Below are 101,295 nucleotides of genomic sequence, written 5' to 3' on the forward strand. Positions count from 1 at the left end.
TGAAGGTCAGGCTGAAGCCGCGTTCTTCGAGAAAGCGCGGAAACGGCCGGATGAATTCGAGCACGACATCGTCGACGTCAAGCACCAGAAGCGGCCGGTCGTCGGCCGCCAGTTCGGCGATCTGGCGCGCGGTTTCCGGATCGTCGCTCATGCAAGGCGTGCTTTCTGCAAGGCCATTCCCGATGCGCTCACGTCGACGCCTCGTAGCTGTCGTCGCCTTGCGGCAGCGCGCGTTGCGCTGCAAGAACGGCGCCGGGCGGCGTGCCCGAGGCTTCGGCAAAACGCAGGAGCGTCGGCTCGTGCGCCACGATGAACTGCATCACGCCGGCAAGGAAGCCGGGTTCGCTTGCCGCGCGGCGGATCGCCGAGGCCTCGATACCGGTGATCGCCAGGAAGCGCGACAGCAGTTCAGGTTCGCTTGCGATAAAGCCGAGAGCCGAAATCGCCATCGCCTCGGCATCGCCACGTGTCGTCGTTTCCCTGGTCATCGCAGCACTTCCCATGCATTGTGTAGGTGCTGTCGGCTTATCCCGTACATTTTCGTTCGACAAGTCTGCGCTCGGGGGCGATCCAGTTTGAAAACAACGATATATTCCCGAATTGACAGGCTCGATTTCCATTTCATCAATCATCCAGCTCTAATGTATGTGTCGGGAATCGCGCTTTGGGGCAGGCGCGCATGGCGCTGTCATTCTATCGCCATGCTGAGGCGGGACGGAAAATGATGCCTAAGAAAGTGATGATCGTCGAGGACAACGAGCTCAACATGAAGCTCTTCCGCGACCTGATCGAGGCCAGCGGTTATGAAACCGTGCGCACGCGCAACGGCCTGGAGGCGCTCGACCTGGCGCGCGCCCACCGGCCGGACCTGATCCTGATGGATATCCAGTTGCCGGAGGTCTCGGGGCTCGAAGTGACCAAATGGCTGAAGGAAGACGACGACCTTCACGTCATCCCGGTCATCGCCGTCACGGCCTTCGCCATGAAGGGCGACGAAGAGCGCATCCGGCAAGGTGGCTGCGAAGCCTATATCTCGAAACCTATTTCGGTCCCCCGCTTCATCGAAACGATCAAGTCCTATCTGGGGGATGCCTGATGACCGCGCGCATTCTGGTCGTCGATGACGTTCCAGCCAACGTAAAGCTGCTCGAAGTCAGGCTGTTGGTCGAATATTTCGAAGTGCTGACCGCGACAAACGGGCCGGACGCCATCGAAATCTGCGAAAACGGCAAGATCGATGTCGTGCTGCTCGACGTGATGATGCCGGACATGGATGGGTTCGAGGTCTGTCGGCGCCTGAAGAACGATCCGGCCACCGCCCACATTCCGGTTGTCATGATCACCGCTCTCGACCAGGTGACCGACCGCGTGCGAGGTCTCGAGGCTGGAGCCGACGATTTCCTGACCAAGCCGGTCAACGACCTGCAATTGATGACCCGGTTGAAAAACCTGGTCCGGTTGAAGATGCTCACCGATGAATTGCGGCTTCGGGCATCGACGACGCGCAACATCGGCATCGACCAATTGCTCGGCCGCAGCCAGCCCGCGGAGACGGCCAGGGCGAAAGTTCTCTTGATCGACGAGCACCACCAGTCCGCCGCGCGCGTCCGCCAGATGCTGGAGCAGACCGCCGATGTGGATATTGCCAGCGACGCGCATGCCGGCTTCTTCCAGGCGGCCGAGGCGCCTTATGAATGCATAATCGTGTCGACGAGGTTCGCCGATTTCGACCCGCTGCGGCTTTGCTCGCAACTGCGCTCGCTCGACCGCACGCGCTTCCTGCCGATCATCCTTCTGGCCGAGATCGGCGAGGAGGATCGCGTGATCCGCGGCTTCGATCTTGGCGTCAACGACTACCTGACCAGGCCGATAGACCGCCAGGAGCTGATCGCGCGGCTGCGCACGCAGGTGAAACGCAAGCGCTACAATGACGAACTGCGCGCCAGCCTCACCCAGACCATAGAAATGGCCGTCACCGACGGTCTCACCGGCCTGCACAACCGGCGCTATCTCGACAGCCACCTTCATACGCTGTTCGAGCGCGCGGTCGGACGCCAGCGCCCACTGTCGGTGATGATCACCGATATCGACCATTTCAAATCGATCAACGACACTTTCGGGCACGACGGTGGTGACGGTGTGTTGCGCGACTTCGCGCAGCGGCTGCGAAAAAATGTCCGCGGCATCGATCTCGCTTGCCGGTTTGGCGGTGAGGAGTTTGTCGTGGTAATGCCCGACACCGACGCGCAGATCGCCGAAAAGGTCGCCGAGCGGATTCGCGCCGAAATCGCCAAAACGCCTTTTGCGGTCGGTCCGGACGGCAAGACGGTTCAAGTCACCGTGAGTGTCGGCGTCTCATCGCTTCGCCGGGGAGGCGATACGGTGGAGGCGTTGATGAAGCGTGCCGACGTCGCGCTTTACGAGGCCAAATCGGGTGGCCGCAACCGGGTCGTCGCCAAGGCCGCCTGAGCGGGAATCGGCGCCGCATGCGTCAAGTCGCGGGCCAGGCATCTCCCCCGGAAATTTACCTTGTTCCGAGCGATTCGGCGGCGTTGGTTAAGAAATGATTGATTTTCAAGCGCTCTTGCGCGAGTGTCCAGACAGGGAACAACGACGGATGCCGGCATGAGGACCATAGCCGCAACCGTCTGAAGATGCCCCATGATGCTCAGGTCCGCCGCATCTCCTGGGTCCGTGGGGTCGGCCGGCCGGCATTGGCACATAGTGGCCTCCTCGTACCGCTGCCAAATGCCGACCGGCCCCCAATTTTCTTGAACCACGACATGAGAATATCGCGCGAACTCTCGGGTTCGCCTGGGCTTTCGTCGCGCAACGAAAAACGCCGCCCGAAGGGGCGGCGTTTTGAATTTCAGGAAATCGGAAGATCTTACTTGATCTTGGTTTCCTTGAATTCGACGTGCTTCTTGGCGACCGGGTCGTATTTGCGGAACGACAGTTTTTCGGTCTTCGTGCGGCTGTTCTTGCTCGTCACGTAGAAGAAGCCGGTGTCGGCGGTCGACAGAAGCTTGATCTTGATGTTTGCGGCTTTGGCCATTGTTCTCGTCCGTATGTTCGCTGGATTTCAACCCGCTCGGTCACGGGGTTGAAGCCCGGGTGCGGAAAACTTGGCGCGACACATAAAGATCGCGCCGTGAAAGTCAAGTCCGCGACCGCTTTGCCATCACCCGCAGCAGCACAAGAAGCAGGTATGCGACAAAAAACATCGTCAGTGCGTAGGCAAATCCCGGCGGTCCGAACAGGTCCATGCCAATGCCGATCGCCTGCGGCCCGATCAGCATGCCGAATCCGTAGCAGAACACGAAGGCGGCGTTGGCCGAGGCGAGGTCGCGGCCGGTCAGCCGCGAGCCGAGATGCGCAAGGCCGATCGTGTAGAGGCCGGCGACGACACCGCCCCACAGGAACAGCATGGCGGCCGTCAGGTGCCAGTTGTTGGCGATCAGGGGCAGGACGAGCATCCCGGCGAAGCCGATCGCCGCGCAGGCGGCAAGCAGCAGCCGGCGGTCGTGGATCCTATCGCTGATGATGCCGAGCGGGATCTGCAGCATGACGTTGCCGAGGCCGATCATGGTCAGAAGCAAAGCCGCATCCGCCTCGCTGTAGCCGATACGGTTGCCGTAGACCGGGAAGAGCGCGAAACCGCCGGTCTCGACGGCGCCGAACACCAGCACGGCCGCGGTCGCGGTCGGCACCAGCCAGATATAGCTGATGAAGCTGCTCGCTTCGCCTTCCTCTGCGTGGATTGCCGGGCTTTCCCTCCATGCCGCCAGCACCGGCAATGCGGCCAGCAGCACCAGAACGAAGGTCACGCCGAACGGCATGAAACCGCCGCTGCCCAGATGCGCGAACAGGAAGGGGCCGAAGGCGAAACCCAGCGACAGAACGGTTGCGTAGATGCCGAGAACGAAACCGCGCCGCTCGGGCGGCGCGGAGGTGCTGATCCAGAACTCGGAGAGGATGAACAGCGTCGTCAGCGCCATGTGCAGCACCACGCGCAGCGGAAACCACATCCAGAAGGATGGGGCGAAATAGAACCCGATGAAGGCAAAGGCGCCCGCGACGATCATGGCAAGCATGGTCCAGACGACGCCGAAACGCACCGCGAGCGGCGTCGCCAACGGCGCGGCGGCGATCGAGGCCAGGCCGGCGACCGCCGTGTTGAGGCCAATCATCGAGGCCGAGTGGCCGCGGGTTTCCAGGATGATACTGAGCAGCGGAACGCCAAGCCCGATGGCGATGCCCACAACGCTGATCGAGGCTATGGCCGCCGAGATCGACAACCAGCGCATCTCGGTCGGCGCTACGCCGTCGGGTGCAAAACTGCCATTCATTGGGGGCCTAGAGGAATTCGCGGACGAAGCGGTTGCGAAGCATGCGGTAGAATGGAACTTCGCCGCCGGGCCTCAGTTGCGGATCGCGCTCAAGCCGTCTTTCGAGTTCTTCGAGCACAGTCCTGGTGATTGCCGGAATGTCGGCCTGCTTGGCTTCGCCGATCGGCAGCCAAACCAGTTCTTCGAGTTCGTTTGTCGGTCCGCCGCCCTCCAGCGATACCGCCACGTCGCTTCGCCATGCAGCCAGGAAACGCGTATCGAAACGGCGCACGCGGCCGGGCGGCGTGATGGCGCGGGCAATGAAACGCAGCGCCTCCAGCGAAGGATGGACGCCGTGCTCGACAAAACCCTGCCAGTCGGTCCTGCCGGTCGAGAAGCTGCCCTTGTGGCCGATCAGCAGGCCGGCTTCCTCATAGGTTTCGCGGATCGCCGACAGGGCAATCGCCCGGGCGCGTGTCCGCGAGGCGCGCGCGCCGCTGCCAACGAGCTTGGCTTCCTCGGCGGGATGCAGGTTTTCGACAACCGGAATGCGGCTGTCGGCGGGGTCGGTGCGGCCACCGGGAAATACGAATTTCCCCGGCATGAAGGCATGCCTGGCATGCCGGCGGCCCATCAGGACCTGAAAATCGCCGGCTTGCCGGTCGAGCAGGATGAGGGTGGCTGCGTCGCGGGGGCGCATCGGCTTGCCGCCAAGTGCGAAATCCCTGGATTCAGCCTTGTCGACCTGCGCTTTCGTCATGCCTTCCATACGGTCCTCCTGAGCGACCTTCAGGTCTCCGGATGCGCCTCGATCAGGTCTTTTTCACCGCCGAAGCCGTGCATGTAGAGCGCCCATTGCAGTCCGACGACGGCGCCCTTGATCGGGCGCAGCAAGGCCAGCGACAAGCCTATTGTCAGCGGCACCCAGATCGCAAGGTGCTGGCCAAGCGATAGAGTGCTGTTGGCCTCGAAGCTCATGAAGGCGCCAACCACGACGTGGCCGACGATGACGACCACCAGATAGGCGGGCAGGTCGTCGGCGCGGTGATGGTGCATTTCCTCGCCGCATCGCTCGCAGCGATCGACGATCTTCAGGAAGGAGGCGAAAAGCTTGCCTTCTCCACAGCATGGGCAGCGGCCGAGGAAGCCGCGCATCATGGCGTTCATCAGCGGACGCACCACGCGCCCCGGCCCACGTTCGCCGCCAAACACCTGTTCTTCCATCACCGTCTCCTGCTGTGGGCGCTGCGCCGCGGCTGCGCCGCGCGGGCCCGCGATCTCTGCCCTTTCGCCTTGTGGAACGACCGTTTCGAACCGGGCAGGGGGCGTGGGTCGGTCAGCATCTCGAAGCGCATCGCGCCGGCAAGCGGCGCCACCTCGATCAGGCGAACCTCGACACGATCGGCCAACTGATAACCCTTGCCGGTTCGTTCTCCAAAAAGCGCTCGGGCGGATTCGTCGTAGATATAGTAATCGCCATCCAGGGATGACACCGGTATGAAGCCGTCCGCGCCGTATTGGGGCAATTGGACAAATAGTCCCGACTTGGTCACGCCGGAGATGCGTGCATCGAAGGTTTCTTCTATTCTTTCAGCAAGATAGGCGGCAATCAGCCGGTCGACAGTGTCGCGTTCGGCGGCCATGGCGCGACGTTCGGACGCGGAGATGACCGCTGAAATCTCTTCCAGCCGCTCCTCTTCGCCGCGCGTCAGGCCGTCCTGGCCCAGTCCCAGCGCCGAAACCAGTGCGCGGTGCACGATCAGGTCGGAGTAGCGGCGGATGGGCGAGGTGAAATGCGCATAGCGGTGCAGATTGAGCCCGAAATGACCGATATTGTCGGGCGAATACTCCGCCTGGCTCTGCGAGCGCAGCACTACCTCGTTGACCAGTTGCTCCTGTTCGGCGCCGCGCACGCGGGCAAGGATACCGTTGAACTGGCTTGGCCGCATCTGCGCGCCACGCGCCAGCGACAGGCCGAGGGTGGCCAGAAATTCCCTGAGCGATTCCTGCTTGGCGAGCGAGGGGCCGTCATGGATGCGGTAAATCAGTTTGTGGCGCTTCGCCTCGAGGGTCTCGGCCGCGGCGACGTTCGCCTGGATCATGAACTCCTCGATCAGCTTATGGGCGTCGAGGCGGTCCGGAACGATAACCCGGTCGACGGTGCCGTCGCCCTTCAGCAGTATTTTGCGCTCCGGCAGGTCAAGCTCCAGCGGTTCGCGCGCATTGCGGCCGCGCTTCAGCACATCGTAGGCGGCCCATAGCGGCTTCAACACGACGTCGAGGATTTGCCCAGTCGTGTCATCTGGGGCGCCGTCGATGGCGGCCTGCGCTTGGCTGTAGGAAAGGCGCGCCGCCGAGCGCATCATGATGCGGTGGAAGCTGTGGCGGATCTTCCGTCCCTCGTGCGAAAACGTCATGCGCACCGCCAGCGCCGGCCGCTCGACTTTCTCCTTCAGCGAGCAGAGGTCGTTGGAGATGCGCTCCGGCAACATCGGCACAACCCGGTCCGGGAAATAGACGGAGTTGCCACGCCGCAAGGCCTCGCGGTCGAGCGCCGAGCCCGGACGGACATAGGCAGCGACGTCGGCGATGGCGACGGTGACGACAACGCCGCCGGTGTTCCTCTCGTCGCTGTCCGGCTCCGCGTAAACCGCGTCGTCGTGGTCTTTCGCGTCGGCGGGGTCGATGGTGATCAGCGGCAGTTCGCGCCAGTCCTCGCGGCCGGCCATCGTTGCGGGCTTAGCCGCTTCGGCTTCCTCGATCACCTCGCGCGGAAAGATATGTGGGATGTCGTGCGCGTGGATGGCAATCATCGAGACCGCCTTTTCGCTGCTCAGCGAACCGACGACGGACAGGATCTTGCCCTTGGGCAGGCCGTAGCGCCCGGTGCGCGAGGGTTCGACCTCCACCAGATCGCCGGGCTGGGCGCCATTGCGGAATTCAGCGTCGATTACCAGTTCAGGCTGGCGCCGCTCAACGGGTTCGATGCGGAACGTCCCGTCTTGCGCGACGCGCAGCACGCCGAGCACGGCCTCCGAACGCTTGTCGAAGATCTTCATCACCCGCGCCGTGTAGGCGGGGCCTGTCGACTCGTTGGTCGGAAACACCTTGGCCAGGACGCGATCGCCCACTCCAGGTGTCGGACCTTTAGCGCCGCGCGAAAGTTTCACCGCAACAAGCGGATTCTGCTCGCTGTTGTCGCTTGCCCGTTCGGAGGGGCGAGCCAGCAGGCCGCCGTCGGGATCGCGCGCAAAGATGTCCAGCACCACGACATGGGGTAGGCTGCCTGACCGGACCAGCCGCTTGCGGCTTTTTTCCAGCAAGCCCTCGTCCGCCATATCGCGCAAGGTATCCTTCAGCCAGACGCGATCCTCGCCCTTCAGCGAGAAGGCGCGCGAAATGTCGCGCTTGCCGGAACGGTCGGGGTTTTCGGAAACGAAGCGCAGGATATCGTCGCGCGTCGGCCGCTGGCCATCGGCGGCTTGAGGGTCACGGCGCGGCTCGCCGGACTGCTTGCCACCCTTGGTGTTTCGTCCGGAGATGCGCCGTGCCAAGCTGCCCTAACCCTTTTTCTTGCCGCGGAACGGCTTCTTGCCGTTGCTGCCCTTGGCAGCCTTCTCGGCGACCAGCGTCAGCGCCGCCTCGAGGCTTACCGCCATCGGGTCCTGGCCCTTGGGAAGCGTCGCGTTGACCTTGCCCCAGTTGACATAGGGCCCGTACTTGCCGTCGCGCACCGTGATCGCGCCGCCGTCTGGATGTTCGCCGAGTTCCTTCAGCGCGGCCGGCGTGCCGCCGTTGCGGCCGCCCTTGCCCTTCGCCTGCTTCTCCGCAATCACCGATACGGCGCGGTTGAGGCCGATGGTGAAAACGTCCTCGACGCTCTCCAGGTTGGCATAGGTGCCGTCGTGCAGCACGAACGGGCCGTAGCGACCTATGCCGGCCGAGATCATCTTGCCGCTTTCGGGGTGCTGACCGACGTCGCGCGGCAGCGCCAGCAGCGCCAGCGCCTTTTCGTGGTCGATGGCATCGGCAGCCCAGCCCTTCGGCAGGCTGGCGCGCTTGGCTTCCTTGCCGTCGCCACGCTGCACATAGGGGCCAAAACGCCCGCGCTTCAGCACGATTTCCTCGCTGGTGTAGGGGTCCTTGCCCAGCACCCGATCGCCGTCTTCGCCTGCTGCCGCCTCGCCATTGCCATTTGCGGCGTCGCTGAGCTGGCGGGTGTAGCCGCATTCCGGATAGTTGGAGCAGCCGACGAAGGCGCCATACTTGCCGAGCTTGAGCGACAGGTTGCCGGAGCCGCATTTCGGACAGATGCGCGGATTCGAGCCATCCTCGCGCGCCGGAAAGACCAGTGGCGCCAGTTCCTCGTTCAACGCGTCGAGCACGTCGGTGACGCGCAATTCCTTGATATCGCCGACGGCTTTGGAGAAATCCCTCCAGAAGTCGCGCAGGACATCCTTCCACAACAGCTTGCCGTCGGAAATCTCGTCGAGCTTTTCCTCGAGCGAGGCGGTGAAATCATACTCCACATAGTGCTCGAAGAAACTTTCCATGAACGCGGTGACCAGGCGGCCCTTGGGCTGCGGAACGATCCTGCGGTTCTCTATCTCGATATAGTCGCGGTCCTCGAGCGTCTTCAGCGTCGCGACATAGGTCGAAGGACGGCCGATGCCGAGCTCTTCCATCTTCTTGATGAAGGAGGCTTCCGAATAACGCGGCGGCGGTTCGGTGGTGTGAGCGGTGACGTTGATCGCCTCGCGGGAAATCGGCTCGCCGGCGCGGATCTCCGGCAGGCGCCGGCTCTCCTCGTCTTCCGCGTCCTCGTCCTTCTGTTCCGTGTAGGCGGCAAGGAAGCCGTCGAAGCGAACCACGGAACCGACCGCGCGCAGTCCGGCGGTCGCAGCACCGTTGCGTGCCTCGATCTCGACGGTCGTGCGCTCGATCTCGGCAGGCAGCATCTGGCTGGCGATCGCGCGCTTCCAGATCATCTCGTAGAGCCGCGCCTGATCGGCATCGAGATATTTCTTCACCTCCGCCGGCGTGCGGGAGAAGTCGGTCGGGCGGATCGCCTCGTGGGCTTCCTGCGCGTTCTTCGCCTTGGTGGTGTAGTAGCGCGGCTTCTCCGGCAGGTACTTGTCGCCGAATTCGTTGACGATGGCGCCGCGCGCGGCAGCGATCGCCTCCGGCGCCATCTGCACGCCGTCGGTTCGCATATAGGTAATCAGGCCGGCGGTCTCGCCGCCGACGTCGAGGCCTTCGTAAAGCCGCTGCGCCACCTGCATGGTGCGCTGGGCGGAAAAGCCGAGACGCGACGAGGCGGCCTGCTGCAGCGTCGAGGTGGTGAAGGGCGGGGCCGGATTGCGCTTGGTCGGCTTCGCCTCGACCGAGAGCGCCTTGAACGTGGCGCCGTCGAGCATCGCCTTGATGCCGTCAGCCTGTTCCTGGCTCTTGATGTCGAGCTTGTCCAGCTTCTTGCCGTCGAACGTGGTGAGCCGGGCTTCGAATTTTTCATTGCGCGGCGTGCCGAGGACGGCTGCGATCAGCCAATAGTTCTCGCGCACGAAGCGTTCGATCTCCGCCTCGCGGTCGCAAACGAAACGCAGCGCCACCGACTGGACGCGGCCGGCCGAGCGGGCACCGGGCAGCTTGCGCCACAGCACCGGCGAAAGGGTGAAGCCGACGAGATAGTCGAGCGCGCGGCGGGCGAGATAGGCATCGACGAGCGGCGGGTCGATTTCGCGCGCATTGGCCATCGCGTCGAGCACGGCCTGCTTGGTGATGGAGTTGAAGGCGACGCGGCGCACAGGCTTGTCCTTCAGTACGCGCTTCTGCTTCAGAACTTCCAGTACGTGCCACGCAATCGCTTCACCCTCGCGATCCGGATCGGTGGCGAGGATGAGCCCATCGGCCTCTTTCACAGCCTTGGCAAGGTCGGACAGGCGCTTGGCCGAGGCGGAATCGACCGCCCAAGACATGGCGAAATCCTCGTCGGGCTTAACCGAGCCGTCCTTGGCCGGCAGATCGCGGACGTGGCCGAAGGAGGCCAGAACCTTGTAGTTCTTGCCCAGGTATTTGTTGATGCTTTTGACCTTGTTCGGCGACTCGACGACGACGACGTCCATGATTTCTCGTTTTTTGTTATGGCGCGGCCAACAGGAAGGCCGCGCGGCGACGTTCGGAAATTCGCCCGTGACATGGCTGTCGTTTTCCTTCCGGTCAAGGGGAAGACTGCAAATGAGGCTTATGCCACTTGTTGCAATTTGTTAGATAGGCAAAAATTCCTTGCAACCTACAATTACATAATTTAATGTCATACTACTGAGAATTGAATAAAAAAGACGACCAGCAGCAAGCCAGGATTGTATCTAAAATTGTGCAGCCGCGAGGAGGTCTTTGCACCATGCGCCCCGAGGCAATGAAGCGGCGAACCGACACGCTCGACTATCTCCAGCAAATGCTCGGCGAACTGCGAACCATGGCCGAGGCCGGGCGCTACGATATGCTCGCTTATCTCATCGAGATGGCCTACATCGAGGCGAGTGACATCATCCGTGGCCAGCGGCCTTCACGAATCCAGGGCGAGCAGGGAGACCGAACCGCCCGCGTGCCGCTCAAGCCGCCCCGCAAGATCTAGCTCCAGAAGGATCATGAACACTTGCGCCGGATGAAGGCCGGTGTGGCGAATGATTTCGTCGACACCGACCGGCACCGGCCCCAGTGCCTCGATCACGCTTGCCCGGTCGTTGTCTTGCGGTGGCGAGGTCGCGGAAAAGTCCGGCGGCTCATGCAGCGCAAGCGGCGGCGGCGAGGGCTGGCCAATGAGGGGCGCGATCTGCTCGATCACGTCGCGCGCGTCGGTCACCAGTACGGCGCCATCCTTCAGCAGCCCGTTGGTGCCGGCGGCGCGCGGATCGAGCGGCGATCCAGGTACCGCGAAAACCAAGCGCCCCATCTCGCCAGCAAGCCGCGCGCTGATCAGCGACCCGGAACGTTGTGCGGCTTCCACGACGACGAGCCCCAGCGCCAGGCCGGCGACGATGCGGTTGCGGCGCGGAAAGTCTCTTGGGCGCGGCTCCCAGCCAAACGGCATTTCGGAGATCACGGCGCCGCCGCGTTCCGCGATTTCATTGCAGAGTTCGACATTTTCCGGCGGGTAGGGTTGGTCGAGGCCGCCGGCCAGTACGGCAACCGTGCCGGTGCCGAGCGCACCCTGATGGGATGCCGTGTCGATGCCGCGCGCGAGACCTGAAATTATGGCGTAGCCGTCGCGCCCGAGATCGGCGGCCAGCATCCGCGCCATCTTTATTCCGGCGAGCGAGGCATTGCGCGCGCCGACGATCGCCACAGGGGGCAGCCTGAACACCGCGGCGGCGCCTTTTACGGCGATGAGCGGCGGCGGGTGGTCCATCCGCCTGAGATAGGGCGGATAATCAGCCTCGCCGATGGCGATGAAGCGGGCGTCCTGCTTGCGGGCAGCTTCCAGTTCGGCTTCCGCCTGAGCGACTGTCGGGATACGAACAAGGCGCTGCGCTCCACCCGACACGGTCAGTTCGGGCAATATTTCGAGCGCGGCTTCCGCCGAGCCGAAACGGTTGATCAGGTCGCGGAACGTCGCCGGGCCGACATTTTCCGTGCGGATCAGCCGCAGCCAGTTGATCCGTTGCCGGTCGCTGAGGCGGGGGGCGCCTGCGGCCGGATCGTCGGTCATCCCTTCGACCCGATACGGGATTCGGTGCCGGCCATCAGCCGCGAAATGTTGGCGCGGTGTTTGATGATGACGATCACCGTCATCACGGCGAAGACGACGGCGTAATCCTGGTAGCCCATCAAGAGCAGCGCAATGGGCGCCACCACCGCTGCGACCAAAGCGGCAAGCGAGGAGTAGCGGAAAAGCACGGCGACCGCGATCCACACCGCAGCAAAAACCAGCGCCACTTTCCACATCAATCCCGCGAGAACGCCGATATAGGTGGCGACGCCCTTGCCGCCCTTGAATCCCAACCAGACCGGAAAGAGGTGGCCGAGAAAGGCGAAGAAGCCGGCAGCAAGGGCAAAGTCCGGGCCGAACATGCCGGCGATCAGCACCGCGGCGGTGCCTTTCAGGCCATCGAGAAGCAGCGTCAGCGCGGCAAGCTTCTTGTTGCCGGTCCTGAGAACGTTGGTCGCGCCGATGTTGCCGGAGCCGATCTTGCGCACGTCGCCCAGTCCGGCGGCATGCGTGATCACCAGCCCGAACGGGATCGACCCGAGCACATAGCCGAACAGCGCGGCCACCAGATAGTTCATAATTCCCCCCGTCAGACGGAGAATACTGTGCGGCCCGCAACCATTGTTTGCAAGACCCTGCCTTGCATCCGGGCGCCCTCGAAACAGGTGTTTTTCGAGCGCGAGCGGATTTCCTTTTCGGTCACCAGCCATGGCTCGTCGAGATCGACCAGTACAAGATCGGCGGGAGCGCCGGGCTTCAACGTCCCGCCGGGCAGGCCGAACAGTTTTGCCGGTGCTGTCGACAGCACCTCAACCACCCGCAACAGCGGGAGCTCTTCATTGTGATAGAGCCGCAAGGCTGCGCCGAGCAGCGTTTCCAGCCCGATGGCGCCGGCGGCGGCGTCGGCGAAGGGCAGTCGCTTGGTGTCGACATCCTGCGGGTCGTGCGAGGACACGATGATGTCGACGGTGCCGTCCTTCAGCGCGGCGATCATCGCCAGGCGGTCGTCCTCGTTGCGCAGCGGCGGGGCCAGCCTGAAGAATGTCCGGTATTCGCCGATGTCATTTTCGTTGAGCGACAGGTTGTTGATCGACACGCCGGCGGTCACGGTGGCGCCATCGTCCTTGGCGCGGGAGACGGCGGCGGCGGAAAGCGCGGTCGAGATCTTTGCCGCGTGATAGTTACCGCCGGTCAGTCGCGCCAGCATCAGGTCGCGCTCGAGCGGTATGGCTTCCGCCTCGCGTGGAATGCCGGGCAGGCCGAGCCAGCTTGCGTAAAGCCCTTCATTCATGACGCCGGAGGACGCGAGGTCGGCATCCTCCGTCTCGTGCACGATCAGCGCGCCGAAATCGCGCGCATAGGTCAGCGCCCGCCGTATCACCAGCGGGTTGGCGATCGTGTGGCGGCCGTCGGTGAATGCGACAGCGCCGGCCTGGCGGAGCAGGCCGAACTCCGTCATCTCCTCGCCGGCGAGCCGCCTGGTGATGGCGGCAGCCGGGAATACGTTCACCGAAGCTGTTTCGCGTGCGGTACGCATCACGAACTCGACCAGCGCGATATCGTCGATCACCGGGTCGGTGTCGGGCATCATGACGATGGAGGTGACGCCGCCGGCAGCGGCCGCGTGGCTCGCCGATGCGATGGTCTCGCGATGCTCGGCGCCGGGTTCGCCAACAAAGACGCGGCCATCGACGAGGCCGGGAATGATCGCCTTGCCAGCGCAATCGACGATTTCGGCGCCTTCCGGACGGCCCTGGTTGCGCGCACCGGCCCCGGCGGCGGCAATTTTCTTACCCTCGACGATGACGGTGCCTTTTTCATCGATGCCGCGCGACGGATCGACGATCCGGGCGTTTTCGAAAACCGTTACGCTCATGCCTTGCCGCCCGCGTTGCGGCGCGGATCGAGCAGCGCCTCCATCACCGCCATGCGCACGGCGACCCCCATTTCGACCTGTTCCTGGATGACGCTCTGCGGCCCGTCGGCGATTTCCGAGGCTATCTCGACGCCACGGTTCATCGGCCCGGGATGCATGACCAGCGCATCCTCCTTGGCCGCCTTCAGCTTTTCCGCGTCGAGCCCGAAATAGCGGAAATACTCGCGCACCGAGGGCACGAAGGCGCCCGACATGCGCTCGCGCTGCAGGCGCAGCATCATGACGACGTCGGCGTCTTTCAATCCTTCGGCCATCGACCGCGCGACGATGACGCCCATCCTTTCGATGCCGGAGGGCAGCAAGGTCGACGGCGCCACCACCCGGACCTGCGCGCCGAGCGCGTTGAGCAAAATGATGTTGGAGCGCGCGACGCGCGAATGCAGGATGTCACCGCAGATCGCCACGATTAGCTTCGCCAGCGGCCCCTTGGCGCGGCGGATGGTAAGTGCGTCGAGCAGCGCCTGCGTCGGGTGCTCATGCGCGCCATCGCCGGCGTTCACCACCGAACAGCCGACCTTCTGGGCCAGCAGCGCCGCCGCGCCCGCCGACTGGTGGCGGATGATCAGAATGTCGGGCCGCATGGCGTTGAGCGTCATCGCCGTGTCGATCAGCGTTTCGCCCTTCTTTACCGACGAACTGGCCACCGACATGTTCATCACGTCGGCGCCGAGCCTTTTGCCTGCGAGCTCGAACGACGATTGCGTGCGGGTGGACGCTTCATAGAAAAGGTTGATCTGGGTGCGGCCGCGAAGCGTGGTCGTCTTCTTTTCCGACTGGCGCGAGATCGACACGGCGGCGTCCGCGCGATCGAGCAGTAGTTCGATGTCGGGGGGTAAAAGATCGCCGATGCCGAGCAGATGGCGGTGGGGGAAAAGCGGCAGGGACAAGGCTTCGATCATCTCAAGGCGCTGCTATAGGCTGCACGCCCTGCCACGGCAAGACGCGGCTTTGGAAAGCCACAATTCTTTAATCGCGCTTCCTGTATGGGCTGGGCTATAAAGCCGCCGTGGCGCTTCGGAATCGCACCGCTCGCCTTCGCGTATGAGATAAGGAATCGGCGTGACGCACGAGGTTACCAACCAGCCGCCGCTGCTTGCCGGCACCAATGCCTGGCGCGGCGACCCGCTGCTGATCCAGCTTGCCGAGGACTTTTCCGAACCGGTCCGCAAGGAACTGGACGGGCTCGGGCGTTTCGTCATGAGCAACGAGGCGCAGGAGCTGGCGCGCCTTGCCAACACCGACACGCCGAAGCTCAAGACGCATGACCGGCAGGGCCGCCGCATCGATCTGGTCGAGTTTCATCCGGCCTACCATGCGCTGATGCGGCGCTCCATCGCCAACGGTCTGCATTCCTCGGTGTGGGAGAACGGCGCTGCCGAGACCAATCGGCGCCATCAGGCCCGCGCCGCACGCTTCTATCTCACCGCCGAGCTCGAATGCGGGCACCTTTGCCCCATCACCATGACCAGCGCCTCGCTTGCCGCGCTGATGGCGAGCCCGAAGCTGTTTCGCGAATGGGCGCCGCGCGTTACCACCCGCAAATACGACCAGTCGCAGAAGCCACCGGTCGAAAAGACCGGACTGACGCTCGGCATGGGAATGACCGAGAAGCAGGGCGGCACGGATGTTCGCGCCAATTCGACGCGCGCCGAGCGTGCGGGCAACGGATTTTATCGCCTGACGGGCCACAAATGGTTCATGTCGGCGCCGATGTCCGACGCGTTCCTGGTGCTGGGTCAGGTTCCGGAGGGGCTTTCCTGTTTCCTGGTGCCGCGCATTCTGGGCGACGGGTCGGGCAACGGCTTCCGCTTCCAGCGCCTGAAGGACAAGCTCGGCAACCGCTCCAACGCATCGTCGGAGGTCGAGTTCGTCAACGCTATCGGCGAGATGGTCGGCGAACCCGGCGCCGGGGTGAAGACGATCATGGACATGGTGACGCTGACCAGGCTGGATTGCGCGGTTGCTTCCTCGGCGATCATGCGCGCCGGCCTTGCCGAAGCTGTCAACCACACCCGCTACCGTCAAGTGTTCGGCGCGCCGCTGATCGACCAGCCGCTGATGCAGCGGGTGCTGGCCGACATGGCGCTTGATGTCGCCGCGGCCACGGCCCTGTCCTTCCGGCTTGCCCGGTCGTTCGACGAGGCTGCCGCCAGCCGGGGCGAGGCGGCTTTTGCCCGCGCCATGACCCCGGTGGTGAAGTACTGGGTCTGCAAGATCGCGCCGCCGCTGCTCTACGAGGCGATGGAATGCCTGGGTGGCAACGGTTACGTCGAAGAGGCTCCGCTTGCCCGCTTTTATCGCGAGGCGCCGGTCAATGCGATCTGGGAAGGCTCAGGCAATGTGATGGCGCTCGACGTGCTGCGCGTGCTCGGCCGCGGCCCGGCGCTGTTCGATGAGGTTCTCGCCGGTATCGAGCGCGATCTCGGGCCGGCCGGGCAGGGCACGATCGGCGTGCTGCGTGCAGCGATGCAGGTGGCCTCGTCCGACGAAGGTTCGGCCCGTATCCTGACCGAGCAGCTGGCGCTGGCTGCCGCTGCAGCCGAATTGCGGCGGCTGGGGGCAGGGCGCATTGCCGATGCCTTCATCGAAACCCGCCTGGCCGGCCAGTGGCGCGGCACCTACGGAATGCTCGATGCGCGTCATGATGCGCGGCTGATTGTCGATACGCTTTATCCCGCGCTCAACTGAGCCACTTCGGGCAAGGCTGTTTTCTGCTGGGCTCTTGGATCGCTTGTCATCGCGTGTAGGCGTTGTTATCTTTACGTCTACACAGGAGTGTGGTCATGCCGCTCAACATTCGTAGCGAAGAGGTGAATGAGCTCGCCGAAAGGCTTGCCGCACGCAAGCAGTTGAACAAGACGGCGGCCGTCAAGCTGGCGCTGGAAAACGAACTGCGCCGTGCCGAAGAAGCGATCCCCCTTTGGGAGCGCCTGCGACCATTGCGCGAAAAGGTCGCCGCCTATCCCGATACCGGGCTTGCAGCGGACAAGGCATTTTTTGACGATCTCGCCGGTGACTACTGATGTTTGTAGATGCGTCGGCGATCATTGCCATCATGACAGATGAGCCGGAGGCGGAGAGCCTCGCGGCGTTGCTTGATGGGGCTCGCATTCCAGGCTCGGTCACATCGGTGGTGGCCGCGTGGGAGGCAGCGGTCGGCCTGTTCCGCAAGAAACGCATCCCGATGGCCGAAGCTGCGGCGCGGGTGCAGGAGTTTCTCGCGACAGCCGAAATTCGGGTGCTGCCCGTTTCGACTGATGAGTTGAGCGCTGCGCTGCAGGCTTTCGATCGCTATGGGCGACACCGCTACCCGGACGCCGACCGCAACAACGCGCTCAATCTTGCCGATTGTTTTCACTATGCAGCCGCGAAATCCAACGGGGTGCCGATCCTGACCAAGGATGCGGGTTTTGCGCTGACCGATATCGCAACCGCAGGCGCCAGAACTGCTTGAACGAAGCGCGGATGCGCGGCTGATCGTCTATACGCTTTATCCCGCGCTCAACTGAGCGGTTATGGCCAACACCGCAGGAATCGTCAGGAAGGAAAGGGCGGTCTGCAGCGTCGTCACCGCCGCATAAAGCTCCGCGTCACCGCCGAGCTGACGCGCCAGCAGATAACCGTTCATCGCAGTCGGAACCGCCCCGCATAGCGCGAGGTAACTCAACTGGACGCCGGTGACGCCGAACGCCATGGCCACCCCGACCAGCAGCGCCGGGAATAAAGCAAGCTTGAGCACCGTCGGCAGCCAGATCGCGAACCGAAGCCGCACCAGATCGCCGGGCTTGAGGCTGGCGCCGATGGCGATGAGCCCCATGCCGAGCGCTGCCCGGCCGGCAAGATCGATCGTCTCGTTGAGCGGCGCGTAGAGGCCGAACGGCATGGCGCGCATGACGATTGCCGCGAGCATCGCCAGAATCAGCGGATTTGTTGCAATGTTCCAGCCGACCTGGCGCCAGTTTGCCGATCGGTCGGCAAAACGCGTGACGACGTATGTCGATGCAATGTTGAGCGGAATGATGATGACCAGCATCACCAGCGCCACCACCGCCATTCCCGCCGGCAGGAAAATTTTCTGGGCCACCGCCAGTGCGATGAAGCTGTTCCAGCGCACCGTCGTCTGAAAGACCGACGAGAACTCGCGTTCCCGCACCAGCCCGGTTCGCGCCAAGAGCGGCCACAGCGCGTAGGTGAGGGCACACATCAGCGCCACCGAGACCAGCAGCGCCGCCATCATTTCGTCGAGCTGCAGCCCGGTGAAATCGGCGTTCACGATGGTGACGAACAGAAGCGCCGGGTAGAGGAACCAGTAGCCCAGCTGGTCGAGACCCGGCCATGCCGCGGGAATGATCAGCGGCAACCGGCGCAGCAGATTGCCGGCAAGAATCAGCAGGAAGATCGGCAGGATGCTTTCGAAGATCGGGAGCATGGGTCCGCATGGCCATTGGTACGCATGCGACCGCTTAGGTTGCGATTCGTGCGCTGTAAACCGCCCACCGGTCGCTTCCTGTCGACCCAGCGTCCTTTCTGTGCACAAGGCTTTCGAAAATTAACCTTAACGAATGGTTTCATTTGCCGAGGTGCCTCGAGCGCCCCAATGTCTTTTCTCAAAGGCAAGGGATTCCATGCGCCACGCTCTCACGTCCTTCCCGGCTTTTCACTGGCTGGTCATTTTCGCGCTCGACCTTGCCGGCGACAATTCCGGCGAGAGTCGCTGACATGCGCTATCTGATTGCCCTGTGGGTCGCGCCGCTGGCTCTCTTCTGGGGCTGGTATTTCCTGTCGCTCAACGACATCAATTTCGGCTATGTAATGCTCAGCCGCCAGCTGCACGATCTGGTTTTCCAGCTCTATGGCGAGATGCTCGGCATCGATCCCGCCACGATTCCCGGCCTGCTGGCCAAGGCCTGCGTATTCGACACGTTCCTGGTTGGATGCCTGATCGCCTTCCGCCGGCGCAAGGCGATTGCCGCCTGGCTGCGCGCGCAACGGGAGCACTATTCCGGCGAGCGCGCCCCGCGCATCACCTGAAGACGGTCGAGCACCCCCTGCAGGATGAAGGCGGCCGCGGCCGAATCGATCTTGCCGGCGCGTTTCTTCCTGGAAAAATCCATCTCGATGAGCGTCCGTTCGGCCGCCACGGTCGACAGCCGCTCGTCCCAGAACAAAAATGGCAGATCGGTCATTTTGGCGATGTTGCGCACGAAGGCGCGCGACGCCTGGGCGCGGGGGCCTTCGCTCCCGTCCATGTTGACCGGCAGGCCGATCGCCACGGCGCCGGTATTTTCCCCGGCAAGCAGCGACAACAGTGCGGCCGCGTCCAGCGAAAACTTCTTGCGCATGATGACCGGCCGGGGGTGCGCGAAAGACAGGCCCCGGTCGGAGACCGCGACGCCGATCGTCTTGTCGCCGAGATCGAGGCCGGCAAGCGTCTTGCCGCCCGCCAGATGACCGGGCAATTCTTCGATGCTGACGATGGCCAAATGAACGGCCTTCCCTTTTGACTTGACTGCCTGGCGTTCTATCCTTCGATGGACAGAAAATCGAGGAGACCGTTTCGATGAAGATCACCTGGTACGGGCATTCCGCATTCCGCGTCGATGCGGGTGGCGCCAAAATCCTGATCGACCCCTACCTCACCGACAACCCGTCATGGGGAAAACCCTGGGAGGGACCGGCCGAGGGTGTGACACACGTGCTCCTCACCCACGGTCATGGCGACCATGTCGGCAATGCCGCCGACATACTAAAGAAGACCGGCGCCATGCTGGTCGCCAATTTCGAGGTCTGCATGTACCTGGTCGGCCAGGGCGTCAGCGACAAGAAGATCAACCCGGGCAATACCGGCGGCACGGTCGATTGCGGCGGTTTCACCACGACTTTCGTCCAGGCCCAGCACTCTTCGTCCATGGCCGGCGACGGCGGCTCCAATGTCTATCTCGGCAACCCGCTGGGGCTGGTGCTGCATTTCCCCAACGACAAGACACTTTATCATATGGGCGACACCGACATCTTCTCCGACATGGCGCTGATTAACGAACTGCACGAGCCGAAGATCGGCCTCGTGCCCATCGGCGACCGCTTCACCATGGGTGGCGCGGTGGCAGCTCTTGCCTGCCGCCGCTTCTTCAAATTCGAGACCGTGTTGCCTTGCCACTATGGCACGTTCGGCATCATCGACCAGAACGCCGACAAGTTTGTCGCGGGAATGGAAGGCTCGGGTGTCGATGTCAAGGTGCCGAAGGTTGGCGGAAGTGTCGATCTATGATGCCGGAAGATCCATTAATTTCATTGTTTTGAAGCTGGTTGTTGCTGCGTCGGCGCCGGGGGTGAGGCCGATCCGGCCGAAGTGAGCGCCTGCGGCCAAACAGGGTCGCAGGCGCGGTCATTTTCCTTGAGGACGCCGTGCCGTCGATGAGGCGCAGGCCGTCATCCATGTTGCGCTGTCGCCGCCACGCCGGTATAGCGCGATCTTCAATTTCCGGAGCAATCCATGTCTGTCGATATCGCCACCGTAAAGCGCGTCGCGCACCTTGCCCGCATCGCCGTCTCCGAAGAGGACGCCGAACGCATGACCGGCGAGTTGAACGTCATCCTGGGCTTCGTCGAGCAATTGAACGAAGTCGACGTTTCCGGTGTCGAGCCGATGACCTCCGTCATCCCGATGGACATGAAGAAGCGGCAGGATGCCGTCACCGACGGCGACAAGCCGAGCGATATCGTCGCCAACGCTCCGGCCACCCAGGAGAACTTCTTCCTCGTGCCGAAAGTGGTGGAGTAGGCCGTGACTGTCGCAATAGCGATCGAAAGCCCCTTGCAGGACGATGTGCGCACGATGGTGGCTGCGCTGAACGCGCATATGATCCCGTTGACGCCGCGAGAGTTCCAGTTCCAGCTCACGGTCGAACAGATGGCCGAGCCTGCGGTGACCCTGTTTGTGGCGCGCGGTCCCGACGGGCGTCCCGTCGGCATGGGCGCACTTAAAGACCACGGCGACGGGATTGGCGAGGTCAAGCGCATGTTCACCTTGCCCGAGGTGCGCGGCCAGCGTGTCGGATCCCAGTTGTTGCAGTCGATCGAGGCGCTTGCACGCGACAAGGGCGTCACGAGGCTGGTCCTCGAAACGGGCGAGGCTGCGGGCTTCGAGCCGGCCTACCGCGTCTATGAACGCGGCGGGTTCGAGGTCTGCGGCGCCGTGCTCGACTATCCCGATTCCGGTTATTCCCGCTTTTATGAAAAGAAACTCGCCTGATGACCGACCTCACCAATCTGACGATTTCGGAAGCGCGCACCAAGCTGCGTGCAAAAGAGATTACCGCGGCTGAACTCACCGATGCCTATCTCTGCGCGATCGACAGCGCCAACGGGTCGCTGAACGCCTATGTCGCGGTGACGCATGACCAAGCCCGCGCCATGGCAAAGGCTTCCGACGAGCGTCTTGCCAACAATTCCGGCGGCGCACTGGAAGGCATTCCGCTCGGTATCAAGGACCTCTTCGGGACCGAAGGCGTGCACACCCAGGCCTGCAGCCATGTGCTCGACGGCTTCAAGCCGCGTTACGAATCGACGGTCACCGCCAATCTGTGGGCCGACGGCGCGGTGATGCTTGGCAAGCTCAACATGGATGAGTTCGCCATGGGCTCGTCCAACGAGACATCCTACTACGGCCCGGTCATCAATCCGTGGCGGCGCTCGCGCGCGACCACCATCGTGCGGCCCGTCACCCATACGGGCGATGCGGCCTTCGTCTCCGATGGCGGCGTTCGCACCGAACGCACGCTGGACAATATGCAACTCGTGCCCGGCGGTTCTTCCGGCGGCTCGGCGGCGGCGGTTTCGGCTTTCCTGTGCGCCGGCGCCACGGCGACCGATACCGGCGGGTCGATTCGCCAGCCGGCGGCTTTCACCGGCACGGTCGGCATCAAGCCGACCTACGGCCGCTGCTCGCGCTGGGGCATTGTTGCGTTCGCCTCGTCGCTCGACCAGGCCGGACCGATCACCCGCGACGTGCGCGACAGCGCCATCATGTTGAAGTCGATGGCTTCGGTCGATGCAAAAGACACCACCTCGGTCGACCGTCCGGTGCCGGATTACGAAGCCGCCTTGGGACAGTCGATCCGTGGCATGAAGGTCGGCATCCCCAGGGAATATCGTGTCGACGGCATGCCGGACGATATCGAGGCGCTGTGGCAGAAAGGCATTGCCTGGCTGAAGGATGCCGGCGCTGAAATCGTCGACATCTCGCTGCCGCATACGAAATACGCGTTGCCGGCCTACTACATCGTGGCGCCGGCGGAAGCCTCGTCCAACCTCGCCCGCTACGATGGCGTCCGCTACGGCCTGCGCGTGCCCGGCAAGGACATCATCGACATGTATGAAAAGACCCGCGCCGCCGGATTCGGCCGCGAGGTCAAGCGCCGTATCATGATCGGCACGTACGTGCTCTCCGCCGGCTACTACGACGCCTACTATCTGCAGGCGCAGAAGGTGCGCACCCTGATCAAGCGCGACTTCGAGCAGGTATTCGCCGCCGGCGTCGATACCATCCTGACGCCGGCGACCCCCTCGGCCGCCTTCGGCGTCGCCGACGAGGACATGGCCGCGGATCCCGTCAAAATGTACCTCAACGACATTTTCACGGTGACGGTGAACATGGCCGGCCTGCCGGGCATCGCCGTGCCGGCCGGGCTCGACGAAAAGGGTCTGCCGCTCGGCTTGCAGCTCATCGGCCGTCCCTTCGACGAGGAGACCCTGTACCGCGCCGGCCATGTGATCGAACAGGCTGCCGGCCGCTTCGCGCCGCAGAAGTGGTGGTAGAACTGTTGTGCCCTACGATGCGCGCGAGATTGCGAATTTCTTTGTAGACCGAGCAGGTGAGACCGGCTTGCCGCTCACTCACTTAAGCCTTCAGAAGATTCTTTTTTTTGCGCATGCGTGGCACTTAGCAAAATATAACGCCCCATTAATTGGTCAACGCTTTGAAGCTTGGAAGCATGGTCCGGTTGTTCGGGTGGTTTATGATCAATTGAAGGTTTATAAGGATAAAGAAATATCCAGTAGATTAACGAAGATTGATGTAACAACTGGCATTATGTCTTTTGCAAGATATGATTTAAACTCAAATTTGATGAAGTTTTTAGAAAATATATTCGACTATTACGCAAAGTTTGATGCTGGAAAGCTCGTTGACCTGACTCACGAAGAGGCCGGGCCGTGGGAAAAGGTGTGGAAAAGTGGCTTGGATGGCGCGGTTGTAGGCATGTACATCCCCGATGAATCAATTAGGTTATGGATTCTACGCGAGGGAGGACGCGGAAGCTTAATACGCCATTGAGCGGAGGAGTTTGAATGCGGCATGCCCCCTCGGTACCGGAAATAGTTCGCGTAGATACGTCATCTCTCAACAGTGCAGTCGCGCATCTAATTTCGGCTTTAGAGCCGACAGGTGGCAATTTTAACTACCTGGATGGAACCAAGAGAGTTCGTAGTGCTCACAAAGGTCTACATGATCTGAAAGCATTGATGTCGGCCTCGCCGTCTCGTGCAAAGATGGTTGGGCATGCTCACAATATGGATGTTGTCAGGCTTGCTGCTCCCAATGCATTCGGCCGAAAAACCTCTGTTTTCAATCTGCCTCCGCGTAAGCTTCCTTATGGTGGGGATAGGCTCGCCTCTTACAGACTTCCGTTCTTCTTTGTAGAGGAGGGGTCTGTGAAAGGTTATTTTCTACAACCCAGGAAGAATACTCATTTTACGACAGAGCAATATGGACTTATGGCAACTGTTGTAAAACGAAATTTGCTCGATACAGAGTTCTACGGCGAGCGTGTAGAATTTGAGGTGGTCGACGTATCACGAAAGGTAAACGACAACGAGCGTAGCTTGTCTGTTTATACACTGTCGGAGCTTCAACTTTGGTCTGAAGCCGATGTTGCTCAACATTTTCGTGTTGTTGCGGCTGCGCTGAATATAATAGAAGATGAGCAGCTTGTTAAGAAAGTAAGGAGGCCGCTACGTGACAAGGAACTGCCTCTCTTCGACTAAATTTCATTCATGTTTTTCTACCTCTCGAAAATTTTCTGGTTTTTCGCCCAGCCGCTGAATTTTTCGATTTTCCTGGTCATCGCGAGTTTGCTGGCGGTCTTTTTCGGCCGCCGGCGTCTCGCGCTGACAAGCCTGTCGGCGGCGTTCCTTATCCTCGCCCTCTCGGCATGGACGTCGCTTGCCCCGCTCCTGATGCATCCGCTCGAAGACCGATTTCCGCGCCCTGCGAGCCTTCCGGAAAAGGTTGACGGCATCGTCGTGCTTGGCGGCGGCTTCGAGGGAGCCGTCAACCTTGCCCGCGGCGGCTACGAACTGAACGGTTCCGGCGATCGCTTTGTCGAGACAGCCGTGCTGGCGCGGCGTTTCCCCGATGCGAAAATTCTGATCTCGGGAGGAACCGGCTCGATGCTGCTGGAGGGTGAGGAGGATGCAAACACCGCGTTCCGCTTGCTTGTAGCACTCGGTGTGGCGCCGGAGCGGCTGATCCTCGAAAGCAAGTCCCGCAACACCGCCGAGAATGCACAGTTCTCGAAGGAACTCGTCAATCCGCAAGCCGGCGAAACGTGGCTGCTGGTCACCTCGGCCTTCCACATGCCGCGCTCGGTCGGGCTGTTCCGCAAGGTGGATTTCCCGGTAATTCCGTGGCCGACAGACTATCGCACCACAGGCAGGGAGGGCGTCGCCCTGTTCACCGACAACCAAACCGACGCCCTGCAGAACACCACATTGGCGATCCGCGAATGGATGGGCCTTGTAGCCTATTGGTTGTCGGGCCGCATCGATACGCCGCTGCCGGGACCGGTTTGAGCCGGAGCTTGCGCCAGCACCGCGGCGCGCGCGGCTGAAAAGAACTGCCGGCGTATCAGGACAGCCAAAAGCAGCAGCGTGGTCAACGCGAAGACGCCGGCGTTCACGAACCAACCGAGATAGGCAATGGAGAAGAAGATGCCTTGCAAGCCGGCGGCGAAATGCTTGCCGGCCAGGATGTTCATCTTGGCCGCTCGCACGACCGCCGCTTCCGTCTCGGCGTCGTTTGTCGCCTCGTCACGCGTCACCGGCACCGCGCCGATCAGGATCGAGCAGTAGTTGAACAGCCGGTAAGACCAGCCGAACTTGAAAAACGCATGAGCAAGCAGGACGACCAGGCCCAGCACCTTGGTTTCGAACAGGCCTCGCGACGTCGAGCCGATGTAGGGCATGTCGGAAAGCACTGTAAGAACCCGCTCGCTCGCACCAAGCAGCGCAAAGCAGCCGCCGATGGCGAAAATCGAGCTGGAGGCGAAGAATGCCGTACCCTGCTGCAGCCCGATCATGATCGATGTGTCGATCATGCGCAGCTCGCGCCGCGCCATCGTGCGCATCCAGGCCTCGCGCTGGGCATTCATCGCTGTCGTCAGCGATACGCGGCTGAACAATTTGCCGTCGGCGGCCAGCGCAAAAAACGCCCATACCAGGAGAAAGAAGGCGAGAGCCGCCAGGTCGTTGCCGGAGAGAATGAAAGAATCGCCCATCAGGCGATTTTATCACAGGCCGCCACGGCGCAGCAGGCACCGGAAAGGCGCTACATCTTGAGTGCGTGCATTCGCACGGCACTGATCCCATATCGTGGTTTCCCGCTGCCGGAAGGATTTCCTTTGACTTCAGGCAGTGGCCATGTCGTTTGCAGCGCACCGGAAGTCGGCCCGCGCGAAGCGGCCAGGTCCGAAATGACGGAAACATCACTTAAAATGCGATACCGTGCGCCAATCCACGGTCCGGAGCTTGCAGCGCGTGTTCCTTTCGGTCTTCGACCTGTTCAAAATCGGCATCGGGCCGTCGAGCTCCCATACGATGGGCCCGATGACGGCCGCCTCTCGCTTCCTCGCAGAAGTCGCCGGGGATGACTGGCCGCGCCCGGCCGGCGTCAAGGTCGACAGGCTGGGCGCTAGCCTGCATGGTTCGCTCGCCTATACCGGCGTCGGCCACGGCACCGACCGCGCTGTCATCCTGGGCCTGACCGGCGAGACGCCCATAACCGTCGATCCCGACAAGGCCGATGCACAGGTGGAAAAGGTCAAGGCCGAGAAACGGGTCTCGCCGCCAGGCCACCCCGGTTACAATTTCGATCCTGCGGTCGACCTCGTGCTCGACAAGAAGACGCCGCTGCTGGGCCACGCCAATGGCATGGCGTTTTATGCCTACGATGCCGCCGGCCGGCTGCTGCTAAAGCGCATCTATTATTCGATCGGTGGCGGTTTCGTCGTTTCGGAGGAAGAGTTGCAGCGCATGAAAACCCGCGGATCGGTGACGACCGAGGGCAAGAAGGTCCCGTATCCATTCAAGAACGCCGTCGAGATGCTGCGCATGGCAGACAAGAGCGGCCTTTCGATCGCCGAAATGAAACGGATCAACGAAGAAACCCACATGACGCGCGAGGAGCTCGACCAGGGGCTTGACCATATTTGGAGCGCGATGAAGGGCTGCATCGATCGCGGGCTGTCGCAGGACGGCATCATGCCGGGCGGCCTGAAGGTTCGCCGCCGCGCCCGCCAGTTGCATGACAAGCTTCAGGAACAATGGCAGCAGAACAGGCCGAACCCGCTGCTGGCCAACGACTGGCTGTCGATCTACGCGATGGCGGTCAACGAGGAAAACGCCGCCGGCGGCCGCGTCGTCACCGCACCGACCAATGGCGCGGCCGGAACGCTGCCTGCCGTGCTTCGCTACTGGCTGCATTTCCACCCCGAGGCCGACCAGGCGGGCATCCGCGACTTTCTGCTAACGGCCGCCGCCGTCGGCGGCATCATCAAGACCAATGCCTCGATCTCCGGCGCTGAAGTTGGCTGCCAGGGCGAGGTGGGTTCGGCATCGGCGATGGCCGCGGCCGGCCTCTGCGCGGTGATGGGTGGCACACCGGAACAGGTCGAAAACGCGGCCGAGATCGCACTGGAACACCATCTTGGCATGACCTGCGACCCGGTCGGCGGGCTCGTGCAGGTGCCGTGCATCGAGCGCAACGCGCTGGGCGCGGTGAAGGCGGTTACCGCCGCATCCCTCGCCATCAAGGGCGACGGCAAGCATTTCGTGCCGCTCGATGCGGCAATAGAGACGATGCGCCAGACCGGCGTCGACATGAACGAGAAGTACAAGGAAACCAGCCAGGGCGGCCTGGCGGTCAACGTCGTCGAGTGTTGATTTCCTTGTCTCTGGTACCATTTTGTGGTACTGAATGAGGATGAGCCTCAAGCGCAGGCACCGGATCACACTCGCACAATTGTTCTCTCGTCCGGTGAGCGGGTCAATCCGGTGGGCCGACATAGAGGCCCTTTTCGTCGCTTTAGGAGCTGACGTTAGCGAGCGTGAGGGTTCGCGTGTTGGTGTTTTCCTGTTCGGGGAAGTGCGGGTGTTTCACCGTCCCCACCCGTCCCCGGACACAGACAAGGGTGCGGTTGCAAGCATCAGAAAATGGCTGGAGGGCCATGGAGTGAAGCCATGAAGAATGTCATTGACGTTGAAGGCCACAAGGCGGTTCTTACATTCGATCCCGAACTCGGGATGATCAGGGGCGAGTTTCTGGGCCTTGCCGGCGGTGCCGATTTTTATGCTGTGAGCGTCGAAGGATTGCTTGTCGAGGGACGCAAATCCCTTCAAGTCTTTCTCGATTTGTGTGCCGAAAAGGGTGTCGAACCGTTTCGCGAATTCTCCGGCAGGTTCAATGTGCGCCTCGATCCAAAAACCCATGAAGCGGCTGTGATTGCCGCTGCCGCGGAAAACAAGAGCTTGAACGAATGGGTGGCAGAGGTGATCGAGACCGCTGCCCAGGCAGCCTGATTGCAGCCTGTGGAGAAACTGCTTCTCAGTTGACCTCGGCCCTGGCCGCGCTAATGCTCATTGAATGGCCCTGAACCTCATCAAACTGTGCGTCGGCTGCGACAGCGTCGAAGACCTGGAAGAGTGGATCGCCTTCCGGCTAGACGAGCGCAAGCGCGCCGGCGAGCCGGTCGAGCAATGGCACACCACACGTATGGTGCCGACCCGCGCGGCGGAACTCACCGACGGTGGCTCGCTCTATTGGGTCATCAAGGGCAGCGTGCAGTGCCGCCAGCGGCTGGTCGATATCCGCCCTTTCGTCGACGGCGAGGGCATCTCGCGCTGCCATCTCGTGCTGGACCCGGTGGTCATGCGCACCGAGTGGCAGCCGCGCCGTCCCTTCCAGGGCTGGCGTTACCTAAAGCCCAATGAGGCGCCCGCCGATCTCGGCCAGGGCCGCACGGGTTGGGCCGAAATGCCGCCCAAGCTGCGGCAAGAACTGGCCGAACTCGGGCTTCTCTGAGCACGCTGGCCGCCTGGCCGCTGGGTCTTCCGCAGGACGGGCTTGCAAGCATCCGCAAGACGCCACATGTTGAAGTGGATGAGCGACAAGAAGCCGCCCGCGCCCCTCGAAACCGACAAGCCGCCGGCAACGCAAAAATCCGGCGCCAGCGAGATTGATGCGTTCCTGCGCCAGGCGCGCGCGATGGCGCCTTTGTCGGGCAACGGTTCGGGCCGCCTGGTGCTGGCGCTCGACGCCACGATGAGCCGGCAGCCGACCTGGGATCTCGCCTGCAAGCTCCAGGCCGAAATGTTCGACGCCGTCGCCAAGGCCGGGTCGCTGAAAGTCCAGCTGGTCTATTTCCGTGGGTTTGGCGAGTGCCGGGCATCGAAATTCGTCAGCGACACCGCCGCGCTGAAGGAGTTGATGGTTCGCATCGACTGCCGCGGCGGCAACACCCAGATCGGCAAAGTGTTTTCCCACGCCCTCGCCGAAACCGGGCGGGAAAAGATAAATGCGCTCATCTACATCGGCGACGCGATGGAGGAGCCAATCGACGACCTTGCCGAGAAAGCCGGAAACCTCGGCCTGCGCGGCGTTCCGGTCTTCCTGTTCCAAGAAGGCCGTGACGCCATCGCCGAACATGCGTTCAAGGAATTCGCCCGCCTGTCGAAGGGTGCGTGGTTCCGTTTCGACCGCAATTCGGCGGCCGCACTTGCGAAACTTCTTTCGGCGGTTGCCGTTTTCGCGACCGGCGGGCTCAAGGCGCTGGAGGCGCGCGGCCGTCCCGAAGACCATATGATGATCGAGCACCTCAAGGGTGGCAGGGCAGGATGACCGTCGTCTTCTACAGCCTGGCCGGGCTTCTCGCGGTCCTGCTCGTCGGCACGGCCTTTCTCCGCAGCAACCCCGCGCGGCTGGCCGAGACGCTGCGCATCAGCGGGCCGCTACTGCTGGCGATCGCTGGAGGGTTGCTGGTGATTACCGGCCGGGCAGGGATTGGCGGCATGCTTTTGTCCGGGGCGGCTGCCTGGTACGCCTCGAACAAGGTGCGCCGGACGGCGCAGAAGACACCGGGCAAGCGCTCGACCGTCAGAACAGCGGTGCTTGAGATGGAACTCGACCACGATACGGGTGGGCTGGAAGGGCTGGTTCTTGCGGGCCGTTACGAGGGCCGTGCGCTCGGCGCCATGTCAAAGGAGCAGCTGATCGAATTGCTGCGGGAACTGTCGTCGGATTCAGAGAGCAGGCAGCTACTGGAGACCTATCTTGACGGCCGGTTTCCCGTCTGGCGAGAAGACGCGAAGGCGAATGACGGCGACCGGCAACGTGTTGCGCCAGGTTCGGGCGCCATGACTAAGGAGGAGGCCTACGAGATCCTTGGTCTTGAAACGGGCGCCAGTGCGGCGGATGTCCGCAAGGCGCATCGCCGCCTGATGCAGCGCCTGCACCCCGATCTCGGCGGCTCCTCTTTCCTGGCGACGCGTATCAACGAAGCCAAGGACGTCCTTCTCTCTGATCACCACTAACTCTCCTTCGACTGACTACACTTCCCGGAGGTCGATCGGCCTGACTTATTGCTGAACCGCGTAGCAGGAGATCTTCTTCTTCTTCAGCGCGGCGCATGCGTCCCATGCGGCGGTCTTCGAACCGAAGCCGCCGAACCGGGCACGGTAGTAGGTGGTACCGTCCTTCACATAAGGAACCGTGAAGGGCGACGCGGAGGCAACAGCCTTGGGGGCCTGCTTGGTCGTCTTGGCGAGGAAGCCCTGCGCTTCGGCTTCGCTCGGCGAGGAGGCGACCTGCACGGCCCACCCTTCCGGCGCGGTGGACGAGGTGCTGATGGGGTCGACGGTCACCTCGGCCTGCGGGCGCGGCGCGGCTTTCGGCTGGGGCGCGGGCTCCACGGCGGCATAGGCCTGCACGATCGGCGCGGTCGTCTCCTCGATCACGGTTTCTTGGGCGGCCATCTGCTGGCTCTCGGCTTCCTGAACCTCTTCCTCGCTGAGCGCCACGATCACATCGGGACGGGCCTCAGGCGTCGGCGCCTTGCGCTTCGGCAAGATGGCGGATGCGAGCGCGGCGATCGGCGAATCTCCGCCCCTGGCGATCAATGGGCCGCCGCCGCGGGTCGAGGCCTTCGGCAGGTATTTCTTGATCAACTCGGCCATCCGCGCATCGCGGGAGCGGCCCGACTGGCCGCCCATCACGACGGCGACGATGCGGCGGTCGCCGTCCGATACCGAAGACACCAGGTTGAAACCGGATGCGCGGGTATAGCCGGTCTTGATGCCGTCGACGCCGGCGACACGGCCAAGCAGGCGATTGTGGTTGGCAATGCGTGTCTTGCCGTAGGTGAAGGAGCGGACCGAGAATACCTTGTAGTATTGCGGAAAATGCTCGCGCAGCGCGATGCCGAGCACCGACATGTCGCGCGCCGTTGTCTTCTGCGCGGCGTCGGGCAGGCCGTGGGCGTTCTGGAAAGTGGTGCCGCTCATGCCGAGGCGACGCGCCTTAGCCGTCATCATGCGCGCGAAGTTCTGGCGCGATCCGCCGATCAGTTCAGCCAGCGCGGTCGCAGAATCGTTGGCCGAGCGGGTCACCAGCGAATAGATCGCGGTCTCGACGGTCACCGAGTTTCCGGCCTTCACACCGAGCTTGGTCGGCGCCTCGGCCGCCGCCTGCGCGGAGAAGGGCACGCGGCTCGACATCGATAGCTTGCCGGAGTTGAGCGCCTCGAACACCAGGTAGAGCGTCATCATCTTGGTCAGCGAGGCGGGATAGCGAGGCGCGTCCGCATTCTCGGAAAACAGCGTCTTGCCGGTGTTGGCGTCGACCACGATCGCCGCGGATTTCGCCGCGCTCGCACCGGTCGCGGCGCAAAGTGTCATCGCGACGGCCACGATGCCGGCCAGAATTGATTTGAAAGGGGATACCGGAAAGGTCGAAAAGCCTGCCCACGCCTGACGCACTGTTATTTCCTTTGAATTTTACTGCACCCGGAGGCGGCAAAGGTTCCCTGCCTCGCATTCGGACAAACCCTAAGCGAACGACGTTACCAATCCGTTTATGGTAACCGCCGCGTTCATAAATTTGTTCGGTCTTTAGGCGCAATTTACTCAAAATCCGGCGTCTTGCGCCGCGGATGCCGGGGGCGTCGCCATCCTCGATCACGATTTCGGCATTGACTTTTTGTGCAGCGCACAATAGAAAAATTGCATTGCACAATGGCGTGCTCATCATCCCACTTTTTGAAAAGGGACATGCACATGACGCAGACGTTCGAAGATGCCGGCAAATTCGGCAAGGAATTCATGGACAACGGCCTGAAGAGCTTCGCTTCGCTGTCGAAGGGTTTCCAGGCGATCGCCGTCGAGGCGACCGAGTACACCAAGAAGTCCTTCGAGACCGGCAGCGCCGCGCTCGAGAAGCTGGTCGCCGCCAAGTCGCTGGAAAAGGCGATCGAAGTGCAGACCGACTACGCGAAGACGGCCTATGAGGCCTTCGTAGCCCAGGCGACCAAGATCGGCGAACTCTACGCCGAAGTCGCCAAGGACGCCTACAAGCCGTTCGAATCGATTGTCGCCAAGGCGAAGTAATTTTCCAAAAATGGCGGGGGTGCGGGTCTTTTGATCCGCAAGCCAACCCGGCTGCGTTGCGCAGCCGGGTTTTTTCATGCCTTGAATCGCTGTGTTGTTCACGATTGTGCCAAAACACGCGCTTTGCCAAACGCTTCATATTGTCAGCGCTAAAGAAGGCCTTAAAATCCCTTGGTGAGTTCCCTACATGCGCAACTCATCAGGTTGCGACGAGAGGAAGGAAAAGCTTGATCGTTGGTGGGGATGCCATGCACCAGGGCGCGGCACGAATGCAGAATGGCGATGAAGGCGGCAACGGCCCAGGCCGCGGCACCGCAGTCATCACGCGCACCAAACCGAAAACCAAGAAGCCAAGCCTTTATCGCGTTCTCATCCTCAACGACGACTACACGCCTATGGAGTTTGTGGTTCACGTGCTGGAACGCTTTTTCCAGAAGGACCGCGAGGCTGCGACCCGCATCATGCTCCATGTCCACAATCACGGAGTGGGCGAATGCGGGGTCTATACATTCGAAGTGGCCGAGACCAAAGTGTCCCAGGTCATGGATTTTGCCCGTCAGCACCAGCATCCGCTGCAATGCGTGATGGAAAAGAAGTGAGGTAAAATGCCGGCTTTCTCGCAAGGCTTGGAAAAGGCGCTGCATCAGGCGCTTACCCTTGCCAATGAGCGTCACCATGAATACGCAACGCTCGAACATCTGCTCCTGGCCCTCATCGACGACAGCGACGCCGCCGCCGTCATGCGCGCCTGCAATGTCGATCTCGACGAACTCAAGCAAACTGTGCTCACCTACATCGACACGGAACTCGACAACCTCGTCACCGGCTACGACGAGGATTCCAAACCCACCGCCGGCTTCCAGCGCGTCATCCAGCGCGCCGTGATCCACGTCCAGTCTTCCGGCCGCGAGGAAGTATCCGGCGCCAACGTGCTCGTTGCCATCTTCGCAGAGCGCGAAAGCCATGCCGCCTATTTCCTACAGGAACAGCAGATGACCCGCTACGACGCGGTCAACTACATCTCGCACGGCATAGCCAAGCGCCCCGGCGCCAGCGAAACGCGAGCGCCGCGCGGCGCCGAGGAAGACCAGCCCGGTTCTTCCGGTGGCGATTCCTCGGAAGAGGGCGGCAAGAAGAAGCAGCAGCAGGACGCATTGACCGCCTATTGCGTCGACCTCAACAAAAAGGCCAAGGCCGGCCGCATCGATCCGCTGATCGGTCGCGAGCCTGAGATCAACCGCACCATCCAGGTGTTGTGCCGCCGCTCCAAGAACAACCCGCTCTATGTCGGCGATCCCGGCGTCGGCAAGACGGCGATCGCCGAGGGCCTGGCAAAGCGCATCGTCGAGGGCGAGGTGCCGGAAGTGCTGGCAAACGCCACCATCTTTGCGCTCGACATGGGCACGCTTCTGGCCGGCACCCGTTATCGCGGCGATTTCGAGGAACGGCTGAAGCAGGTCGTCAAGGAGCTCGAGGATTATCCGGGCGCCATCCTCTTCATCGACGAGATACACACCGTCATCGGCGCCGGCGCCACGTCCGGCGGCGCGATGGACGCCTCCAACCTGCTCAAGCCGGCGCTTTCGTCCGGTTTGATTCGCTGCATTGGTTCAACCACTTACAAGGAGTTCCGCCAGTTCTTCGAGAAGGATCGCGCGCTGGTGCGCCGGTTCCAGAAGATCGATGTTAACGAGCCGACCGTGGATGACGCCATCGCCATCATGAAGGGGCTGAAGCCTTACTTCGAGGAATTCCACAAGGTGAAATACACCAACGACGCCATCAAGGCGGCGGTGGAGCTTTCGGCCCGCTACATCAACGACCGCAAGCTGCCGGACAAGGCGATCGACGTGATCGACGAGACCGGCGCCTCGCAGATGCTTTTGCCCGAGCCGAAGCGCAAGAAGACGATCAGCGTCAAGGAAATCGAGGCGACCGTCGCCACCATGGCGCGCATCCCGCCGAAAACGGTTTCGGCCGACGACGAGAAGGTGCTGGCCGGTCTCGAGGTCGAGCTGAAGCGTGTCGTCTATGGCCAGGATACGGCGATCACCGCGCTGTCGTCGGCGATCAAGCTGGCGCGTGCCGGCCTCCGGGAACCGGAGAAGCCGATTGGCTCCTACCTGTTCTCCGGCCCGACCGGCGTCGGCAAGACCGAAGTGGCAAAGCAACTCGCGGCGTCGCTCGGCGTCGAACTCCTGCGCTTCGACATGTCGGAATACATGGAGCGCCATACGGTCAGCCGGCTGATCGGCGCACCTCCGGGCTATGTCGGCTTCGACCAGGGCGGCCTTCTGACCGACGGCGTCGACCAGCATCCGCACTGTGTGCTGTTGCTCGACGAGGTGGAAAAGGCTCATCCCGACCTGTTCAACATCCTGTTGCAGGTCATGGATCACGGCAAGCTGACCGACCACAACGGCAAGCAGATCGACTTCCGCAACGTCATTCTCATCATGACGACGAATGCGGGCGCGTCGGATGCGCAGCGCGCGGCGATCGGCTTCGGTTCGACGAAGCGCGAAGGCGACGATGTCGAGGCGATCAACCGGCTGTTCACGCCGGAGTTCCGCAACCGTCTCGACGCGATCATTCCGTTCGGTTCGCTGCCGGTTCCGGTCGTGCATCAGGTCGTCCAGAAGTTCGTCATGCAGCTGGAGGCGCAGCTTTCGGAGCGCGGCGTCACCTTCGACCTGTCGCCGGAAGCCATCGCGTGGCTTGCCGACAAGGGTTACGACGAGCGCATGGGCGCGCGGCCGCTTGGCCGCGTCATACAGGAGCACATCAAGAAGCCGCTCGCCGAGGAAGTGCTGTTCGGCAAGCTCAAGAAGGGCGGCACGGTGCGCGTGACGGTCGAGAAGAAGGAGACCGGCGAGACCGGCCTGAAGCTCGAATCGCTCGCCGACGAGGTGCCGGTGAAGCCCAAGAAGGAAGAGCCGAAGAAGGATCCGGCTCCCCGCAAGCCGGTGGCGAAAAAGGCTGTCGCGAAAAAGACAAGTACGCCGAAGGCCAAGGATACACCGTCCGGCAAGGACGGTGGCAAGCGCAGCCTGGTGCCGCAATTGCCGCGCAAGAGCTGACGTCGCCCGCGATTATGAAAAAGGCCCCGGAAACGGGGCCTTTTGTTTTGGAGCGGTTCGTGACCGAGCCGGACAGGTCGTCATCCCCAGCGGGCAGGGCGCGCCGACACCAAACGTGTTTGATAGCTTGCAGCCATTGCGATGGATTCGAGGTGAGGGATGCTTTCGTCCGATGCCGAGCTTTTTGCGTCGCCGTTGCGGTGAGCCTGTGCTAGAGCGTTGGACCGTAGAGCTGCGTAGCGGCTTTCGAAAAATCCGGTGCGTAACAAATAGGCGTAGCGATTCAGTCCGAGCGTGCGCCGCTCCAGTCGCGAATGCCGATGCCTAACGATACCGCTTTCCTGTCCGATCCTGTCCTGCACCGCCGCACCTGGTATCTGCGTGGCGTCCGCGCGTCGTTTTCCATTCCTGGCCTTATTTTGGCCAGCGCCTTCGTCGGTTTTGCCGGGCTTGCCAGGGAAGCCGGACTGACACTTGCCGAGACCGTCTTCATGACCGGGGTGGTCTGGGCGCTTCCCGCAAAAGTCGTGCTGGTCGGCGCCATCCTGTCGGGAGCGTCGCTGCCGGCGGCGGCGTTTGCGGTTGCGCTGTCATCGGTGCGCCTGATGCCGATGGTCGTGGCGCTGGTGCCGGAAATGCGCAACGAGCGCACGCCGAAATGGGTGCTCTACCTGCTTTCCCATTTCGTCGCCGTCACCTCGTGGGTCCTGGCCATGGAAAACCTGCGCCACGTGCCACGCAGCATGCGCACCAGCTACTACGCCGGCCTCGGTTCGACGCTGGTGGTGGTCAACATGGTCGTCGTCGGGATCGTCTTCCAGATCGCGGGCGCGCTGCCGCCCAGCGCTTCGGCGGCATTGCTCCTGCTCACGCCGATCTACTTCCTGACCTCGCTGTGGGGTTCGGCGCGTGAGCGGGCAGGGCACGTCGCCATGATCCTCGGCCTGTTCCTCGGCCCCGTCTTCCATGTCCTGCTGCCGGGGTTCGACCTGCTCGCCGCGGGCCTGATCGGCGGTTTCGCCGCCTATGGCTTCCATCGCTTGCGGCGGAGGAAGACGCAATGACCTTCGATGCGATCGAAACCTGGTGGTGGCCGTTCCTGTTCATCCTCATCGCCGGCTGGCTCGCGACAGATGCCTGGCGTTTTCTCGGCGTCTATCTCGGCGGCCGCATTTCGGAAGACTCCGACCTTATCGTGCTGGTGCGCACCGTTGCCACGGCCCTGGTCGCGGCCGTCATCGGAAACCTGATCGTCTTCCCGAGCGGTGCGCTTGCCGATACTTCGCTGGCGCTACGGCTGGCTGCTGCCCTGATCGGTTTCCTCGCATATCTCTGGATCGGCAGGAAAGTCCTGGTCGGCATCGCCGTGTCTGAGGCTGTTCTGATCGCCGGGATGGTTCTGGGGCTCTGAGGAATGGCTGCGGTTAGGTCGCGGCCACTCTCAGAGATACTGGACCACTTTCTTTCCTGCCTTGAGGAAACGCAACGGGTCGATGGCGTCGCCATTGCGGCGCACTTCATAGTGCAGGTGAGGGCCGGTCGAGCGGCCTGTGCTGCCGGAATCGCCGACGATGTCGCCGGTCTTGATCGTCTCGCCGACTTTCACGCGCACGCGGCTCATATGCGCGTAGCGGGTGGAGAAACCGTTGCCGTGGTCGATCTCGACCATCCTGCCGTAGCCACCGTTGCGGCCGGCCTTGACGACGACTCCCGGTGCGGTGGCATGCACCTGGGTGCCGGTCGGAGCGCGAAAATCCATGCCCGAATGAAGCGCTGGCGTGCCGAGGATCGGGTCGCGGCGCACGCCGAAGGTGCTGGTGATCGGCAGTCCTGGAGCAGGATTGGCGATCGGCAAAGTGCGGGCCTGGCTCTTCACGGCATCAAGCGCGTCGAGCGCCTCGTCGAGCTCCTTGACCTTGGTTTCGAACATCGTCGCCTTGTCGACGGCGATCAGTGGGCCGCCGGTGGCATCCTTGCCGTTGTCGAGATCGACCGTGAGGCCGGCCGTCTCCAGCGCTTCCTTGATCGTGTCGGTAGTCTGATAGGCATTTTCGGCAAGCGAATTGATGCGCACCAGTTGCTCATTCTCGATCGTGCGCAGCGACTGGTTGATCGCCACGAACAGCTTGTCGGCATGATCCGCGCTCGATTCCGTTGAAATCGCGGCGCGCGGCGACCAGAACGAAAACGGCGAAGCCGTCGCGGTTGCCCTGAGATCGGTTGCCGATGCAAAGGCGGTCGTCAGGGAATCGGCGCCGGGCAGGGCGGCGCGAACGTCGGGCTTCTCTTCCTGCCTCGCCGGGGCTGCCGCCGGGACCGCGGTGCTGGCAGCCTCGGCGCGCTCAAGCATCGGGCCGATGCGGCCGTGTCTCTGTGACAGTTGCGATTGCCGCGCCAGAAGCTCGGTGACCTTGCTTTCCATCAGTTGCTGGTCGAGCAATTGCCGGCTGGTGATGCGATCGACCTGGGCGCGGAGTGCGGAAATGCGGTCTTCATAGGCCTGCTGCATGCGCGCCTGGCGCGCTGCGGTTGCGCCGAGCAGGTCGTCGCGCAGGACAAGATAGGATGTCGCCAGCAGGTAGCCGACGGCGATCGCCGCGAGTGCGGATCCGATGAACGCGGCCAGCCAGGGCCGCACCGTGAAGTGCCGGATTTCATCGCCGCGTGCGATGATGAAAGTGTGGGGTTCCTTGCGCCTGCCGAAGGCTGCTGGCCGAACAGGGTGTTTCACCGGATTTTTGCTTCCATGCAGGGTGGACCAACATGGTTAATTACACCCGGTTAGGGTTAACAAAGCTTTGAGAGCGCTACACAAAGTCGAACAATACAGCCGCACAACCCGGAACAATTGCATTACCGCGACGTGACGTGGCGGCGCGATAAAACAATGCCCGCCGGCAAGGCGGGCATCGCGCGGGAACTTGAACCGTTTGTCCAGGCCGCCGTTTTCGAGGCAGCAAACGCGGACAGGTTAGTCGAGAAAAAGCCAAAGCAGAATGATGATCGGGATGGGAATGCCGAGCATCCAAAGCAGAACTCCGCGAAGCATTTTCGTCTCCTCTCATGTCTTCTTATCGAAGAGGAAACGCCATCCGTCCGAAACGGTTCCGCGCTTTGCCGGCTGGGCTAAAGCGCCTTCATGGCGGCCAGTACCGCTTCGGCATGGCCCTTGACGCGTACCTTGCGCCAGATTCTGGCTATTTTGCCGTCCGCTCCGATCAGGAATGTCGCGCGCTCGACGCCCATGTAACGGCGGCCGAACATCTGCTTTTCCATCCATACGCCGTAGGCTTCAATGGCTTTGCGCTCTTCATCGGCTGCTAAATCGACGGTCAGGTCGTATTTGGCCCTGAATTTGCCATGCTTCTTGATGCTATCGGGCGAAATGCCGATGACGATCGCACCGGCCGCATTGAACTGCGGCTTCATCCGGGAAAATTCGATCGCTTCGGCGGTACAGGTTTCAGTGTCGTCCTGCGGATAGAAGTAGAGCACAACGGGTTTGCCCGCGAGGTCCTTGAGGTTCAGATGGCCGGTGTCGGTCGGAAGTTCGACGTCGGGTGCTTTCTGACCCACCTTGAGTTCGGCCATATCGATGCCCCTTGTTTGTGGTTACCTCGGTCCGAACCGGGATATATGCTGTTCCTGGATTCGTCCACGATCCAATTTGAACGATAGGAAGCCGGTTGAACCAAGAGGTTCACAAACATGAGAAGATACGGTTCCGGCGGGACGATATCACTTCTCTGACCAAATTTCCGTCAGCGGAAGGCCAGCACCATCTGCTGAGCCGCAAATCCATGCCGTCGCGTGTAATGCGCGGTTGCGGGTTTGCCGTCGCCGGCGTCGCCGCTCTTCTGTTTCTCGCCGTCTGCGGCATGGTGATCGTCGGCATGACCGGGCTTGGCAGCGGCAGGCTGCGCCAGGAGGCCGAGGCGGCGATCCAGAAGTTCGCCGGCATGGACGTGGCCGTGAACATCGGCCCGGCAAACCTGTCGCTCGACCCCCAACGCTTCATCGCGCTCGAAGTGTACGATGTAAAATTCGCGCAGGCGGGCGGAAACGACATGCTGGATGCCGGGCTGGTTCGCTTCGGCGTGCGCTTCTGGCCGCTGATGTCGGGCCAGGTGCGGTTGGGCAATGCAACGATCAGCGATGCCCGCATCGTCACCGCCGCGCTGCCGTCGCGCGGCGGACCAGACTGGCAGGCTTCGCTCCTCAATGCCGAGGGACTGATCGATCCCGACCGCGTTATCGAACTTCTATTCGGCAGCTTGCATCGAGCGTTCGATACGATGGCTGTCGGTTCTACGCGCCGCATCGGACTCGACAATGTCGAGATATTGCTGCCGGAGGGCGGCTCCGTGCGCAGCCTGCTGATTTCAAGCGCGGAGCTCGACCAGAAGACGAACGGCGAGCTTTCCATCACCGCCGAGGCTGCGATCGATGGGCGCGCGGTTCATATCGAAGGCACCGCCTCGCGTGACAACATTTCCCGGCGGATCACCAATGTCGATCTCAAGGCGACGGCGCCCATCGCGGCGGCACAAGGCGATGCCGCCACACAGTCTCCAGCACCGGAGAGCGCGACCGGTACCAGGGTCGGCGCGGTCGATGTATCCGTCACTGGCGCCGAAGGCATCGGCGAGGAAGCATCGCAGCTTTCGGCGAAAGTAAAGCTGACCCGGGCGGTACTCGACCTCGGTTCGCGCGGCGAACTTGCTGGTGACCTCGACGTCACCGCGCGGCTTGCCAAGGGAGCGGCAAAGATCGAGATCGAAGGGCTGCGTTTCGCGACCGGGCGCTCGCGCTTCAATTTTCACGGCGCCGTTGGCCCCACGCCTAAAACCGACGATGGCCGCGGTGGCGGTACTTATCGCTACGAGCTTGTCAGCGATGGCTCGACGCTGGCGCCCGCGGATTCGCCCGAAGCGGCGCTCGAATTCGTCGCCCGGATATCGGGCAGCTACGATCCGGTGCAGAAACGGCTGGCTGCCGATCAGTTCGGCGTCCGCACCGGCCCGGGGGAACTGCTCGGCACCGCGTCGCTGCAATTCGCCGAAGGCAAGGCGCCCGGCATCTTCCTTGCGATGACCGTTCCCGATATGCCGGTCGCGCATGTCAAGCAGCTATGGCCCTGGTTTGCCGCCAGCGGGGCCCGCCGCTGGGTGATGGAGAACCTTTATGGCGGCCGCATCCTCGACAGCAACCTGCAGTACCGTGTAGCGGTCGGCCGCATGGGCAATGGCGTGCCGCTTGGCCATGACGAGGTTTTCGGCACGTTCAACGTCAGCGATACCCGCTTCGACGTGACCGGGCGCATCCCGCCGATGCGTGACGCCGACGGCACCATCGATTTTCGCGGCAATGACATCGATATCGCTCTGTCGGCGGGCACCGTGTATATGAGCAGCGGCCGCACCGTTTCCGCCAGCAACGGAAAGCTGCTGGTCCGTAACGCCAACCGTCCGCCTGTGATCGGCGACCTTGCCATGGATGTCGCGGGCGATGCAGCGGCAATCGCCGAACTCGCCTCCTACGAGCCTATCAATGCCATGCGGCATGTGGGCCTCGTGCCCGACGAGTTCACCGGCGGCACCGTAACGGGGCATGTCAAGGCGGAAATTCCCCTTCAGAATGGCGTCGACACGTCAAAGCTGGATTGGCTGGTGACGCTCGCATACGAAAACCTCTCGCTGTCGAAACCCTTTGATGGCCAGACCGTCAGCGAGGCCGACGGCACCATCGCCATCGATCCCGCAAAGGCGCTCATCGCCGCCAAGGCAAGGCTGAACGGGGCGCCGGCCGAGATCGCGCTGACCGAGCCGTTGAAGGATGGCGGCCCGGCGCGGGAGCGCGACATCACGATCGTTCTCGACGACAATGCGCGCGAAGCGCTCATCCCGGGGCTCGGCACGATGTTGGCCGGCCCGGTGAAAGTGTCGTTCAAGTCTGGCGCCGAAAAGACCCAGCAGATCGCGGCCGATCTGACCGACGCCAAGCTGAGCATCCCATGGGCGGGGTGGAGCAAGGGGCCGGGAGTCGCTGCCGATGTCGAATTTACCCTCGACAAGACCGACGGAAATATCGACCTTTCCGATTTCAAGCTGTCGGGCAAGAGTTTCGCCCTGGGTGGCGACATCAAGCTTGCCGGCGGAGAGCTTTCAAGCGCCAACTTCGATACGGTGAAGCTCAACCGCGACGACGACGCCTCGCTCACGATCAAGCGGTCGGGCAAGGGATATGCCGTCAGCATCAAGGGCGACGCACTCGATGCGCGTGCGGTCATCAAGCTGTCCACCGCTGATGCCGAAAAGGGGAATGGCTCGGCCGGTTCCGTTCCGCTGTCGCTCGATGCCGACATTGGCACGCTCATCGGCTTCAACGGGGAACGGCTTTCCAACGTCAAGCTTGCTTACAAGGGTGTCGGCAGCAAGGTTGTCGGCCTCACAGTCTCGGGCGCCACCAAGTCCGGCGCCACGGTGACCGTCAAGAACGCCACCGAGGGCGACAGGCGCACCATGGCCATGCAATCCGCCGACGCCGGCGCCGTGCTTCGCTTCCTCGACATCTACGAACACATGGAAGGCGGCACGATCAAGCTCGCATTGGCCGGTGCTGCCGATGGAGCGTTGAAGGGGCAGGTGGACGCGACAGATTTCTGGGTCGTCGACGAACCGAAGCTGCGGTCGATCGTGTCGACTGCGCCACAGGGAGACAACCGCAGCCTCAACGAAGCGGTGAAGCGCGACATCGACACGTCTCGCGTTCAGTTCGAGCGGGGCTATGCGACCATCGACAAGGGAGACGGCCATCTGACGCTGGAGAACGGCGTGCTGCGCGGGCCGCTGATCGGGACCACCTTCCAGGGAACGCTCTACGACAAGGCTGGCAGGATGGCGATGACCGGCACGTTCATGCCGGCTTACGGCCTTAACCGGCTGTTCGGCGAGCTGCCGTTCGTCGGCATGCTGCTTGGCAACGGGCGCGACCGCGGCCTGATCGGCGTGACCTACAAGCTCTCAGGCAACGCCAAGTCGCCGGAACTGCAGATCAATCCGTTGTCGGTGATCGCGCCGGGCATCTTCCGGTCGATCTTCGAGTTCAGGTAATGCCCTTTCCCCGATGGGGAGAAAATATCAGGCTGGTCTCACCAGTACGTGCTTCTTCCTGCCGACCGATAGCTTGATCACGCCATCCTCGGTCACGTCAGCCGCGCCGACGATGCGGCGGTCGTCAGCCACCGGCTCATCGTTGAGCCGCACGGCGCCGCCCTGGACATGACGCCTTGCCTCGCCGTTGGAGCCTGCCAATCCTGCCTTCACCAGCAGCGCAAGCAGGCCGATGCTTTCGCTCAGCTCCGACTTGGCGACCTCGATCGTTGGAAGGCTGTCGGCCAGCGTACCTTCCTCGAACGTCTTCCGCGCCGTCTCGGCCGCTGCTTCCGCCGCCTCGCGGCCATGCACGATAGCCGTCACTTCGGTCGCCAGCACCTTCTTCGCCTCATTGATTTCAGAACCGCCGAGTGCGGCCAGCCGGGCGATCTCGCCGAGAGGCAGGCGCGTGAAGATTTTGAGGAACCGTCCGACATCGGCGTCTTCGGTGTTGCGGAAATACTGCCAGAAATCATAGGGGCTGAAGAGATCGCCATTCAGCCAGACGGCGCCGGAGGCGGATTTGCCCATCTTCTCGCCGGACGACTTGGTCAGGAGCGGGGTCGTGAGCGCGTAAAGCTGTGGTCCGCCCACGCGATGGGAAAGGTCGACGCCGTTGATGATGTTGCCCCATTGGTCGGAGCCGCCCATCTGCAGCACCGTGCCATAGCGCCGGTTCAGCTCGACGAAATCGTAGCCCTGCATGATCATGTAGTTGAATTCCAGGAAGCTCAGCGACTGATCGCGATCGAGCCGCAACTTGACCGAATCGAAGGTCAGCATCCGGTTGACTGAAAAATGCCGGCCGACATCGCGCAGGAACTCGACATAGTTCAGCTTCAAGAGCCAATCGGCATTGTTGACCATGATGGCGGGGTTCGTCCCATCATAGCGCAGGATGTTGCCGTAGACCTTCTTGATGCTCTCGATGTTGGTTTCGATCTGCTCGACCGTCAAAAGCTTGCGCTGGTCGTCCCGGAACGACGGGTCACCCACCATCGAGGTGCCGCCACCCATAAGGCTGATCGCCTTGTGACCGGTCTCCTGCAGCCAGTAGAGCATGGTGACGGTGATCAGATTGCCGATATGGATACTCGTAGCCGTCGCGTCATAACCGACATAGCCGGTGATCGGGCCCTTCAAGGCCAGCGCGTCCAGACCTTCGGGGTCGGAAATCTGGTGGATGAAGCCGCGCTCGTCGAGGACGCGCAGGAAGTCGGACTTGAAGGCAGACATTTTCTTTTCCCGGAAAGGCAGCAGCTTTTAGCGTTGCCATGGCACTACGAAGGCGCGCCTTTAGCATCCGAAGCCGAGGAATCACAAGAACGGCTGGAAAAATGACTGGAATTTGGAGTGTTTGGATTGATAGCCAGGTGCTTTGGTGGCAGGGCGGAGTGACATCGGGAGACATGAATGGAACAACCTTTCTTGCAGACCGATCGCCTCTCGCTACATCTTTGGCATGACCAGGATCTCGATGATCTCATGGAACTGCATTCGAGACCTGATGTCTCGCGCTATCTCTCGCGCAGCGGCAAACCGTGGACCGCTGAAGAGGCGAAGGACCGCATGACGGGCTGGATGCGCGATTTTGGAACATTCGGCATCGCCAAGTTGAAACTGCTTCGCCGGGATGACGGGCGCTTTCTGGGACGTGCCGGGTTTTCATTCTTCGAAGAGGCCAGCCACTTCGAACTGGGCTATTCCCTCGCTCCGGAATATTGGGGGCGGGGTTATGCCACCGAGATCGCCGGCGCCCTGGCATGGCATTTTTTCAAGCTGAACCTTGGCGACAATTTCATCGCTTTCGCCCATGTCGACAACGCGGCATCGCTGAAGGTGATGGAAAGGATTGGCATGCGATACGACCGCACCGGGCCAATGAACGGCCTCCACTGCCATGTGTATTCGATGCATCGCCGGGATATCGACGCGGCTGTCGGTCGGGCTGAAAGCGCCTGATCGCCCGCACGCCTCCGGTGCCCATTCACCGAAGTTTAAAGCAGGACAGGCGGCTCAGCGCTTCTCCAGGCCGCCGAACGAGCGCACCAACTCCGCCATCTCGGTAGCGGATTGAAGTTCGTCCAGTCCCGCTGCGACGCCGACGCGGTCGGCTACCGGCCTGTTCTGGCTGACCTTCCACTTTCCCGAAATCTCTGTGATCGCGATCTCCAGGCCGATGATGCCCTTGATCTGCGCCTCGATGAACGGTGCCGGCGCGTCGGTCACCTGCCATGGCTCGGCGCGCGGCGCTTCATGCGTCGCGGTCAATTCGGCGATCTGGCCGGCAAGCCATTCCCTGTCGTCGATGATCCTGGCGTGGCCGCGCACCTGCACGATCGCATAGTTCCAGGTCGGCACCACCTTGCCGGTCTCGCGTTTGGTCTCGTACCAGGATGGGGTGACATAGCTGTCGGCGCCCTGGAAGACGACCAGCACGGGCGTCTGCGGATTTTCAGCGATCAAGCGCCATTGCGGATTGGCCTTGGCAAGATGGGCGCGCAGCCTGCCATGCGGCTCTACCGTCGTGTCGACCAGGAACGGCAACGGGTCGGCCACCGGGCCATCCGGTCCGACCGAGATAAGCAGTCCGAGCGGATGCGCCCGGATCAGCGCATGCAGCACGTCCAACCGGGTCTCGACAAAATGCGGAGGCTGGTACATCGCCGCGCTCGCCTTCCTATCTCAGGCGCTTCGGGCGCGGGTCCGACAGTTCGCCGGCAAGGCGGCGGTCGAGATAGTCGGCGCATTCCTCGATCAGCAGGTCCGAATCGTTGGCAAAGAAGTGGTTGGCGCCAGGCAGCGTCTTCTGCGTGATGGTGATGCCCTTCTGCGTATGCAGCTTGTCGACCAGCCCCTGCACGTCCTTCGGTGGCGCCACCTTGTCGGCGTCGCCGTGGATGATCAAGCCGGACGACGGGCAGGGCGCCAGGAACGAGAAATCATAAGTGTTGGGCTGCGGCGCGATCGAGATGAAGCCCTCGATTTCCGGACGACGCATCAGGAGCTGCATGCCGATCCAGGCGCCGAACGAATAGCCGGCGACCCAGCAGCTCTTGGAATCGGGATGCAGCGACTGGATCCAGTCGAGCGCGGCCGCCGCATCCGACAATTCGCCAGTGCCGTGGTCGAATTCGCCCTGGCTGCGGCCGATCGAGCGGAAGTTGAAGCGCAGTGTCGTAAAATTGCGCTTCTGGAACATGTAGAAGAGGTCGTAGACGATCTTGTTGTTCATCGTCCCGCCGAATTGCGGGTGCGGATGCAGGACGATTGCGATCGGCGCGTTCTTTTCTTTGGAGGGCTGGTAGCGGCCTTCAAGACGACCGGCGGGACCGGCAAAAATGACCTCGGGCATGAATTACTCCAGTTGCTATGGAAGCCGATGCCGCAGGTGGCGGAAATCATGTCTCCGGCCTTGACGCACCGCAGCCGGCTCCATAGAAGCTACTTTAGAATGGTTCAAAACTGGGCGGTTCCAAACCACCCTTTTGATAAAGCGGGTAAATAGGACGGCTGACCTTGTAATTTCAAGGAAATAACGCCAGATCGCCCGCAAATGAGAAACTGAAGAGGTAAATCGCTAGGAAATGGCCGCACGCCGCGCCTACCTCGACTATAATGCAAGCGCTCCGCTGCTGCCTGCGGCGCGGGCGGCGATGCTTGCCGCCCTCGATGCAGATGCCAACCCATCCTCTGTGCACAGTGAAGGCCGCGCCGCGCGCCGCCTGATCGAGGAAGCCCGGCGCAGCATTGCTGTGCTGGTCAACGCCAGGGCGGAACATGTCGTCTTCACGTCGGGAGCGACCGAAGCCGCTTCGACGTTGCTCACCCCTAACTGGCAGATGGGCCGTAGCGCCGCGCGCATGGCACGCCTCTATGTCTGTGCTGCAGACCATCCCTGTATTCTCGGCGGCGGACGCTTTACCCCCGCGCAGGTCGAGACGATCGGCGTCGATGGCGAGGGCATCGTCGATGTTAATGCGCTGCGTGCTGCCTTGCAGCGGCATGATCCGAGCGGAGGCTTGCCGCTGGTCGCCATGCATTTCGCCAACAACGAAACCGGCGTCATTCAGCCGGTGCGCGAGATCGGCGCGCTGGTGAAGGCGGCTGGTGGCGTTCTGGTGCTCGACGCCGTTCAGGCCGCAGGGCGAATTCCTGTCGACATGACAGAGGGTTACGTCGACTTCCTGATAATCTCGTCGCACAAGATTGGCGGCCCGAAGGGCGCCGGCGCAATCATCGGCGCTGCCGATCTCCTGATGCCGAAGCCGCTGGTCACCGGCGGCGGCCAGGAAAAGGGCCACCGCGCCGGCACCGAAAATCCTGCCGCAATCGCCGGTTTCGGTGCAGCAGCGCGCGAGGCGGCGGCTGCGCCGGGCGAGATGGAAGCGGTGCGCGGCAGACGCAACGCCATCGAAGCGGCGGTGCTCGCGCAGATCCCTGATGCCGAGATTTTTGGCCGCAGCGCCGAGCGCTTGCCCAATACGACCTTCTTTGGCATTCCCGGCATGAAGGCGGAGACCTTGCAGATCGCCTTCGATCTCGGCGGCATCGCGCTTTCGGCTGGGTCGGCCTGCTCCTCGGGAAAGGTCGGGCCGAGCCATGTTCTGAAGGCAATGGGCCGCGGCGACAACGAAGGCGCTCTGCGCGTTTCGATCGGGCGCGCCACGACAGACGAGGACATTGGGCTTTTCGCCGCAGCACTTGCCGCCATCGTGGTGCGACGTGCGGGAAAGCCGCAGGCCGCCTGAAGGCGGGGAGTTTGGGCCATGAGGCCCGTGGAGCAGTGTGTTTTTCCAGGCTGACCGGTGAATTCGGGGCTGGAACGCACTATATGGAACTTACGCCGCCCTGCGAGCAGTTCGGGCAGTGCCATAGTTCGAAAACTGCCGGGCCTTGAACCCGGCGTGGATGGAGAGCGCTGATGCCTGCTGTGCAGGAGACGATCGAACAGGTCCGCAAGATCGATGTGGACCAGTACAAATACGGTTTTGAGACGATCATCGAGATGGACAAGGCCCCCAAGGGTCTGTCCGAGGAGACGATCCGTTTCATCTCGGCCAAGAAGAACGAACCCGAATGGATGCTCGAATGGCGGCTCGGCGCGTTCCGCCGCTGGCTGACGCTCGAAGAGCCGACCTGGGCACGTGTCGACTACCCGAAGATCGACTTCCAGGATATCCACTATTACGCCGCGCCGAAGAACCAGTCGGGCCCGCGATCGCTCGATGAGGTCGATCCGGAGCTGCTGAAGGTCTACGAAAAGCTCGGTATTCCGCTCAAGGAGCAGGAGATTCTGGCTGGCGTGCAGAAGCAGCCGGACGGCGAGCTCGATGAAGCCAACGACAATGTCTACAAGTCGGGCCGCGTCGCCGTCGACGCGGTGTTCGACAGCGTCTCTGTCGTTACCACCTTCAAGAAGGAGCTGGCTGCGGCGGGCGTCATCTTCTGCTCGATTTCCGAGGCCATCCGCGAACATCCGGATCTGGTGAAGAAATATCTCGGCTCCGTGGTGCCCACGACCGACAATTTCTACGCGACGCTGAACTCAGCCGTCTTCACCGACGGTTCGTTCGTCTACGTGCCGAAGGGCGTGCGCTGCCCGATGGAGTTGTCGACCTATTTCCGCATCAACGAGAAGAACACCGGTCAGTTCGAGCGCACGCTGATCATCGCGGAAGAGGGCGCTTACGTGTCCTATCTCGAAGGCTGCACGGCGCCGCAGCGCGACGAGAACCAGTTGCATGCCGCCGTTGTCGAGCTGATCGCGCTCGACGACGCCGAGATCAAATACTCGACGGTGCAGAATTGGTATCCCGGCGACGCGCAGGGCAAGGGCGGCATCTACAACTTCGTCACCAAGCGCGGCGATTGCCGCGGCGACCGTTCGAAGATCTCGTGGACGCAGGTCGAGACCGGCTCGGCCATCACCTGGAAATACCCGTCCTGCATCCTGCGCGGCGACGACAGCCGCGGCGAGTTCTATTCGATCGCTGTGTCGAACGGCTACCAGCAGGTCGATAGCGGCACCAAGATGATCCACCTCGGCAAGAACACGTCGAGCCGCATCATCTCGAAGGGCATCGCCGCCGGCTTCAGCCAGAACACCTATCGCGGCCAGGTTTCGGCGCACCGCAAGGCGACCAACGCGCGCAACTTCACCAATTGCGACTCGCTGTTGATCGGCGATCAGTGCGGCGCGCACACGGTGCCGTACATCGAAGCGAAGAACTCTTCGGCCCAGTTCGAGCATGAGGCGACCACCTCGAAAATCTCCGACGACCAGAAGTTCTATGTCATGCAGCGCGGCATTCCCGAAGAAGAGGCGATCGCCTTGATCGTCAACGGCTTCGTCAAGGAAGTCATCCAGGAACTGCCGATGGAATTCGCCGTCGAGGCGCAGAAGCTGATCGGCATCAGCCTTGAAGGCTCGGTCGGCTGACCGGCGACAGATATTCAGAAAGAAAAAATATGCTTGAGATCAAGAACCTGCATGCCCGCATCGCCGAAGACGGCACCGAGATCATCCGCGGCCTCAACCTCACGGTGAAAGCCGGCGAGGTCGCCGCGATCATGGGACCGAACGGCTCGGGAAAATCGACGCTGTCCTATGTGCTTGCCGGCCGCGACGACTATGAAGTCACCGAGGGCGACATCCTCTACAACGGCGAGTCGATCCTTGAAATGGATCCGGCCGAGCGCGCTGCTTCCGGCATCTTCCTCGCCTTCCAGTATCCGATGGAGATACCGGGCGTAGCCACCATGGAGTTCCTCAAGGTCGCCATGAACGCGCAGCGCAAGGCGCGCGGCGAGGAACCGCTGAAGATCCCCGAGCTTCTGAAGCGCGTGAAGGAAGCCGCCGGTTCGCTCAACATGGACATAGCCATGCTGAAGCGGCCGCTGAATGTCGGCTTTTCCGGCGGTGAGAAGAAGCGTGCGGAAATCCTGCAGATGAAGCTTCTGGAGCCGCAGCTCTGTGTGCTCGACGAGACCGATTCCGGCCTCGACATCGATGCGCTGAAGATCGTCGCAGACGGCGTCAACGCGCTGCGCTCGCCGGATCGCGCCATCGTGGTCATCACGCACTACCAGCGCCTGCTCGAATACATCGTGCCGGACAGCGTGCACGTGCTCTACAGGGGTCAGGTCATCAAGTCGGGCGACAAGTCGCTGGCGCTCGAACTCGAAGCCAACGGTTATGCCGGCGTCATCGACGAGGCGGCATAGGTGACGATCATGAACATGCATGCACAGCAACCACAGCGCACTGGCGCCGAAACGGCGCTGCTGGAGGCTTACGACAGCCGCCTTTCGGTGCTGCCGGGCGATGGTGCGGTGACGGTCAAGCGCGACAACGCGCTGGAAGTCCTGAAGGCCGGCCTGCCGACCAAGCGCATCGAAGCCTGGCACTACACCGACCTTCGCCGCCTGCTGACGGCGGTGCCGCAGCACGACGCCTCCGCAGTGGCCGACAAGCTCGGCGCGCTGCTCGACGGCTCGGCGGTCTTGCCGGTGCTTAACGGCGTGTCGTCGGCCAACTTGCCGTCGGTCGATGGCGTGAGGTTCGAGCGGCTTGAAGACAAGCTGCGCGATGGCAGCTTTGCGCCTGCGCTTGAGGTGCAGGGCACCGACGACGCCATCGGCGCGCTAAACGCCGCCTTCGTCGCCGACGGCTATTTCGTCGATATCGAAGCCGACGCTGAAATCGCCGCGCCGATCGAATTGCAGAACATCCAGGCCGGCGGCCAGACCCACAGCCGTTTTCCGGTGCGGGTCGGCGATCGCGCCAAGGTGACGATCGTCGAGCGCCAGACGGGCGAGGGCGCCGGGCTCTCCACCTCGATCAGCCATCTCACGCTCGGCGAAGGCGCCGAAGTGCTGTGGATCATCGTCCAGGACCAGCCGGACGATTCCACTTACCTCGGCCAGTTCAATGCCGCGCTCGGCAAGGATTCGAAGCTGACGCTGTTCTTCATGAACGCCGGCGGCAGGCTGGTGCGCCAGGAAGTCCGCGTCGGCACGGCAGGCGAGGGCTCGGATTTCCAGCTGCGCGGCATCAATCTCCTGGCCGGCGACACCCACACCGACGTCACCATGGTGCTAGACCACACCAAGCCGCACACCGGCTCGCGCGAACTGATCCGCAACGTCGTCACCGGCAAGGCGCGCGGCGTCTTCCAGGGCCGCATCAACGTGCACCAGATCGCCCAGAAGACCGACGCCAAGATGGCCTGCAACACACTGCTTTTGTCGGATGACGGCGAGTTTTCGACCAAGCCGGAGCTGGAGATCTTTGCCGACGACGTGCAGTGCGGCCATGGCGCGACGGTCAAGGAGATCGACCACGACCATCTTTTCTACCTGAAGGCGCGTGGCATCGACGAGAAGACGGCGCGTGGGTTGCTGGTCAAGGCGTTTTTGGCCGAGGTGATCGAGGAGCTCGAAGTCGAGCCGATCGTCGAGGCGCTCGAAGCGCGTCTCGACCAGTGGTTTGCAACGCACGGGTAAGTAATCCGGTTGAGGTGCTGGCGCTCCGGCGAACACCCCTCATCCGACCTCGCTCCGCCCGGCCACCTTCGCCTGCAAGGGACGAAGGCTAAGCGCTAAGACGGATCGGAAGGAACACGGCGCAAGCTGGGAACAGATAATGGACCAGAAAGTCTCAGACGCCCCCTATGATGTCGAGGCCATCCGCCGCGATTTCCCGATCCTGTCGCGCGAGGTCTACGGCAAGCCGCTGGTCTATCTCGACAATGGCGCTTCGGCGCAGAAGCCGCAGGCCGTGCTCGATGCGATCGACCATGCCTATCGCAACGAATACGCCAATGTGCACCGCGGACTGCATTTCCTCTCGAACGCTGCGACCGACGCCTATGAAAAGGCACGCGAAACCGTCCGCCGCTTCCTGAACGCGCCGAGCACGGACAACATTGTCTTCACGTCGAACACTACCGCGGCAATCAACACCGTGGCTTACGGGTTCGGCATGCCGAACATCGGCGAGGGCGACGAGATCGTGCTCTCCATTATGGAGCACCATTCCAATATCGTGCCCTGGCATTTCATCCGCGAGCGGCAGGGCGCCAAGCTGGTCTGGGTGCCGGTCGACGACCTCGGCGTCCTGCATGTCGAGGAATTCGAGAAGCGGCTGACGCCAAGGACAAAACTCGTCGCCATCACGCAGATGTCGAATGCGCTGGGTACTGTCGTGCCGATCAAGGAGATCGTTGAGATCGCCCATGCGCGAGGCATTCCCGTGCTGGTCGACGGCAGCCAGAGCGCTGTCCACATGCCGGTCGATGTGCAGGAGCTCGACTGCGACTTCTTCGTGTTCACCGGTCACAAGGTCTACGGGCCGTCAGGCATAGGGGTGCTCTACGGCAAGAAGGAAATGCTGGAGCGCATGCGGCCCTTCCAGGGCGGCGGCGAGATGATCGTCGAGGTGACCGAGGACAACGTTAGTTACAACGAGCCCCCGCACCGCTTCGAGGCAGGAACGCCACCGATCGTCCAGGCGATCGGGCTGGGCGCTGCGCTCGACTACATGGACAGCATTGGCCGCGAGCGCATCGCCGCACACGAGGCCGACCTGAAGACCTATGCGCATGAGCGGCTGCGTTCCATCAACTCGCTGCGCATCTTCGGCGACGCACCCGGTAAAGGCGCTATCATTTCCTTCGAGCTGCAGGGCATTCACGCCCATGACGTATCGATGGTGATCGACAGACAGGGAGTTGCGGTGCGCGCCGGAACCCATTGTGCGCAGCCGCTGTTGAAACGCTTCGGCGTTACATCCACATGCAGGGCATCCTTCGGCATGTACAACACGCGCGCCGAGGTCGATATTCTGGTCGAGGCGCTGGAAAAGGCGCGGAAATTCTTCGGGTGACGATGATGGACGATGCAAGCACAACCGTGACCGAAACGCCCGCCAACGGCATTTTCTCGGCGTCGGCCATTCCCGCCGACGAACTGGCGCGCATCACCGACGACATCGTCTCTGCGCTGAAGACGGTCTACGATCCCGAAATCCCGGCCGACATCTATGAACTCGGCCTGATCTACAAGATCGACATCGAGGACGACCGCACGGTCAAGATCGACATGACGCTGACCGCGCCGGGCTGCCCCGTCGCCGGCGAAATGCCTGGCTGGGTGCAGAACGCAGTCGGCGCTGTCGAAGGCGTTTCAGGCGTCGAAGTCAACATGACCTTCGACCCCCCGTGGACGCCCGACCGCATGTCGGAAGAAGCGCAGGTCGCGGTGGGCTGGTACTAGTAGGGCGCCCCAAAAACGGGGCGCCTCAGGGTCAGTCCATGATGTGCACGATCTTGCGCGTTTGCGGGTCGATCAGTGCAGTGCGACCGTCGATGACGACATACTGATATTTGTTCGGCAGCGTGTTTTCAGCGAGTTCGCCCGGCTTGAACATATCCGGGATGATCGCCCCGACTAACAGCTCAAAGTTGGTCGGACGCTCGACCACGACTGGATTGGTTTTCACGTATTCCCGGACTACAACTTCCTGTTCGGGCGTGATTACGACAGCCTGGGCAGCCGCGAAAGCGGTTCCCGCGAGAAGGATGGTGGCGGCAATCGTGCTTTGGAAAGTCATTTCTGCCTCCTTGGTTTGATGTGCGATAACTGCTGTCGTTCGGAACGGTTCCACATATGTGAAGTGTGTTACGGCTGATCGCGAACTTGCATAGGGTGGGAATCTTCATCCGACCGGATGTCAGAAGAGGCGCAGGTCGCGGTAGGATGGTAATGAACTACTCACTCTACCTTGCCCCCATGGGCACGGGCGTACGATCGCGGAGTTTCAAAGAAGGCTCGAAAATCTGTTTCGCTGACGCTTCGCCCGATCCACATAGCGCCTGTTTGATATTTAATGAGTTTAGCGCTGCGACTTAAAGTAAGTGCATTCCAAGCAGAATCTTTGATTTTGACTTCAACAGCGATGAGGCGCTCTCGTCCGCGAAAGCTGGTTGATGAAATCTTCATGTCCTCAACAGCAGCCCAAGGTACAATTTCTGGGGCGATATTGGTATCTGTAAATCCCTCAGGTGATAAGGTCATGATGTGATATCGCGCTCTGATTATCTTTGCAGATTCTAGAATGCAAATCGATGCAAGAGGAGCGGATATAACAATGGCCAAAACTCTGTATAATGTTGGATAATCGAATCCCCACCACGCAGCGTATATGAAAAACACGGTAAGTGAGGCGAGTATTATTATGCGAGGGTAAATATCGTCTACTTTTTCTTTCAATACTATGGTTTGGCTTGTCGCAGATTCGTGCATTTCACATCCAATTTTCGATGTGGGGCTCGCCCACTGGACGGCAGGGTTTCCGCCGCCCTTGTCATTTGATGTAGATTCAACCATTTAATATGAAGTTCGGCAGGCCTTGAACCTGCATGGAATGGAGTAGGAAGAAAATGGGACGCTTCGCCGTCATCTCAATGACCGACAAGGCCGCCGATCGCGTGCGCGAGATCATGGCCACGCGCGAGAGCGCGCAAGGCATCCGGCTTGGCGTCAAGAAGGGCGGCTGTGCGGGCATGGAATATACGGTCGACCTCGTCACCGATCCCAATCCCAAGGACGACCACATCGAGCGCGACGGCGCCCATGTCTATGTCGCGCCGGAAGCAGCACTGTTCCTGTTCGGCACCGAGATGGATTTCGAGCGCACCGCGCTGCGCACCGGCTTCACCTTCCGCAATCCGAACCAGAGTTCGGCCTGTGGCTGCGGCGAATCGGTAGAGCTGAAACCCGCCGACCTGAAAGCGCTGGCCGAGGCCCGCGCCGGCGCCTGAGCCAATTTTTCGTCTCCCAACGGAAAAAGAAAAAGCTCAGTCTATCCAGAGCCCGTGTTTCTTGTGCCAGTCGGCGATCGAATCCTCAGGATAGAAGTCGAACCTCTTGTCGCCCTTGCGGGTGTCTGGCTCGACCCATGGTGACTTGTATTTCAGCATGATGTGCACGCGCTCCGGCGCCACAGGCAACTCGCTGTCGATTGCCGAGGCAAACGGGTGCACCAGTTCGGGCCAGGTTGGATCGTAGAGCCAGAGTGCCGATCCGCAACTCCTGCAGAAATTGCGTTCGCCGGTGGATACTTCGCACACCGGTCGCTCGTCGTCCTCGATCTTGGCACGATAGACGCCGAGATTGCGCTTTCCCTTGATTTTCAGCGTCGCCGAATCGGCGCCGAGATTGATGGCATAGCCGCCACCGCCCTGCTGCTTGCGGCAGATCGTGCAATAGCAATACATGTAGGGCACCGGCGTATGGCTCTCGACTTCGAAGCTCACCGCAGCGCAGTGGCACGATCCCTTGAGCAGCATTGGCATTGATGATTTTCTCCTTCGATCGGCGTTACTCGACACATTCCGGCCCGCCGCCGCAAGGCATTTTTGGAGTGCTCACATGGACAATGATGCGATCGGCGACCTGTTCGCCGGCCTCGGCCCGGTCAGCATCCGCCGCATGTTCGGCGGCAAGGGGATATATTTCAACAATGTCATCGTGGCGATCGAAATACGCGGCGAACTGATGCTGAAGGCGGATGCAGAGAGCGCGCCGGATTTCGCGGCGGCCGGTTGCACGCAGTGGACCTACACTGGTTCGCGCCACGGCAAGCTGGTCGCGATGCCGTACTGGACGGTGCCCGACGGCGCACTCGATGATCCCGACGAAATGACGCCGTGGGCCAGGAAGGCATATCAAGCGGGGCTGAGAGCAGGGAAGTAGCGTGTCTGCCCGCCGCTGCCTGACGTTACGTTCGGGTTGGCGTCGCAAAATATCGATCCCATCGCCCGGGTCAGTTTTCCCGCAGGAGGCGCTAGTCAAGACCGGCTTCCGGAATTGTGATCGTGTCGCATGGCCTTCACTTCGATTGAGACGGCGCTAAATCCGGAGAGCCGATCCAATTGAAAAGGGTTTCCATAATGACAAAAACCGTTGCCGACCAATTGGTTACTACATTATTTGCTGCGGGTGTGGAGCGCATCTACGGCGTGGTTGGCGATAGCCTCAATGGATTGACCGATGCGGTACGGCGACATGGCGGGATCGAATGGATCCATGTGCGTCATGAGGAGTCCGCCGCTTTTGCCGCTGCCGCTGAAGCCCATCTGACGGGCAAGCTGGCTGTGTGTGCCGGAAGCTGCGGGCCAGGCAACCTGCATCTCATCAATGGTTTGTTCGACGCGCATCGGTCCCGGGTTCCCGTACTTGCAATCGCCGCCCAGATTCCCTCGGCCGAGATCGGTTCTTGCTACTTTCAGGAGACGCATCCGCAGGAACTTTTTCGCGAATGCAGCCACTACTCCGAGCTTGTCTCGGTTGTGCAGCAAATGCCGCGGGTTCTGGAGATCGCGATCCGGGAAGCGGTTGGGAAAACCGGCGTGTCTGTGGTTGTCATGCCGGGTGATGTTGCCTTGCAGAAGGCTGAAGGCGCTGAGCGCCCGCGAGCGGGTGGCTTGCTGCCCGGCAAACCCGTTGTCGTGCCCATGGCCGGCGAAATCAGTAAGTTGGCGGAGCTTCTCAGCAAAGACGCGCGCATTACGATCCTGTGCGGAGCCGGTTGCGCAGGGGCACACGACGCACTGCTCGCGATTGCCGGGCGGCTGAATGCGCCGATCGTTCATGCCCTCGGCGGAAAGGAATTCGTCGAATGGGACAATCCGTTTGATGTCGGGATGACCGGGTTGATTGGCTTTTCGTCGGGCTATTATGCGATGATGGATTGCGATGTACTCCTCATGCTTGGAACGGACTTTCCATATCGCCAGTTCTACCCCACAGGTTCAGCGGTGCAGATCGCTCAGGTTGATATCCGGCCTGAGAACATCGGCCGTAGGGCTCCAGTGGATCTCGGGTTGGTCGGCGACGTGCGTGCGACGATCGAGGCATTGCTTGCGCACGTGCGGCAGAAGACGGACAGGGCCCATTTGGACCGGGCGCTAGACCACTACAGGCGCACCCGGAAGGATCTCGACGCACTAGCTACCGGCAAGGCGGGCAAGAAACCAATTCATCCTCAACAGATCGCAAAGGCAATCAGCGATCATGCCTCCGAGGACGCGGTGTTCACGTGCGACGTGGGCCTTCCGACCGTGTGGGCGGCGCGGTATTTGACGATGAACGGAAAACGGCGGTTGATAGGATCGTTTCGTCATGGCTCGATGGCAAATGCAATGGTTCAGGCCATCGGCGCGCAGGCAACCTTTCGCCATCGTCAGGTGATCTCGTTGTCGGGAGACGGCGGCTTTGCAATGCTGATGGGCGATTTTCTCACCCTGGTCCAGCTTGGACTGCCCGCGAAGATCGTCGTATTCAACAACGGCGCATTAGGTTTCATCGAAATCGAGCAGAAATCCGTTGGATTTCTTCCGACCGGCACCGAGCTCAAGAACCCGAATTTCGCGGCGATGGCCGAAGCGATCGGAGTCAAGGGCATACGCATCGAAGACCCAGCCGATGTAGAAAACGGTATCGCAAAAGCGTTCGCGTATAACGGTCCCGTTCTGGTCGATGCTGTTGTGGCGCGCACCGAAATACCAGTCCCGCCGGCAATCAGTGTGGACATGGCGAAGGGGTTCAGCCTCTACATGGTCAAGGCGGTGTTCAGCGGCCGGGGAGATGACCTGGTTGAGCTGGCGCGCACCAATTTCTGGCGCTGAACCGTGCTGCAAATGGAATTGGCGGTCTTCCGGCGACGTCCCAAGAAGCCAACCCGAATGCGCTGCGTGCGAACGAGGCGCTGTTCGCGCCCAGCCCGTGCGACGTCTCTAAACTTTGGCGCTGACCCGCATGAAAGCCGGCATGTCGTCACCGAAGCCGACCGTGCCGTCGTCGTCCTGCTCGCGCTGGCGGCGGTTCTGTTCGGAACGGTCAGGCCGCCCGCCGCGATGATCGTCTCGGCGCGGGCGGTCGTCCCGGCGCGGCTGCTCGGCGCGCTCCGGCCTTGCCTTGCGCTCGGCGTTGTCTGAGCGGATGGCTTCCTTGCGCTCACGTTTTTCGACCGGGGCGTCGGCGGCCACCGCATCGATATCCACGGCCTCCGGTTCGCGCGCCGGCTTTTCGGCATGGCGCTGCGAACGCTCTCGGCCGCCCCGCTTGCGCTCACCTTCGTCCTTGCGCCCGGCGCGGCGCGGCGCGCCACGGCCGCGACGTGGCGCCTCATCCTCGCCTTCGCTGGCAACCACCGTCGAAAGATCGCCGTCGTGCCATTCGATCTTCAGGCCGGTCAGCTTTTCGATCGCCGCGAGATATTTGGCGTCGTTCTTGGTGACGATGGTGAAGGATTTGCCCGAGCGTCCGGCCCGGCCGGTGCGTCCGATGCGGTGCACATAGTCTTCCGCGTGGATTGGCACGTCATAGTTGAAGACGTGGCTGACGTCGGGAATGTCGAGGCCGCGGGCCGCGACGTCGGACGCCACCAGAAGCTTCAGTTTGCCGTCGCGGAAATTGGCCAGCATCTGCATGCGGGCGCGCTGGTCCATGTCGCCATGCAGGGCGCCGGCATCGAAATCGTACTTGATCAGCGAGCGGAACAGTTCCGACACTTCGACCTTGCGATTGCAGAAGATGATGGCGTTCTTCAACTCGCCGGATTCGGCGTTGATGAGTTCGCGCAGCGCAGCCCGCTTGTCCCAGGGCTTCGGTCCGGATTTGACCAGACGCTGGGTGATGTTGGTGCCTGTGCTTGCCGCCTTGGACACCTCCACACGCACCGGCGCATGCAGGAATTTTTCGGTCAGCTTGGTGATTTCCGGCGGCATCGTGGCCGAGAAGAACAGCGTCTGCCTGGTCAGCGACGGGATCATCTCGCAGATGCGTTCAATGTCGGGAATGAAGCCCATGTCGAGCATCCGGTCGGCTTCGTCGATGACCAGGATCTCGACGCCGTTCAGCAACAGCTTGCCGCGCTCGCGGTGGTCGAGCAACCGGCCGGGCGTGGCGATCAGCACGTCGGCGCCGCGTTCCAGCTTCTTGTCCTGCTCGTCGAAGGACACTCCGCCGATCAGTAGCGCGATGTTGAGCTTGGGGTGGTTCTTGCCGTACTTGACGAAATTCTCTTCCACCTGCGCAGCAAGTTCGCGCGTCGGTTCGAGGATCAGCGTTCGCGGCATACGGGCGCGGGCGCGACCTTTCTCGAGGCGCGTCAGCATGGGCAGCACGAAGGATGCCGTCTTGCCGGTGCCGGTCTGGGCGATGCCCAGCACATCCTTACCCTGCAAGGCGTGCGGGATGGCGCCGGCCTGGATCGGTGTCGGCACGGTGTAGCCGGCATCGGTGACTGCGGAAAGAACCTTGGGCGAGAGGCCGAGGTCTGCAAAGGTCAACGCTTCTTGAGCGGTCTGTTCTTCTGAGGACAAGTGTCTTGGCTGCTTTGGCTTTTGGGGGCGCGGCGAAATTCGCCGCGGCAGAGGCTTCGCATCTGCAACATGAGCAACGCGTTACGGATAAGTCTACGATTTGTCAACACAAACCGGCGTGAAAGCGGCGCTTGGCGCAATCCTATGCTTAAATCTTAACCTTAAATTCGAGGTGGCCACTTCCATGGCGCCGTCAATACCGGAACTGTTCGGTCAAGATACGCTCGTTCCACGAATGGCTGGCGTCGAACAGAAGCGTCGCCGTGTGCTGCTGCGACTGGCTGACCGTGACCGAGACCACCGACTTGAATTCGGTGTGGTCGGCCGCGACGTTGACCGGACGTTTGTCGCATTCGAGGATGTCGAAGCGCACAGTGGCCTTTGCCGGGATGAGCGCGCCGCGCCAGCGCCGCGGCCGGAAAGGACTGACCGGCGTCAGTGCCAGCAGCGGCGCGTCGAGCGGCAGGATCGGCCCGTGCGCGGAAAGGTTGTAGGCGGTGGAGCCGGCCGGTGTCGCCACCATCACGCCGTCGCAGGAAAGTTCTTCCAGCCGCACCTTGTCGTCGATGGAGATGCGGATCTTGGCCGTCTGGTAGGACTGGCGCCACAGCGCCACTTCGTTGATCGCCAGGGCCTTCGAAGTGGAGCCGTCGGTGGTGACGGTTTGCATCTCCAGCGGGCGGATGGTTTCGGCGGAGGCTGCCGCGATGCGCTCGGCGAGGCCCAGTTCGCGATACTGGTTCATCAGGAAGCCGACGGTGCCGCGGTTCATGCCGTAGACTTTCTTGCCGCTGCCCATCGTTTCGCGCAGCGTCTGCAGCAGAAAGCCGTCGCCGCCCAGCGCCACCACAACTTCGGCGTCGGCGATATGGTTCTGGCCGTAACGCGCGGAAAGCTGCTCGGCGGCTTTCCTGGCATCGTCCGTGTCGGAAGAAACGAACGCGAACGTGCTATTTGTCTTGTTCATTTTTCCGGTCGCATGAGTAGAGTGCAGCGGATGCCGGGTTAGCACGCGCTGCTGCGGCTGCAAAGAGACGCGACACGGCCCGCGCCGGCCAGCAAACCACGGAGAATGCGATGAAGATCGACGGTTCCTGCCATTGCGGGAAAATCACCTACGAGGCCGAAATCGATCCAGCGCGTGTGTCGATATGCCATTGCGTCGACTGCCAGACGCTTACCGGCACGGCGTTCCGCGTCACTATTGCTGTCGCCGAAGCCAACTTCCGGCTGCTTTCGGGCGAACCGAAGGTCTATGTGAAGACGGCCGAAAGTGGCAACAAGCGCGCCCAGGCGTTTTGCGGTGATTGCGGCACGCAGCTCTACGCCACATCGGTCGGCGACGGCCCGAAGATTTACGGCCTGCGCACCGGTACGGCGCGCCAGCGGGCGCAACTGGTTCCAAGGACCGAGCTTTGGCACAGTTCCGCACTTCCCTGGCTGCCGGAAATGCAATGTATCGAGACGACGATCGAACGGCAAAGCTGAAACCGTTGCCACACGATCAGTGGGCGGGGTGGCCGGCATGGTTACGTGTTGACCGTCGGGTTTGGATGTTTCCAGCGGAAGGGAGGGTCGCCCGAAGCACATTCCACTTTACTGGCGAGACAATTCTCGCTAACCGGTGCGCCGAAGTGCCCTTGTAGCTCAGCTGGTAGAGCAGCGGTTTTGTAAACCGAAGGTCGCGGGTTCGATTCCTGCCGGGGGCACCATAAAATCAAACCTTCGAAAGTTCACATATCTGAGTCCAAAGGCCGGTCGAGAACCTTCTGGAGGTCGTCGCTTTCCCTGCGGCCTTCGGGAACATCGCGCTTCAGAATTTCGCCAAGCACCATCGCCGCTTCTTTCAGAAGGGCTTTGGTTTCCTGTGGAGTCATGCAGTCAATATGGTCTGCGGCGTCCAAGAGATCGACAACCAGATCAACACCGCGCGCGTGTAGCTGTGGCATTGCAGGCACCTCCAAAACGAGCCGCCCATTTTCCCAAAATTCGCGCTGCGTTTCAATAAACTTTGACATCCCGTCGGGGCGACCACAGCCATATAGCTGCCAACTGCGCTGCTCTTATCGGATGGGTAAATCGATGAGATTTATCACTGAGGTTGCGTATATCGACAATCTCGACGTACGCGGGCCGAGGCGCCTGTCAGCCGCCGAATTTGTATCGCACCCCAAGCGAGATAATGTCGGCGCTGCCCTCGGCGGTGCCGGCATAGCGAATGTTTGACGTTGTTTCGTCGACCGGCGCATCGTCTACAAAAATGTGCGAGTAGCCGAAATCGACGGTAAGCCGCTCGTTCCAATTGTAGCTCGCGCCAATGCTGGCCCAGACCCGGTCGGCGTCCGGCAGCCTCATCGAGCGGTCCTCGTCGGTGATTGGCGAAATCTCATAGCCCAGGCCGGCGCGGAACGTCCACTCGGGGTTGAATTTGTATTCGCCGCCAACCGAAAAGAACCATCCATCGTCGAAATTGAGCGCTAGGCTTGAGCCGGCCGGCGACCCGGAGAACGGCACGGTCTGGATACGGCTCCAATTGGTCCATTCCATTCCCGCCATCATCGTGAAACTCTCGTTGATCCGCTGGCGCAGGCCAAGCGAGATGGTTTCGGGCAGCGTCACATCGGCCGAAATTGGGTAGGCGCCCGCCGGAATGGTGCCGATCGGCGTGCGGACCGGGATGTCGAACGTCTGGGTGCCATCCAGGGACTGCTCGATGGACGATCGGAAGCCGACGCCGATGGTCGTGCCGTCAAACGGTGTGAGCGTGATGCCCGCGACGAAGCCGACATCGGTGGAGTCACCTTCCAGCCGCTGCCTTGGCGGGTTGGCCGTCGGCGCCAGCGCCGTTGCGATGTCGACGTCGAAATACTGGATCTGCATGCCCACGGCAGCGCTGATGACGTCGTTGAACTTGAAGCCGACCACCGGCGTCGCATTGAGTGAGAGGGCTTCGGCATCGAGGTGGCTGATCATGCCCACCCAGGGGCGGTCCGAGGTGGTGGAGAAGCCATAGGGCGCATTGAAGCTGATGCCGAGATAGAGCCTGTCGTTGACCGGCATTGCAAAATAGGCGCCCGGCGCGATGCCGATCTCGCCGACGTTGCCGCCGTTGCCGGTAATGCCCAGCGCCGCAAGGGTCGACCGCGACAGGTCGACATCGAGCTTCGAGCGCGGGAAGACAGCCGTCAAATTGCCTTCCACCGTCATGCCGGTCACGATGGTGACCGCCGCCGGGTTCCAGAACATCGAACTGATCGAGTCGCCGGGCGCCGCCATGCCGGCAAACGCCGAACCCTGCCCGTATGCGGATTGCTCACGGACGGCGAATCCGCCTGCATGCGCGGTTGCAATTTCCGCAACGGACATCGCGAGGACAGAAGCAAACAGGGATGCGCGCATGGGATCGTTCCCTCTGGTTCGCCCCCCGCGCGCTCTCAGTGTGTTTATCCTACGCCATTTCCGGGTTGGCGTAACGGAACGTTGCGAATCCCGCCGGCCGATTGATCCGTATTTGCCGGTCTACGTTGCAGAAAGAACACAAGCCGTGCCGGCGCGTCGAGCGGCTGTTTACGACCGCGGCAGGCCAGGGGTCGAGTTTTGCGAAGCGGCAGTTTTGTCACCGGCATCCTGCGCCGATGGCGCCTCTTTCGGGAATATCATGTCGACGGGTACACAAAGTGCCTCGGCGATCGCCTTGAACGTTCTGGTGGAGCCCGTTTTCCCCGTACATTCGATCTGGGACAACATGCTGGGTGTGATCCCCACCAGTTTGGCGAGGAAGCGGCCGCTGAAGCCACGCCATTGCCGGATGGCGCGAACCGGATTTTCGCCGGCTAAAATTCTGCGTTCTATTGCGGCGGGGAGGGTAAATACGTCCTCCCGGTTTTTCTTCAGCGCCGCAAGCCCGTTGGCAGCCGCCAATTCGAGAACCCTAAACTGTCTTTCGGGAAGGATCACCAGACGCTCTCTTGCGCTTGCGTGATCGATATACTGCACATCGAGCTTCATGGATTGCTACCCAAAAAGAGAACACTGACCAAGCCCGATCCATGCGAATACTGCGGTATTCGTGGTTAATTTCCAGTTAATCCATATTCAGCCGTCTCGTTGTAGAATAGCGTAAATCGACGCGCGAATTCGGACGAACAATATTTCGCGAGGCCCCGGGTTCCGTCACTCGTCCTGTTCGGCGAGGGCCTGCAGCGCGGGAAGGTCGTGAAAAATCAGCCGGCCGTCGCGTTTCTCGATCAGCCCACGCTTGGCAAGGCTGCTCATCTCGCGCGACACCGCTTCCCTGTGGGTGCTGATCTTCGCGGCCAGTTCGATATGCGTCGGGGCCGGGTCTAGCGAAGCCCTTCCGAAAACAAGTGTGCTTTCCGCCGTCAGGCGCAGCAACTCGTGGATCAGGCGCTGGCGTACGACCAGGGTGCTGAACTCATAGACCCGATCGGTCATCCGGCGCAGTTGCACCGACATATGTTCGAGCAGCGCCCAGGCGAACGCCGGGTGGTTGTTTACAATGTCGCGGAATGCGGCAACCGGCAATCGCGCGGTGCGTGCCTGCCCGAGCGCCACGACGCTTGCCGACCGCACTTTCCCGTCGATGCCGGCTAGCTCTCCAAAGATCTCGCCGGGTTCGACGTCGCGATAAGCGATCTCCCTGCCGTCATGCGAGAAAAGCGTTACGCGCGCGTCTCCCTCCAGCAGGAAGAAGACATCGCAGCCGCTGTCGCCATGCGCGATGATCAACTCATGATGTTGATAGGTGCGCTCAACCCATCGCGCGGCCAGCGCCGTAAGGACGGAATCCGGCAGTTTCGCTAGAAAGGCCGGGGCCGATTTCACGAGCATCTCCTTTCGCTAAAGGTTGTCAGTTTCTGCTTCCAAAAGCCCAGGCAACCGGTGGCTGGTCGATGTCGACTGCTGGTGCGGTGCATCGTGTTGAGGGTGTGCGGATTCCCACAGACCATCATGATGCGGTTTTATACGATATTCCAATGGTTGTTCAGCAGACAATGCTCTGACCGACGATGGAATGGGAACATGCGACATTCGGCTTCAATCAAGCAGTTGGCATCGACATTTCGTGAGTTGCTGGTAAGGCGCTACCGGCCGGAACTTCATTACATGCGCGGACCCGGGCCAGCCAGCGCACGTCGCGCGGCCAGCGTTGAAGGGCGCGTACAAAATTCACCTTTCGTGGGGGGCATCGGTAGCGCGGCACCTTGATGTGGAATCCTGTCCGCCAAGGTGCAGCGTGACTGCTGGCGTTGGCCACGGGCGGGCAACGCGGTGCAGTCCCAAGCGTCCGACGAATTGCCTGAGAATGGGGGCAGAGAGCGCCGGACGCCGGGCCGGTGGCGATTTGTGCACAATCGTCTCCAGCGTCTAATACTACTTCACGCTCAATTGAATGTGTATCGGCAAATAGGGCTACCGGTAAATCTCTGATGGGCCAGGTTTCAAATCGAATATGTTGCCGCATGAGTTGTGATCTGTAAAATCTACACTTGTAACTGCGCTTGGGTCGCAGGGGTAATTTCTAGTTTTCAGCGTATTCAACAAACGCCATCCATGGCTCCTTTGGCCCATTTCAGGTCTTTCAGGATTTTCTCGCCGGCGAGTTGCTTGCGCGCCTTTTCCACAACCGTTTACGACGGTCGGGAATTGCGGGTCGATCTTTTCCAGCCGCTCGACAGCTGCAGCGGCGATCTCTAGGCATGAACCAAGCCGGTGGTGGCTATTTGGCTGGCGGGTAGACTGTGAGCCAGTCGTTCTTCATGTCGACGATCGTCCAGCCCTTGGCAGTGCCCTCGTCGAGCGCCTTGTCGAGCTTGCCGATATGCGATTGGCGGTCGTAGGCCCATTCGCGGTCGGCGTCAGTGTGATGGACAATGCCGATGAACCGCGCGCCCGGCCCTGCGGCCGTCCATTCCAGCATCTGCTGATCGCCGTCTGAATTGCCGAAGGCGAAGATCGGCCGGCGGCCGATGAAGTTGTTGATGCCAGAAGGCTTGCCGGGGCCGTCATCGATGAATTCGATCTTCGACTCCTTCACCAGGACAGGCACGCCATCGCGCAGTTCGAATTTCGTCACGCCCGCCGAGCCGACGACCTGTTCGGGCGGGATGCCGTAGGCCTTTTCGGCGAAACCACGCATGAATTCCACGCCTCCGCCCGAGACGATGAACGTCTTGAAGCCGTTCGCCCTAAGATAGGCGAGCAATTCCAGCTGCGGCTGGTAGACCAGTTCGTCGTATGGCCGGTCGAAGCGGGGGTGGCGTGCCGTTTTCAGCCAGTCGGCGACGATCGCGGCGTATTCGTCCGTCGTCATGCCCGAATGCGTGAGCGCCATGATCTCCATGAGGCCCTTTTCGCCCGCGGCGGCAAGGCCCTTGGTATCTCCGGCCAGCACCGATTTGAACGGCTCGGTGTCATTCCATTCCGGATGCTGGGGCGCCATGGCCTTGATACGATCCAGCGCGAAGGCAAGCTGGAAGTAGACCGGCTGCTCCGACCACAGCGTGCCGTCATTGTCGAAGACGGCGATGCGCTCCTCGGGCGGGACGAAATCGGCGCCGCCATCCTGCGTGACCTTGGCAACGAAATCGGTGATCGCCGACTTCACGGGGCCGTCCTTCCAGGAGGGCAGGGGATCCGTTTGAGCCACGGCAACGGAAACAAGCGCCAGCAGAAGGAGTGGAATGGAAAGGAAGGCTTGCAAGGAGGAGGTGCGTGAAAGGATCATGGAAGTCACCTCCAGCTGAACTGCTCATTCCGGATGCTATAGGCGTTTTATCCCATCATCCAGAGCAAAAAGAAATGTCGATGCCTCTATATCCAACAGTATCGATACAAATTCAAACAGATGTTGTCGCCACGACCATATTGTCATTTGTTTTTATGACGTTCGCCTGGCTGCCGAAATACCTTTCGGTGTGCCAAGTTCCTCAAATGGTCTGCCTTCCCTTACATGGAATGCGGTCATAAGGTGACATCGCCGAAAGGAGGTCCGGCACCACGTCCGCCAGCATTTTTGGTCGGAAACCCTGTCTTGAAAGCACCGGTTCATTCCAACTGATTTCGCTCAGGAGCATGACTATGCGAAAGACAAGCAATCTGAAGGCAATGATGGTCGCGGCGGCCAGTTGCCTGGCCATTGGGGCGGTTTCGTCCGCCAACGCACAGGACACGCAGAAACCCAACATCCTCGTCATCTTCGGTGACGATGTCGGCCAGACCAACATATCTGCCTATTCATTCGGTGTGATGGGCTACAAGACACCCAACATCGACCGGATCGCCAAGGAAGGCATGATGTTCACGGATTACTACGCCGAGAACAGCTGCACCGCCGGGCGCTCGACATTCATCACCGGCCAGGTGTGCCTCCGTACTGGCCTGTGCAAAGTTGGCATTCCGGGCGCGACGGTCGGCCTGCAGGCGCGAGACGTGACCATTGCCCAAGCTCTGAAGCCGCTCGGCTATGCGACTGGACAATTCGGCAAGAACCACCTGGGCGATCGGGACGAATTTCTGCCGACCAATCACGGCTTCGACGAGTTCTTCGGAAACCTCTACCACCTCAACGCGGAAGAGGAGCCGGAAAGGCCCTATTATCCCAAGGATGACGCCGAATTCGTCAAGAGCAACTCGCCTCGCGGCGTGCTGCACAGTTTCGCCGACGGCAAGATCGAAGATACCGGTCCGCTGAACAGAAAGCGGATGGAGACCGTTGACGACGAGACCACCGCCGCGGCGATTGCCTTCATCGAAAAGCAGGCGAAGGAGGGCAAGCCGTTCTTCACCTGGATGAACACGACGCGCATGCATGCGTTCACCCATGTCCGCGAGTCCATGCAGGGACAGAGCGGCATGCCGGGCAACGAATACGCCGATGGCATGGTCGAGCACGACGGCGACGTCGGCAAGCTCCTGAAGGCGCTCGACGACCTGAACATCGCCGACAACACCATCGTGGTCTACACAACCGACAACGGCCCCAACCAATGGTCATGGCCGGATGCCGCGACGACGCCGTTCCGCAGCGAGAAGGATACGAACTGGGAAGGTGCCTTCCGCGTACCGGCTCTGGTCCGCTGGCCGGGCCACATCAAGGCCGGTGAAATCTCCAACGAGATGATTTCCGGCCTCGACTGGTTCCCGACGCTTGTCGCAGCCGCTGGCGACAAGGACATCAAGGACCGCTTGCTGAAGGGCACCAAGCTGGGCGACAAGGATTTCAAGGTTCATCTCGACGGCTACAACCAGTTGCCATACCTGACCGGCGAGCAACCGAAGTCCGCACGCCAAGACTTCTACTACTTCAACGACGACGGAGCGCTCGTCTCATACCGCTACAACAACTGGAAGATCGTGTTCTCAGAGCAGCGCGAGCCAGGCGGCTTCCCCGTCTGGTCCAATCCGTTCACGACGCTGCGTGCACCCAAGGTCTTCAACCTGCGCATGGACCCCTACGAACGTGCGGATGTCGTTTCGGATCAGTACTATGACTGGTTGGCCAAGAACGCCTACCTGATCCAGTATGGCGTCTGGCGGGTGGCCCCGTTCCTCGGGACCTTTAAGGACTATCCGCCGAGCCAGCGGCCAGCGAGCTTCAGCATCGACCAGATGGTGGAATCCCTGGAGAAGTCGATACAGTAACAGGCGTTGCTGTTGCTCGGCGATGCACCCGCATCCCAAAAAGCGCGCCACCCTCCCGGTGGCGCGTCCTTCACGGTCTTCAAATCCCAGTGAACCTGGAGCGACGCAACATGACCGCACGCGACGATATTCTGGACCTCGGCAAACGCATCGGCCAATCGATCATCGGCCAGGATGCTATGGTCGAGCGCCTGCTTTTGGGCCTTTTGAGCGACGGCCACCTGCTGGTCGAAGGCTTGCCCGGGCTTGCCAAGACACGCGCGATCAAGAGCCTGGCGAAGAATCTCGACGCCAAACTCTCGCGCGTACAGTTCACCCCGGACCTTCTGCCATCCGATATCACCGGCTCGGAGGTCTATTTCACCGAGGGCGGCAAAGGCGAATTCAAGTTCCAGCAAGGGCCTGTGTTCGCCAATCTCGTCCTTGCAGACGAGATCAACCGCGCACCCGCAAAAGTTCAGTCGGCTCTTCTTGAGGCGATGGAGGAACGCCAGGTGACGGTCGGCGGCGACAGCCACCCGCTGCCCGAGTTGTTCCTCGTCATGGCGACGCAGAACCCGATCGAGCAGGAGGGAACCTATCCGCTGCCCGAAGCCCAGCTTGACCGTTTCCTGATGCATGTGCGGGTCGACTATCCCGCGCGCGAGGCCGAAGCCGAGATCATGCGGCTGGTGCGCGGCGAGGAAAACAGCAGCGGCAAAACCGCCGGCAAGCAAGCACCCAAGCTCGACCAGAAATCGGTGTTGGATGCGCGCAAGCAGATCGGCGCGATCACGGTTTCCGAACCGGTGGAGAACTACATCGTCGCCCTGGTCTACGCGACGCGCGAGCCGGCCAAGCTCGACAAGGATCTGGCAAGCTGGATTCAGGTGGGCGTCAGTCCGCGCGGCTCGATCGGGCTCGACAAGGTTTCCCGCTCCAATGCGTGGCTCAAGGGCCGTGATTACGCCAGCCCGGACGACGTCAAGGCGGTGGTGCATGACGTTTTCCGCCACCGCCTTATATTGTCCTACGAGGCGCATGCCGCGGGCGTCACCGCCGACAAGGTGATCGACCGCGTCGTCGAACTCGTGGCAGTCGCCTGACGGAGGCATCCATGGGCTTCTCCTTGTCAGCGCTGGGACGGTCGAAGGGACTTGTCAGGCCGCGCAACGCATCGCCAGAGCCAGCCAGGGGCGTCCATGTGACCGTCGAAGAGCTGGTGGCGCTGGAGGCTGCGGCGCGGGATTTCAATTTCCTGCGGAAACAGCCGGTCAATCGCCTGCTCGCCGGCCGCCATGCCTCCAACATGCGTGGGCGTGGCCTTTCTTTCGAGGAACTGCGCGACTATCTGCCCGGAGACGACGTTCGCACCATCGATTGGCGGGTGACTGCGCGAACCGGCAAGCCCTTCGTTCGGGTCTATGACGAAGAGAAGGACCGGCCGGCGCTGATCGTGGTCGACCAGCGCATGAACATGTTCTTCGGCAGCCGGCTGATGATGAAGTCGGTGTCGGCTGCCGAGACTGCGGCGCTCTGTGCCTGGCGGGTGATGAACCTCGGCGACCGCGTCGGCGGCTTTGTCTTCAACGATACCCGGGTCGACGAGCTGCGGCCGCATCGCAGCCGGGCCGCGGTTATCGAACTCGCCGGGGCGATCGCCAGGCAGAATGCGGAACTCAGGGCGGATTTGTCCGATCATCGCGGCTCGGGACAGCTCGACCTTGCGCTTGCGGCTGTCGCCAATGTGGCGCGCCACGATCACCTGGTGGTCGTTATCAGCGATTTCGAGGGCCACGGCCCGCGCACCCGCGATCTGTTGCTGCGGCTGACGATCAGCAACGATGTGCTGGCGGTGCTGGTCTACGATCCGTTCCTGATCGACCTGCCCGAGACCGGCCATATCGTCGTCAGTGGCGGCGGCATGCAGGCGGAGCTGCCTCTCGGGCATGGCAAGGTCAGGAGCGGCGTCGCCGATTTCGCCAGAAAGCGCGGCGACGAATTGCTGGCCTGGCAGCAGGAACTCGGCCTGCCGATGCTGCTGGTCTCCGCCGCCGAGGAAACCGCGCCGCAACTGCGCCGAACACTCGGCCAGCTTGCCTGGCGGCAGAAAAGGCGCTGACCATGGAACCGGCGCAACCCCAACAGGATCCACTTACCAGACTGGCGCTACAACACCTGGCCGACATCAGCGTTCCGCCGCCTGTCTCGTGGATGCCGCAGACCTGGGGCTGGGCGATGCTTGCCCTGGTTGCCGCCGCGTTGCTGATCGTTGCCTTGTGGCGCTGGCACCGGCGGCGCGTCTCCAACCGCTATCGCCGCGAGGCGCTTGCCGAATTGACGCGCATGGAGCGGGATCTGGCGGACAACACGGGGCGTGCGCAAGCCCTCGAAGCCATGCCCGAACTGCTCAAGCGCGTGGCGCTCGCCGCCTGGCCGCGTGATGCCGTGGCCTCGCTCAGCGGCGGGAATTGGCTTGCCTTCCTGCGCCAGCACGGCGGTGACCGGTCGTTTCCGGAACCGGCGGCACGGCTGCTCGACGATCTGGAATACCGTTCACAGGAAACCCGCATGAGCGTCAGTGAGGATGATGCGCGGATGTTCGCAGCCGCGGCGCGCCGATGGATCGAGGGCCATAGTGTATCAGCTTGAATATCCCTGGTTGCTTGCGGTACTGCCGGTGCCACTGCTCATCTGGTGGCTGGTGCCGGCCTATCGCGAGGAAACCACGGCCATTCGCATTCCGTTCTTCGGCGAGGTGGCGGATGCCGCCGGCGTGTCTCCCACCCAAGGCTCGGTCGTGCCACGCAAGAACTGGGTGCAAAGGATGCTTGCGCCGCTTTGCTGGCTGCTCATCGTGCTTGCCCTGGCGCGGCCCCAGTTTGTCGAGCCGCCGATCACCAAGACCGAGCCCCAGCGTGACTTGATGCTGGCGCTCGATCTCTCGCAATCTATGGACACGCGCGATTTTCGCGATCCCGCCGGCCAGCAGGAGGCGCGCGTCGACGCCGTGAAACAGGTGGTCAGCGATTTCGTCAAGCGGCGGCAAGGCGACCGTGTCGGGCTTATCGCCTTCGGCGATGCGCCATATCCGCTAGTGCCTTTTACGCTGGATCATCTCACTGTCCAGACCATGATCGGGAGCGCGTTGCCGGGCATGGCGGGACCGCGCACCGCGCTGGGCGATGCTATCGGCCTCGCGATCAAGATGTTCGCCGACAGCAAGGCGCCGGAGAAGGTGCTTGTCGTGTTGACTGACGGCAACGACACGGCGAGCAAGATGCCGCCGGACCGCGCCGCCGACATCGCCAGCCAGAACAAGATCGTCGTCCACACAGTCGGCATCGGCGATCCCGATGCCGAGGGCGAAGACAAGCTCGACGTCGGCGTGCTGCAGAAGATCGCGTCGGCGACCGGCGGCCGTTATTTCTTCGGCCAGGACCAGAGCCAGCTGGCCGAGATCTACGCCACGCTCGACAAGATCACGCCAACCAACCAGACCACGCTTTCCTGGCGCCCCAAGATCGAGCTGTTCAGCTATCCGCTGGGGGCGGCGCTACTGTTGCTGATCGTCTATCACCTCTTCTCGTGGATTTGGGTCGTGCTGCGCGCGCCGCCCGGTACTGCGGGGCAGGCGTCATGATCGGGGATTTCCACTTCCTCCGGCCATGGTGGCTTCTGGCCATTCTGGCAGCCGTCGCGCTGGTTCTGCTCGTGTCGCGGCAAACCGACGTTCGGGCCCGCCTGCGCGGCCTCATCGCCCCGCATCTGCTCGACAACCTCCTCATCGATCGGCAGAGCAGCAGGCGGTGGCGGCCCGTTCACTTCGTCGCCGTCCTCATCGTGCTCGGCGCCATTGCGATGGCCGGACCAACCTGGCAGCGCCAGCAGCCGCCCTTTGTCGAGGACAGGGCGCCGCTGGTGCTGGCGATCGATGTCTCGCAGACGATGGACGCCATCGACATCACGCCCTCGCGGCTGGAGCGGGTCAAGCTCAAGGTCCAGGATCTCCTGAAGCTTCGGCCCGGCGCGCGCACCGCCGTTTACGCCTATGCCGGTTCCGCTCACATGGTGCTGCCGCTGACCGATGATGCCAATCTCGTAAAGACCTATGTCAATGCGCTGCAGACGAGTGTCATGCCGGTGCCTGGCAAGGACACGGCCAAGGCGCTGCAAGTGGCCGAAGCGGGGCTGACCAACGAAGTGGTGCCGGGCACGCTGCTTTTCCTGACCGACGGCGTCGAGCCTGCGGCGACGGAGGCCTTCAAGAATTATGCGGGCAACAATGAAATCATGGTGCTTGGCTTCGGCACCGCCGAGGGCGGGCCCGTCAAGACCGGCGAGGGAGAGTTCCTGTCCGATGCCGGCGGTCGCGTCATCGCGAGGCTCGACGTGGCGCAATTGCAGTCGCTGGGCCGCGAGGCCGGCATTCGCGTCGCCACCGTCACCATGGACGACAGCGATGTCAATTGGATCGCCGAACGCGTGCAGACCCATATGCAGGCCAAGCTTGCCGAAGGTCAACGCGGTGGCTGGATGTCGGCTGGTGGCTCACCATTCCCATCGTCTTGCTCAGCGCCTTCTGGTTCCGGCGCGGCTGGACGGTGCAATGGGCTTTCGCGGCGCTTGTCGCGGCGACCCTTGCGGCACCCGGCCGCGCCGACGCAGCCGGGTTCGATTTCATGGGCATGTGGCTGACGCCCGACCAGCAGGGACGGCTTGCCTTCGACAAGGGCGATTATGCGGGCGCCGCGGCACGTTTCGCCGACCCCATGTGGCGCGGCGTCGCGTTCTATCGGGCCGGCAGGTTTTCCGACGCGGTCGACGCCTTCGCGCAGGTCAGGACGGCCGAAAGCTACTACAACCAGGCCAACGCGCTCGCGCATCTCGACAAGCTCGACGAAGCGGTGGCCAGCCTCGACGAAGCGCTGAAATTGCGGCCCGACTGGCCCGAGGCAAAAGCGAACCTGGCCATCCTTGAAAAGCTGATTGCCGACAAGAAGGACGAAGAGGACGAGCAGGAGGAGGCGCCCAACCTCAAGCCTGACCAGGTCCAGTTCGACGACAAGGGCAAGAAGGGCAAGGCGGGTGAGGTCGACCTTGCCCAGCAGACGGCCGACATGTGGATGCGTAATATCCAGGTCACGCCGACCGATCTGCTTGCCCGCAGGTTCGCCCTGGAGGCGGCGGCAGGAGCGAAACAATGAGCGCCTTCGCCCGCTGCCTCGCCGTCGTGTTTTTCATCTTCACGTCCGCCACGCCGCTGCTTGCGGCGGAGCCTGTTGTGCGGGTCGATGTACTGACAGCGCCCCCCATTGTTGCCGGCCAGCAGGTTCAGGTTCAGGTCGACGTCCTGGTGCCGAATTTCTTCATGTCGTCGCCGCAGTTCCCGAACCTCGATATTCCGAACGCGATTGTCACTTTGCCCGACGTGAGGGCGGAGAACCTGGTCGAGAACATCGGCAGCGATAGCTATTCGGGCATACGCCGGCTTTATTTCGTGACACCGCAGTTGCCCGGCGACTATGTGCTGCCGTCCGCGGTGATCACCTTCACCTACGCGGCGGTTCCGGGGCAGGCGAGCAATGGATCGGTGACGCTGCCGCCGGTAAAATTCACCGTTGCCGGCGTGCCGGGCGCGCCCACAGGGAATGTGGCGGCCGCGACCACGCTGACGGTCACCCAGACTCTCGACCGCGAACCCAAAGATCTCAAATCCGGCGACACGCTGGTCCGCACCGTTACCGCCGCCGCCGAGGGCATGGAGGCGATGATGATCCCCGTTCCGGAGTTTTCAGCGCCCGAAGGCGTCCGTATCTATCCGCATGATCCCGTGCTTTCCGACAAGGGGGGCAGCAGCCAGCGCATCGACCGCGTCACCTACGCCTTCGATAAACCAGGCAGCTACGTGCTGCCGGCGGTCGAAATCGATTGGTACGATCCCGCGTCGCAAAAGCATCAAGTGGCACAAGCACCTGAAATTGCGGTGTCGGTCGCCGACAGCGCGGCGTTCACGCCCGCCATCGCGCCACCGCCCGCGCCCGAGCAGCCCGCGCCCGCTGCCTGGAAGACCTGGGTGAAATACTGGCCGTGGGCCGCCGCCGTTGCAGGGTTTGCTTTGTTGACCTGGCTCACGAGGCGCATGCTGCCCCGCCTGAGCGCCTGGCGCCACGCGCGGCATCTGGCGCATGAGCAATCCGAGGCCGCCTATTTCCGGCGCTTTCAGGACGCATGCAAGTCCGGCCGCTTGCCCGAAATCTATTCGGCGCTCGATTCCTGGTCGCGCCGGACAGGCATCGTGCCGGTGTCGGCGTGGCTAGAGCGGAATGGTGACGAGGCAACGCTGGCGGAATTCGGCAGGCTCGAAGATGCGATTTTCGGAGGCGGGAGAGCACCTTTCGATGCCTGGAAACTGCTGGAGGGTATCTCCAGCGCCCGGACGGCGTCGCGACCCGGTGAGGGGACTTTGCCTGTCCCGGCTCTGCCTGCGCTCAACCCGTCCTAGGCTTGGTTGCCTGCGACGGCAGACATTCGCCCTTGCACTCACCAATCGACGTTATTCCGTCGGATCGCCTCTCAGGATGGTATCGAGCTGTCCCGGCCTTTTCTGCACCGGCAGTGGGTTCCTGCCTTCGAGCACGGTGATGGGCGCGGTCACGGTGTCGGCCGCCACCTTGCCGACCGTGCCGACGGTGCCGGCGACAACCAGGCCGATGCCCTGTCCGAGGCTGACCTTGGAATCGGTCAGCGGCTGGCCAGTGACCAGCCGTTGGCCGATCAGTTGCACGATCTCAGGGCTTTCGGCGAACTTGCCGTGGTTCAGGCGATCGCCGCTCTTGACCTTGGTGAGGTCTATGACGTTGATCTTCGCTTCTTCAAGCTGCGTACGGTACGGCTCGGCCGAGGGATCGATCTGGCCGACACGGTCGACGCCACCGGAGATCAGCCGGGAGGCTTTCAACGCGCGGTCGTCCTGCGAAACGAAGATGGTGATCTTCGGCTTCGGCTCCCCCAATTCCCACCACTGGCGGGCGAAGACGTCGACGTCGAGATCGGGAGAGGCGAGGATGACATTGTCGATCTTGGCTGGAACGCGCCCGTTGCGTATCGCCAATTGCCGCAGCGCCTCCATCGCCAGCCACGTTCCCATCGAATGGGCCATGACAGTCACGTCCTTGACCTGCGGATTATCGGCAAGCGCCTTCAGTGTCCGCTCGAGCGCGGTGCGCGAGAAGTTGGTGCTTTCCTTGTCGTAATTGTAGTCGAAGATGCTGGCGCGCGACGGCCAGGTGAACAGGATCGGCACGACATTGGCGCCGGAATCGCGAACGATCTGCGCGAAACGGAAGACCGAATCCTCGTAGCGGTTGTTGAAGCCGTGAACGAAGACCAGCACATGGCCATCGCGGTTGTGCAAGGTCAGCCATTTGCGGGCTTCCGCGACGCTCGGCAGGGTCTGCGCCCGAACCACGGCAAATTCCTTCGCGGGATCGGCCGGCAGCCGCTTCGGCCATTCGACGGTGCCCGAAACACGGTTCGGCGGGATCGAGATCTCCATGTCGGTGATCGACAGCAACGGACTGCGTTCGCCGCTAAAGAGTGTACCCGGATCGCCGGACGGTTTGCGGCTGGTAGCGACCAGCATCGACACCGTGGTAGCCTGCGGCGACAGGCTATCTGCGGCGACCGGCGCCAGCACGCCTTCGGGGCGTCCCGCGCAAGCGGCTAGCGCGAATGTCAAAATCAGCACGCAAAGGCCGGCGAACCGCTCGGTCATGAACTCTCCAAAACCCGCTCCCCCGGGCAACTCTCGATGAAATAGACGGTTTCGTCAAAGCCATTCCGGGCGGCCAAAGCGCGTTCTTGGTCTGCGTGGGTCGATTCGGCAACAGTGGCGGCGCCCGCTCCCGTCGGTGTCGTTCCACCGGGCAGAGCCAAGGCCGACACGGAGCCCGGCCTTGGTGCGGCGCACAGCAACTCTCGGGGGAGGGTGGCTTCATCCGAGCATGCCGGACCCTTGGTCGGAAGGCTGCGAGGCACCTCCGTTTGGCCAGCCTGCCCCATGCGGCCCGGATGCTATGTTTCACGAGGGCGCGGTGGTGGAACCGTCCGGCAACAAATTCGCCAGGAAGCGACGGAAATCAGGCAACGGCTGCCGCGCCCGCCCTTGAAGGTTTCCGCGTGCCGAAATTCGTCAAAATCCGGCCTGATCCTTGCGCTAAGCCGTTGGCGCGCATTTGTGGATGAACCGCAGGGAAACGGTCGATGATCCGTTTTGTCTTTATCGCAATTTTCGTTCTTGTCGCCGCGCTGATCCTTCGCGTCGTCTGGCGCGGCTTGAAATCGGCCGACCTCGACTGGAACGGCATTGCCTTCGCCCTAGGTTTCGTTGTGCTGGCGTTCTATCTCCGCCACATCACCGGCATGGGCTAAACACCACGCAGGACAGGCCCCAGCGGCATTTCTCTCCGCTTCGCTAAAACTTCAAAGCTCTTTCTCGGCCAGTTCACGAAACGCGTCGGGCAGCGAGCGGGCAGTTCCCAGCGCCACCGACGCATAACCAACCGCATCCCAGCCGAAGCGTTCGCGGATCGCGTCGACGGCACGGTCGGCCACCCAGCGCGTCATGCCTTTGCGGGTGCCGGGACGGCGCTTTTCGTCCAGCAGGCCAAGCGGCAGCTCCAGTTGCAGTCCGGAGTGTTGCTCGAGATGCGACACAGCGATGGCCAGCAGCGAGATGGTCTTTTCGGCGGGATGGTCGGCTAGCGCCGAGCGCACCAGTTCCTCGGCGACTTCCGCAAGCATCGCGGTTGCAGAAATCGGCGCGTCGAGCGTTATCGAGCGCGTCACCGCGCGCATGTCGGCGAAGCGGACGCGCACGGTCACCGTGCGGCCCGGCCGGGATTTGGCCCTGAGCCGGCTGGCGACGCGGTCGGCCAGATGCAGCAGCGCCGGCCGGAAGATTTTCTCTTCGGCCGGCTTTTTGCCGAGCGCCGATTGTGCTCCGGCCGACTGGGCGCGGCTATGGGTCCTGATCTGGCGAGGGTCGCGATTCCATGCCAGATCGGCCAGTTTTTCTCCGGCGGCTGGGCCGAGAAGCTTTTCCAGCGACCAGCCTGGCGTCTTTGCCAGCTGTCCGATGGTCGACACGTTGATTTCAGCGAGCCGCGCCTTGGTTACCGGGCCGACGCCCCACATCAGATCGACCGGCAAATCGTGGAGGAAGGTCAGCTCCGTATCGGGCTCGACCACCACCAGCCCGTCCGGCTTGGCCACTTGCGAGGCAATCTTTGCAAGATGTTTGGTGCGCGCCACGCCGACGGAGATGGGCAAGCCGAGTTCAGTCCGCACGCGCCGCCGGACCGCTTGCGCGATCTCTGCCGGCGATCCGAAAAGATGGGTGCAGCCGGCGACATCGGCAAAGGCCTCGTCGATGGAGATCCGCTCGACCAGCGGCGTGAAATCGTTGAGCACGGCGATGGCCGCGTCGCCCAGCCGCTGGTAGTCCTCGAAGTGGCCGCCGACGAAGGTGAGTTGCGGGCACAATTCCCGCGCCCGCCGCCCCGCCATGCCGCCGCGCACGCCGAAAGCCTTGGCTTCATAGGAGGCCGCAAGCACCACTCCGCCACCCACCGCGATGGGTTTGCCGCGCAGCGTCGGGTCCAGGAGCTGTTCGACCGAGGCATAGAAGGCGTCGAGGTCGGCATGGAGAATGGTGGCAGCGATTTCCATGCCGTCCTGCGATGTTCCCGAACGCTTTGGCGCCCCTTCTCAACAGGCGACGCTAAAGAACAAAGAGAGAACAAATAGAGCCGCTTGTCAAGCGGCCGCCGCCGGCCGTCACACGCCGCTCAGCGTGTAAAAACCTTGCCGCCGATCATGCGCGTCACTTCGGCTGCCGCCTCGCGCACCAGCGGCCCGATATCTGCGACGCGCTCCAGCGTGACGCGCACCGTCGGCCCGGAAATCGAAACGCCGGCCACCGGCTCGCCGAATTCGTTGAACACCGGCGCCGCGATGCAGCGCATGCCGGGATGCCGCTCCTCGTCGTCCACCGAATAGCCGCGCGTTCTGATCTGGCTGAGGTCGCGGGCAAGGGCAGGGGCGTTGGCGAGCGTTTTCGGCGTATAGACTTCCAGTCCTTCCTTGCGCACGATCGCGGCGACCCGGTCGCCTGGCATGTGGGCGAGGATCGCCTTGCCGATCCCCGAGGCATGGAAGGAACTGCGGGTGCCGGGCCGGAAAAATGCGCGGATCGCCTGATGCGTCTCGACCTGGCTGACAAAAACCACGCAGTCGTCTTCGGCGACTCCCAGATTGGCGGTTTCGCCGATCTTCTCCATCAGGTCTTGCATGACGATCCTGGCGCGGTCGATGAGCTTGCGGCGGCGCAGGAAGGCCGAGCCCATGCGGTAGGTCTCGACGCCGATGGACCACAACTGGTCGGTGCGGTCGAACTCGACCATGCCATGCGCTTCCATGGTGGTCAGCATGCGGTAGGCCGTGGAAGCGGCGAGCCCCGAGGCCGATGCCACTTCGCTGAGCGACAGCCCGTCCGCGTCGGCGATGATGGCGAGGATGCGCAGCGCCCGGTCCAGCGACTGGACCGAACTGTTCTCTGCAGGTCCATGGAAGGAGCGCGGCCGCCCGCGCTGGCGTTTTTCGGTGGTTTCCACGGCAATTTCTCCGCAATGAGCGGGAACGACAATAAAAAATATTTTTACCATTTGGAATAAGGAAAAAAGTGGAAAACAAAAAATGCTGCAAAATCAGAGACTCGCTATTTTTTGGTGATAATGAAAAAAAATTCTGGAAAAATTGAAAAATAGCTCTGGCGGGCGCATTCTCCATTCCAGTCAGATTTGGTGCCCGGAGGAATAAAATGGCCAGGATGCGTGCCGTTGATGCGGCTGTTCTCGTTCTCGAGAAGGAAGGTATCGATTGCGCTTTCGGCGTGCCGGGTGCTGCGATCAACCCGTTTTATTCGGCGCTCAAGGCGCGCGGCACCGTCCGCCACATCCTGGCGCGGCATGTCGAGGCGGCCTCCCATATGGCCGAAGGCTACACCCGCGCGAAGGCTGGCAATATCGGGCTGTGCATCGGCACGTCTGGACCGGCCGGCACCGACATGATCACCGGGCTCTACTCGGCCTCCGCTGATTCCATCCCCATCCTCTGCGTTACCGGACAGGCGCCGCGCGCCCGGCTGAACAAGGAGGATTTCCAGGCCGTCGACATCTCGGCGATCGCCAAGCCGGTCACCAAATGGGCGGTCACCGTGATGGAACCCTACCAGGTGCCGATGGCGTTCCAGCAGGCGTTTCACCTGATGCGCTCGGGCCGGCCGGGTCCGGTGCTTATCGACCTGCCGGTCGACGTCCAGCTTGCCGAGATCGAGTTCGACATCGACACCTACGCCTCGCTGCCGGTTTACAAGCCGGCGATTACCCGCGCGCAAGCGGAAAAAGCGGTTGCGATGCTCAACGAGGCGGAGCGCCCGCTGATCGTCGCCGGCGGCGGCATCATCAACGCCGACGCGTCCGACCTTCTGATCGAGTTCGCCGAAATCACCGGCGTTCCCGTCGTGCCGACGCTGATGGGTTGGGGCACAATTCCCGATGACCACCGATTGATGGCCGGCATGTGTGGCCTGCAGACCTCGCACCGCTACGGCAACGCGACCATGCTTGCCTCCGATTTCGTGTTCGGCATCGGCAATCGCTGGGCCAACCGCCACACCGGTACCGTCGAAAAATACACGGCTGGCAAGAAGTTCATCCATGTCGACATCGAGCCGACCCAGATCGGCCGCGTCTTCGCACCGGATTTCGGCATCGTTTCGGACGCGGGTGCAGCCCTCAAGATGCTGCTCGACGTTGCCACCGAATGGAAGACGGCGGGGAAGCTGCGCGACTGGTCCGGCTGGGCCAAGGAGTGCCAGGCCCGCAAGAAGACCATGAAGCGCAAGACGCATTTCGACCAGGTGCCGCTGAAGCCGCAGCGCGTCTACGAGGAGATGAACAAGGCGTTCGGCCGCGACACCTGCTATGTCTCGACCATCGGCCTCAGCCAGATCGCGGGCGCGCAGTTCCTGCATGTCTACAAGCCGCGCAACTGGATCAATTGCGGCCAGGCCGGCCCGCTCGGCTGGACCTTGCCGGCCACCCTCGGCGTCCGTGCGGCCGACCCGAACCGCGACATCGTCGCGCTGTCTGGCGACTACGATTTCCAGTTCATGATCGAGGAACTGGCCGTCGGGGCGCAGCACGGGCTGCCTTACATCCATGTCGTGGTGAACAACGCCTATCTCGGCCTCATCCGTCAGGCGCAGCGCGGTTTTTCGATGGATTTCGAGGTCAGCCTGGCGTTCGAGAACATCAACACGGTCGGCCATTCCGAAGTCGGTTACGGCGTCGACCATGTCGCGGTCGCCGAGGCGATGGGCTGCAAGGCCGTGCGCGTGCGCCGGCCGGAAGAATTCGCCAAGGGATTTGCCGAAGCAAAGCGGCTGATGAAAGAGCACAACGTTCCGGTCGTGCTTGAATTCATCCTCGAACGGGTGACCAATATCTCGATGGGCACCGAGATCGACGCCGTCGTCGAATTCGAGGAACTTGCCGAGAAGAACGAGGACGCGCCGACTGCAATCGTGCTGCTCGACTGATTTTCTCCGGCCGGGAGATTTGTGAAAACACTCCCGGTTTTCTTCAAACAGACTCGTCTGGAACAGAAAATGCCGAAATTTTCAGCCAATCTGTCGATGCTTTTCACCGAGCATGACTTCCTCGACCGTTTCGACGCGGCGGCCCGCGCCGGCTTCAAGGCGGTCGAATATATCGCTCCCTACGATCATGCGCCGGAGGTGGTTGCCGCGCGGCTGAAGAAGAACGGCCTCGAACAGGCGCTGTTCAATCTGCCGCCGGGCGATTGGGGCAAGGGCGAGCGCGGCATCGCCGTCCTTCCCGACCGCGTCGAGGAGTTCCGCCGGGGTGTCGACACCGCGATCGCCTACGCCAAGGCGCTCGGCTGCGGCCAGGTGAATTGCCTAGCCGGCATCGCGCCCGAAGGGGTCAATGCCGAGACGCTACGCGAGACGTTTGTCAAGAACTTGCGCTATGCTGCTGAAAAATTGGAGAAATCCGGAATAAGGCTGCTGATCGAGCCGATCAACACGCTGGATATTCCCGGCTTCTTCCTCAACACGTCGAGACAAGGGCTGGCGATCATCGAGGAGGTCGGCTCGGCCAATCTCTTCCTGCAATACGACATCTACCACATGCAGATCATGGAGGGGGATCTCGCCCGTACGATCGAACAGAACCTTGGCCGCATCGCGCATATCCAGCTTGCGGACAATCCCGGCCGTCACGAGCCGGGGACGGGCGAGATCAACTATCCCTTCCTCTACGAACACCTCGACCGCATCGGCTATGCCGGCTGGGTCGGCGCCGAATACAAGCCGAAAGCCGGAACAGAAGCGGGGCTGGGCTGGTTCCGCGAGGCCTCGAAAATCACGAAAAACGCAGCTGCCTGAAAAGCTTAGGACAAAAAAAAAATGGAAATCATCGGCTTCATCGGACTGGGTATCATGGGCGCGCCGATGGCGGGGCATCTGCTTGACGCCGGCTATTCCGTGGTCGCCAGCGACCATCGCGGCGCGCCGCCGAAGGAACTCGTCGCCAAGGGCCTGAAGACGGTCACCGGCAGCAACGCAGTGGCTGATGCAGCCGATATCGTCATCACCATGGTGCCCGACACGCCGCAGGTGGCCGAGGTGCTGTTCGGCGATGGCGGCGTCGCCTCGGGTCTCTCCAAGGGCAAGCTGGTCATCGACATGAGCTCGATCTCGCCGATCGAGACGAAGGAATTCGCCAAGAAGATCAATGCCTTGGGCTGCGATTATCTCGATGCTCCGGTGTCGGGCGGCGAAGTCGGCGCCAAGGCGGCGTCGCTGACGATCATGGTCGGCGGCGAGGACAAGGCCTTCGAACGGGCCAAGCCGGTGTTCGAGAAAATGGGCAAGAACATCACGCTGGTCGGCGGGAACGGCGTCGGCCAGACCACGAAGGTCGCCAACCAGATCGTTGTCGCGCTGACCATTGAGGCGGTTGCGGAAGCCCTTGTTTTTGCTTCGAAAGCAGGCGCCGATCCGGCCAAGGTCAGGCAGGCGCTGATGGGCGGCCTTGCCGCTTCGCGCATCCTGGAGGTGCATGGCGAGCGCATGGTGAAACGCACCTTCGCGCCGGGTTTCCGAATCGAACTGCACCAGAAGGACCTCAATCTGGCGCTGGAAGGGGCAAAAGCGCTCGGCGTTTCCCTGCCCAACACTTCGACCACGCAGCAGCTTTTCAACTCCTGCGCTGCCAATGGCGGCGCCAAGGAGGATCATTCGGCGCTGGTGCGGGCGCTGGAGCGCATGGCAGACCACGCGGTAGGTGGATAGATATTTTAACCGCGCGAAGATCGAGCTCGAAAAGCCACCGTCAAAACAATGGCTTAATCAGGAAGTGACCGATCTCGCCGCGCGGTTTTTGTACACTGCCGCCTATTCGGACGCCGCCAGGAACCTTTTGGCGGCATAAAGGCTCACTGCCGCCGCATTCGATACATTAAGCGAGCGGATCGCGCCGGGCATGTCCAGTCGGGCGAGCGCGGTGACCGTCTCACGAGTCTTCTGGCGCAAGCCCTTGCCCTCGGCCCCCAACACGAGGGCGATTTTTTTAGCCGCAAAACTGGCTTCCAGTTCCGACGGGCCGTCGGAATCGAGACCGATGGTCTGGAACCCGGCATCGTGGAGTTGGCCGAGCGCGTCGGCGAGGTTTTTCACCTCGATCAGGTCGATGTGCTCCAGCGCGCCGGAGGCCGACTTCGCCAGCACACCCGATTCGTGCGGGCTGTGGCGCTGCGTGGTGATGAGCGCGCCGGCGCCGAAGGCGACCGCCGAGCGCATGATGGCGCCGACATTGTGAGGATCGGTCACCTGGTCGAGCACCAGCACCAGCGGCGTGTCGCCGAGCGCGCCGAGCGCCTTGGGCTGCAAGGGCAGCGCCTCGACGAGCACGCCCTGGTGGACGGCGTCGGTGCCGGTAAGCCTGTCGATGTCCCGGGGCTCGACCATCTCGGCCGCAAAGGGCAGGGCGCCGATGTCGGCAATGGCCAGCCGTTCCAGCGCGTTGCGGGTCGCCAGCATTCTCCTGATCTTGCGGCGCGGATTGTCGAGCGCGGCGCGCACCGTGTGGATGCCGTAGAGCCGCACCTGCCCGTCGGGGGCGTTTTCGCCGGGCGGCAGCGGTTTCTTCGGACGGAACTGCGGGGCGGGTCCGCCCGCCTTCTGGTCGCGATGCGCCCGCCGAAGCTTGGCGTAGTGGGTGTCCTTGCGGGTGCCGGGTTTGTTGTCGTTGGTCATGCGGGCTTCTATAGCGGCCTTGTATCGCGATGGATACCGCACAGCAGGCGCGTTCACGAAATTCGCCGCGATTTGGCGAGCGCGTGCGCGAACAGCGATCAACAGACCCAGTAGCGGAAGCCTACCCGCCAGAGGCGAGCAGCGGCTGGCCCAACCCTTTGCGCTTGCAGTGCATTTCTGGGCGGCTACCGTGCACGCGCGGCGGGGGCGCAGCGAACTTTCGACATGGGAGGTTATCCGTGCGCCTTACTCGCCTTTTCCTGCTGGCACTGACCGCCGTCTCCGCATCCGCGGTGCAGGCCGCGGAGCCGGTCTCCGCTCTCCATTGCGGCAAGCTGTTCGATTCGCGCGGCGGCAAGATGCTCGACGCCAGCACCATCGTCGTGCGCGACGGCAAGATCGCCGAAGTGCTGCCCGGCAAGGCCGAGGTCAAGGATGCCGAAATCATCGATCTCAGCGCCCGTACCTGCATGCCCGGCTGGACGGACCTGCATGTGCACATAACCGACCAGTCGAATCCCAAGAGCTATGAGGAAGAATTCCGTCTCGACGACGTGGATTTCGGCTTTCGCAGCGTCGGCTATGCCGAAAAGACCCTGCAGGCGGGCTTCACGAGCGTGCGCGACCTCGGCGGCGAGGTCGCGCCGCATCTGCGCGACGCGATCAACCAGAAGCTGGTGCGCGGCCCGCGCATCTTCGCGGCCGGCAAGAGCATCGCCACCACCGGCGGCCATGCCGACCCCACCAATGGCTACAACTCCGAACTGTCGCATCTGATCGGCCCACCCGGCCCGACGGAAGGCGTGGTCAATTCGGTCGAGGACGCCCGCCAGGCGGTACGCCAGCGCTACAAGGATCGCAGCGACGTGATCAAGATCACCGCGACCGGAGGCGTTCTGTCGGTGGCGAAATCCGGCGACGCGCCGCAGTTCACCGTCGAGGAAATCAAGAGCATCGTCGATGTAGCCAAGGATTACGGCTATAGGGTCGCGGCACATGCGCACGGCGCCGAGGGCATGAAGCGGGCGGTGCTGGGCGGGGTGACCAGCATCGAGCACGGCACCTACATGGACGATGAGATCATGTCGCTGATGAAGGAGAAGGGGACCTGGTACGTGCCGACGATCTCTGCCGGCCGCTTCGTCGCCGACAAAGCCAAGATCGAGGGCTATTTCCCGGAAGTCGTCAGGGTCAAGGCAGCCCGCATCGGCGCGCTGATCCAGGAGACGGCGAGCAAGGCATACAAGGCCGGCGTCAAGATCGGTTTCGGCACGGATATGGGGGTGGGTCCGCACGGCGATAATGCGCGCGAGTTCATCTACATGGTCGAGGCCGGCATGCCGGCCGCCGAAGCCTTGCAGGCCGCGACGATTTCCGCAGCGGAAGTGCTGGGCGTCGATGACCAGGGCGTGGTCGAGGCGGGAAAACGCGCCGACGTCATCGCATTGTCGGGCGACCCGCTCGACGACATAAACGCGGTGATGAAGGTCGATTTCGTGATGAAGGACGGCCAGGTGTATCGGCGCGACAGCCGCCCGGTGCTTGAGTAGCGGCTACGGCTGTTTGAAGTCTTTGGTCGATCGCACCCTACGTCGCCCCCTCTGTCCTGCCGGACATCTCCCTCTCAAGGGCAGGGCAATCGCATATACGACCCCCACTCCGGTTTGCCTTGCAAACCACCTCTCCCCCGATCGACGGGGGAGAGGAAGCGCCGGCCGTTATGCCGGGCTCCCTTCCTCTTCCCGTTCCACTGGGGGAGGAAACGCCGGGGCCGTGCAGAAAATTCCTGCCACTGCCGACAAGTGCGGTTGACACTCCAGGACCTTGCCGCCATAAGGCGCTCGCGGATCGGATGCCTCGACAGAAGCGCCGCTTCGCAATACTCGATGCGTGGCTCCGGCAGCAGTACGGAGGGATGCCCGAGTGGTTAAAGGGGACGGACTGTAAATCCGTTGGCTCAGCCTACGTTGGTTCAAATCCAACTCCCTCCACCACTGCTGGATCCGGAGCCTTGAGACGCGGGCAGGTTGCAGCCAAGGGCGCGATCATGTCTTCGCCCCGCCGCCACAATCCATCCATGTTGCGCCAAGCCTTTCTGGATTGGCCCTGAACTCTTGCAACGCGGCAGACCGGCTGCGTCGGATTCCGATTGCACCGGTTCAGAAACCAGCTGACGGCGAAGTTGCCGAATGACGCCTTGACGTTCGAAACGTCGTGAAATAGCTAGGGCGGGCCTAGGAGCCCGTTTGGAAACCCTGCTGCGGCGACCAACTGCAGCATGTTATCAGACAGCCTCCACGCGGGTATAGCTCAGTGGTAGAGCAGCAGCCTTCCAAGCTGAATATGCGGGTTCGATTCCCGCTACCCGCTCCAAATCTTTCCGCTGTCATGCCGCTTTCTCCCAGGACGCCAGGGACGCGAGGCTCCAGCGTCGACCGACGCCAGAGCCTCTCTCCTATCCTTAGCGAGCCGCTGTCCCACGGCTTGCAAGCTGATGAGGTTCAATCAAGTCCCCCAGCAGAACTTCGGCACTGACGCGAAGTCTCGTTCCAGGCGCGCCGCAAGGTGAGCCAACCTGTTGGCATCGCGAGCGACGACAAGAAGGTCGTGGCCACGCAGGGCGAGGCGGTCAGCATAGACCCGCGCCGATGCCGGAGGACGCGCCCGTGACAAGGCGGTGCCAGGCGATTGCCTCATTTCTGCTCCTCGTTCGCTAGCGTCAGAAGAGGCTTGCCCTTCTCGATCACGTGGGTAGCCAGCTCGATTCCGGTTTCACCACCAACATTCTTGGCCGAGTGGACAGCACCGTAGGGGATGAACAGCGTCTCCCCCGCCTTGACTGTGATCGGCGGCTGGCCATCGAACTGGTAAACCCAGGTGCCTTTCAACACGTATATGAACTCCTCGCCGGGATGGCTGTGCCGGGGAAACGACGCGCCGGCCTCAAGGCTGACCTCCGACTGGAACACTTCGCGTTCAGTGTTGTGAAGGTCATGGTTCTGGAGGTTCTTACGCATGCTTGACTGAGGTGTCGGCTGCGTTTGCGCGACGGCTGTGCCGGAAATGCTCGCTGCGGCCAACAAGGCAATGGTGATGGTGAGAATCTTGTTCATGCGGATGTCCTTTCAGTTGGGAGATCCGATTGCGGCGCGCAGCGCCCAATCAGATGCTTGTTCAGTCTGCAAATGCACTTACTTCGACGGGAGGTTCCGGTACGGTTCCAAGAAGGGAGCCAAGGCAGCCGGAAGCTGGTCGGGCGCTTCCTCGGGCGACCCAGTGACCGCTGCCCGGAATGATGGCAGTCTGGACATTGTCCGCGACGAGCTTCATCGTCGTTGCCGCCCCTTCGCCGAAGTCTTTTCCCCGCCCACCGCCAGGACGGGAAGGGTTAAGCGCCGGGTCTTGCGCGCCTGATTCTGCGCAATGTCGGTGTCGATTGCCCGGTACGAGCCGAAGCTGCCGCGCAGCGCGTCAGAACTCGAGGCGACGTTGGTTCCGAGCGAGGAACCCGCCAGCGTCATGCCGCTGACTCCACTGTTTTGTTGAAGTGGGCGTCGCTGGACTTGCGGATTTGTGCTCCCGTGCGCCGCTTGGCTTGAGCCCGCTTGCCTGTGAGGCGGATGGCAATGGCGACGCAGACAATCAATAGCGGAATGACGTAAAGCTCGCTCACGGTCGGAATGCGTTTCAGGAACGACAGTCCGAAAATGATGGCGATAACCCATACGCCTGTGGTGTGCAGGCGCTTCCACGCAGCCGCGCTCAGGTGACGCGAGAAGATGCGGAACGGCGTTGCTGCCAGCAACGCGATGAATAGATAGCCGATTGTGCCAGGTGTGTTGGTCAAGAAATCACGGCTTGGCCAAAACTGCGCATTCAGCACGCCGTAGGAGAAGATAGCAGCCAGATGCACCAGCATCGAGAAAGCAAATGACAGGCCTACGTAGCGGCGTTCACGCAGCAGCCGACGGGTGAAATCGTTCGGCGCCAGCGTGGCCATCGGCGAGGCCAGGAACGCCGCCAGGAACGGCGCCAACGAGGTGTACGCAGTCACCCGGATCACGACGTGCATGGCTTGGACGGGGTCCGGATGGATAGCCAGGATGGACGCTGTCAGAGCCAGCACGATCGCGGCCACGAGCCAGAACAACTTCCATCCACTGATGACGGGTTTGGTTTTCATTTGCTCCTCCACCGAAGTGCAGTTCGTCAGGGCGTGATCGTCAATGGAAATCGGCGCTTTGGACAAACAGTCACACGATCTGATCTGGCCTGATCCAGCCCGGGTTGTGTTGGTATTGACGGCACGCTACATAAAGTATGAAAATCATAGCGTCAAGTGGATATGAAAAAGAAAGTTACTATGGCCAAGCTTGATATCTTCCAGCAGACACTCTGCCCCGTGGCGCGCGCCGAGAGCGTCGTCGGCGACATCTGGACGGTGCTCGTCCTGCGCGAGCTGTTCGCGAGGAATCATCGGTTCGACGAAATTCAGGTGATGACCGGCGCGACACCGCAGATGCTGGCGACGCGGCTCAAGAAGCTGGAAGCTGACGGGCTGCTGGAGCGGCGGCTCTACAACAAGAGACCGCCGCGCTACGAATATCACCTCACCGACAAGGGGAGGGATTTCTGGCCCGTCCTGATGGCATTGCGCGCTTGGGGCGAGAAATGGTGCAGACTGCCAGGCGAAGAGCTTTCAACGAACTATGTTCACCAAACATGCGGCCATGCCGCAGGCCTCGGTCCGTTGTGTGACCATTGTGGTGAATTGCTCCGTCACGAGGAACTGATCGGCAAGCCAAGTCGGGCGAGGGCGGCGGAACTCGAACAGCGCCGTGCTGTGTTGAAGGAGGGGACGCGTTCGTCGCGGTAGCTGCGCTTATGTCCGCAATGACCATTCCGCATCCTGATGCGGAATGGCAGCTTTGCGCCGCAATGTCGGCCGTAGAGGCAAAAGCCGGCAGACCAGTTTCGCTACGGCCGAAGGAGCTGGCAGAAAGTCTTTAAAGGCGCGAAGCCATTCTGGGGCCCAGTTTTGCACATCGGAAGACTCTGCATGGGCCGTCCGCAGCTGGCAGGCGCGTCGACACGGCTGCTTCGCTGGGTTTGCACGACTGATGATCAGGCACCCAAATGTCGTAAAGCGTCATTTTGTCGAGGCGTTGTGACTGGTATCGAAGGATCGCCCGTTGCTCCGATCGAAGGGCTCTGCCGACCGCCTCGCACGACATCTGCGATATGTCGTGCCGCTCGATTGCCAATGCATGGGTGGCAAGGACGCTCGCTGCAACAAGCGTGGCTATCCGTCTCAAGGACGCTTCTCCTTTTCCTGGAGTTGCAGAGGACCCGACCATGCCAGCCCTTGCGAGGTGCAAGCCATCGTGCCCAGGACGCGTGCAGTCGATACCTCCGCCCATGGTTCCCTAAATGAAGGGCTGGGCCCGACTGTCGGGAACGCGATGGAATCCGATCGCGTGCCATCGGGAAGTCGATCGATCGGCAAAGGCCGAATTCCAGTGCAGCGGACATCGGTTCGCAGGCTGCGCTGCTGATTGCATGTGCTCTCGCCAAGTGCGGAACACGCATATGCCGGAGGCGTGCGCAGCCTCGACCATGGGACAATTACGAATTTCGCTGCGAATTGGCCAATTGCGAAAATGTACCCAGTCGCGCTCCTTGGATTGCGTCGTCCGATCGTTACGAGGAAAAGCCCATGTCGATCAGCATCAGGAAACTGCTATTTGCTCTTGCCGGCGTCTTATCCATCGGCGTTCTTTCACCTGCCTCCAGTGCGCTGGCCCAATCCCCACAGGGCAGTGCTCCGTCGAGCGTTCTCCCGACAGGAGGTGGGGCAGCTTTGCTAGACCCGTCCGACACTGTGTTCCTGCTGCTCGATCACCAGTCGGGTCTATTCCAAACCGTCAAGGACATCCCTGTCGCCGAGTTGCGCTCCAATGTGATCATGCTGGCGAAACTCGCCACGCTGATGAAAATCCCCGTCATCACGACGGCATCCGAGCCAAAGGGCACCAATGGGCCGCTGATGCCGGAGATCCACGAATTCGCACCCCATTCCATTTATGTGGGCCGCAAGGGCGAAGTGAACGCTTGGGATAACGAGGACTTCGTCAAGACCGTAAGCGCCACCGGCCGCAAGACCCTCATCATGGCGGGCGTGTGGACAAGCGTCTGTGTCATGTTCCCCGCACTGGATGCGAAGTTGGCCGGATACAAGGTTTACGCCGTGATGGATGCTTCGGGCGACGTGAGCGAAATGGCGAACAGGACGACACTCGCACGCCTTGCCCAGGGCGGCGTCATCCCCGTAACGACCAACGCCGTGCTCTCGGAAGTCCACCGCACATGGAACCGCCCGGAAGCGGCCGAGATCGGCAAGCTCTATGCCCACGTGTCGCCGAACTATGCCGCCGTGGTGGAGAGCTACGTCAAGGCTCAAGAGGTCGCGAAGCAGGCCAAGTAACCTCGCGATGGCCGCAAGCTTGATCCGATGGCTGTCCACGCAATGGATGCTGCCAAACTGCTCCGATGGAGAAACCAATGTCCAAGACCATCATGCTGATCCATGGCGCCTGGCTGAACGCCTACAGTTGGGAAGGTTTCAAGGCCCGGTACGAAGCCAGGGGCTACACCGTTATCGCCCCGTCGTGGCCGCTCGACGACCGCTCTCCGGCCGAGCTGCGTGCCTCCCCGAATCCCGCTCTTGCCAGGGTAGGCATCAACGAGATCATCGATCACTACGACGGCCTTATCCGCGCGCTGCCCGAGCCGCCGATCCTGATCGGGCATTCGTTCGGCGCAACCATCACGCAGCACTTGCTTGATCGCGGCCTCGGCGTGGCCGGCGTCGCCATCGACCCTGCGCCAACCTCCGGCGTGCTGATCGGGTGGCAAACCATCAAGTCGACCTTTCCCGTGTTCCTGTCGTGGGGAAGCTGGCGCCGTGTGATGACCATGTCGCGCAAGTTCTTCGGGACGCGCTTCGCACAGACCGTGCCGCCGGCGCTGGTGAACACCATGTACGACCGCTACATCGTACCCACGCCCGGGAAGATCTACTGGGACGGTTTGATCTCGGCCGCAGGCAAGATCCGCTGGGACAACGCCAACCGCGCGCCTCTGCTGCTCATCGGCGGCGGCATCGACCTCATTGCCCAAGCCAAGATGACCAAAGCCATGTTCGAGAAGCAGAAGCAGGCGCCATCGAAAACCGAGCTTAAAATCTATCCCAACCGTTCACACTGGACCTGTATTCAGCCAGGCTGGGAGGAGGTCGCGGATTTCGCACTCGACTGGGCTGCGAAGAACGCCCGCGCGCCCAATCTTCTGCCGCAGAAGGTCGCCTGACCGCCTGAATGTCGATGGATTTTGATTGATGATGGGCTCTGAAAAGGCGCATGACGCCATCAATCAAGCAAAACGGAGCTCAACGTGCGTGATCGAGCCGATCGGATGACCGAGAACAACAAGACTGCCTGGCCTGCGCTGCACTACGCCGACTGGGCCGAGACCTGTGCCGCACTGCACCTGTGGACACAGATCGTCGGCAAGTATCGCCTCGCGCACGCGCCTTGGGTGAACCACTCCTGGCACGCCACGCTCTATGTGACGCCGCGCGGCCTGACGACGGGTGTGGTGCCCGACGGAGAGACAGCCATCTCCTTGAGCTTCGATCTTCGGGACCATGTTCTGATCGGGGAGACGCACAATGCACGCGAGACTTTCCCCCTGGAGGCGATGAGCGTTGCTGATTTCCTGGAGCGGACCGCTACGCTGGTCCGGCGGCTTGGCGGGAAGATGGACATTCACGGCGCACCGAACGAGATCCCCGAGGCCAAGCCCTTTGCGCAGGACACCGCGCCGCGGCCCTATGACAGGGCAGCCGTCGAGCGCTTCCATGAGGCGCTAGTGCGGATCGACCGGGTATTCAGGCGCTTCCGCACCGGATTTCTCGGCAAGGTTTCGCCGGTGCACCTTTTCTGGGGATCCTTCGATCTTGCCGTGACGCGGTTCTCCGGTCGCAAGGCGCCGCGCCATCCGGGCGGGATACCGAGGCTTCCCGATGCGGTCACACAGGAGGCGTATAGCCACGAGGTCTCCTCGGCCGGGTTCTGGCCCGGCGGCAGCGGCGTGGACGAGCCGATGTTCTACTCCTACGCCTACCCGGCGCCCGACGGATTCGCCGAAAGGCCGGTCGCGCCGCGGGCGGCCCGCTTCGAGCGGTCCCTGGGTGAGTTCCTGCTGCCATACGAGGTGGTGCGGAGCAGCCCAGATCCCGAGGGTGACCTCATGAGGTTCCTGCAATCGACCTACGAGGCGGCGGCAGAGGCGGCAAAGTGGGACCGGCAGGCGCTCGAGTGCGGCGTAGGCGTGCCGCGGGTGCCGCGTGAGATAGGAAAGACATCGACCACGTCATCCTGAAGACTGTCCGCCATGTCTTCGAGACGCGAGCGACGCATCTGCGGCGACATTTGGCGCAGAATCTTGAAGTAATACTCTCGCCGCGAGTTCCGCATGCCTATCCGGCGGGACCGTGATCTATACCTTGGGGATAGGGTAACCCCTGCTTGATGCTTATAGACCACGATTGGCGGGCTGACGTATCGTAGCGAGGTTATCTGTCTGTCCGCATCGATGCCGAGCGCGGCGAGAAGATTTGACGGCATCGGCGGGACGTTGGGTTAGACAAGGGCGTGAAATGCCTCGTTGGCCAATAGTCGACTGCGGGTGGGCTTCCTACAGTCCCTAGTGTCGTACCAGGCAACGGGGGAATCTTCATGCAGACTTACGCTCACCGGACCGAACGAACCTACAAGCGCAGCTTCGGACTGCGCATGCTGGGACTTGTTCTCGGTTTTCTGATCCTGATTGCGCCGGTCCATGCCCAGGACGTGCTGCGCATCCCTTACGTCGCCGATATTGGGACTTTCGATCCGGACAATGGGTTTGAAACCGGGGCGATGAGCGCAATCAACAACGTCTACGAAGGCCTGGTCGAATATGAGCCGGGATCGACGAAGGTCGTCGGTCTGCTGGCCAGAAGTTGGGAGATTTCAGACGACGGGCTGACCTACACGTTCCATCTGGTCGATGGTGTCAAGTTCCATGACGGCACGCCTTTCAATGCCGCGGCTGTCGTGAATTCCTTCCAGCGCCGCCGCGACCGTGGACTGAGCCTGAGCTATTTCCTCAGCAACGTAGCTGAGGTGAGGGCGCAGGACGATCTCACGGTAGTACTCACGCTCAAGCATCCTCAACCCTCGTTTCTAGACGCCCTCTCCAGTCCGTGGGGACCCAAAGTCATCAGCCCGACCGCACTCGCCGAGCATGACAATGGCGAGTTCGCAAAAACCGGGCTCAACGAGCATGCCGTGGGCACCGGGCCATTCAAGCTCACCGAATTCAATCGCGGGCAGCGCTACGTGCTCGAGCGCAACGACGACTATTGGGGTGATAAGCCCTTCTTTCGGACCATCCAAATCTCGGTGGTACCCGACATCAGCCAGCAGATTCTTCAACTTCAGGCCGGTCTGATCGACGCCGTGCCGATCAACTATCCGTTCGCGCAACTCACGAACCTCCCAACGGGTCTCGAGATAACCGCCGCGCCCAGCATGAACCAGTTCGATCTCTTCGCCAGGCCGGGTTCGCCGCTCGATGACGTGGAAGTCCGCAAGGCCGTGATGACGGCAATCAACCCGGCCTTATGGGTCAAGGATGCCTTTGGACAATTCGCGACTCCTTCGAAATCGCTGTATTCAAAGGCAATGCTCGACGCCTTGCATCCGGTAGAGTTTCCTACCGACCTCGATGCTGCCAAGGCCGCAATCGCCAAACATGGCGCGGTCAGTCTCGTGATCGGTCTCCACAGCGCAGCGCCGAGCTACGGCCGCATCGCCGAGCTGATGATCGCGCAACTGGCTCTGATCGGCGTGAAGGCAACCGCCTATATACTGCCGTCTGGCGCCGCCTATACCCTGAAGGACGACCCGAATCCTCCCGACTTGCTGCTCACCATCTCTGGCCCCGATGCTGCACATCCAGAAAACCAGGCGAAGGTGTTCTTCACCAAGGACGCGCCCCTCAACTTTTTCGGCCGCGTCCTGCCGGAAGCCGATACGATCGTCGATAAGGCAGGGCAGACGACAGACATCAAAGAACGCAACGCGCTTTACGAGCGGGCGGGCCAACTGTATTTCGACGCTGGCCAAATCATTCCGCTGGTTGACGTCGACGATGTGGTCGTGCACGTCCAAGGTTTGGAGGACCTTGGGCTACGTCCTATGTACCCACCGGGCAACATAGATTTCGCCACCGTTCGACGTGGATCGTGAAACTGGCTAAGCCGGCTGTTTCCGGTGAATCAGGTCGCAGCCGATGACTACGCTCTCGCACCGAACGTTCGAAACGGCGACAACCAAGCCCGTTCTTGCCATCAAAGACCTTTCGGTCACGCTCAGCCGCGAAGGTCGTCGCTCCCGTGTCCTCGATGGCATCAGCTTCGATTTGTTTCCCGGCGAGATCGTCGCGCTAGTCGGAGAAAGTGGGTCAGGCAAAACAAGCATAGGATTGACGATCCAGGGGCTTTTGCCGCGTGAAAGCCAACCGCATGTCACAGGTTCGATCCTGCTAACAGGCATCGAGTTGGTTGGAGCTGGAGCGCATACCCTGCGGCACGCGCGCCGTCATGTCGTTCGCGCCATTTCGCAAGACCCCATGAGTGCCCTCAACCCCACCATGACCATCCGCCGCCAGATGAGGGAATCCAATGGCGCGTCAAACGCATCAATCGCCGACTGGCTCAGCCGAACCGGCTTGCCTGATCCGGACCGCATCGCGGACAGCCTGCCGCATCGTCTCTCAGGGGGGCAGCGCCAACGCGTTTTGATTGCCATGGCGATGATGGCAAAACCCAAATTGCTGATAGCCGACGAACCGAACACTGCGCTCGATGTCACTACCCAACAGCAAATCCTGGATCTTTTGCGAGACCACGCCCGCGAGCACACCGCGATTCTGTTTGTAACGCACGATCTTGCCGTGGCGGCCTCACTGGCTGACCGCGTACTGGTTCTCTACGCCGGGCGCATCGTCGAGATCGGCCACATCCGCGATGTTGTCCGCAATCCTGCACACCCTTATTCTGCGGGCCTCCTTGCCGCCCGCTTCGACTTCAACTCCGATCGGTTGCGGCCGCTCCCCACTCTCCCGCCGGAGCGCGGTCACTCCGTCAATATCGAAAGCGCCTGCGCTTATGCAACGCGTTGCCCACTCGCCCAGCCCGATTGCACGGCGATCCGGCCCGCGCTGCTACCTGTTTCCTCCCACCGCGGAACAGCGGCCTGCCTTCACTCCGAACAGACGCCATTCCTCGCTAAACCTGGCGCATTCTCGAAGCCATGGCCGGCCAAGATGACCCAGGAAGGCACCGTTTTGAAGCTGTCGAATGTTGGAAAGAGTTATCCGACAGGCGCCCGGTCGTTTTGGGGCTTCCGTCGACTGAAGCCTGTATTGAAATCGGTCAGCCTGTCGATCAAATCTGGCGAGTGCGTGGCTCTGGTAGGTGAGAGTGGCGCTGGCAAGTCCACCCTTTTGAGAATCGCCGCCGGGCTCCTGGCCCCCGAGAGCGGGAAAGTTTCACGCTTCGACGATCTACTTCCGCAAGTGGTGTTTCAGGACCCGATATCGGCGCTCACGCCGTGGCTCTCGATCGGCGAACAAATCGGCGAGCGCCTGCGCGCACTGTCGCGGGACAGTGATTACCGTCGTCGGCGCGTTGGAGAGGCGCTCAATCTGGTTGGCCTTGACCCGGTGCTGATGGATGCATTGCCTTCCGAACTTTCCGTCGGACAATGCCAGCGTGCCGTTGTAGCGCGGGGCGTTATCGTCCGCCCGAAACTTCTCCTCTGCGACGAGCCGATCAGCGCCATGGACGTCTCACTTGCGGCCACGACATTGAATCTTCTCGGCGACCTCCGCCGGAGGCTCGGCATGGCAATGTTATTCGTTACCCATGATCTTGCGGCTGCGAGGATTATCGCTGACCGCATTGCAGTGCTGAAGGACGGCGAATTGGTGGAGGTGGCCGACCCGGATACGCTCCTTGCCGCGCCCCAGACCGCATACACACGCTCGCTTATCGCGGCCGTGCCGGCTCTCGATACGCGGCAAGGTCGATGACCAGCATGCCGGGCCTAAATACGCAGCCTGCCAGGCCTCGGTTCAGCTGGCGCGATTTCTTCCGGCGTGCCGGATGGCTTGAAAGCATCGGCATTGTCGGCGTGCCCGTCGTCACCGCAGTCGCTCTGCTAGCGCCCTGGATAACGCCGTTTGATCCGCAACTGCGCGTTGCCGCGGCCTTTCAGCCGCCTTCGGTTGAGCATTGGTTCGGCACCGACGAGATCGGTCGTGATTTGTTCTCGCGGGTCATCCTTGGCGTTCAATACACATGGCTGCCGGGGCTGATCCTGATCGGTTTCAGCCTCTTCTTCGGCTCACTGCTCGGGCTGATCTCAGGCCTGATGGGCGACAAGGTCGATCTGGTTATCCAGCGCTTCACCGACCTGTTCCTCGTCATTCCTGGGACGCTCATCGCGCTCGCTGTGGTTGCCTCGCTCGGCCCCGGGCTGGTCAACACGATGATCGCGATCGCCATTTTCTGGTGGCCCTGGTACGCGCGCATATCACGTGATGAAATTCGCCGCCTCAAAGCCCGCCCCCATGTCGAGGCGGCGCGCATAGCCGGAGTCCGTGGTCCGCGACTGCTTCTGCGCTATCTGCTGCCGGGAGCCGCCCCCGCTTTGCTCATCGCTGCGTCGCTGGATATGGCGAACGTCATCATGACATTGTCGCTGATGTCGTTCCTTGGCCTCGGGCTGCCCGCACCGGCGCCTGAACTCGGCGCGATGACGGCGCGCACGCTCGACAGCCTCACGGTGCACTGGTGGCTGCCGATCTTGCCGGCCGCGATCATCTTCTTTCTCTGTCTGCTCACCAACCTGGCCGGCGACGGCCTCCGTGCCGCACTGAGAGGCGCGTGATGACTTACCTGATCAAGCGCGTCGCCGGTGCTGTCGTTGTCCTCCTGGTCATGAGCTTCATCGTTTTCTGTCTGCAGAGCATTATTCCCGCCGATCCAGTTCGGGCTGTAGCTGGGCCGAGCGCTCCGCCTGAAACTGTCGAAGCGATACGCGAACAACTCGGGATCGACGACCCGACCGTTGTCCAGTACGGACGCTTTCTCCAGCGCCTCGTTCATGGGGATCTTGGCATCTCAGTGAGGACCCGGCGGCCAGTGGCTGCCGATATATGGCAATATTTGCCCGCCACGCTCGAGCTTGCGCTGGTGTCGATAGTCTTGGGGGCGGCGCTTTCTGGCGTTATGGCGCTGCTTCAGTTCAGGTTCATGGGATCGACCGGCATACGGCTCGCTATAATCGGTATAGGCTCGACGCCGATCTTTTTGTCGGCTTTGCTTCTGGCTTATTTTTTCTGGTTCCGGCTCGGTTGGCTTCCAGGAGCGGGTCGTCTTGGTTTTAGCGGTTTCACCGGCCCTACCGGGTTCAATCTCATCGATGGAATACTGACCGGCCGTCCCGACGTCAGCGTCGATGCATTGAAGCACATTTTCCTCCCCGCACTCGCACTGGCATTGCCTATCGGCGTTGCGGTTGGCCGAAGCCTGAACGGTGCGCTTCATGATGTCCTGAGCCAAGCATATGTCCGGACGGCCCGCGGCAAGGGCCTCAGTGAGACAAGTGTGTTGTTGCACCACGGTCTGCGCAACGCCGCTTCGGCCCCGCTGTCCATGTTCAGCCTTCAGGTCCGCCTCCTCTTCGGCGGCCTTCTTGTCGTCGAGCGCGTATTCGGGTGGCCTGGGCTGGGCCTGTATGCCGTTCAAGCCTTTGCCAGCGCCGACCTCCCAGCGGTGCTGGGCGTCGCCATGGTCTTTGGCATCTTATACATCATGGTCAACACGTTGGTGGAAATCAGCCAGTCGCTAGCTGATCCCCGGATTGACCTGTGAGATGTCGGGCCCGCTTAGATCAAGATGAGCGTCGCTAAAATTGTTTTTGATCTAGAGCGGTTCCGGTTCTTTTAGAACCGGCAACTCGCTTTAACTATTTGTTTTGCCGCATTTATGCGGACGCCAAATGATTCCATTTGGCTGCAAAATGCTCTAGACCAGCCGCTTCCCCGGTTTGGCAGTCGAGGACCTGACAGCTTTGGCAGAGCCTATCGGCAGGCCGAAGGTTATCGACGCACCACCGGTAGCGATGTTGTCGGCCCAGAGCCGGCCGCCATGAGACTCGATGATCGAGCGGCAGATCGCCAGGCCCATTCCCAAGCCGTCTTGCTTGGTGGTGTAGAACGCCTCGAAAATCCTTTCCGGATCGCTCAGTCCGCGCCCTTGGTCCCTTACTTCGACCTCCACCACATCGTCGCCGCGACGCCGCGAGGCTATGCGTAGGTCCCGCGGGCTGGTATTTGCATCCTGCATCGCTTCAATGCCGTTGCGGACGAGGTTGAGGACGACCTGCTCCATCTGCACATGATCTGCCGCTATAGCGGGCAGGCGGGGATCGAGCTGAAGATCAAGCTTCACCTTGCCGGACAAAAGCTTGTCGGCGAGCAGATCGCACACTTCGGTGATCACCGCGTTGAGGTCTATCGGGTTGGGTTCGCCAGACGTCTTGGCGAACAGCGCACGAATGCGGCTTATCACCTGCGCAGCCGCGTCGGCATTTCGGATGATCTTCTGGGCGACGCGGCTGGCATGCTCGAAATTCGGCGGATCGGCGCTCAGCCACCGCTGGAAGGCGCCGGCGTTGGCCACGACGGCCTGCAGCGGCTGGTTGAGCTCATGTGCGATGGACACCGACAGTTCGGACAAGCTGGCTGCCCGTAGGGCACGCGAAAGTCTCTCGTCTGCCAATCGCAGCGCCTCCTGCGCGCGAATTTCGTCGTCAATGTCCAGGTTTACGCCGTACCAACGCACGATAGTGCCATCTTCATCGCGCAGCGGTTCGAAGCGCGAGTCGATCCAGCGATACTCGCCATCCCTGCGGCAAAGCCGACCTTTGTGCTGGAGCGGCTCACCGCGGGCAAAGGACTTCTGGAAGGCAGCCTTCATGGCTGCCCGATCATCCGGATGGAACAACTCTACATGCGTGGCGAATTGAGGGTTGCCGCTCGGTTCATTCTCAGTTGGGTCTACTCCGGCCCAGTCGACGAAACGCTTGTTGAAATAATATGGCAGGCCAGCCGGCGTCAGAAGCCAGATCATGGTCGGGACTGTATCGACAAGAAGTCGCAGTTCTCTCTCGCTCTGGCGTAGAGCGACTTCGGCTTTCCTCTGATCGTCGATATCTTCGATCTGGCCGTACCAGCCAATTATCCTTCCACGATCATCGCGCGAGGCGACGCCAATATCGCGGAACCACCGATACGTGCCATCGGCCCCCCGGACGCGCTGTTCGTCGTTCAGGGGTTCACCGGTCGACATGCTGTGGCGCCACTTGGCCACGCTCGCCTCGACGTCGTCGGGATGGATAAACTGTGCCCACGAATAGTCATCTGCATCCATCATCCTTCGCATTTCATCGGCTGTGACACCCACATACTCGAGCACCGCCGGGTTGAAGAAGCGAAAGCGGCCATCCGGATAGGCCGACCATCCGAGGCCTGGGATATCAGCAATGCCAGGTCCGGCGCCCTGGTAGACCCGGTCATAAAAGCTCCTGGTCCTGAAAATCTTGATCACGAGCCACAGGGCCAACGCCGCGACGACGAAAACCGCCAACCGGACAGCGCCGCCTGCAGCCCCGGATTCCCCCGAAAACAGGGTCACGGATGAAAGCAGAGCGGCCATGGCGACGGCCACCAGGCCGGCCTCCCAGCCGATGCAAATGCATATGACCGCAACGGCGACCAGCAGAACGTATGGCTCGTCGACGAACAGCGCCAGCACAACGCTCGCAGCGCCGATCGCCAATGCGACGACGCGGCGTTGTTTCGTTGACGTCAGCTCCATTTGCGACCTCTCGGGACCGCTTCCGCGTCCCGCTCCCTGCCGCGGCCGTGATCCAAGTCAGCTACGGAGCCCCTGCGCCCTGATTGTACACTTGTCTTCTCCCGCACGAGAAGCGCTCAGCGGATGTCGGCCGGAAGCGACTGCCAAATGTTGCAGAGATGAGAAATGGACCTTGCGTTCATCTTCTTCATCATGTTGCTACGATGCAGCTTCGCGGTAATTTCGCTGATGCCGAGATCCGATGCTATCTGCTTGTTCATCGCGCCGGATACAACAAGTTTCAGCACTTCCCTCTCGCGGGGGGTAAGGGTCTCATAGAGGGCCACGCTCTCGCGTGAAACGGTCGACGCCGCTCTTCGCGCGACGTCGGTGGCAATGGCTGTCGACACTGCGTCAAGGAACGTCTGGTCCCGCACCGGCTTGGTCAGGAAATCTACCGCCCCTGCCTTCATCGCCTGGACGCTCATGGCGATGTCGCCATGACCAGTCAAGAAGACGATCGGTGTCCGTACACCTTTGCTCGCAAGGATTTGCTGGAGATCGAGGCCGCTCAGACCCGGCATTCGCACATCGAGTACAAGGCAGCCCGGGCGGTCCGGCAAGGTCGCATCCAGCACTTCCTGACCCGAGGAAAACGATATCGTGTCGATGCCGACCGAATTCAGCAACTCCTCCAACGCGTCGCGGACCGCCGCGTCGTCGTCGACCACAATTGCCACGGGACTTTCTGCGATAGCTGAAGTCGCCACGCCCGTTACCCTCGCCTCGGGAGATCTGCTGGACACGAATTGGCGTTCACGTGGTCAGTATCAATCTCGCTTTCGTCACACGTCGACCGGAACCCGCGCCTTACGTGACGCCGCCGGAACCGGTTCGGCGACCGATAACCAGCGATGCCCCCGCCAATGCCCCCGCCAATGCGGTTTCCCTACGTCAGGTCTTGGCGTACCTGTATCGCGACGGGCAACGCAACACTACAAAAGGTTGGTCGGACCTAGACCTCGGTATAGGTGTGGACCGTCGGTTCCGGCTTCGTGTGTCATTCACCTTCGGAGCGTGGCATCGCCGTCGAGGTGAGCGGACGCTGCCCCGGAAGCAGCTGTACAGTGCCTATCCTGGTTGGTCTCACGAGCGCCGGGCGCAGGTACACTGTACCTTTGCATCGCATCACAAAGACTCCTGTAGAATAGGTTGGCGTGACGGGTCGGCGCATCCTCCTCTGTACTGGCTACAAGCCTTCATGGAGGAAACGATGCACAATTCGATCGGAACGCCATCGTACCGCGCCGTCCTTGCCGCCGCTCTATTCTCCGCACCGGTCTTGGTATGTCCCGTCCGTGCGCATGAAACGTTGCCCACAGCCGCCAAGCCTTTGGGCTGGAGCTACCCGCACGCGTGCTGCTCCGGCATCGACTGCCGCCAGGTCGGCAACAAGACCATCAGCGAGCGACCGGAAGGCTATGTCATCAACGGGACCGGCGAGGTCGTCGCCTACAGCGACAGCCGGGTGAAGAACTCGCCTGATGGTGTCTATCACTGGTGCTCGGTGGCCGGAGCCAACGACAGCAAGACGATCTGCCTCTTCGTTCCGCCGAAGGGGTACTAGCCGCCTCGCACCCCGGTCGAGATCGCTAATTCCTCGCCCCGGAACGAAACGCATTTTTCGCAGCCGCAATCACTTCGAAGAGGCCGCGTTAGATGGAGCCAATCATGAAAGCCGCATCGACACTCAATCTCCTCGCGCTCGGCGCCTGCTTCTTGGTGCAGTCCAGCGTGCTGGAGTTGTCGGGGATGGCGGGCATCAGGCGCGCCATTCAGACAATTGAAGCGCGCGCGGAGCCACAGGTGGCAGAGCTGCGGTCGGCTGTAGATCGCGGCGGCCGGCCTATGCCGGAGTATGCTCGGCATCACCCTTGAATGCTGGGCGCAGGCAAGGTGCGCCCTGGACCACCTCATGGATTTCCATAGGATGCGGTTGCGGCGTGGCGGGACTAAGGTTCGGCATGAGTTCGCGGACCCAGATATCGAGGAGAAGCGCGACATCAGGCGCTGACCATCCCCAGCCATTCTTTACGCTGCCGGTTGAAGTGAAGGCCGCGGCATGACGACGGACGACCATATCGTCTTCATCGTGGACGACGATGAACGCATCCGGGAGGCGCTCGGCGAACTGCTGGCCTCGCATGGCACGCGCGCGGTGGCTTTTGCATCGGCTGGAGATTACGTCGGCGCGGACAAGCCGGACCTGCCGGCCTGCCTCATACTCGACGTCGAACTGCCGGACATCAACGGTCTCGATCTGCAGCGGCAGATCGCGCAGGGCGATCATCCGCCGATCGTGTTCATCACGGGACATGGCGACATCCCATCCTCGGTGCGCGCGATCAAGCACGGCGCCGTGGATTTCCTGACCAAGCCCTTCAGCGATGCCGACCTGATGGCCGCAATCCAGGTGGCGATCGTCCAGGACCGGGAAAAGAGATCGGAGCGCGCCGACCTTGGCGTGCTGAGGCAACGCTACCTCGAGCTGACGCGGCGCGAACGCGAGGTGCTGCCGCTGGTGGTGAGCGGCCTGCTCAACAAGCAGGCGGCCGCCGAACTGGGGATCAGCGAAGTGACGCTGGAAATTCATCGAAGGAACGTGATGCAGAAAATGGCAGC

At 61.9% G+C, this 101,295-nt stretch carries 102 protein-coding genes, 3 tRNA genes and 1 pseudogene (1 of these 106 cut by a window edge); 65 read left to right on the plus strand and 41 right to left on the minus strand.

Annotated elements, in window-relative coordinates:
* A protein-coding gene (locus tag F3H98_RS18630) for a hypothetical protein (protein ID WP_149761793.1) crosses the window boundary here: on the minus strand, nt 1-151 show its 5' portion. 521 nt of this gene lie to the left of the window's left edge; only the first 151 of its 672 coding nucleotides appear in the window; it begins with the start codon at nt 149-151; its stop codon lies off the left edge, out of view.
* A gap of 37 nt (nt 152-188) precedes the next feature.
* Nucleotides 189-488 (minus strand): DUF3572 domain-containing protein, encoded by a 300-nt coding sequence (locus F3H98_RS18635; protein ID WP_149761795.1) that lies wholly within the window; start codon nt 486-488, stop codon nt 189-191.
* A gap of 251 nt (nt 489-739) precedes the next feature.
* Between F3H98_RS18635 and F3H98_RS18640 the strand changes: the two genes are divergently transcribed.
* Together F3H98_RS18640 and F3H98_RS18645 are read left to right on the plus strand one after the other, a co-directional pair.
* On the plus strand, nt 740-1,096 hold the full coding sequence (locus F3H98_RS18640; RefSeq protein ID WP_280821061.1) for a response regulator: 357 nt from the start codon (nt 740-742) through the stop codon (nt 1,094-1,096).
* On the plus strand, nt 1,096-2,469 hold the full coding sequence (locus F3H98_RS18645) for a PleD family two-component system response regulator (RefSeq protein ID WP_149761797.1): 1,374 nt from the start codon (nt 1,096-1,098) through the stop codon (nt 2,467-2,469). Before F3H98_RS18640 ends, F3H98_RS18645 begins: the two co-directional genes overlap by 1 nt.
* A gap of 418 nt (nt 2,470-2,887) precedes the next feature.
* Here the strand turns inward: F3H98_RS18645 and rpmG are convergent, their stop codons facing one another.
* From rpmG to topA, 6 genes are all read right to left on the minus strand, one after another.
* The gene (gene rpmG / locus F3H98_RS18655) at nt 2,888-3,055 is read right to left on the minus strand and encodes a 50S ribosomal protein L33 (protein ID WP_019173400.1); all 168 of its coding nucleotides are present in this window, start codon (nt 3,053-3,055) and stop codon (nt 2,888-2,890) included.
* Between the two features lie 103 nt (nt 3,056-3,158).
* The gene (locus F3H98_RS18660; protein ID WP_244621786.1) at nt 3,159-4,349 is read right to left on the minus strand and encodes an MFS transporter; all 1,191 of its coding nucleotides are present in this window, start codon (nt 4,347-4,349) and stop codon (nt 3,159-3,161) included.
* Nucleotides 4,350-4,356: 7 nt separating this feature from the next.
* The gene (locus F3H98_RS18665; protein ID WP_149761799.1) at nt 4,357-5,097 is read right to left on the minus strand and encodes an NUDIX hydrolase; all 741 of its coding nucleotides are present in this window, start codon (nt 5,095-5,097) and stop codon (nt 4,357-4,359) included.
* A gap of 20 nt (nt 5,098-5,117) precedes the next feature.
* On the minus strand, nt 5,118-5,552 hold the full coding sequence (locus F3H98_RS18670) for a DUF983 domain-containing protein (protein WP_149761801.1): 435 nt from the start codon (nt 5,550-5,552) through the stop codon (nt 5,118-5,120).
* A complete protein-coding gene (gene rnr / locus F3H98_RS18675; RefSeq protein WP_149761803.1) occupies nt 5,552-7,882 on the minus strand; it encodes a ribonuclease R in 2,331 nt (776 codons plus the stop codon). The genes F3H98_RS18670 and rnr overlap by 1 nt, the downstream gene beginning before the upstream one ends.
* Nucleotides 7,883-7,888: 6 nt before the next feature.
* Nucleotides 7,889-10,450 carry a type I DNA topoisomerase gene (gene topA / locus F3H98_RS18680; RefSeq protein WP_149761805.1) on the minus strand — a complete coding sequence of 854 codons (2,562 nt, stop codon included), beginning with the start codon at nt 10,448-10,450 and terminating at the stop codon, nt 7,889-7,891.
* Nucleotides 10,451-10,728: 278 nt separating this feature from the next.
* Between topA and F3H98_RS18685 the strand changes: the two genes are divergently transcribed.
* Nucleotides 10,729-10,962, plus strand: coding sequence for a hypothetical protein (locus F3H98_RS18685; RefSeq protein ID WP_149761807.1), 234 nt, complete (start codon nt 10,729-10,731; stop codon nt 10,960-10,962).
* Here F3H98_RS18685 and dprA read toward each other — a convergent pair.
* Genes dprA through F3H98_RS18705 form a run of 4 tightly spaced genes read right to left on the minus strand, consistent with a single transcriptional unit; the run spans nt 10,894 to nt 14,871 of the window.
* The gene (dprA, locus tag F3H98_RS18690) at nt 10,894-12,036 is read right to left on the minus strand and encodes a DNA-processing protein DprA (protein WP_149761809.1); all 1,143 of its coding nucleotides are present in this window, start codon (nt 12,034-12,036) and stop codon (nt 10,894-10,896) included. The two genes, F3H98_RS18685 and dprA, sit on opposite strands and share 69 nt — an antisense overlap.
* A complete protein-coding gene (plsY, locus tag F3H98_RS18695; protein ID WP_149761811.1) occupies nt 12,033-12,614 on the minus strand; it encodes a glycerol-3-phosphate 1-O-acyltransferase PlsY in 582 nt (193 codons plus the stop codon). Before plsY ends, dprA begins: the two co-directional genes overlap by 4 nt.
* Nucleotides 12,615-12,625: 11 nt before the next feature.
* Nucleotides 12,626-13,912: a dihydroorotase gene (locus F3H98_RS18700; protein ID WP_149761813.1), complete on the minus strand. Its 1,287-nt coding sequence runs from the start codon at nt 13,910-13,912 to the stop codon at nt 12,626-12,628.
* The gene (locus tag F3H98_RS18705; protein ID WP_149761816.1) at nt 13,909-14,871 is read right to left on the minus strand and encodes an aspartate carbamoyltransferase catalytic subunit; all 963 of its coding nucleotides are present in this window, start codon (nt 14,869-14,871) and stop codon (nt 13,909-13,911) included. The genes F3H98_RS18700 and F3H98_RS18705 overlap by 4 nt, the downstream gene beginning before the upstream one ends.
* A 160-nt stretch (nt 14,872-15,031) precedes the next feature.
* On the opposite strand from F3H98_RS18705, the gene F3H98_RS18710 reads away from it, so the two are divergent.
* From F3H98_RS18710 to F3H98_RS18720, 3 genes are all read left to right on the plus strand, one after another.
* Entirely contained in the window at nt 15,032-16,660 is a 1,629-nt protein-coding gene (locus tag F3H98_RS18710) for a DNA alkylation response protein (RefSeq protein WP_149761818.1), read from the plus strand.
* A 95-nt stretch (nt 16,661-16,755) separates the two neighbouring features.
* Nucleotides 16,756-16,995 (plus strand): type II toxin-antitoxin system VapB family antitoxin, encoded by a 240-nt coding sequence (locus tag F3H98_RS18715; protein ID WP_149761820.1) that lies wholly within the window; start codon nt 16,756-16,758, stop codon nt 16,993-16,995.
* On the plus strand, nt 16,995-17,426 hold the full coding sequence (locus F3H98_RS18720; protein WP_149761822.1) for a type II toxin-antitoxin system VapC family toxin: 432 nt from the start codon (nt 16,995-16,997) through the stop codon (nt 17,424-17,426). Before F3H98_RS18715 ends, F3H98_RS18720 begins: the two co-directional genes overlap by 1 nt.
* 36 nt (nt 17,427-17,462) lie before the next feature.
* Here F3H98_RS18720 and F3H98_RS18725 read toward each other — a convergent pair whose 3' ends face one another.
* Nucleotides 17,463-18,401 carry an AEC family transporter gene (locus F3H98_RS18725; RefSeq protein ID WP_149761824.1) on the minus strand — a complete coding sequence of 313 codons (939 nt, stop codon included), beginning with the start codon at nt 18,399-18,401 and terminating at the stop codon, nt 17,463-17,465.
* Between the two features lie 290 nt (nt 18,402-18,691).
* On the opposite strand from F3H98_RS18725, the gene F3H98_RS18730 reads away from it, so the two are divergent.
* Entirely contained in the window at nt 18,692-19,003 is a 312-nt protein-coding gene (locus F3H98_RS18730; RefSeq protein ID WP_149761826.1) for a DUF6105 family protein, read from the plus strand.
* Here the strand turns inward: F3H98_RS18730 and ruvX are convergent.
* A complete protein-coding gene (gene ruvX, locus F3H98_RS18735; protein ID WP_149761828.1) occupies nt 18,970-19,455 on the minus strand; it encodes a Holliday junction resolvase RuvX in 486 nt (161 codons plus the stop codon). The two genes, F3H98_RS18730 and ruvX, sit on opposite strands and share 34 nt — an antisense overlap.
* Before the next feature lie 77 nt (nt 19,456-19,532).
* Between ruvX and F3H98_RS18740 the strand changes: the two genes are divergently transcribed.
* The 7 genes from F3H98_RS18740 (at nt 19,533) to F3H98_RS18770 (ending at nt 24,823) form a co-directional block, all read left to right on the plus strand.
* Complete coding sequence (locus F3H98_RS18740; protein ID WP_149761829.1) at nt 19,533-20,240, plus strand: metal-dependent hydrolase; 708 nt, start codon at nt 19,533-19,535, stop codon at nt 20,238-20,240.
* Between the two features lie 225 nt (nt 20,241-20,465).
* Nucleotides 20,466-20,753: an Asp-tRNA(Asn)/Glu-tRNA(Gln) amidotransferase subunit GatC gene (gene gatC, locus F3H98_RS18745; protein ID WP_149761831.1), complete on the plus strand. Its 288-nt coding sequence runs from the start codon at nt 20,466-20,468 to the stop codon at nt 20,751-20,753.
* Nucleotides 20,754-20,756: 3 nt separating this feature from the next.
* The gene (locus F3H98_RS18750; RefSeq protein WP_149761833.1) at nt 20,757-21,224 is read left to right on the plus strand and encodes a GNAT family N-acetyltransferase; all 468 of its coding nucleotides are present in this window, start codon (nt 20,757-20,759) and stop codon (nt 21,222-21,224) included.
* Entirely contained in the window at nt 21,224-22,789 is a 1,566-nt protein-coding gene (locus F3H98_RS18755) for an amidase (RefSeq protein WP_149761835.1), read from the plus strand. Before F3H98_RS18750 ends, F3H98_RS18755 begins: the two co-directional genes overlap by 1 nt.
* Before the next feature lie 7 nt (nt 22,790-22,796).
* Nucleotides 22,797-23,306: a Panacea domain-containing protein gene (locus tag F3H98_RS18760; protein WP_188130462.1), complete on the plus strand. Its 510-nt coding sequence runs from the start codon at nt 22,797-22,799 to the stop codon at nt 23,304-23,306.
* A gap of 14 nt (nt 23,307-23,320) precedes the next feature.
* On the plus strand, nt 23,321-24,016 hold the full coding sequence (locus tag F3H98_RS18765; RefSeq protein ID WP_149761839.1) for a hypothetical protein: 696 nt from the start codon (nt 23,321-23,323) through the stop codon (nt 24,014-24,016).
* A gap of 9 nt (nt 24,017-24,025) precedes the next feature.
* On the plus strand, nt 24,026-24,823 hold the full coding sequence (locus F3H98_RS18770) for a YdcF family protein (protein WP_149761841.1): 798 nt from the start codon (nt 24,026-24,028) through the stop codon (nt 24,821-24,823).
* Here F3H98_RS18770 and F3H98_RS18775 read toward each other — a convergent pair.
* Nucleotides 24,775-25,527 (minus strand): DUF599 domain-containing protein, encoded by a 753-nt coding sequence (locus tag F3H98_RS18775; protein WP_149761843.1) that lies wholly within the window; start codon nt 25,525-25,527, stop codon nt 24,775-24,777. The genes F3H98_RS18770 and F3H98_RS18775 overlap by 49 nt on opposite strands.
* A gap of 259 nt (nt 25,528-25,786) precedes the next feature.
* Here F3H98_RS18775 and F3H98_RS18780 point away from each other — a divergent pair, with 259 nt between their 5' ends.
* From F3H98_RS18780 to F3H98_RS18805, 6 genes are all read left to right on the plus strand, one after another.
* On the plus strand, nt 25,787-27,190 hold the full coding sequence (locus F3H98_RS18780) for an L-serine ammonia-lyase (protein WP_149761845.1): 1,404 nt from the start codon (nt 25,787-25,789) through the stop codon (nt 27,188-27,190).
* 40 nt (nt 27,191-27,230) lie between these two features.
* Nucleotides 27,231-27,491 carry a type II toxin-antitoxin system HicA family toxin gene (locus F3H98_RS18785; protein ID WP_149761847.1) on the plus strand — a complete coding sequence of 87 codons (261 nt, stop codon included), beginning with the start codon at nt 27,231-27,233 and terminating at the stop codon, nt 27,489-27,491.
* The gene (locus tag F3H98_RS31825; RefSeq protein ID WP_149761849.1) at nt 27,488-27,826 is read left to right on the plus strand and encodes a type II toxin-antitoxin system HicB family antitoxin; all 339 of its coding nucleotides are present in this window, start codon (nt 27,488-27,490) and stop codon (nt 27,824-27,826) included. The genes F3H98_RS18785 and F3H98_RS31825 overlap by 4 nt, the downstream gene beginning before the upstream one ends.
* A gap of 64 nt (nt 27,827-27,890) precedes the next feature.
* Entirely contained in the window at nt 27,891-28,328 is a 438-nt protein-coding gene (locus F3H98_RS18795) for a DUF1489 family protein (protein WP_149761851.1), read from the plus strand.
* 78 nt (nt 28,329-28,406) lie between these two features.
* Entirely contained in the window at nt 28,407-29,144 is a 738-nt protein-coding gene (locus F3H98_RS18800) for a VWA domain-containing protein (protein ID WP_149761950.1), read from the plus strand.
* Complete coding sequence (locus F3H98_RS18805; protein WP_149761853.1) at nt 29,141-29,836, plus strand: DnaJ domain-containing protein; 696 nt, start codon at nt 29,141-29,143, stop codon at nt 29,834-29,836. Before F3H98_RS18800 ends, F3H98_RS18805 begins: the two co-directional genes overlap by 4 nt.
* Nucleotides 29,837-29,881: 45 nt before the next feature.
* Here the strand turns inward: F3H98_RS18805 and F3H98_RS18810 are convergent, their stop codons facing one another.
* A complete protein-coding gene (locus F3H98_RS18810; RefSeq protein ID WP_244621787.1) occupies nt 29,882-31,279 on the minus strand; it encodes a D-alanyl-D-alanine carboxypeptidase family protein in 1,398 nt (465 codons plus the stop codon).
* Between the two features lie 297 nt (nt 31,280-31,576).
* Between F3H98_RS18810 and F3H98_RS18815 the strand changes: the two genes are divergently transcribed.
* The 5 genes from F3H98_RS18815 to F3H98_RS18835 all read left to right on the plus strand — a co-directional run bounded on the left by F3H98_RS18815 (nt 31,577) and on the right by F3H98_RS18835 (nt 36,397).
* Nucleotides 31,577-31,906 (plus strand): phasin family protein, encoded by a 330-nt coding sequence (locus F3H98_RS18815; protein ID WP_149761855.1) that lies wholly within the window; start codon nt 31,577-31,579, stop codon nt 31,904-31,906.
* Nucleotides 31,907-32,154: 248 nt separating this feature from the next.
* Nucleotides 32,155-32,505 (plus strand): ATP-dependent Clp protease adapter ClpS, encoded by a 351-nt coding sequence (gene clpS, locus F3H98_RS18820; protein WP_188130463.1) that lies wholly within the window; start codon nt 32,155-32,157, stop codon nt 32,503-32,505.
* A gap of 6 nt (nt 32,506-32,511) precedes the next feature.
* The gene (gene clpA, locus F3H98_RS18825; RefSeq protein ID WP_149761857.1) at nt 32,512-34,986 is read left to right on the plus strand and encodes an ATP-dependent Clp protease ATP-binding subunit ClpA; all 2,475 of its coding nucleotides are present in this window, start codon (nt 32,512-32,514) and stop codon (nt 34,984-34,986) included.
* A 320-nt stretch (nt 34,987-35,306) separates the two neighbouring features.
* Complete coding sequence (locus F3H98_RS18830; protein WP_149761859.1) at nt 35,307-36,050, plus strand: AzlC family ABC transporter permease; 744 nt, start codon at nt 35,307-35,309, stop codon at nt 36,048-36,050.
* Nucleotides 36,047-36,397: an AzlD domain-containing protein gene (locus tag F3H98_RS18835; protein ID WP_149761861.1), complete on the plus strand. Its 351-nt coding sequence runs from the start codon at nt 36,047-36,049 to the stop codon at nt 36,395-36,397. Before F3H98_RS18830 ends, F3H98_RS18835 begins: the two co-directional genes overlap by 4 nt.
* 30 nt (nt 36,398-36,427) lie before the next feature.
* Here the strand turns inward: F3H98_RS18835 and F3H98_RS18840 are convergent, their stop codons facing one another.
* Complete coding sequence (locus tag F3H98_RS18840) at nt 36,428-37,717, minus strand: M23 family metallopeptidase (protein WP_149761863.1); 1,290 nt, start codon at nt 37,715-37,717, stop codon at nt 36,428-36,430.
* Between the two features lie 156 nt (nt 37,718-37,873).
* Between F3H98_RS18840 and F3H98_RS18845 the strand changes: the two genes are divergently transcribed.
* Nucleotides 37,874-38,116: a hypothetical protein gene (locus F3H98_RS18845; protein ID WP_149761865.1), complete on the plus strand. Its 243-nt coding sequence runs from the start codon at nt 37,874-37,876 to the stop codon at nt 38,114-38,116.
* Here the strand turns inward: F3H98_RS18845 and F3H98_RS18850 are convergent.
* Nucleotides 38,113-38,577 carry a peroxiredoxin gene (locus F3H98_RS18850; protein ID WP_149761867.1) on the minus strand — a complete coding sequence of 155 codons (465 nt, stop codon included), beginning with the start codon at nt 38,575-38,577 and terminating at the stop codon, nt 38,113-38,115. The genes F3H98_RS18845 and F3H98_RS18850 overlap by 4 nt on opposite strands.
* Nucleotides 38,578-38,786: 209 nt before the next feature.
* Between F3H98_RS18850 and F3H98_RS18855 the strand changes: the two genes are divergently transcribed.
* The gene (locus F3H98_RS18855) at nt 38,787-42,098 is read left to right on the plus strand and encodes an AsmA-like C-terminal region-containing protein (RefSeq protein ID WP_244621788.1); all 3,312 of its coding nucleotides are present in this window, start codon (nt 38,787-38,789) and stop codon (nt 42,096-42,098) included.
* Nucleotides 42,099-42,125: 27 nt separating this feature from the next.
* Here the strand turns inward: F3H98_RS18855 and tyrS are convergent, their stop codons facing one another.
* On the minus strand, nt 42,126-43,376 hold the full coding sequence (gene tyrS, locus F3H98_RS18860; RefSeq protein ID WP_149761871.1) for a tyrosine--tRNA ligase: 1,251 nt from the start codon (nt 43,374-43,376) through the stop codon (nt 42,126-42,128).
* A gap of 177 nt (nt 43,377-43,553) precedes the next feature.
* Here tyrS and F3H98_RS18865 point away from each other — a divergent pair, with 177 nt between their 5' ends.
* Nucleotides 43,554-44,102 carry a GNAT family N-acetyltransferase gene (locus tag F3H98_RS18865; RefSeq protein WP_149761873.1) on the plus strand — a complete coding sequence of 183 codons (549 nt, stop codon included), beginning with the start codon at nt 43,554-43,556 and terminating at the stop codon, nt 44,100-44,102.
* A gap of 54 nt (nt 44,103-44,156) precedes the next feature.
* Here the strand turns inward: F3H98_RS18865 and F3H98_RS18870 are convergent, their stop codons facing one another.
* Both F3H98_RS18870 and F3H98_RS18875 read right to left on the minus strand, forming a co-directional pair.
* Nucleotides 44,157-44,804, minus strand: coding sequence for an FMN-binding negative transcriptional regulator (locus tag F3H98_RS18870; RefSeq protein WP_149761875.1), 648 nt, complete (start codon nt 44,802-44,804; stop codon nt 44,157-44,159).
* Between the two features lie 16 nt (nt 44,805-44,820).
* Nucleotides 44,821-45,495 carry an alpha/beta hydrolase gene (locus tag F3H98_RS18875; RefSeq protein ID WP_149761877.1) on the minus strand — a complete coding sequence of 225 codons (675 nt, stop codon included), beginning with the start codon at nt 45,493-45,495 and terminating at the stop codon, nt 44,821-44,823.
* 232 nt (nt 45,496-45,727) lie between these two features.
* Between F3H98_RS18875 and F3H98_RS18880 the strand changes: the two genes are divergently transcribed.
* The 6 genes from F3H98_RS18880 (at nt 45,728) to F3H98_RS18905 (ending at nt 52,418) form a co-directional block, all read left to right on the plus strand.
* Nucleotides 45,728-46,891 (plus strand): cysteine desulfurase family protein, encoded by a 1,164-nt coding sequence (locus F3H98_RS18880; RefSeq protein WP_149761879.1) that lies wholly within the window; start codon nt 45,728-45,730, stop codon nt 46,889-46,891.
* Nucleotides 46,892-47,064: 173 nt separating this feature from the next.
* Nucleotides 47,065-48,582, plus strand: a complete 1,518-nt coding sequence (gene sufB / locus F3H98_RS18885; RefSeq protein WP_149761881.1) for a Fe-S cluster assembly protein SufB — start codon at nt 47,065-47,067, stop codon at nt 48,580-48,582.
* Nucleotides 48,583-48,611: 29 nt separating this feature from the next.
* Complete coding sequence (sufC, locus tag F3H98_RS18890; protein ID WP_149761883.1) at nt 48,612-49,367, plus strand: Fe-S cluster assembly ATPase SufC; 756 nt, start codon at nt 48,612-48,614, stop codon at nt 49,365-49,367.
* Between the two features lie 9 nt (nt 49,368-49,376).
* Nucleotides 49,377-50,648: a Fe-S cluster assembly protein SufD gene (gene sufD / locus F3H98_RS18895; RefSeq protein ID WP_149761885.1), complete on the plus strand. Its 1,272-nt coding sequence runs from the start codon at nt 49,377-49,379 to the stop codon at nt 50,646-50,648.
* 139 nt (nt 50,649-50,787) lie between these two features.
* A complete protein-coding gene (locus F3H98_RS18900; protein WP_149761887.1) occupies nt 50,788-52,029 on the plus strand; it encodes a cysteine desulfurase in 1,242 nt (413 codons plus the stop codon).
* Nucleotides 52,030-52,034: 5 nt separating this feature from the next.
* Nucleotides 52,035-52,418, plus strand: a complete 384-nt coding sequence (locus tag F3H98_RS18905; protein WP_149761953.1) for an SUF system Fe-S cluster assembly protein — start codon at nt 52,035-52,037, stop codon at nt 52,416-52,418.
* A gap of 31 nt (nt 52,419-52,449) precedes the next feature.
* Here the strand turns inward: F3H98_RS18905 and F3H98_RS18910 are convergent, their stop codons facing one another.
* Together F3H98_RS18910 and F3H98_RS18915 are read right to left on the minus strand one after the other, a co-directional pair.
* Nucleotides 52,450-52,755: a DUF1236 domain-containing protein gene (locus tag F3H98_RS18910; protein ID WP_149761889.1), complete on the minus strand. Its 306-nt coding sequence runs from the start codon at nt 52,753-52,755 to the stop codon at nt 52,450-52,452.
* Between the two features lie 161 nt (nt 52,756-52,916).
* A complete protein-coding gene (locus F3H98_RS18915; RefSeq protein WP_149761891.1) occupies nt 52,917-53,447 on the minus strand; it encodes a hypothetical protein in 531 nt (176 codons plus the stop codon).
* Nucleotides 53,448-53,584: 137 nt separating this feature from the next.
* Here F3H98_RS18915 and sufA point away from each other — a divergent pair, with 137 nt between their 5' ends.
* A complete protein-coding gene (gene sufA / locus F3H98_RS18920; protein ID WP_149761893.1) occupies nt 53,585-53,965 on the plus strand; it encodes a Fe-S cluster assembly scaffold SufA in 381 nt (126 codons plus the stop codon).
* 36 nt (nt 53,966-54,001) lie between these two features.
* Here sufA and F3H98_RS18925 read toward each other — a convergent pair whose 3' ends face one another.
* Complete coding sequence (locus F3H98_RS18925; protein WP_149761895.1) at nt 54,002-54,499, minus strand: GFA family protein; 498 nt, start codon at nt 54,497-54,499, stop codon at nt 54,002-54,004.
* 76 nt (nt 54,500-54,575) lie between these two features.
* Between F3H98_RS18925 and F3H98_RS18930 the strand changes: the two genes are divergently transcribed.
* On the plus strand, nt 54,576-54,899 hold the full coding sequence (locus F3H98_RS18930; protein WP_149761897.1) for a TfoX/Sxy family protein: 324 nt from the start codon (nt 54,576-54,578) through the stop codon (nt 54,897-54,899).
* Between the two features lie 197 nt (nt 54,900-55,096).
* Nucleotides 55,097-56,833 (plus strand): ubiquinone-dependent pyruvate dehydrogenase, encoded by a 1,737-nt coding sequence (gene poxB / locus F3H98_RS18935; RefSeq protein WP_149761899.1) that lies wholly within the window; start codon nt 55,097-55,099, stop codon nt 56,831-56,833.
* Between the two features lie 108 nt (nt 56,834-56,941).
* Here the strand turns inward: poxB and F3H98_RS18940 are convergent, their stop codons facing one another.
* Together F3H98_RS18940 and F3H98_RS18945 are read right to left on the minus strand one after the other, a co-directional pair.
* Nucleotides 56,942-58,531: a DEAD/DEAH box helicase gene (locus tag F3H98_RS18940; protein WP_188130465.1), complete on the minus strand. Its 1,590-nt coding sequence runs from the start codon at nt 58,529-58,531 to the stop codon at nt 56,942-56,944.
* A gap of 193 nt (nt 58,532-58,724) precedes the next feature.
* Nucleotides 58,725-59,498, minus strand: coding sequence for an NAD kinase (locus F3H98_RS18945; RefSeq protein WP_149761901.1), 774 nt, complete (start codon nt 59,496-59,498; stop codon nt 58,725-58,727).
* Nucleotides 59,499-59,608: 110 nt separating this feature from the next.
* On the opposite strand from F3H98_RS18945, the gene F3H98_RS18950 reads away from it, so the two are divergent.
* Both F3H98_RS18950 and F3H98_RS18955 read left to right on the plus strand, forming a co-directional pair.
* Nucleotides 59,609-60,019 (plus strand): GFA family protein, encoded by a 411-nt coding sequence (locus F3H98_RS18950; protein WP_149761903.1) that lies wholly within the window; start codon nt 59,609-59,611, stop codon nt 60,017-60,019.
* Nucleotides 60,020-60,167: 148 nt separating this feature from the next.
* A tRNA-Thr gene (locus F3H98_RS18955) sits at nt 60,168-60,243 on the plus strand.
* 21 nt (nt 60,244-60,264) lie between these two features.
* Here the strand turns inward: F3H98_RS18955 and F3H98_RS18960 are convergent.
* The 5 genes from F3H98_RS18960 to F3H98_RS18985 form a co-directional block, all read right to left on the minus strand.
* A complete protein-coding gene (locus F3H98_RS18960) occupies nt 60,265-60,549 on the minus strand; it encodes a hypothetical protein (RefSeq protein ID WP_149761905.1) in 285 nt (94 codons plus the stop codon).
* Between the two features lie 127 nt (nt 60,550-60,676).
* On the minus strand, nt 60,677-61,930 hold the full coding sequence (locus F3H98_RS18965; RefSeq protein ID WP_149761907.1) for an OmpP1/FadL family transporter: 1,254 nt from the start codon (nt 61,928-61,930) through the stop codon (nt 60,677-60,679).
* A gap of 168 nt (nt 61,931-62,098) precedes the next feature.
* On the minus strand, nt 62,099-62,539 hold the full coding sequence (locus tag F3H98_RS18970; RefSeq protein WP_149761909.1) for a helix-turn-helix domain-containing protein: 441 nt from the start codon (nt 62,537-62,539) through the stop codon (nt 62,099-62,101).
* Nucleotides 62,540-62,704: 165 nt separating this feature from the next.
* A complete protein-coding gene (locus F3H98_RS18975; protein ID WP_244621789.1) occupies nt 62,705-63,382 on the minus strand; it encodes a Crp/Fnr family transcriptional regulator in 678 nt (225 codons plus the stop codon).
* 889 nt (nt 63,383-64,271) lie between these two features.
* Nucleotides 64,272-65,279 carry an HAD family hydrolase gene (locus F3H98_RS18985; protein WP_149761914.1) on the minus strand — a complete coding sequence of 336 codons (1,008 nt, stop codon included), beginning with the start codon at nt 65,277-65,279 and terminating at the stop codon, nt 64,272-64,274.
* A gap of 380 nt (nt 65,280-65,659) precedes the next feature.
* Between F3H98_RS18985 and F3H98_RS18990 the strand changes: the two genes are divergently transcribed.
* The 8 genes from F3H98_RS18990 (at nt 65,660) to F3H98_RS19020 (ending at nt 73,679) form a co-directional block, all read left to right on the plus strand.
* Nucleotides 65,660-67,195 (plus strand): arylsulfatase, encoded by a 1,536-nt coding sequence (locus tag F3H98_RS18990; protein WP_188130469.1) that lies wholly within the window; start codon nt 65,660-65,662, stop codon nt 67,193-67,195.
* Nucleotides 67,196-67,305: 110 nt separating this feature from the next.
* Complete coding sequence (locus F3H98_RS18995) at nt 67,306-68,280, plus strand: AAA family ATPase (RefSeq protein WP_149761916.1); 975 nt, start codon at nt 67,306-67,308, stop codon at nt 68,278-68,280.
* An 11-nt stretch (nt 68,281-68,291) separates the two neighbouring features.
* Nucleotides 68,292-69,296, plus strand: a complete 1,005-nt coding sequence (locus F3H98_RS19000; RefSeq protein WP_149761917.1) for a DUF58 domain-containing protein — start codon at nt 68,292-68,294, stop codon at nt 69,294-69,296.
* Nucleotides 69,297-69,298: 2 nt separating this feature from the next.
* Complete coding sequence (locus F3H98_RS19005) at nt 69,299-69,826, plus strand: DUF4381 domain-containing protein (RefSeq protein ID WP_149761918.1); 528 nt, start codon at nt 69,299-69,301, stop codon at nt 69,824-69,826.
* Nucleotides 69,813-70,817 carry a vWA domain-containing protein gene (locus tag F3H98_RS19010; RefSeq protein WP_149761919.1) on the plus strand — a complete coding sequence of 335 codons (1,005 nt, stop codon included), beginning with the start codon at nt 69,813-69,815 and terminating at the stop codon, nt 70,815-70,817. Before F3H98_RS19005 ends, F3H98_RS19010 begins: the two co-directional genes overlap by 14 nt.
* Entirely contained in the window at nt 70,814-71,872 is a 1,059-nt protein-coding gene (locus F3H98_RS19015; protein WP_342211622.1) for a vWA domain-containing protein, read from the plus strand. The genes F3H98_RS19010 and F3H98_RS19015 overlap by 4 nt, the downstream gene beginning before the upstream one ends.
* Nucleotides 71,857-72,381 (plus strand): tetratricopeptide repeat protein, encoded by a 525-nt coding sequence (locus F3H98_RS32420; RefSeq protein ID WP_342211623.1) that lies wholly within the window; start codon nt 71,857-71,859, stop codon nt 72,379-72,381. The genes F3H98_RS19015 and F3H98_RS32420 overlap by 16 nt, the downstream gene beginning before the upstream one ends.
* Nucleotides 72,378-73,679 carry a BatD family protein gene (locus F3H98_RS19020; RefSeq protein ID WP_149761920.1) on the plus strand — a complete coding sequence of 434 codons (1,302 nt, stop codon included), beginning with the start codon at nt 72,378-72,380 and terminating at the stop codon, nt 73,677-73,679. The genes F3H98_RS32420 and F3H98_RS19020 overlap by 4 nt, the downstream gene beginning before the upstream one ends.
* Nucleotides 73,680-73,730: 51 nt before the next feature.
* Here the strand turns inward: F3H98_RS19020 and F3H98_RS19025 are convergent, their stop codons facing one another.
* Nucleotides 73,731-74,951: an alpha/beta hydrolase gene (locus F3H98_RS19025; RefSeq protein WP_149761921.1), complete on the minus strand. Its 1,221-nt coding sequence runs from the start codon at nt 74,949-74,951 to the stop codon at nt 73,731-73,733.
* 488 nt (nt 74,952-75,439) lie between these two features.
* Between F3H98_RS19025 and F3H98_RS31135 the strand changes: the two genes are divergently transcribed.
* Nucleotides 75,440-75,607 (plus strand): hypothetical protein, encoded by a 168-nt coding sequence (locus tag F3H98_RS31135; protein ID WP_188130466.1) that lies wholly within the window; start codon nt 75,440-75,442, stop codon nt 75,605-75,607.
* A 51-nt stretch (nt 75,608-75,658) separates the two neighbouring features.
* On the opposite strand, the gene dinB is transcribed toward F3H98_RS31135, so the two are convergent.
* On the minus strand, nt 75,659-76,906 hold the full coding sequence (gene dinB, locus F3H98_RS19030; protein ID WP_149761922.1) for a DNA polymerase IV: 1,248 nt from the start codon (nt 76,904-76,906) through the stop codon (nt 75,659-75,661).
* Nucleotides 76,907-77,025: 119 nt separating this feature from the next.
* Nucleotides 77,026-77,850: an HTH-type transcriptional regulator BhcR gene (bhcR, locus tag F3H98_RS19035; RefSeq protein WP_149761923.1), complete on the minus strand. Its 825-nt coding sequence runs from the start codon at nt 77,848-77,850 to the stop codon at nt 77,026-77,028.
* A 206-nt stretch (nt 77,851-78,056) separates the two neighbouring features.
* Between bhcR and gcl the strand changes: the two genes are divergently transcribed.
* From gcl to F3H98_RS19050, 3 genes are all read left to right on the plus strand, one after another.
* Entirely contained in the window at nt 78,057-79,838 is a 1,782-nt protein-coding gene (gcl, locus tag F3H98_RS19040) for a glyoxylate carboligase (RefSeq protein WP_149761924.1), read from the plus strand.
* A 69-nt stretch (nt 79,839-79,907) separates the two neighbouring features.
* Entirely contained in the window at nt 79,908-80,708 is an 801-nt protein-coding gene (gene otnI / locus F3H98_RS19045) for a 2-oxo-tetronate isomerase (RefSeq protein WP_149761925.1), read from the plus strand.
* Nucleotides 80,709-80,729: 21 nt separating this feature from the next.
* Nucleotides 80,730-81,617 (plus strand): 2-hydroxy-3-oxopropionate reductase, encoded by an 888-nt coding sequence (locus F3H98_RS19050; protein ID WP_149761926.1) that lies wholly within the window; start codon nt 80,730-80,732, stop codon nt 81,615-81,617.
* A gap of 102 nt (nt 81,618-81,719) precedes the next feature.
* On the opposite strand, the gene F3H98_RS19055 is transcribed toward F3H98_RS19050, so the two are convergent.
* Complete coding sequence (locus F3H98_RS19055) at nt 81,720-82,580, minus strand: TrmH family RNA methyltransferase (protein WP_149761927.1); 861 nt, start codon at nt 82,578-82,580, stop codon at nt 81,720-81,722.
* Between the two features lie 239 nt (nt 82,581-82,819).
* Between F3H98_RS19055 and F3H98_RS19060 the strand changes: the two genes are divergently transcribed.
* The 3 genes from F3H98_RS19060 to F3H98_RS19070 all read left to right on the plus strand — a co-directional run bounded on the left by F3H98_RS19060 (nt 82,820) and on the right by F3H98_RS19070 (nt 84,953).
* Nucleotides 82,820-84,130, plus strand: a complete 1,311-nt coding sequence (locus tag F3H98_RS19060) for a metal-dependent hydrolase family protein (RefSeq protein ID WP_210249695.1) — start codon at nt 82,820-82,822, stop codon at nt 84,128-84,130.
* Nucleotides 84,131-84,489: 359 nt separating this feature from the next.
* Nucleotides 84,490-84,574 (plus strand) — tRNA-Tyr (locus F3H98_RS19065).
* A 305-nt stretch (nt 84,575-84,879) separates the two neighbouring features.
* A tRNA-Gly gene (locus F3H98_RS19070) sits at nt 84,880-84,953 on the plus strand.
* Between the two features lie 168 nt (nt 84,954-85,121).
* Here F3H98_RS19070 and F3H98_RS31830 read toward each other — a convergent pair.
* The 4 genes and pseudogenes from F3H98_RS31830 to F3H98_RS19090 form a co-directional block, all read right to left on the minus strand.
* Nucleotides 85,122-85,269 (minus strand): annotated as a pseudogene (locus F3H98_RS31830) (SDR family NAD(P)-dependent oxidoreductase); the annotation flags it as partial.
* A gap of 4 nt (nt 85,270-85,273) precedes the next feature.
* The gene (locus F3H98_RS19080; RefSeq protein ID WP_149761929.1) at nt 85,274-85,693 is read right to left on the minus strand and encodes a cupin domain-containing protein; all 420 of its coding nucleotides are present in this window, start codon (nt 85,691-85,693) and stop codon (nt 85,274-85,276) included.
* Between the two features lie 213 nt (nt 85,694-85,906).
* Nucleotides 85,907-86,101, minus strand: a complete 195-nt coding sequence (locus F3H98_RS19085; protein ID WP_149761930.1) for a hypothetical protein — start codon at nt 86,099-86,101, stop codon at nt 85,907-85,909.
* On the minus strand, nt 86,098-86,763 hold the full coding sequence (locus F3H98_RS19090; RefSeq protein WP_149761931.1) for a hypothetical protein: 666 nt from the start codon (nt 86,761-86,763) through the stop codon (nt 86,098-86,100). The genes F3H98_RS19085 and F3H98_RS19090 overlap by 4 nt, the downstream gene beginning before the upstream one ends.
* Before the next feature lie 180 nt (nt 86,764-86,943).
* On the opposite strand from F3H98_RS19090, the gene F3H98_RS19095 reads away from it, so the two are divergent.
* The 8 genes from F3H98_RS19095 (at nt 86,944) to F3H98_RS19130 (ending at nt 96,627) form a co-directional block, all read left to right on the plus strand.
* Nucleotides 86,944-87,456 carry a winged helix-turn-helix transcriptional regulator gene (locus F3H98_RS19095; protein WP_244621790.1) on the plus strand — a complete coding sequence of 171 codons (513 nt, stop codon included), beginning with the start codon at nt 86,944-86,946 and terminating at the stop codon, nt 87,454-87,456.
* Nucleotides 87,457-88,296: 840 nt separating this feature from the next.
* A complete protein-coding gene (locus F3H98_RS19100) occupies nt 88,297-89,064 on the plus strand; it encodes an isochorismatase family protein (protein WP_149761933.1) in 768 nt (255 codons plus the stop codon).
* A 77-nt stretch (nt 89,065-89,141) separates the two neighbouring features.
* A complete protein-coding gene (locus tag F3H98_RS19105; protein WP_149761934.1) occupies nt 89,142-89,948 on the plus strand; it encodes an alpha/beta hydrolase in 807 nt (268 codons plus the stop codon).
* A 105-nt stretch (nt 89,949-90,053) separates the two neighbouring features.
* A complete protein-coding gene (locus tag F3H98_RS19110) occupies nt 90,054-91,022 on the plus strand; it encodes a DUF5996 family protein (protein WP_149761935.1) in 969 nt (322 codons plus the stop codon).
* A gap of 356 nt (nt 91,023-91,378) precedes the next feature.
* Nucleotides 91,379-92,935 carry an ABC transporter substrate-binding protein gene (locus F3H98_RS19115; RefSeq protein WP_149761936.1) on the plus strand — a complete coding sequence of 519 codons (1,557 nt, stop codon included), beginning with the start codon at nt 91,379-91,381 and terminating at the stop codon, nt 92,933-92,935.
* 43 nt (nt 92,936-92,978) lie between these two features.
* Entirely contained in the window at nt 92,979-94,781 is a 1,803-nt protein-coding gene (locus tag F3H98_RS19120; protein ID WP_149761937.1) for an oligopeptide/dipeptide ABC transporter ATP-binding protein, read from the plus strand.
* Nucleotides 94,778-95,641 (plus strand): ABC transporter permease, encoded by an 864-nt coding sequence (locus F3H98_RS19125; protein ID WP_149761938.1) that lies wholly within the window; start codon nt 94,778-94,780, stop codon nt 95,639-95,641. The genes F3H98_RS19120 and F3H98_RS19125 overlap by 4 nt, the downstream gene beginning before the upstream one ends.
* Nucleotides 95,641-96,627 carry an ABC transporter permease gene (locus F3H98_RS19130; RefSeq protein WP_244621791.1) on the plus strand — a complete coding sequence of 329 codons (987 nt, stop codon included), beginning with the start codon at nt 95,641-95,643 and terminating at the stop codon, nt 96,625-96,627. Before F3H98_RS19125 ends, F3H98_RS19130 begins: the two co-directional genes overlap by 1 nt.
* A 153-nt stretch (nt 96,628-96,780) precedes the next feature.
* Here F3H98_RS19130 and F3H98_RS19135 read toward each other — a convergent pair whose 3' ends face one another.
* Nucleotides 96,781-98,571, minus strand: coding sequence for a PAS domain-containing sensor histidine kinase (locus F3H98_RS19135; protein ID WP_244621792.1), 1,791 nt, complete (start codon nt 98,569-98,571; stop codon nt 96,781-96,783).
* A 179-nt stretch (nt 98,572-98,750) separates the two neighbouring features.
* On the minus strand, nt 98,751-99,383 hold the full coding sequence (locus tag F3H98_RS19140; protein ID WP_149761941.1) for a response regulator transcription factor: 633 nt from the start codon (nt 99,381-99,383) through the stop codon (nt 98,751-98,753).
* 503 nt (nt 99,384-99,886) lie between these two features.
* Here F3H98_RS19140 and F3H98_RS19145 point away from each other — a divergent pair.
* The 3 genes from F3H98_RS19145 to F3H98_RS19155 all read left to right on the plus strand — a co-directional run.
* Nucleotides 99,887-100,240, plus strand: coding sequence for a hypothetical protein (locus F3H98_RS19145; RefSeq protein ID WP_149761942.1), 354 nt, complete (start codon nt 99,887-99,889; stop codon nt 100,238-100,240).
* Between the two features lie 104 nt (nt 100,241-100,344).
* On the plus strand, nt 100,345-100,551 hold the full coding sequence (locus tag F3H98_RS19150; protein WP_149761943.1) for a hypothetical protein: 207 nt from the start codon (nt 100,345-100,347) through the stop codon (nt 100,549-100,551).
* 184 nt (nt 100,552-100,735) lie between these two features.
* Nucleotides 100,736-101,295, plus strand: a 560-nt coding sequence (locus F3H98_RS19155; RefSeq protein ID WP_149761944.1) for a response regulator transcription factor, incomplete at its 3' end; no start/stop codon positions are given.

Source organism: Neomesorhizobium albiziae (assembly GCF_900114255.1).
Taxonomy (GTDB): domain Bacteria; phylum Pseudomonadota; class Alphaproteobacteria; order Rhizobiales; family Rhizobiaceae; genus Neomesorhizobium; species Neomesorhizobium albiziae.

What these genes read in the sequence shown, in the direction of transcription:
- F3H98_RS18765 (WP_149761839.1), top strand. Translation starts at nt 23,321, where the DNA reads ATGCGGCATGCCCCCTCGGTACCGGAAATAGTTCGCGTAGATACGTCA.
- F3H98_RS18770 (WP_149761841.1), top strand. Translation starts at nt 24,026, where the DNA reads ATGTTTTTCTACCTCTCGAAAATTTTCTGGTTTTTCGCCCAGCCGCTG.
- F3H98_RS18640 (WP_280821061.1), top strand. Translation starts at nt 740, where the DNA reads ATGATCGTCGAGGACAACGAGCTCAACATGAAGCTCTTCCGCGACCTG.
- F3H98_RS18960 (WP_149761905.1), bottom strand. Translation starts at nt 60,549, where the DNA reads ATGTCAAAGTTTATTGAAACGCAGCGCGAATTTTGGGAAAATGGGCGG.
- sufA (WP_149761893.1), top strand. Translation starts at nt 53,585, where the DNA reads ATGGGACGCTTCGCCGTCATCTCAATGACCGACAAGGCCGCCGATCGC.
- F3H98_RS19145 (WP_149761942.1), top strand. Translation starts at nt 99,887, where the DNA reads ATGCACAATTCGATCGGAACGCCATCGTACCGCGCCGTCCTTGCCGCC.
- F3H98_RS18670 (WP_149761801.1), bottom strand. Translation starts at nt 5,552, where the DNA reads ATGGAAGAACAGGTGTTTGGCGGCGAACGTGGGCCGGGGCGCGTGGTG.
- F3H98_RS31135 (WP_188130466.1), top strand. Translation starts at nt 75,440, where the DNA reads ATGATCCGTTTTGTCTTTATCGCAATTTTCGTTCTTGTCGCCGCGCTG.
- F3H98_RS19005 (WP_149761918.1), top strand. Translation starts at nt 69,299, where the DNA reads ATGGAACCGGCGCAACCCCAACAGGATCCACTTACCAGACTGGCGCTA.
- F3H98_RS18970 (WP_149761909.1), bottom strand. Translation starts at nt 62,539, where the DNA reads ATGAAGCTCGATGTGCAGTATATCGATCACGCAAGCGCAAGAGAGCGT.
- F3H98_RS18855 (WP_244621788.1), top strand. Translation starts at nt 38,787, where the DNA reads ATGCCGTCGCGTGTAATGCGCGGTTGCGGGTTTGCCGTCGCCGGCGTC.
- F3H98_RS18945 (WP_149761901.1), bottom strand. Translation starts at nt 59,498, where the DNA reads ATGAACAAGACAAATAGCACGTTCGCGTTCGTTTCTTCCGACACGGAC.
- F3H98_RS18805 (WP_149761853.1), top strand. Translation starts at nt 29,141, where the DNA reads ATGACCGTCGTCTTCTACAGCCTGGCCGGGCTTCTCGCGGTCCTGCTC.
- dinB (WP_149761922.1), bottom strand. Translation starts at nt 76,906, where the DNA reads ATGGAAATCGCTGCCACCATTCTCCATGCCGACCTCGACGCCTTCTAT.
- F3H98_RS18730 (WP_149761826.1), top strand. Translation starts at nt 18,692, where the DNA reads ATGCGCTATCTGATTGCCCTGTGGGTCGCGCCGCTGGCTCTCTTCTGG.
- rpmG (WP_019173400.1), bottom strand. Translation starts at nt 3,055, where the DNA reads ATGGCCAAAGCCGCAAACATCAAGATCAAGCTTCTGTCGACCGCCGAC.
- F3H98_RS19050 (WP_149761926.1), top strand. Translation starts at nt 80,730, where the DNA reads ATGGAAATCATCGGCTTCATCGGACTGGGTATCATGGGCGCGCCGATG.
- F3H98_RS18740 (WP_149761829.1), top strand. Translation starts at nt 19,533, where the DNA reads ATGAAGATCACCTGGTACGGGCATTCCGCATTCCGCGTCGATGCGGGT.
- F3H98_RS18705 (WP_149761816.1), bottom strand. Translation starts at nt 14,871, where the DNA reads ATGATCGAAGCCTTGTCCCTGCCGCTTTTCCCCCACCGCCATCTGCTC.
- F3H98_RS18645 (WP_149761797.1), top strand. Translation starts at nt 1,096, where the DNA reads ATGACCGCGCGCATTCTGGTCGTCGATGACGTTCCAGCCAACGTAAAG.
- F3H98_RS18910 (WP_149761889.1), bottom strand. Translation starts at nt 52,755, where the DNA reads ATGACTTTCCAAAGCACGATTGCCGCCACCATCCTTCTCGCGGGAACC.
- F3H98_RS19095 (WP_244621790.1), top strand. Translation starts at nt 86,944, where the DNA reads ATGGCCAAGCTTGATATCTTCCAGCAGACACTCTGCCCCGTGGCGCGC.
- F3H98_RS19150 (WP_149761943.1), top strand. Translation starts at nt 100,345, where the DNA reads ATGAAAGCCGCATCGACACTCAATCTCCTCGCGCTCGGCGCCTGCTTC.
- F3H98_RS18990 (WP_188130469.1), top strand. Translation starts at nt 65,660, where the DNA reads ATGATGGTCGCGGCGGCCAGTTGCCTGGCCATTGGGGCGGTTTCGTCC.
- plsY (WP_149761811.1), bottom strand. Translation starts at nt 12,614, where the DNA reads ATGAACTATCTGGTGGCCGCGCTGTTCGGCTATGTGCTCGGGTCGATC.
- F3H98_RS19025 (WP_149761921.1), bottom strand. Translation starts at nt 74,951, where the DNA reads ATGACCGAGCGGTTCGCCGGCCTTTGCGTGCTGATTTTGACATTCGCG.
- F3H98_RS19000 (WP_149761917.1), top strand. Translation starts at nt 68,292, where the DNA reads ATGGGCTTCTCCTTGTCAGCGCTGGGACGGTCGAAGGGACTTGTCAGG.
- F3H98_RS18925 (WP_149761895.1), bottom strand. Translation starts at nt 54,499, where the DNA reads ATGCCAATGCTGCTCAAGGGATCGTGCCACTGCGCTGCGGTGAGCTTC.
- F3H98_RS19130 (WP_244621791.1), top strand. Translation starts at nt 95,641, where the DNA reads ATGACTTACCTGATCAAGCGCGTCGCCGGTGCTGTCGTTGTCCTCCTG.
- F3H98_RS18880 (WP_149761879.1), top strand. Translation starts at nt 45,728, where the DNA reads ATGGCCGCACGCCGCGCCTACCTCGACTATAATGCAAGCGCTCCGCTG.
- F3H98_RS19085 (WP_149761930.1), bottom strand. Translation starts at nt 86,101, where the DNA reads ATGACGCTGGCGGGTTCCTCGCTCGGAACCAACGTCGCCTCGAGTTCT.
- F3H98_RS18815 (WP_149761855.1), top strand. Translation starts at nt 31,577, where the DNA reads ATGACGCAGACGTTCGAAGATGCCGGCAAATTCGGCAAGGAATTCATG.
- F3H98_RS19055 (WP_149761927.1), bottom strand. Translation starts at nt 82,580, where the DNA reads ATGACCAACGACAACAAACCCGGCACCCGCAAGGACACCCACTACGCC.
- F3H98_RS18755 (WP_149761835.1), top strand. Translation starts at nt 21,224, where the DNA reads ATGACCGACCTCACCAATCTGACGATTTCGGAAGCGCGCACCAAGCTG.
- F3H98_RS18845 (WP_149761865.1), top strand. Translation starts at nt 37,874, where the DNA reads ATGCCCGCCGGCAAGGCGGGCATCGCGCGGGAACTTGAACCGTTTGTC.
- F3H98_RS18850 (WP_149761867.1), bottom strand. Translation starts at nt 38,577, where the DNA reads ATGGCCGAACTCAAGGTGGGTCAGAAAGCACCCGACGTCGAACTTCCG.
- F3H98_RS19080 (WP_149761929.1), bottom strand. Translation starts at nt 85,693, where the DNA reads ATGAACAAGATTCTCACCATCACCATTGCCTTGTTGGCCGCAGCGAGC.
- F3H98_RS18660 (WP_244621786.1), bottom strand. Translation starts at nt 4,349, where the DNA reads ATGAATGGCAGTTTTGCACCCGACGGCGTAGCGCCGACCGAGATGCGC.
- F3H98_RS19090 (WP_149761931.1), bottom strand. Translation starts at nt 86,763, where the DNA reads ATGAAAACCAAACCCGTCATCAGTGGATGGAAGTTGTTCTGGCTCGTG.
- clpA (WP_149761857.1), top strand. Translation starts at nt 32,512, where the DNA reads ATGCCGGCTTTCTCGCAAGGCTTGGAAAAGGCGCTGCATCAGGCGCTT.
- F3H98_RS31825 (WP_149761849.1), top strand. Translation starts at nt 27,488, where the DNA reads ATGAAGAATGTCATTGACGTTGAAGGCCACAAGGCGGTTCTTACATTC.
- F3H98_RS18930 (WP_149761897.1), top strand. Translation starts at nt 54,576, where the DNA reads ATGGACAATGATGCGATCGGCGACCTGTTCGCCGGCCTCGGCCCGGTC.
- F3H98_RS19020 (WP_149761920.1), top strand. Translation starts at nt 72,378, where the DNA reads ATGAGCGCCTTCGCCCGCTGCCTCGCCGTCGTGTTTTTCATCTTCACG.
- F3H98_RS18835 (WP_149761861.1), top strand. Translation starts at nt 36,047, where the DNA reads ATGACCTTCGATGCGATCGAAACCTGGTGGTGGCCGTTCCTGTTCATC.
- F3H98_RS19115 (WP_149761936.1), top strand. Translation starts at nt 91,379, where the DNA reads ATGCAGACTTACGCTCACCGGACCGAACGAACCTACAAGCGCAGCTTC.
- F3H98_RS18795 (WP_149761851.1), top strand. Translation starts at nt 27,891, where the DNA reads ATGGCCCTGAACCTCATCAAACTGTGCGTCGGCTGCGACAGCGTCGAA.
- F3H98_RS18975 (WP_244621789.1), bottom strand. Translation starts at nt 63,382, where the DNA reads ATGCTCGTGAAATCGGCCCCGGCCTTTCTAGCGAAACTGCCGGATTCC.
- F3H98_RS19015 (WP_342211622.1), top strand. Translation starts at nt 70,814, where the DNA reads ATGATCGGGGATTTCCACTTCCTCCGGCCATGGTGGCTTCTGGCCATT.
- F3H98_RS19110 (WP_149761935.1), top strand. Translation starts at nt 90,054, where the DNA reads ATGACCGAGAACAACAAGACTGCCTGGCCTGCGCTGCACTACGCCGAC.
- F3H98_RS18995 (WP_149761916.1), top strand. Translation starts at nt 67,306, where the DNA reads ATGACCGCACGCGACGATATTCTGGACCTCGGCAAACGCATCGGCCAA.
- F3H98_RS18950 (WP_149761903.1), top strand. Translation starts at nt 59,609, where the DNA reads ATGAAGATCGACGGTTCCTGCCATTGCGGGAAAATCACCTACGAGGCC.
- F3H98_RS19120 (WP_149761937.1), top strand. Translation starts at nt 92,979, where the DNA reads ATGACTACGCTCTCGCACCGAACGTTCGAAACGGCGACAACCAAGCCC.
- F3H98_RS19125 (WP_149761938.1), top strand. Translation starts at nt 94,778, where the DNA reads ATGACCAGCATGCCGGGCCTAAATACGCAGCCTGCCAGGCCTCGGTTC.
- F3H98_RS18875 (WP_149761877.1), bottom strand. Translation starts at nt 45,495, where the DNA reads ATGCCCGAGGTCATTTTTGCCGGTCCCGCCGGTCGTCTTGAAGGCCGC.
- gcl (WP_149761924.1), top strand. Translation starts at nt 78,057, where the DNA reads ATGGCCAGGATGCGTGCCGTTGATGCGGCTGTTCTCGTTCTCGAGAAG.
- F3H98_RS18830 (WP_149761859.1), top strand. Translation starts at nt 35,307, where the DNA reads ATGCCTAACGATACCGCTTTCCTGTCCGATCCTGTCCTGCACCGCCGC.
- tyrS (WP_149761871.1), bottom strand. Translation starts at nt 43,376, where the DNA reads ATGTCTGCCTTCAAGTCCGACTTCCTGCGCGTCCTCGACGAGCGCGGC.
- F3H98_RS18720 (WP_149761822.1), top strand. Translation starts at nt 16,995, where the DNA reads ATGTTTGTAGATGCGTCGGCGATCATTGCCATCATGACAGATGAGCCG.
- clpS (WP_188130463.1), top strand. Translation starts at nt 32,155, where the DNA reads ATGCACCAGGGCGCGGCACGAATGCAGAATGGCGATGAAGGCGGCAAC.
- F3H98_RS18715 (WP_149761820.1), top strand. Translation starts at nt 16,756, where the DNA reads ATGCCGCTCAACATTCGTAGCGAAGAGGTGAATGAGCTCGCCGAAAGG.
- F3H98_RS19100 (WP_149761933.1), top strand. Translation starts at nt 88,297, where the DNA reads ATGTCGATCAGCATCAGGAAACTGCTATTTGCTCTTGCCGGCGTCTTA.
- F3H98_RS18965 (WP_149761907.1), bottom strand. Translation starts at nt 61,930, where the DNA reads ATGCGCGCATCCCTGTTTGCTTCTGTCCTCGCGATGTCCGTTGCGGAA.
- F3H98_RS18725 (WP_149761824.1), bottom strand. Translation starts at nt 18,401, where the DNA reads ATGCTCCCGATCTTCGAAAGCATCCTGCCGATCTTCCTGCTGATTCTT.
- F3H98_RS18905 (WP_149761953.1), top strand. Translation starts at nt 52,035, where the DNA reads ATGGACGATGCAAGCACAACCGTGACCGAAACGCCCGCCAACGGCATT.
- F3H98_RS32420 (WP_342211623.1), top strand. Translation starts at nt 71,857, where the DNA reads ATGGGCATGTGGCTGACGCCCGACCAGCAGGGACGGCTTGCCTTCGAC.
- sufB (WP_149761881.1), top strand. Translation starts at nt 47,065, where the DNA reads ATGCCTGCTGTGCAGGAGACGATCGAACAGGTCCGCAAGATCGATGTG.
- sufD (WP_149761885.1), top strand. Translation starts at nt 49,377, where the DNA reads ATGAACATGCATGCACAGCAACCACAGCGCACTGGCGCCGAAACGGCG.
- F3H98_RS18985 (WP_149761914.1), bottom strand. Translation starts at nt 65,279, where the DNA reads ATGATCCTTTCACGCACCTCCTCCTTGCAAGCCTTCCTTTCCATTCCA.
- sufC (WP_149761883.1), top strand. Translation starts at nt 48,612, where the DNA reads ATGCTTGAGATCAAGAACCTGCATGCCCGCATCGCCGAAGACGGCACC.
- poxB (WP_149761899.1), top strand. Translation starts at nt 55,097, where the DNA reads ATGACAAAAACCGTTGCCGACCAATTGGTTACTACATTATTTGCTGCG.
- F3H98_RS18775 (WP_149761843.1), bottom strand. Translation starts at nt 25,527, where the DNA reads ATGGGCGATTCTTTCATTCTCTCCGGCAACGACCTGGCGGCTCTCGCC.
- F3H98_RS18700 (WP_149761813.1), bottom strand. Translation starts at nt 13,912, where the DNA reads ATGAGCGTAACGGTTTTCGAAAACGCCCGGATCGTCGATCCGTCGCGC.
- F3H98_RS18785 (WP_149761847.1), top strand. Translation starts at nt 27,231, where the DNA reads ATGAGCCTCAAGCGCAGGCACCGGATCACACTCGCACAATTGTTCTCT.
- F3H98_RS18685 (WP_149761807.1), top strand. Translation starts at nt 10,729, where the DNA reads ATGCGCCCCGAGGCAATGAAGCGGCGAACCGACACGCTCGACTATCTC.
- otnI (WP_149761925.1), top strand. Translation starts at nt 79,908, where the DNA reads ATGCCGAAATTTTCAGCCAATCTGTCGATGCTTTTCACCGAGCATGAC.
- gatC (WP_149761831.1), top strand. Translation starts at nt 20,466, where the DNA reads ATGTCTGTCGATATCGCCACCGTAAAGCGCGTCGCGCACCTTGCCCGC.
- F3H98_RS18635 (WP_149761795.1), bottom strand. Translation starts at nt 488, where the DNA reads ATGACCAGGGAAACGACGACACGTGGCGATGCCGAGGCGATGGCGATT.
- dprA (WP_149761809.1), bottom strand. Translation starts at nt 12,036, where the DNA reads ATGACCGACGATCCGGCCGCAGGCGCCCCCCGCCTCAGCGACCGGCAA.
- F3H98_RS18800 (WP_149761950.1), top strand. Translation starts at nt 28,407, where the DNA reads ATGAGCGACAAGAAGCCGCCCGCGCCCCTCGAAACCGACAAGCCGCCG.
- F3H98_RS18915 (WP_149761891.1), bottom strand. Translation starts at nt 53,447, where the DNA reads ATGCACGAATCTGCGACAAGCCAAACCATAGTATTGAAAGAAAAAGTA.
- F3H98_RS19105 (WP_149761934.1), top strand. Translation starts at nt 89,142, where the DNA reads ATGTCCAAGACCATCATGCTGATCCATGGCGCCTGGCTGAACGCCTAC.
- F3H98_RS18870 (WP_149761875.1), bottom strand. Translation starts at nt 44,804, where the DNA reads ATGTACCAGCCTCCGCATTTTGTCGAGACCCGGTTGGACGTGCTGCAT.
- topA (WP_149761805.1), bottom strand. Translation starts at nt 10,450, where the DNA reads ATGGACGTCGTCGTCGTCGAGTCGCCGAACAAGGTCAAAAGCATCAAC.
- F3H98_RS18900 (WP_149761887.1), top strand. Translation starts at nt 50,788, where the DNA reads ATGGACCAGAAAGTCTCAGACGCCCCCTATGATGTCGAGGCCATCCGC.
- F3H98_RS18865 (WP_149761873.1), top strand. Translation starts at nt 43,554, where the DNA reads ATGGAACAACCTTTCTTGCAGACCGATCGCCTCTCGCTACATCTTTGG.
- F3H98_RS18665 (WP_149761799.1), bottom strand. Translation starts at nt 5,097, where the DNA reads ATGGAAGGCATGACGAAAGCGCAGGTCGACAAGGCTGAATCCAGGGAT.